We start from the raw sequence: 108,995 nt of genomic DNA on the forward strand, positions 1-108,995 counted from the left end.
GTCATATGGCTCATGAAGTTTTATTCCCCGCCCGAGTCGTTGTAATTCACCGCGATTTTATCTCATTAATTACTCACTTTCGCGGGTCTCGGGTTCTTCGTCGAAGATCTGATATTTGCGCATTTTTTCCCACAATACCTTGCGGCTGATGCCGAGCTGCAGGGCCGTGTCCTGACGCCGCCAACCGTTTGCGTCGAGCGCAGCGATCACGCGATTGCGCTCGTTCATGTCCCACTTGCTGCGATCGACGAACACCTCGGCCGCACTCTCCGCCGGCACCGGCTGGGCCGAGTTGCGTGCATGCGCGATCAGCCGCTGCAGCCGCGCGGCATCCCAGCCGCCCGTCTGCCGCACCGTCACGCCGACGCGCTCGGCGAGGTTGCGCAGTTCGCGCACGTTGCCGGGGAAATAGCTGTCCGCGACCGAATCCGTGAGCCAGTACGGCAGATCGGACAACTCGGCGAGCCGCTCCTCGCCGACCACCTGCGCGACGAACGACTTGAACAGCGCGATCTTGTCCACCGCGCCACGCTCTTCCAGCGACGGGATGCTCAGCTCGATCACCGCGAGCCGGTAGTAGAGATCGGCGCGGAACAGCCCGTCCTTCACGAGCTGCGGCAGCTTCTTGTTGCTCGCCGCGACCAGACGGAAATCGACCTTGACCGGCGCCGTCGCGCCGACCCGCAGCACCGCGCCGTCCTCGAGCACGCGCAGCAGCTTGACCTGCTGATACAGCGGCAGATCGCCGACTTCGTCGAGGAACAGCGTGCCGCCGGCCGCCTGCTCGAAATAGCCTTTATGCGCAACAACCGCGCCCGTGAACGATCCTTTCGCATGCCCGAAGAATAGCGATTCGAACAGGCCGTCCGGAATCGCGCCGCAGTTCACCGGCACGAATTCGCCGTGTCGATAGCGCGAATGCTTTTCGTGCAGCAGTTGTGCGATGCGCTCCTTGCCGACGCCGGTTTCGCCGTGCAGCAGCACGTTGGTGTCGCAGTCGGCGAACGTATCGACTTCGTGCAGCAGCGCCTGCATCGATTCGGAGTGCGCGACGAGTTCGGACGGCTGCAACGTTTCGGCTGCGTGCGCGCGCAGTTGCGTGACGAGCTTGCCGATCATGCCGCGCAGTTCCGCGCACGTGAAGTCGAGCGGCAGGATGTGCGAATACTCGGGCGGATACTGCGACGCGTCGTGGTCGCGCGCCGCGCCGACCCAGACCACCGGCATGCCGATGTTGGCCTGCCAGTCGCGCAGGAATGCCGCGCCGCCTTCGATCATCGTCACGCTGATGATCGCCAGCGACCGCCGCATCGCGGCGCGCTCGGGCGAGACCGTCGCGTTGTCGGCGCGGATCACTTCGACGTCGAAGCTCGCCATGCATCGGGCAACGCGGTCGACGATGTCCGCCTTGCCTTCCCAGACGTACAGGTCGAGCTCTTCGATTGCGGGCGTATTTCTCATCTGATCTGCTTCTTCAGTAAACCGTTTGGGCGACCCCGCAATTGAGCGAGATCTGATGGACCGTCGCTGCGCCGACCTGGACGCCGAGCAGATTCAGCAGTGGGACAAGAACTGCGTCAAGACCCGACAGAAGCGGGCCGAGCAGGCCGGTCAAAAACGTGAGCAAGGTGGGCACGAAGGTTGACGGCAACGACAGAAGGTTCACGCCCCCGAGTCCGATGTTGGCCGTGATCGTCGCGGCCGCGAGTTGGCTCAGTGCGGAGCTCAGCGCTGACCCGAGCGCATTCGAGTCGACCGTCCAGTAGTTCGCATCGATTCCCGATACGCCGTTGAAGGTGTGCGATTGAGCGGCACCCTGCACCTGAACCGATATATTGGACAGGCTGGCCGTCAACTGTGCAAGCCCGAGCACATTGACGTTGATGATCTGGGCAGGTGATTTGCAACTGTAAGTCGAGGACAGGCTGATCTTGCCTGACGCATCAAGCGGAGGCTGGCCGATGCACAAATTGGCCACCCCGGGTTGCGCAGTAATGACGACGGTGCTGGTTGCCTGTGTCGACGTGCATTGTGTCGAGTCCAGCCGCGCCGTGCCGGTACCGGCCTGCAGGTAGATCGGCAGGTTCACGTCGACACCGACCTTGAGCGCACCAAGCAACGCCCCGACGATGGGCAACTGTGTCGTGCCAAGATCGACATTCAGATACACACCCACCGCAGCCGTCGACGCCATCGTGCGCCACGTTCCCGTCGCCGGATCCTTCCCGCCCTCGCCGATACCGATCGACGGCGGGCTGATAATCTGCACCTGCAGTTGCGTCCCCGTCAGCCCGCCGAGATTCAGCGACGGCACGTTGACCGTAACCGCGGGCTTGCCCGTTGCCGCGATCTCCGCGCCGACCATCAGCAGGTCGAGCAGATCGACCTGCGCGTTGAGCGCCGCCTGCGTATCCGCGAGCGCGACGTTCAGCAAGCCGCCCGCACCACCAAGGCCGATCGACGTCCCCGGGACGTTGGCGTTCAGGATCGCCTGCAGCGTGGCAAGGCTTGCCTGCAGGCTTGCGTTAGCGACGGTCGTCTTCGTGGCCGCGTTCACCATCAACTGGATCAGTTGCGGCAATGTGAGCTTCAGCGCAAGCAGTTGATCGACCGTGCCGACGCCCGCCGCCACGACGAGGTCACCGACCGTTACGTTCGTGCAGGCAAGCGCTTGATACGATCCGACGTTCAGGTTCAGGTTGGCGCCGAGCAGCGCGCCAATCAGCCCGTTGACGAGCCCCGGATTGCCCGACGTCGGCGCCGATCCGCCCGCGCAGCCGACCCCGCCGAGCGCGGCTAGGGTCGCGCCGACCGAGAACGTATCGATGTTCGTCGAACGCGCGGTCGATACCGCGGACACCGCCTGCGGCGGTCCGACGAAGAAGAACGGCACCTGACGCGTGACGACCACCTTGGCGGCGTTCAACTGCGTGGTCCCGGATGTCGCGGCAGCATAGTAGCTGGGTGCCGGGTTGGCGGACGTATCCCAGCGGCCACACTCGATGTTGATCGTGTCGCCGTTCGACGAGTTGAGCCCGTTCGACTGGGCGTTGCTGGTCGCGGTGGCAGTCGGCTGCGAACAGGCATCGTCCATCCGCTGCACCGCCGCGAGCGCGGCCATGTCGGCAATCCGCTGCACGTCCCGACGCTGGTAAAAAAGATTACCGACGCCAATGGCGCCAAGCGTCGTGATGGCGATCAGCATCGCGATGATCGCCATCACCGAGAACGCGCCGCGCTGCTGTGACGCGCGGCGGATCGTGCCGCCACTGGGCCGGGTAGTCACCGTTTTGCTCCGTCAGCGCGCGAGACCGCCGCCGGACAGTCCGCCGCTGCCGCTGCCGCTACTGCCGCCGCCCGACGCCGACATCGTGCCGAACCACTGTGGGATCGGCGTCTTGAACGAGTCGATATAGCGTTGATAGGCATACGTGCCGGCCGCGCCGTCGATTGGCTGCGGCGTGGCGGCCGCGCGATTCGAACGCTGCAGATCGAGCAGCGCGCTGGTCGCATGACCGATTTCGGACGCCGGCGTGTCGCCTTGCGCATGCGCGACGCTCGCACCCAGCGAGCATGCGAACGCGATGCCCACGGCCCGCACGCGGATTGAGGAAAGGTGAAACATGATGGCCTCCGTGAATATCGTCGTTATCGCGAGAAACGCTGCAGCAGCGGCACGGCAAGATCGAAATTGTCGCTGCTTGCCACCGGCGGCACCGACACATTGGCCGGCGTATAGGCGATAGCGCGTTGCTTCGCGCGCATCGCGGCCGCGACCTTCGTCTCGTCGTCGCGAAGCTGGCTGCGCACCGCAGGCGACAGCTTCTGCTGATCCATCAGCCGCCGCGCGTCCTTCGCATGACCGGTCGCGAGGAGGTAAAGCACGAAATTGCTGAGGATTTTCGGGTTCTTCTGCTCGAGTTCCGCAGCCTTCAACAACGGCACGCGTGCACCTGCCAGATCACCTTCGCGCATCTTCGAATACGCGAGGTCGGACAACGTCGCCGCATCGGTCGGCGCAAGCGCCGTCGCCTGTTCGAGCTGCTGCGCGGCCAGCGCGAAATCGCCGCGGGCGCCGGCGGTCAGGCCCAGCCCGCGATAGCCGCGCGCGGCGAGAGGCGTCGTCAGCAATTTGGTATAAGCGGCCACGCCGGCGTCGTACTGGCCGGTCGCCCGCAATGCGTCGGCGCGCAGCAGGATCGTGTCCGGCGATGCGCCATATTGCTTTTCGTACTGATCGATGTGCGCAAGCGACGCAAAATACAGCCCCTGCGCCTGCATCCGTTCGATCAGACCCAGATACATGCCCGGCGTATCGGGTGCCGCGTTCTTGTCGGCGGCGGCCTGCATCAGCGCGCCGCGTTCGGCCTGCGCACCGATTCCGTATCCGGACTCCTTGAACATCGCGCACCCGCTGGCCAGCAACGCGCACGCCGTCGCGCCTGCAATCGTTCGAACCCACCCCAATCGATTCATCTTGTGTCGCTCCTTCCCCTCATGCCGCATCAGCGCTGAAACGCAGCGAGCGCGGACAGCACGGTCATGATCCCGGGCCCCGCGGTCACGATCAACAGTGCCGGCAACAGCGTGATGATCATCACGCCGGTCATCTTCACCGTCAGGCGGCCGATCTGTTCGCGCAGCGTCGCGCGACGCCCTTCGCGCAGACGGTCGCCGAATTGTTTCAGCGGCTCTTGCACCGCGCCGCCATGCTTGTCGACCTGAATCAGCAAGCGCACGATCGCGCGCAAATCCTCGTTGTCGAAACTGTTCGTGAGACGTTGCAACGATTGCTCGCGCGTGCGCCCAGCCGCGAACTGCCGTTGCGCGACGCCAAGTTCCCACGACAGCACCGGCAACATCGTCTGAAAATCTTGCGTGACGACCTGGATGCTCTGGTCGAGCGACAGGCCGACGCCCTGCAGCAGCCGCAACATGTCGACGAGCAGCGGCAGTTCGGCCGCAATGCTCTGCCGGCGCGCGGTGGCACGCCGGCGCACGTAGATCTTCGGCAGCATGTAGCCGGTCACGAGCGCGACGGCGATCCACAACGGCCAGCGCGTCTGCTGTCCGCGGCCAACCAGTACCAGCACGGCGAGTGCAGGCAGCAGGATCGCGCAGACGATGCGCGCGCCAACGAACAGCGCTCTGGCGCGCACGTCGACGAAACCGCACTGCTCGAGCAACTGGCGATCTTCGTCGGCGATCAGATACCGGCTGAAGCCGGTCTCGAGCCACCGCATCCCGACGTCTTCGAAGCGTTCGCGCAGCCCCGCGAAACGAACGCGCGGCGCGGCAGGCGTCGCCGCGTCGCGCGTGGGCTCCGCGGCACCGGCGCGCGCGGCGGCCGCCTCGACCGCCGCGGCCCGCCGATCGAGCGCATCCACCAGCACGCGCTCGGCACGCTGCACGAGCACGATGCGAACGATCGCGAGCGCGGCGAGCAGCAGCACCCCGACCGATCCGAGCACCAGCGCAAGTGCGCCTAAACGGTTTGCATCCATCGATTCACCTCAGCCGCGCGAGCCGGTACAGCCAGAAACCGCCGATCGCCTGCAGCACGAACGCCAGATAAATCATCTGACGCCCGTTATCGTCGCTCCACATCGTCGTGAAGTAGCGCGGGCTCGTGGCGATGACGAAGCTACCGACCGCGATCGGCAACAGCGCCAGCACCCATGCGGACAGCCGGGTTTCAGCCGACATCGCTGACAGTTCGCGCTCCGCCTGCTCAAGATCGCGCATGAACGTCGACATCCGGTCGAGCATCACGTCCGCCCGCCCGCCGTAGCGGACCGACAGACGCAGCACCGCACCGACCAGTTCGAATTCGCGGATACGATAGGTGTGCGCGATGTGCAGCATCGCGCGATCGATCTCGACACCGGAGCGCAGCATCCGCGACACATCGTCGAGGCAGCGGCGCAGCGGCATCTCGGCAGTCTGAAGCGCCGACTGGAACGCCGCCGGCACGCTGTTCCCGAGCGTCACGAGCCGCACGATCCCGTCGAGAAGCGACGGCAACTGACGGACGATCTTCAGGCGTCGCCGGCTGATGCGCGACGTGACCCACAGCACGATGAGCACACTGCCCGCCACGATCGCGGCCGCCGCGGCTAGCACGCCGCCAGCCATGCCAGCCCACAACGCGAGCAGCACGACGACCGCAAGCGCCATCACCAGGCCGGTGCGCACTTCATCGAGGCCTGCACGGTCGGACAACACGGTCCACGCGTCGAACGCCGACGCGCGCCAGCGTGCGAACCCTTGTTCGGGCTCCTGCGCATTCGCCGTGCTGGCCGCTGAGGCGCGCGCGGTGCGCGTATCGCCTGCCGAGGCGGGCGGGCGGGCGCCCTGTCCCACCCGGCTGTCGAAGAACCGCTGCGTATGCGCACGCCCTTCCCGCACCTGGCTTCCGCGCCACAGTAGCAATCCTGCCGCCGCGCAGATCAGCGCGAACATCAGCGCGAGCAAGGTGGCGCTAGACATTGAAGCCTCCGCCTCGCCCGAAGTTGCCACCGAATCCGCCGCCGGCCGACACCAGCGTGCTGCGGAAACGCGCCAGCTTTGGCGAATGCGGATGAATGCCGAGCGACTCCCAATGATCTATCTCTTCGCCCTCCGGCGTGACGCGCGCCTCGTAGCGATACAACTCTTGCGTCGATACGATGTTGTCCGACATGCCGGTGACTTCGGTGATCGACAGGATGCGGCGGCGACCGTTGGACAGCCGCCCGATCTGCACGATGAAGTCGATCGCGTTGGCGATCTGCCGCCGCAGGCTTGCTTCGGTTCCCTGAAAACCGGCGAAACCCGCCAGCATCTCGAGCCGGTACAGACATTCGCGAGGCGAGCTGGCGTGCACGGTACCCATCGATCCGTCGTGGCCGGTATTCATCGCCTGCAGCATTTCGAGCACTTCGCCGCCGCGCACTTCGCCGACGATGATCCGGTCCGGCCGCATCCGCAGCGTGTTTCGCAGCAGGTCGCGAATCGTCACGATGCCGCTGCCGTCGAACCCGCCGGGACGACTCTCGAGCCGCACGACGTGCGGGTGATTCAACGACAGTTCGGCCGTATCCTCGATCGTCACGACGCGTTCCGCCATCGGGATGTGGAACGCCAGCGCATTCAACAGCGACGTCTTGCCCGAACTGGTGCCGCCCGACACGAGGACGTTGCAGCGCGCGTCGACCGCGGCTTCGAGCAGCCGGCCGATTTCCTCGTTGTAGGTGCCGTTAGCCAGCAGGTCCTCAGGCTTCAGCGGATCCTTGCGGAACTTCCGGATCGATACGACCGGCCCGTCGATTGACAGCGGTTCGATCACGACGTTGACCCGCCCACCGTCGGGCAGCCGCGCATCGACCATCGGGTTCGATTCGTCGAGCCGCCGCCCGACCGGCGCGAGAATCCGTCGCACGATCCGCAGCAGATGCGCGTTGTCGGTAAAGCGGATCGGCAGCTTCGACAGGAGCCCGTGGCGCGACACGTAGATGTCGTTGTAGCCGTTGATCAGGATGTCCTCGACATGCGGGTCCGCCAACAGGTCTTCAATCGGCCCGAAGCCGGCGAGCTCCTTCGTCAGCGCCTCGGCCACCGCGCGCACCTCGCTCTCGTTGAGCGGGATGCGCCGCAGCCGCACGAAGCTGTCGATCTCGAGATCGACGAACTGGTTGATCGCCTGTCGCGACCAACGGCCGAATTCGGCACCCAATTCCTCGATCCGCGTGAGCAGATGCTCGTGCGCAGCATTCTTGATGTCGTGGAACTGTTGCGTTTGCGAGAACGGCGCTGCGCCGTCGGCAAATTGAATGTCGTGTGCCATCGCTTACGACCGCTTCGTTGAGGATTGAATGATGCGCCTGAGCGCCGAAAGGCCGCCGGAAGCACGCTGTGTCGCTCCGGGAGCCGGCGCGCCCGCGAGGCGCTCGACCAGCGGCCCGAGCGCACGGACGTACGGATCGCGTTCCGCGACTTCGGCGATCAACTTGCCCTGGTTCGCCGCATGCCCGATCGACACGCGCCGCGACGGCAGCGTCGCGACTAGCGACAGTTCGAGCCGTTCTGCGATCTGCGCGGGCATCAACCCGAGCTCGGCGTCAAACTGGTTGACGACGAGCCGGATCCTGTCGGTCGCGGCGCCTGCCTCGCGCAACCCGTCCAGCATCTCGACGGCCGACACGACCGACGCCACTCCCTGGTCGCAAACCAGCCATGCTTCGTCCGCCAGGTTCACGACCTGCGCGATGAATTCGCGATTCGGGAAGCCGCCTAGATCGACGATCTGGTGATCGAAGAACGCGCGCAGCCGGTTCAGCAACGCCGCGCACGACGCCGTCGCCACGTCGCGCAGCTCGGCGAGATTCGGCGGCAGCGTCGTCAGGGCGACGCCGCTCGAGTGGCGCGCGAGCGCAGTCGTCACGAACGTGCGGTCGATCCGGCGCAGGTTGCGCACCGCCTCGACGAAATGGAATTCGCAGCGCGTGTTCAGGAACAACGCGCCGTCGCCGGCCGGCAGCCCGAGATCGAGGAGCGCCGCCGTGTGCGCGGGGTCGGCCGGCCGGCGCTGCATCAGCACCGACAGGTTCGCGGCGAGCGTGCTCACGCCCATCCCGGCGCGCGCGCCGAGCAATGCGGTGACCTTCCCGTGGCGATTCGCCGGCTCACCGACGTTGTCGAGCAACACCCGCGTGATCCGCAGCGCCTCGTCGGCCGGAGCGGAAAAATCGACGAAATCGCGCACCCCCGCGCGCAGCGCGGCGAGTGCTCCTTCCGGTTGCGCGAGCGAGCCCAGTGCGACGACCGGCACGCCCGGATGCGCCGCGCGTATTGCAGCTACCACCATACTTGCAGCCGCGCAATCACCGGAAAAATCGATGAATACCAGTGCCGGATTCAACACGCCGATACGCTGCGACAGCGCGGCGCCGTCGAGCGGTACCCCTTCGACCGCGCCGGCGGACACCAACGATTGCGACAGCCAATGCACATGCGCCGCAAGCGAGGATGCGCAGACGAAGTGGTCGGTGACGGCGGGCTCAGCCAAAGAATAGGTTCTCGCATTCATTTTGGATACTCCCAATGAAGCAAGGCATCGCGCCATGCGCGACGGCCTGCGCGGTCCGGTAACGATTCGGCGCGCTCATTTCGAGAACCCCGGCCCTGCATCCGGCGATGCCATGCCGCCCAGGTACGAACGCCACACCGGACCGTCGCGTTGCTCGGACAGCTCGCCCGGCGTCGCGGGCAGCGGTGCGCCCTGCGCGATCGGTGCAACGAGATGCGGCGTAACGATGATCACGAGTTCCTTGTCGTTCTGCTGGTAGCTCAGATTCTTGAAAAACGCACCGATGATGGGCAGATCGCCCAGGAACGGCACCTTGTTGACGTTGGACGTGGTCTCGCGGTCGATCAGGCCGCCGATCACGAAGCTTTCGCCGTCGCCGAGCTCGACCGTCGTGTCCGCGCGCCGCGTCGTCAGCGCGGGCACCTGCACGCCGTTGATCGTGATCGAATGTACGAAGTCGAGCTGGCTCGACTCGGGCGCGACCTTCAGCGCGATTCGCCGCGGGTTCAGCACGGTCGGCGTGACCGTGAGCCCGACGCCATAGGGTTTCCAATCGATCGAGATCGTGCCGAGCGATTGCGGCACCGGCACCGGAATCTCGCCGCCCGCGAGGAAGTTCGCGCTCTGACCGGACAACGCGACGAGCGTCGGCTGCGCGAGTACTCGGGCCAGGTTGTTCGCCTCGAGAATCGACAGGTCGGCGAACAACCCGCGGGACATAGAATGGATGACGAGGTTGAACGCCGACGAAATCGGCACGTTCGTGTTGTAGGTAAGCGAGCTGTTCGGAGAGCCGGTAATCGATGTCAGCCCCGTCGGCGCGAAGGCCCCGAACGCAAAGCCGTTACTTTGCTTGAAGAAGTTGAGCCCGGCCTGCTTCAGCACCGAGCGGCTGAATTCGACGACCCGCACGTCGACCTGCACGACATTCTTGCCGGAGATCGTCGACGCATCGAGCGTCGTCCCGTCCTTGCCTCCGACTGTCTTCGCCGCATGGACTGCCCGCTGATGCCCGTCGAGCGTTCCGGACGCACCGCCGATCACCGTCGTGCCGCCGTACGTGTTCACGCTCGGCGACGCACCGTCGAGGAGTGCCCGCGCCGCGCCGCTCGTGACGTTCACGTTATAGACTGTCGGCTCGTCGCGGCCGCGTTCCCAGATCATCACGTTCGTCGCGCCGGCACTCTTCGCCACCAGCAGCACACCGCCGCGCCCACCCTTCACGACGAGCACGTCGGCCACCGACGGATCGCCGACCGCGACCCGCTGCAGTGCACGCCCCGTCGCAAGCTGCCGTTGCGCGCCGACTGCAAGGCTGATCGTCCCGCTCGTGTCGGCCGCGTCCGACAGCGGCGGCATCGCCAGCGCGCTCAGCGCAATAGCCAAACCAATCAGTTTCTTTTTCATTGTTTGCCGTCTTCGTCCCGCTCAATAAGCGACCGTTTCGGTACGCCCACCCCGAATCACTTCGATGCTGCCACCGCTCGGATGCCGCGCGACCACCCGTGGCGCCACATGCGGAGCCGGCGCCGTCGCACTCTTCGACAACTCGCCCAGCATCATGCCGGCGGCGGCAAGCGCCGACGGGCTCTTGTCGTCGCCGACGCGAATCGCGACGGTTTGCGCCGCGACATCGTCGTCGCGCGGGTTACGCAGCGCGAGCAGGAGCCGACCGCTCTGCTCGGCGAGCGTCAGTGCGTCGACCTGTGCAGTGGGCACGGCCAGCACCGCGGTCCGCATCCCGACCACCGAGCCGTTCGAACTGTCTCGCTCGGTCGTTGCATCGCCAAACGACAGCACGCGGACCTTCGACATCAGCAGCCGCGCCTGAGTATTCACGATCTCCGCCGTCGACGTCCCGCCGATCGCCACGCCGGTCCCGTCGCGCTTCAGATTCACGAACACGTCGACATAGTTGCCGGGGCGCACGCGGTTGCCGACCGCGTTGGTCTCGTCAACCTTGATCGCGACGGCGCGCTCTCCCGGTGCGATCTGCTCGGCGAGGCCGGACGACAATGCGCTCGCGACGACGGCCGCATGTGCGGGAATGTCGGCTGCCGGGGTGCGACCGACCAGTTGCAGCGGATCGGCGAACGCCCCCTGCGGCGCAGCGGTCGACTGCTGGACCTTCAGCGCATCGGCCGGAATCGGTTGGCCGGCTTGCAACGGCCGAGTCGTCACGACGACCGGCACGCTCTGCGTCGCGACCGTCGAGGCAACCGGCGCGACATCGGCCGGCTTGCGACCGAGCATCCACGCATAGATGCCGAGCAGGATCGCGATCGCGATCAGCAAACCCGCAATGATCTTCGTCAGGTTGTTGGCCATGGTGTTGTTATGTTTCCCCGCTACTCACGATTGAATTCTCCGCGCAACGTTGCCGACCGGGGGCTCTCGACCCGGCACGACGCCGTCGCTGCCGTCTATATGATGTTGACCGGGCTGATCTGGACCATCGCGGTTCCGGTGAGTGTCGAAGGCACCGGCAACAGCGAACCGAGCAGCGGGAACGATGGAATCAGCGGACTCTGCGAGTATGGGTAGGTCAGCGTGATCTGCACGCACAGCATCGTCGGGTCGTACGAACAGTTGCCTTGCTGCGTGGGCGAGCATGTCGACCCTTTCAGCCATGTGGTCAGGTTTGTCGCGGCCGTACATGCGGCCTGGGCTCGCGCCGCCAACGCGGCTTGCTGCGCTGCCTGCACCGACGCGGCCGCCCCGACCTGCTGATAGTTCAGCGCGGCGCGAGCGCCTTCCGTTGCGGCAAGCGTCAGATTCTGCTGGGCCGCGAAGATCATCCCGTACGTGATGATCGCGTACAGGATCAGGAAGAACACCGGCAACATCAGCGCAAATTCGATCGCCGTCGCACCGCGCTCGCGACGTCGCATGCCGGATACCGGACAAACGACCGTCATTGCATCCCCCCGGTCGCGATCCGATACAGGCACCACAGCGCCGCAGGGATCACGAGAAACGCGGCATACGGCGACGCCCGGAAACCGGCGATTTGCATCGTCGGGGAACGCCGCTGCCACAACGCCGATACCGGCGTACGGGTAGCGAAGACCAGCGTGCCGGCATGCGCGAATGCCAGCAGGCTCGCAATGATCCAGAGCCACAGCAACGCATGCGGGCCGCACCACGCGCCGAGTACCGCGAATACCTTGACATCCGCGGCACCCATTACGCGCAGCACAAAAAACGGGAACAGACTCAGAAAACCGACCAGTACGCCAATGAGCGCCTGATTCACGGATATGCCAAATGGATTATGTCCGGCGAGCACAAATGCAGACACGAATCCACCGATCACCAGTGAATTCGGTATACGTCTATGACGGATGTCCTCGAGCGCGACGAGCATCGCCCACGCGAGGAAAACCCCGACGCCAGTTAGCAGGATCATTTACGCCCCGAACGGCAAAACTTACCGCGCGGATTGCCGAAGCAATCCGCGCCCCTAACAGCAGGGAAATGAGCAAAAGCTCGTTCGTTATGCCGCGGGCAGTTTGCTGGCGATGTAGTTGAACGCCCCCGCGATGCCACCCGTCAACGTGGTCATGGCACTGACGAGAGCGACGGCGATAAGCCCGGCGATGAGACCGTACTCGACTGCGGTAACCCCGTCTTCTTCTTGAAGGAAACGCTTGATGATTGCTTTCATTTTATTCCTCGTGCCTGTATTTACGTTTTCTGGCCTTTTATACGTATACGTCCCCGCATATCTGGCCGTTTGCCCCAACCGTTCGCTACATCTGCTGTAACGACAACCGGGTGCGCTTTCTTTATAGGTCGCCCCGAAGGGCATTGCTCACGATTTGATGCAAGTTAACATTCGCGATAGCGCTCCTCCTCGAACGTAGTGTACCGAACCGTACATTTGCTTACATCTGCTCCCGATTCTATATCCGTTCCTATTTAAATTCCAACCTCTTTTCAACCGCTCAGCCGGAAAAAATGATCAGGAGCACAACGTATTTGTACGGCGTTTCGGTACGACTTACACATAGGATTTACGATAGGTTAGATGTGCACGCCTAATCCACCAGTAAAACCATTGCCTCGTCCACTAAGCCTGCGTGGGCCCCCACGTTACGCCGCACGCGTAACGCGAATGTTGTGACGTTACGTTACGAAACGGCCGAAACCGTTCTCATTCATCCGCAGTTAAACAGATTCAACAATCTTTCAATTCCCATAACTTCCTTCTCCCACAAGGAATTGCGTCGTTTAAAACCCGTCGCCGACCCGCCGGGTATCGAAATGGCACGACAGTTGCAGAGTACTCCTCGCACCACTCAACACAACGCAGTTCACAAACACATTTTTAATGCGAGGAAGAAATGGACATTAAGGTTATCCCTCATGGCGTGTTCCGGACGACTCTGATCGCGGCCACCGTTGCAGCCATGCTCTCCCTCTCCGCGTGCGGCGGCTCCGGCTCCATCAGCCAGGGTCTCGGCGGCGGCTCCAGCTCGGGCAGCGGCGACACGATCTCCACGTCGGGCGGCAACGGTACGAGCGGCACCTCGGGTACGAGCGGTACCTCCGGCACCAGCGGAACCTCGGGCACGAGCGGCACCAGCGGTACGTCCGGTACCAGCGGCACCTCGGGTACGAGCGGCACGTCCGGCACGAGCGGAACTTCGGGCACGAGCGGTACGTCCGGCACCTCGGGTGTGTCGTCGAACCCGGTGGGAACTGTCCTCGCAAGCAGCAGCAATATCATCACGAGTGTCGGCGGCACCGTCTCCGGTCTCGGCTCCGTCATCGGCAGCCAGTCGCTGCCGGGCGTCAATCCGGCCACCACGCAAGCCGCGGGCGGCATCGTGCAAAGCGTCGGCGGCGCGGTCACCGCCCTGGGCAACGGCCTCGGTAGCGGCCTCGGCCAGCTCGGCGCAACGAAGGATCCGGTCGGCACCACGGTCGCCAGCACCGGCGGCGTGGTCAATCAGCTCGGCGGCGCGGTCACGCAAACGGGCAACCTGGTCACGAGCCTCGGCAGCGGCCCGCTGTCGCCGCTCGCGCCGGTCACGGGCGCTGTCGGCGGCCTCGTATCGACGCTCGGCGGCGCCGTGTCGAACGGCGGCACCACGCTCACCAACGCACTGTCGACGGGCCCGATTCAGCAGGTCACGCAAACGGTCAGCTCGGCCATCACGCCGATCACGACGATGGTCGGCCAGACGACCCAGACGATCGGCACGGCAACCGGCCTCGGCGCACCGGTCAACACGCTGCTCGGCACGATCGGCAACGGGCTGAACCAGGCCGGCGCCCTGCTCGCATCGACGGGCGGCAACCCGGTCACCACCGGCCTCGGCAACACCGTCTCGTCGACGGGCAACACCGTGAAGGCCGTCGGCGGCCTGCTCACGGGCGGCACCGGCGGCGTGACCAACCCGCTCGCCCCGCTCACGGGTCTCGTCTCGACGGTCACCGGCACACTCGGCGGCGCAACGGGCGGCGGCAGCGGCCCGCTCGCACCGATCACGGGCCTCGTCTCGACCGTCACCGGCACACTTGGCGGCGCAACGGGTGGCGGCAGCGGCCCGCTCGCACCGGTCACGGGCCTCGTCTCGACGGTCACCGGTGCACTGGGCGGCGCAGCAGGCGGTAGCGGCGGCCCGCTGGCACCGGTCACGGGTCTCGTCTCGACGGTCACCGGCGCGCTCGGCGGCGCAACAGGCGGCACCAGCGGCGGCCCGCTCGCGCCGGTCACGGGTCTGCTCGGCGCAGTCACGGGCGCACTCGGCGGCGTAACAGGCGGCGCAGGCGGCAGCAGCCCGCTCGCCCCGGTGACGAACGCCGTCTCCACGGTTACCAGCACGGTCGGCGCACCGGCACTGAGCGGCGGCACGGGTGCCGTCACGAACTCGGGCTCGTCGTCGAATCTGCTTGCGCCCGTCACGTCGCTGATCGGCGGCCTGCTCGGCGGCACGCACGGCAAGTAATCCGACATCCATTCATCGAAAGACAGCGAGGAGTCCATCATGTCCCAGCAACGTTCCATCACGACGGTCGCCCTGCGCCAGTGGCGTGTGCCCCTCACCGCCTTCGCCGCCGCGTGCCTGCTGGCCGCCTGCGGCGGTGGCGGCGTCAGCTCGCCGCCGACCAGCAGCAACGACAACAACAACCCGAGCACGAGCGGCACGCCCGGCACGAGCGGCACCAGCGGCTCGCCGACGGGCACCAAGGGCGTCGTCAGCACGGTCGGCCAGACGGCCACCGACCTCGGCAGCACGGTCGGCAACATCAGCCTGCCGGGCCTCGGCGACGGCGTGACGAAGGGCGTCGGCAGCACGCTCTCCAGCACCGGCACGATCGTCGGCGCGGCCGCCGATGCGGTGAGCAACGGGCTGGGGCAGATCGGCTCGACGAAGGATCCGGTCGGCACCACGGTTGCCGGTCTGGGCAACGTCGTCGGCGCGACCAGCAACACGGTGTCCGGCCTGAGCTCGACGGTCAAGGCGCTGGGCACCGGTCCGCTCGCACCGCTCGCGCCGGTCACGACGCCGGTCGGCACCGTGCTCGATACGGTTGCCAACGGCCTGACGGCCGCCGGCACGACGATCGGCTCGACGCTGTCGTCGGGCGCCGTGCAGCAGGTCACGCAACCGATCAGCTCGGCGATCACGCCGCTCGTGATCACCGCCGGCCAGGTCACGCAGCAGGTTGGCACGACGACCGGCCTCGGCCAACCCGTCTCGGGCCTGCTCGGCCAGATCGGCGGCGCAATCAGCTCGGCCGGCAAGCAAGTCGGCGGCACGTCGAGCCAGCCGCTCGTCGGCGACGTCGGCCAGCTCGTGAGCGCGGTCGGCAATACCGTGACCAACGCGGGCGGCCTCGTCAATCCGAACGGCCCGAACGGCGCGGCACCGATCCCCGGCCTGATCACGAGCCTCGTCGGCGGCTCGACGGCAACCGTCGCGAGCGGCTCGTCGTCGGGTTCCGGTTCGACGAACCCGCTCGGCGGCTTGCTGTCGGGTCTCGGCTCGACGCCGCTCGGCTCGCTCACGGGCGCGCTCGGCGGTGCAACGGGCGGCTCGGCCAGCGGCCCGCTCGCGCCGGTGACCGGCCTCGTCTCCACGGTGACCGGCGCACTGGGCGGCGCAACGGGTGGCGCAGGCAGTGCAAACCCTCTCGCGCCCGTCACCGGTTTGCTGAATACTGTCACCGGAGCAGTTGGCGGTGCAGCAGGGTCCGGGGGCTCGAGCCCGCTCGCGCCGGTCACGTCGCTGGTCGGCAGCGTGTCGGGGACGGCATCGTCGGGCAGTGGTTCGACGGGCCTGCTGGCACCGGTCACGGGGCTGCTGGGTACGCTGGGTAGCGTGGGCAAGTAAGGAGGACGGTCGCGTCATCGCAGCCGGAGCGAATGGCGCGGCCGTACAAACACAACCGGCATTGCGGCACGCGGCGCGCGACACCCTGGTGTCGTGCGCCGGCATTACAAAGAAGACGAAAAGCAAGGCCTACGAGGAAGAACAATGAAATCCAGACTCGACAGATGGATGATGCTGCTCGCCATCGCGGCAGCTGGCACGGCACAGGCGCAAACGCGCGTCGGCGGTAACCCGCTCGATTCCCTCCCCCAGATCAACGCACCGAAGACGGGCCCGAACGTCACCGTTCAGGTCGCACCGCAGGCGCCGCAATTGCAGGAGCTTCTGTCGCGGCATCTGACGCCGACGACGTTCCAGGTCGAAGGCGTGAAGTCGGTGCCGTTCGAGGAAATCACGCGCCGCTTCACACCGCTCGTCGGCAAGGACATCACGATCGGCGAGCTGATCGAAACCGCCAACGGCGTGACGAAGCTGTACCAGGAACGCGGCTACGCACTGTCGTTCGCGTTCGTTCCCGCACAGACGTTCGAGAACGGCGTCGTGCGCATCACGGTGGTCGAAGGCTACGTGTCGGACGTCAAGGTCACCGGCAAACCCGGCGCGATGGAACCGAAGATTCGCGCGATCGCCGCGCACATCACGGCCGATCGCCCGCTGCGCCGCGCGACGTTCGAGCGCTACGTGAACACGTTCGGCCTGCTGCCCGGCCTCACGGTGAAGGCGAATGTCCCGCCGCCGCAAACCACCGACGGCGCGACGACGCTCGAACTCGCGGTGGATCGCAAGCCGTTCAACGTCAGCACGGGTATCGACTTCAACCACCCGGGCGTCCAGGGCCTCATCACCGCAACCGAGAACGGCCTCACGTCGTTCGGCGAGCAGTTGAGCATCTCGGCGCTCGCGCCGCCGGGACGCGACAAGCAGACCTACTTCGCATTCAGCGGCGCAGTGCCGGTCGGCAGCAGTGGCCTGATTACACGCCTCGACGCAAGCACCTATCGCGGCAAGCCGACCAACAATCCAGGCCTGCCGTCATACGTCGAGCGCACCGTGAAGAACGAGAAGCTCGGTCTTTCGGCATCCTATCCGATACTGTTGAACAATCAGCGCAGCCTGCTCGGCACCGTGTCGGGCTATGCGTCGCACAACGAGGACCGCTACCAGAACCAGATCAATGGCGCGACCCTCGATAACCGATCTCAAGTTCGCGTGATGCAACTGCAGCTCGACTACACGAGCGTCCAGCCGAAACAGGTACAGAAGCTGAGCGTCAACGTTGCGAAGGGCTTGAACATCCTCGGCGCGTCGAAAGCGCAGGACATCACCGTCGGTACGACAACGACCTCGGTGGACAACCCGATCTCGCTGACCTTCGTCCGCACCGGCGCGACCTTCACGCAGACGAACGAATGGCCGTTCCGGATCGGCACGTCGGTTTCGCTGACCGGGCAATACAGTCCGGACTCGCTGCCGACGTCCGAACAGATCTCGTTCGGCTCGACCCGTTACGCGCTCGGCTACCAGCCGGGCGAAACGTCGGGCGACTCCGGCTGGGGGATGTCACTGGAAGTCAACCGCGGTTTCACACCGGGCTGGACGTATCTGAAATCGATCACGCCGTACGTCGCATATGACATGGCGCGCGTGTATCTGCACTCGGGCACGCCATCGCCGAGCCGCATGTCGTCGGTCGGCATCGGCGTGCGGCTCACGGACAGCCGCTACTACAGCCTCGACCTGAACGTCGCCAAACCGGTGGGCGACGCACCGGTCGAAAGCGCGTCACGCAGCCCGCGCATCAACGCCGCATTCTCGTATCAGCTCAACTGATCGGTCACCAAAGTCACGAAACAGCCCGCGTCATGCGGGTTGTTTCGATTAGAGTCCCCTCTATCAAACGTGGCGCGCGGTTTCACGTATTCTGGCGAAGCTCGCAACAGGCCCGCCCCATGTAGACGGTCGTGCGAGCGAATCGAACAGACATGCAAAACAAGGAGGATGACAATGATTCAACTGACCCGCCCGTTGCGTGCAATCGCCATTGCCGGCGCCCTGCTCGCGTGCGCAGCCCCCACGTTCGCGCAAGCCGACAGCCCCGTCGGCATGTGGCAGACGATCGACGACAACACCCATCAACCGAAGGCACTCGTGCAGATCGCCGAGGACGGCGACGGCTCGCTGACGGGCAAGGTCGTCAAGGGCCTCGGTGCGAACGATACGCCCGATCGCCGCTGCACCGCGTGCACGGACGAGCGCAAGGATCAGCTCATCAAGGGCATGACGATCATCAAGGCGATGAAGAAGGAAGGCGACCACTGGGACGGCGGCAACATTCTCGACCCGGAGAACGGCAAGGTCTACAAGTGCAAGATGACGCTTGAAGACGGCGGCCAGAAGCTCGTGGTGCGCGGCTACATCGGCGTGTCGCTGCTGGGCCGGTCGCAGACCTGGGTTCGCCAGCAATAACGCAGTACGCGCCGAAACGCGCGGCTCAATGAAAAAATCGGCCTGCGACGACGTCGCCAGGCCGATTTCTTTTGGTGCGTGCACAACGAAAACCAATGGGCATCACGCCGCTCGCTTCATCGCATCCGATGCATAGCTACCCGGTGCACGATACGCGGGCGCCGCGTTGCTACGCGCCTCCGCCGCCTTCGATTGCGTGTGCTTGCGCATTCGCGCGGACAGTTCATTGCACAGATTCATGCCGGCGTCGCCATAGAGCTCGCGCATCACGTTCATCAGCGTGCCCGTTTCGTGCCACGCCTTGAAGCGGCGATGGCATGTTTGATATGACGGGTAACGGCGCGGCATGGCCGACCAGGTTGCACCACTGTAGATCACCCAGAGCACACCGTTCAGCACGGCCCGCGTATTGGCTAACGGCCGGCCGCGCAACTCGGTGCGCGGCTGCATTTCGGGCAGAAGCGGCGCGACGCAGCGCCATTCGTGGTCGGTTAAATCGCGATACGGTGTCATGGACATCTCCAGCCTTAATAACCATGACACCACAATATCGGCTCACCTCAACGATGAATATAAGACAAATCCGAAAATACCCGAAGATTGGCCGAATTTAACCGAAATTGAAGTTTAAATTCCGCCAATGGCGAGCGCCCTCGATCAGCTCAGGTCAACGACGTATCGACGATGCGGCGCGGCGTTTCGAGATATTCCTTCGACTGCATTTCGACGATGCGCGAGACCGTACGCGCGAATTCGTTGGCCATCGGGCCTTCGACGTACAACGCTTCGGCCGGCACCGCCGCGGACATCAGCAGCTTGACCTTGTGATCGTACAGCACGTCGATGAGCCACGTGAAGCGGCGCGCTTCGGACGCCATCCGCGGCGACATCTGCGGCACCTCGGACAGCACGATCGCATGAAAGCGGCTCGCCAGTTCGAGGTAGTCGTTCTGCGAACGCGGGCCGCCGCACAGCGTCGCGAAATCGAACCATACGACGCCGTCCGCCTTGCGCAGCGCCTTCAGTTCACGCTTCTCGATATGCAGGATCGGGCTCTCGTCGGGCACGGCCGCGAGCTTGCCGAATGCATGGCGCAGTTCGCGATCGGCTTCCGCGCCGAGCGGCGTGTGATACATCTTCACCTGCGCGAGCGTGCGCTGGCGATAGTCGACCCCCGCATCGACGTTGAGCACGTCGAGCTTTTCCTTGATCAGCGCGATCGCCGGCAGCATGCGGTCGCGATGCAGGCCGTCCGGATACAGGTCGTCGGGATCGTAATTGGACGTCATCACGAACTGCACGCCGTTGTTGAACAGGCGATCGAGCAAGCGATACAGGATCATCGCGTCGGCGATGTCCGACACGTGGAATTCGTCGAAGCAGATCAGCCGGTAACGCTTCGCGATGCGGCGCGCGAGTTCGTCGAGCGGATCGGCCTGCCCTTTCAGCTCCTCGAGCTCGCGGTGCACTTCGCGCATGAATTCGTGGAAATGCAGGCGCGTCTTGCGCTGCACGGGCACGACTGCGTAGAAGCTGTCCATCAGGAAGCTCTTGCCGCGACCGACACCGCCCCACATGTAGACGCCGCGCGGCAGGTCCGGATGAATGATGAGCTTCTTGAAAGCATTCGAGCGGCGCGCCTTGTATTCGACCCACTCGTCGAAACAGCGCTGCAGGCGGTCGACGGCCGCGCGCTGAGCGGGATCGGACTGATAGCCGCGCGTGGTCAGTTCGCGCGTGTAGTATTCGGTGACGTTCATCGGGCAAACCGGAAAGAACGAAGGCGAGCGGGAAACCCCGCCCGCCTTCGTCATGAGACGGCCGCGCCGGCCGACGGCCGGCAGGCGCTACACCGTGCTCAGCTGTTCAGCGAGCGCTTGTCGACCGCGAGCGCCGCTTCGCGCATCACTTCCGACATCGACGGGTGCGGATGGCAGATGCGGGCGATGTCTTCCGACGCCGCCTTGAACTCCATCGCCACCACGGCTTCCGCGATCAGGTCCGACGCGTTCGCTGCGATCACGTGCACGCCGAGCAGTTCGTCGGTCTTTGCGTCCGCAATCATCTTCACGAAACCGTCCGGCGCGTTCATGCCGAGCGCGCGGCCGTTGATCGAGAACGGGAACTTGCCCGTCTTGATCTCGCGGCCTTCGGCCTTCAGCTGCTGTTCCGTCTTGCCGACCCATGCGATTTCCGGGTACGTGTAGATCACCCACGGAATGCAGTTGTAGTCGATGTGCGGCTTCTGCCCGTCGATCACTTCCGCGACCAGCACGCCTTCGTCTTCCGCCTTGTGCGCGAGCATCGGGCCGCGCACCACGTCGCCGATCGCGTACACGTTCGGCACCGCCGTGCGGCAGTGGTCGTCCACGTCGATGAAGCCGCGCTCGTTCGCCTTCAGGCCGATCGCTTCGAGGCCGAGGTTGTCGGTGTTCGGCACGCGGCCGACCGACACGATCAGGCGGTCGGCGTCGAGCGTCTGCGCGTTGCCGTCCTTGTCCGTGTAGGCGATCGACACGCCGTCGGCGGTCGTCTTCACGTCGCCGATCTTCACGCCGAGATGGATGTCGAGGCCCTGCTTCTTGAACAGCTTCGCCGCTTCCTTCGCAAGCGCTTCGTCGGCTGCGCCGAGGAACGCCGGCAGCGCTTCGAGCACCGTCACGTCGGCACCGAGGCGGCGCCACACCGAGCCGAGCTCGAGGCCGATCACGCCCGCGCCGATCACGGCGAGCTTCTTCGGCACCGAGTCGAATGTCAGCGCACCTTCGTTGTCCGACACGATCTTGTTGTCGACCGGAACGTTCGGCAAGTGACGCGCCTTCGAACCCGTCGCGATGATCACGTTCTTCGCGGTGACGACTTCGGTTTCACCCTCGCCGCTCACTTCGATCTGCACGCCAGCATCGGTCTTGCCGGTGAACTTGCCATGGCCCTTCAGCCAGGTGATCTTGTTCTTCTTGAACAGGAACTCGATCCCGCTCGTCATCTTCTCGACGATCGCGTCCTTGCGGCCGAGCATCTTCGCGACGTCGATCTTCACGCCGTCGACCGTGATGCCGTGGTCGGCCAGGTGATGCGACGTGTTCTCGAACTCTTCCGACGACGCGAGCAGCGCCTTCGACGGGATGCAGCCGACGTTCAGGCAGGTGCCGCCGAGCTTCAGCGCGCCGGCCGGGTTCTTCCACTTCTCGATACAGGCAACGGTCTTGCCGAGCTGCGCGGCGCGAATCGCGGCGATGTAGCCGCCGGGGCCGGCGCCGATCACGACGACGTCAAATTCCTTGGACATGACAATCCTTTCTACTTGTACGTCCGCAGGTTCACGCGTGGGCGCGAACCTGCGGACGGATCGATGCAGTGAGACTCGGCTTACAGGTCGAGCAGCAGGCGGGCCGGATCTTCCAGCGCATCCTTCATCGCGACGAGCGACAGCACGGCTTCGCGGCCGTCGATGATGCGGTGGTCGTACGACAGCGCCAGGTAGTTGATCGGGCGAATCACGATCTGGCCGTTTTCGACGACCGGGCGCTCCTTCGTCGCGTGCACACCGAGAATGGCCGACTGCGGCGGGTTGATGATCGGGGTCGACAGCATCGAACCGAACACGCCGCCGTTCGAGATCGAGAACGTACCGCCCGTCATTTCCTCGATCGACAGCTTGCCGTCCTTCGCCTTCTGGCCGAATTCGGCGATCTTCTTCTCGATCTCGGCGAGGCTCAGCTGATCCGCGTTGCGCAGGATCGGCACGACCAGGCCGCGCGGGGAACCGACAGCGATACCGATGTCGAAGTAGCCGTGATAGACGATGTCGTTACCGTCGATCGACGCGTTCACGAGCGGGAACTTCTTCAGCGCATGGACAGCCGCCTTCACGAAGAACGACATGAAGCCGAGCTTCACGCCGTGTTCCTTCTCGAACTTGTCCTTGTACTTGTTACGCAGTTCCATGACCGGAGCCATGTTCACTTCGTTGAACGTCGTCAGGATCGCGTTGGTCTGCTGCGATTCGAGCAGGCGCTCGGCGATACGCGCACGCAGGCGCGACATCGGCACGCGCTGTTCCGGACGGTCGTTCAGCCACGTCGCTGCCGACGCCGGCACCTTCACTTCCGGCAGCGCCGGCTTCGCGGCGGCGGTCTTCGCCGGCGCGGCGGCCGGAGCGGCCTTCGGTGCGTTGCCCGCGGCCAGCGCGTCGCCCTTCGTGACGCGGCCGTCGCGGCCCGAACCTGCGACGTCGCCCGTCGACAGGCCCTTCTCGGCCAGCAGCTTCGCTGCGGCCGGCGATGCGGCGGTCGAGCTCGATGCGGTCGCGGCAGCCGGCTGTGCGGCCGGCGCGGCTGCGGCAGGTGCTGCTGCCGGCTTGACTTCGGCGGCGCCTGCCGCTGCTTCGGCAGCACCTGCCTTCGCTTCGGTGTCGATCGTCGCGATCAACTGATCGGCGACCACCGTGTCACCGTCGTTCTGCAGCACTTGCGCGAGCACGCCCGCTGCCGGCGCCGGCACTTCGAGGACGACCTTGTCGGTCTCGAGTTCGATCAGGATTTCGTCCTGCGCGACTGCTTCGCCCGGCTTCTTCTTCCACTGCAGCATGGTGGCTTCCGACACCGACTCCGAAAGCTGGGGGACTTTGACTTCTACGATAGCCATGTGATTTTCCTGGATGCTTAATCTGGGTAATGACGAGGTTCGTGCGATTCCTTCGGCCGATGCGGCGCGCGACGCGCCCGGCAGGCCAAAGGCGACGGGAAAGCGCCGCGCGCCTTCCCGTTTCGCTTGACGTCGGTTATTTCGCGATCGACGCGCTCTTCAGGCGGCCGAATGCACCTTCGATCAGGGCCTTCTGCTGCTCGTAGTGCTTCGCGTAGTAGCCAACCGCCGGCGAGGCCGAAGCCGGACGGCCGCTGTATGCCAGCTTCTGCCCTTCCTTCATGCCTTCCTTCAGGTGGTGCTCGACGTAGAACCAGGGGCCCTGGTTCTGCGGCTCGTCCTGCACCCAGACCACTTCAGTCGCGTTCTCGTACTTCTTCATTTCGGCTTCGAACTGCTTGTGCGCGAACGGGTACAGCTGCTCGATACGGATGATCGCGACGTCGTTCGCCTTCGCTTCGCGGCGATGCGCGACGAGGTCGTAGTACACGCGGCCCGAGCACGCCAGCACGCGCTTGACCTTCTTCGCGTCGATGCCGCCGTCGGTTTCGCCCAGCACCGGCTGGAACGAACCCTTCGCCAGTTCCGACAGGTCCGACACCGCTTCCTTGTGACGCAGCAGCGACTTCGGCGTCGCGATGATCAGCGGCTTGCGGAACAGGCGGATCATCTGGCGACGCAGCAGGTGGAAAATCTGTGCCGGCGTCGTCGGCTGAACGACCTGCATGTTGTGGTCTGCGCACAGTTGCAGGAAACGCTCGATACGCGTGGACGAGTGTTCCGGACCCTGGCCTTCGTAGCCGTGCGGCAGCAGCATCGTGAGGCCCGACACGCGGCCCCACTTCACTTCGCCCGACGAGATGAACTGGTCGATCACGACCTGCGCGCCGTTGACGAAGTCGCCGAACTGCGCTTCCCACAGCACGAGCGTGTTCGGCTCGGCGGTCGAGTAACCGTATTCGAAGCCCAGCACGGCTTCTTCCGACAGCACCGAGTCGATCACCGTGAACTTCGCCTGACCTTCGGCGATGTTCTGCAGCGGCACGTACGTACCGTCGTTCCAGCGTTCGCGGTTCTGGTCGTGCAGCACCGCGTGACGGTGCGTGAACGTGCCGCGGCCCGAGTCCTGGCCCGTCAGGCGCACCGAGTAGCCCGATGCGACGAGCGACGCGAATGCGAGGTGTTCGCCCATGCCCCAGTCGAGCGGCTGGTCGCCGCGCGCCATGTTGCGGCGGTCGTTGATCACGCGCTCGACGAGCGGGTGAACCTTGAAGTTTTCCGGGACCGTCGTGATGCGTTCGCCCAGGCGCTTCAGTTCGGCGAGCGGCACGGCCGTGTCGGCTGCATCCGTCCACTTGCGGTTCAGGAACGGCACCCAGTCGACCGCGTACTTGCTCTTGTAGTTCGACAGGACCGGATCGACGGTATGGTGGCCGTCGTCCATCGCCTTGCGGTACGCCTTCACGTAGTTGTCGGTGTCTTCCGCGGTGATCACGCCCTGCTGCACGAGCTTTTCGGCGTACAGCGCACGGGTGCCCGGGTGCTGCGCGATCTTCTTGTACATCAGCGGCTGCGTGACCGCCGGCGTGTCCTGCTCGTTGTGACCCAGCTTGCGGAAGCAGACGATGTCGATGACGACATCCTTGTGGAACTGCATCCGGTAGTCGATCGCGATCTGGATCGCGAGCACGACGGCTTCCGGATCGTCGCCGTTCACGTGCAGCACCGGCGCTTCGATCATCTTGACGACGTCGGTGCAGTACAGCGTCGAGCGCGCGTCGCGCGGGTCGGACGTCGTGAAGCCGATCTGGTTGTTGATGACGATGTGCAGCGTGCCGTGCGTGCCGTAACCGCGCGTCTGCGCGAGGTTCAGCGTTTCCATCACGACGCCCTGGCCAGCGAAGGCCGCGTCGCCGTGGATCTGCACCGGCAGCACTTGCAGGCCGTCTTCGTCGCCGCGGCGGTCCATCCGCGCCTTCGCGGAACCTTCGACCACCGGGTTCACGATTTCGAGGTGCGACGGGTTGAACGCGAGCGACAGGTGGACCGGGCCGCCTTCCGTCGACACGTCCGACGAGAAGCCCTTGTGGTATTTCACGTCACCGGCCGGCAGGTCGTCGACGTGCTTGCCTTCGAATTCGGCGAACAGGTCGGCCGGCATCTTGCCCAGCGTGTTGACCAGCACGTTCAGGCGGCCGCGGTGAGCCATGCCGATGATGATTTCCTGCACGCCGCTCTTGCCCGCATGCTGGACGACTTCGTCCATCGCCGCGATGAAGCTTTCGCCGCCTTCGAGCGAGAAGCGCTTCTGGCCGACGTACTTGGTGTGCAGGTAGCGCTCGAGGCCTTCGGCGGCCGTCAGGCGATTCAGGATGTGCTTCTTCTTGTCGGCCGAGAAGGCCGGCGTCGCGCGGGTCGACTCCAGGCGCTCCTGCCACCAGCGCTTCTGTTCCGGATCGCTGATGTACATGAACTCGGCGCCGATCGTGCCGCAGTACGTATCGCGCAGACCCTTGACGATGTCGCGCAGCGAAGCCTGGTCGAAACCGAAGTACAGGTTGCTTGCGCTGTACGTCTGGTCGAGGTCGCCTTCGGAGAAGTCGTAGAACGCGGGTTCGAGTTCGGGAATGGCGGGACGTTCGCGTCGCTTCAGCGGATCGAGATTGGCCCATTGCGAGCCGAGGAAGCGGTAGGCGCTGATGAGCGACTGGACGTGCACCTGCTTGCGTGCGGTCGCGAGATTGCTGGTGCTTTCGCGCGGAATGAAGGCATTGGCCTTCGCACGCTCGGCGAACGATTCGACGATCGGGAAGTGAGCGACGTCATTGGCGTTCGAGCCGTCCGTTGCAGGCACGTTCTGCAGCGCGTCGAAATACTCTCGCCAGTTCTCCGGCACCGATGCCGGATTGTTGAGGTATGCATCGTACAGTTCTTCAACGTACGAAGCATTGCCGCCGAACAAATAGGAGTTCAGCTGAAACTGCTTCATTACATCTGACATTTTACGCTCACCTTTCTTCGAGCTTCTCGAGAAATAGCGGGTTACTCAACCTTCCGCGACACGGCCTGACCGTTTAGCGGATTGCGAATCAAGTCTTGCTTGGAAGGACCTAAAACTTGCGTGCGCGCAGCATATCACAGAACCGATACCGGAGTTCACGGCGAAACGTCCGTGAAAGCACCGTGCGGCGGGGTTTTGCCGGATTGCCGCGCCCCGCGGGAACAGTGTTTTGCAGGCAGCCCGGCTGCACGCTGCGCGGATGCGAAAAAGGCTGCCCGAAGGCAGCCTTTTCGTCGTGCTCGGGAACAGTCGATGCTTAGTCGACCGCGCCTTCGCGGCTCGCGCGGCGACGCTCGTGCTCCTTCAGGAAGCGCTTGCGCAGGCGAATCGACTGCGGCGTCACTTCGACGAGCTCGTCGTCGTCGATGAATTCGACCGCGTATTCCAGCGACATCTGGACCGGCGGCACGAGACGCACGGCTTCGTCGGTACCCGACGCGCGCACGTTGGTCAACTGCTTGCCCTTGATCGGGTTCACGACGAGGTCGTTGTCGCGGCTGTGGATGCCGATGATCATGCCCTCATACAGCGCGTCGCCCGGCTTCACGAACATGCGGCCGCGATCCTGCAGCTTCCACAGTGCGTACGCCACCGCGGCGCCGTCGTCCTGCGAGATCAGCACGCCGTTGCGGCGCTCGAAGACCGAGCCGTCCTTGACCGGTGCGTACGAGTCGAAGATGTGGCTCATCAGGCCCGTGCCGCGCGTGAGCGTCAGGAATTCGCTCTGGAAGCCGATCAGGCCACGCGCCGAGATCTTGTACTCCAGACGCGTGCGGCCGCGGCCGTCCGACGCCATGTCGAGCATTTCGCCCTTGCGGCGGCCCAGCTCTTCCATCACGCCGCCCTGGTGTTCGTCCTCGACGTCGACCGTCAGCAGCTCATACGGCTCGTGACGCACGCCGTCGATCTCCTGCATCACGACGCGCGGACGCGACACGGCCAGCTCGTAGCCTTCGCGGCGCATGTTCTCGACGAGAATCGTCAGGTGCAGTTCGCCGCGGCCCGACACTTCGAACACCGTTTCGTCGCCGGTATCCTTCACGCGCAGCGCGACGTTGTGGTTCAGTTCCTTCATCAGACGGTCGCGGATCTGGCGGCTCGTCACGAACTTGCCTTCGCGGCCGGCGAGCGGCGACGAGTTGACGAGGAAGTTCATCGTCAGCGTCGGCTCGTCGACGGTGATCATCGGCAGCGCTTCCGGCGTGTCGATCGCGCAGATCGTCGCGCCGATGCCGACGTCTTCAATACCGTTGATCAGCACGATGTCGCCCGCTTCGGCCGATTCGACCTGCACGCGCTCCAGGCCCTTGAACGACAGCACCTGGTTGATCTTGCGGTTCAGCACGTCGCCTTCCGGGCCGAAGCGCATCACGACCGGCTGGCCCGGCTTGATGCGGCCGCGCGTGATGCGGCCGACACCGATCCGGCCGACGTACGTCGAAAAGTCGAGCGACGTGATCTGGAGCTGCAGCGGCGCGTCCGGATCGGCCGGGCGAACCGGCACGTGCGCGAGGATCGCCTCGAACAGCGGGCGCATGTCGCCGTCGCGAGCAGCCGGGTCGAGCGACGCATAGCCGTTCAGGCCCGATGCGTAGACGATCGGGAAGTCGAGCTGCTCTTCGGTCGCGCCGAGCTTGTCGAACAGGTCGAAGGTCTGGTTGATGACCCAGTCGATCCGCGCGCCCGGACGATCGATCTTGTTGACGACGACGATCGGCTTCAGGCCGAGCGCGAGCGCCTTCTTCGTGACGAAGCGCGTCTGCGGCATCGGGCCTTCGACCGCGTCGACGAGCAGCAGCACCGAGTCGACCATCGACAGCACGCGCTCGACTTCGCCGCCGAAGTCAGCGTGCCCCGGCGTGTCGACGATGTTGATGTGCGTGCCTTCGTATTCGACCGCGCAGTTCTTCGCGAGAATCGTGATCCCGCGCTCTTTTTCGATGTCGTTCGAGTCCATCACCCGCTCCGCAATCTGCTGGTTCTCGCGGAAGGTGCCGGACTGGCGGAGCAGTTGGTCGACGAGCGTGGTCTTGCCGTGGTCGACGTGGGCGATGATGGCGATATTGCGAAGGGCGCGGGTCATAGAAACCTGGAAATCGTTTGAACGCGCAAACGCGCGCGCTCCGTTTTTCAGGGGCGCGCGCGTTGCAGCTTGGAAAGCATTAAATTATAGCACGTACGCGTGTCGAAAGCTGACCCGCGCGTTGCAACGCAGCAAACCGGGGCGCCCCGCCCTCCTCTCCCGAACAGCCCAACTCTCTCGCCCACCATCGCCGGCGGGCCGAAAAACCCTTATCGAGACAAGGGATTCTCGCCATACAGAGCGCGTGCTTTGCCGTTCGATTAACATTTGCCGCGGCAAGCAATTGTGCCTATACTGCTGCCTAGTCAACTATTGCAGCTTCAGGGTTTTATGTCGGATTCTCCTACCCCACCGCCCGTTTCGCCGCTGTCTTCGTATCAGATGAACGACAGCGTCGGTTATCTCATGTCGCGCGTGAAGTCGGTGATGACCAATCTCGTCACGCAGCGCACGCAGGAAGAGCTCGGCATCACGGGCACGCAGGCGAGCATGCTGTTCATGATCGCGGTCGGCAAGTGCTCGACGGCCGCCGAACTCGCGCGCGAATACGGGATCGACGCAAGCGCGGTCACGCGCCTGCTCGACCGGGTCGAGAAACGCGGCCTGCTGTCGCGCGTGCGCAGCATCGAGGACCGACGCGTCGTGCGCCTCGAGCTCACCGACGAAGGCCGTGCGCTGGCCGAACGGCTGCCGCCCATTTTTCGCAGCGTGCTCGACCAGGTGCTGGACGGGTTTACGCCGGAAGAAGTTGGGTTCCTGAAGAGCATGCTGCGCCGTATTCTCAGCAACTATTGCGAGACGGCCGGCGGTAGCATCACGTAATAGTTGCCATAACAATTACTTTTGACAGATTAATGTAAGGAAATCCTTGCAGTGTCCATCATTCATTCCGAGTCAGGGGTTAGCGCGATGAAATCCTCCCCGTTGTCCGTGCGCGCCGGGTCGTGCCGCGCCGCCGTCGCCGCCGCGGTCGCCGCGCTGGCGCTGGCGGGCTGCGCGAATTACATCGGCATCAAGAGCGACAAGCAGATCGCCCCCGCGTCGCAATTCGAATCCGCCCAGAGCCTGCCGGCCCAGGGCGGCCAGTGGCCGGCGCTCGATTGGGCCAGCCAGTTCGGGGATCCGCAACTGCCGAAGCTGATCGACGAAGCGCTGCAGGGCAACCCGTCGATCGCACAGGCGCAGGCGCGCATCGCGAAAGCCTCGTCGTACATCGAATCGTCGCGCTCGAACCTCATGCCGAAGGCCGAAGCCAGCTATTCGTGGACGCGTGAACTGTATTCGTCGAACGCACTGTTCCCGCCCCCGTACGGCGGCCAGTGGTACAGCGAGAACAACGCGCTTGCGAGCGCCTCGTGGGAACTCGACCTGTGGGGCAAGAACCGCGAGCGCCTGCACACGGCCGTGTCGCAGGAAAAGGCCGCCGAAGCCGACATGCAACAGGCGCGCATCACGCTCGCGTCGTCGGTCGCACGCACCTACAACTCGCTCGCACAGCTCTATGCGCTGCGCGACATCGCGCAACGCGAGATCAGCAACCGCGAGACGGTCGGCAAGATCACCGACGGCCGCGTATCGGCCGGCCTCGATACCAACGTCGAACGCCAGACGGCCCGCGGCAACATCGCGACGACCCAGGCCTCGCTGTCGGACCTCGACGGCCAGATCACGACGGTGCGTTACCAGCTCGCCGCGCTGCTCGGCAAGGGCCCGGATCGCGGGCTGCAGATCGCGGCGCCCGTGATGAACCCGAGCGGCGACGTCACGCTGCCCCGCAACCTGCCAGCCGATCTCGTGTCGCGCCGCCCCGACATCGTCGCCGCGCGCTGGCAGGTCGAAGCCGCGATGCACGACGTGAAGGAAGCGAAGGCCGAGTTCTACCCCGACGTGAACCTCGCGGCCGGTTTCGGCTTCGATGCGTTCGGCTGGGGCAAATTCCTGAACTTCGCGAGCCGCCAGGCGCAGTTCGGCCCGGCCATCCACCTGCCGATCTTCGATGCCGGCGCGCTGCGCGCCCAGCTCAAGGGCCGCTACGCCGATTTCGACCTGTCGGTGGCGAACTACAACCAGACGCTGATCAGCGCGCTGAACGACGTCGCGACGCAAGTCGCGTCGATCCGCGCGGTCGATCGCCAGATGGGCGACGCCCAACGTGCGCTCGACGCATCGACGCGTGCGTACGATCTCGCGGTCATCCGCTACAAGGCCGGCCTGTCGCCGCAACTGCAGGTGCTGACGGCGGACAGCAACCGCCTCGCATCGGAGCAGACCGTGACCAACCTGAAGATGCGCCGGCGCGATATGCAGCTTGCCCTGATCAAGGCGCTCGGCGGCGGGTTCGACGCGACCGGCACGCCGCTCGCCGCGCCCGATGCGGCCACGCCGACCAAACAGGCCGCCAACTGAGCCGGCACCACCACTACGCAGACACTCGAAATAACGGACGGAGAAAATCGCCATGAGCGACCAACAAAACGCCGCCAGCGCGCAGCCGCAGAACAACGGCAAGCGCAAACGAATGATGACGCTGCTCGTCGCGGTCATCGTGATCGCGGCCATCGCATACGGCCTGTACTACTTCCTCGTCGCCCGCTTCCATGAAGACACCGACGATGCATACGTGAACGGCAACGTCGTGCAGATCACGCCGCAGGTCACCGGCACCGTGATCGCCGTGAAGGCGGACGACACGCAAACGGTCAAGGCCGGCGATCCGCTCGTCGTGCTCGACCCGGCCGATTCGCAGGTCGCGCTGCAGCAGGCCGAAGCCAACCTCGCGCAGACGGTGCGCCAGGTGCGCGGCCTGTTCGTCAACGACGACCAGTACCGCGCGCAAGTCGCGCTGCGCCAGTCGGACCTGTCGAAGGCCCAGGACGACCTGCGTCGCCGCGTGGCCGTCGCGCAGACCGGCGCCGTGTCGCAGGAAGAGATCTCGCACGCCCGCGACGCGGTGAAGGCCGCGCAGGCATCGGTCGACGCCGCGCAGCAGCAGCTCGCGTCGAATCGCGCATTGACCGCGAACACGACGATCGCATCGCACCCGAACGTGTTGGCTGCCGCCGCGAAGGTGCGCGACGCGTACCTCGCGAACGCACGTAACGTGCTGCCGGCGCCGGTCACCGGCTACGTCGCGAAGCGCTCGGTGCAGGTCGGCCAGCGCGTGTCGCCCGGCAACCCGCTGATGTCTGTGGTGCCGCTCAATGCCGTGTGGGTCGACGCGAACTTCAAGGAAGTCCAGCTGAAGCACATGCGCATCGGCCAGCCGGTCGAGATGACGGCCGACATCTACGGCTCGTCGGTCACGTACCACGGCAAGGTCGTCGGCTTCTCGGCCGGCACGGGCTCGGCGTTCTCGCTGCTGCCCGCGCAGAACGCGACCGGCAACTGGATCAAGGTCGTGCAGCGCCTGCCGGTGCGGATCGAGCTCGACCCGAAGGATCTCGACAAGCATCCGCTGCGCATCGGCCTGTCGATGCAGGTCGACGTGGACATCAAGGACGAACGCGGCGACCAGCTCGTCAACGCACCGAACACCGTCTACGAGACCAACGTGTTCGCGAAATACGGCGACGAGGCCGACGCCGAAATCGCGCGCATCATCGCCGAGAACACAGGCGGCAACGCGTCGGCGCCGGTCGCGGCGAAGCAGAGCAGCACCGCGAAAATGATGTAACCGTTCCGACTTCGGAAAGGCAATCGACATGGCACAGGCTCCTGCCTCCTACCCGCCCTTGCAGGGCGGCCAACTCGTGCTCGGGACGATCGCGGTATCGCTCGCGGTGTTCATGAACGTGCTCGACACGTCCATCGCGAACGTCGCGATCCCGACCATCTCGGGCGACCTCGGCGTGTCGTCCGACCAGGGCACATGGGTCATCACGTCGTTCGCGGTCGCGAACGCAATCTCGGTGCCCCTGACCGGCTGGCTGACCGACCGCTTCGGGCAGGTCCGCCTGTTCCTCGCGTCGATCATCCTGTTCGTCATCTCGTCGTGGATGTGCGGACTGGCGCCGACCCTGCCGTTTCTGCTCGCGTCGCGCGTGCTTCAGGGCGCGGTCGCCGGGCCGATGATTCCGCTGTCGCAATCGCTGCTGCTGTCGAGCTATCCACGTGCGAAAGCGCCAATGGCGCTCGCCCTGTGGTCGATGACGACGCTGATCGCGCCGGTCGCGGGGCCGATCCTCGGCGGCTGGATCTCGGACAATTATTCGTGGCCGTGGATCTTCTATGTGAACATCCCCGTCGGGATCGCCGCTGCGCTCGCTACGTGGTCGATCTACCGTACGCGCGAATCGACCGTGCGCCGCGCGCCGATCGACGGTGTCGGCCTTGCGCTGCTCGTGCTGTGGGTCGGCTCGCTGCAGATCATGCTCGACAAAGGCAAGGATCTCGACTGGTTCGCGTCGACCACGATCGTCGCGCTCGCGTTGATCGCGGTCATCTCGTTCGCGTTCTTCGTGATCTGGGAGCTGACCGCGGAACATCCGGTCGTCGACCTGTCGCTGTTCCGCATGCGCAACTTCACGGGCGGCACGATCGCGCTCGCAGTCGGCTACGGGCTCTACTTCGGCAACCTCGTGCTGTTGCCGCTGTGGCTGCAGACCCAGATCGGCTATACGGCGACCGATGCGGGCCTCGTGATGGCGCCCGTGGGGCTGTTCGCGATCCTGCTGTCGCCGCTGACCGGTAAGTTCCTGCCGCGCACGGACCCGCGCTACATCGCGACCGCCGCGTTCCTCACGTTCGCGCTGTGCTTCTGGATGCGTTCGCGCTACACGACCGGCGTCGACGAATGGTCGCTGACGCTGCCGACGCTCGTGCAGGGTATCGCGATGGCGGGCTTCTTCATCCCGCTCGTGTCGATCACGTTATCCGGCCTGCCCGGCCACCGCATTCCAGCGGCGTCCGGCCTGTCGAACTTCGTGCGGATCATGTGCGGCGGCATCGGTACGTCGATCTTCCAGACCGCGTGGGATCATCGGAACAACTTCCACCACGCGCAACTGGTCGAACAGGCGAATCCGTACAACCCGACGTTCAATCAGGCCGTCACTCAGATGGGTAATCTCGGGCTCACGCAGCAGCAGGCGCACGGCCTGATCAACAACATGGCCACGCAGCAGGCCGCGCAGCTCGGCGTGAACGATCTGTTCTACATTTCGGCAGCGATCTTCGTGCTGCTGATCGGATTGATCTGGATCACCAAGCCCGAACGCGCGGGCGGCGGCGATGCCGGTGCGGCGGCGTCGGCGGCGCACTGAGCGCTACCCGGCCGCGCATCACCGCGCGATCACGCCAAACAAAAAGCCCGGTCTAATTCGACCGGGCTTTTTTTCATTCTGCGGCGTGCACGTGCGTGCGCCGCAGTGTCATTGCGCCGTCACGACGAGCCGTTCCGGTGCGAGCACGCCATTCGCCTTGCGTGCCACGCCGAGCAATCGCGTTGCGTCGTACACGCGCACGCGCTCGCCGTCGGCCGCGCCGATCGGCTCGAGCGCCGACAGCGGCAGGCGCTGGCCGTGCAGGAACCGCTTCGCGGACGCGTCGTCGAGCCGAATGGCCGGAAACGTGGACAGCAGCGCATCGACCGGCTGGAGCCATGCATCGCGCGCCGATTCGGCAGCATCCGACAGCGCATCGAGCGTCACCGCGTGCTCGAGCGTCAGCGCACCGACGCCCGTGCGACGCAGCATCGTCAGATGCGCGCCGCAACCCAGCGCCTCGCCGATATCCTCCGCCAGCGTGCGCACATACGTGCCCTTGCTGCAGGTCACGCGAAACGTCACGTCGGGCAGCTCGCACGCGAGCAGTTCGAGCGCACGGATCGTCACGTTGCGACCTTCCCGCTCGACGGTCTGGCCGGCTCGCGCATATTCGTACAGCGGCTTGCCGTCGCGCTTGAGCGCCGAATACATCGGCGGCACCTGCACGATCTCGCCGGTGAAGCGCACGAGCGCGGCTTCCACCGCCGCACGATCGCATTCGACCGGCCGCGTGTCGATCACGTCGCCTTCCGCGTCGCCGGTAGCCGTGCGCTGGCCGAGACGCATCGTCGCTTCGTAGGTCTTGTCGGCGTCGAGCAAATCCTGCGAGAACTTGGTCGCCTCGCCGAAACACAGCGGCAGCAGGCCCGAAGCCAGCGGATCGAGCGTGCCGGTGTGACCGGCTTTCTTCGCGAGAAGCAGGCGCTTGGCGCGAATCAGCGCATCGTTGCTCGACAGGCCGACCGGCTTGTCGAGCAGAAGAACGCCGTCCAGCACGCGCCGGGGCACGCGCGGACGTTGGGGTGCTGCATTCGTCATAGGCCGGTCGAGCTCAGTCGTCCTTGGCAGGCGCGTCGGCCTCGTCGTCGTCCTTCGCGCGCGTCGAGTTCGCCTCCTTGATCAGGCGCGACATTTCGACGGCCTTCTCGATCGTCTGGTCGTAATGGAAATGCAGCGTCGGCACCGTATGAATGTGCAGGCGCTTGAACAGCAGGTTGTGCAGGTGACCCGACGCATGGTTCAGCGCCTCCTGCGTCTTGTTCGGATCGCCGGTAAGCGCTGTGAAGTAGATCTTCGCGTGCGCATAGTCCGGCGTGAGTTCCACGCTCTGGATGGTCACGATGCCGATGCGCGGATCTTTGACCTCGCGCATGATGAGTTCGGACAGATCGCGCTGAATTTGATCGGCGATCTGAACGTTGCGATTGGGGGAAGTACGTTTCCTGGACATGATCGATCCGTGATCCGTTTATCAGGATGAAGCGGCGGCCATTTTCGGCACGCCACCATGAAAATGGGCGGGGCAAGCCCAAGCCTGCCCCGCCCATGAGCCGATACGCGACGATTACAGCGTACGTGCGACTTCGGTCACTTCGAAGACTTCGAACTGGTCGCCTTCGATGACGTCGTTGAAGTTCTTCACCGACATACCGCACTCGAAGCCTTGCTTCACTTCCTTCACGTCGTCCTTGAAGCGCTTCAGCGATTCGAGTTCGCCCGTGAAGATCACGACGTTGTTGCGCAGCACGCGCACCGACGACGAGCGCTTGACAATGCCGTCCGTGACCATACAGCCTGCGACCGTGCCGATCTTCGGTACCTTGAAGACCTGGCGCACCTCGACCATGCCGGTGATGACTTCGCGCTTCTCCGGCGCCAGCATGCCCGACATCGCCGCCTTCACCTCATCCACTGCGTCGTAGATGATGTTGTAGTAGCGGATATCGATGCCGTTCGACTCGGCCAGCTTGCGTGCCTGAGCATCCGCACGCGTGTTGAAGCCGATGATGACCGCCTTCGATGCCGTCGCGAGGTTGACGTCGTTTTCGCTGATGCCACCCACCGCGCTGTGCACGATCTGCACGCGCACTTCGTCGGTCGACAGCTTGAGCAGCGATTGCACGAGCGCTTCCTGCGAACCCTGCACGTCTGCCTTGATGATGAGCGGCAGGTTCTGCACTTCGCCTTCGCCCATCTGTTCGAGCATGCTTTCGAGCTTCGCGGCCTGCTGCTTCGCGAGCTTCACGTCGCGGAACTTGCCCTGACGGAACAGCGCGATTTCGCGTGCCTTGCGCTCGTCCGGCAGCACGATCACTTCCTCGCCCGCACCCGGCACTTCCGACAGACCCTGGATTTCGACCGGGATCGATGGGCCGGCTTCCTTCGTCGGCTTGCCGTTCTCGTCGAGCATCGCACGGACGCGGCCGTAGGCCGTACCCGCCAGCACGATGTCGCCGCGGTTCAGCGTACCGGACTGAACGAGGATCGTCGCGACCGGGCCTTTACCCTTGTCGAGCTTCGCTTCGATCACGATGCCCTTGGCCGGCGCTTCGATCGGTGCCTTCAGTTCCAGCACTTCGGCCTGCAGCAGCACGTTTTCGAGCAGATCGTCGATACCTGCGCCCGTCTTTGCCGACACCGGCACGAACGGCGAATCGCCACCGTATTCTTCCGGCACGACGCCTTCCGCGACCAGCTCCTGCTTGACGCGATCGAGGTTCGCATCCGGCTTGTCGATCTTGTTGATCGCGACGACGATCGGCACGCCACCCGCCTTCGCGTGAGCGATGGCTTCCTTCGTCTGCGGCATCACGCCGTCGTCGGCCGCCACCACCAGCACCACGATGTCGGTCGCCTTCGCGCCGCGTGCACGCATTGCCGTGAACGCCTCGTGACCCGGCGTATCGAGGAACGTGATGACGCCGCGCGGCGTATCGACGTGATATGCGCCGATGTGCTGCGTAATGCCGCCCGCTTCGCCCGCGGCAACCTTCGCGCGGCGGATGTGGTCGAGCAGCGAGGTCTTGCCGTGGTCGACGTGACCCATCACCGTGACGACCGGCGGACGCGGCAGTTGCTCCGCATCGGTGGTCGTTTCGCCTTCGACGAGCAGCGCTTCCGGATCGTCCAGCTTCGCCGCGACCGCGCGGTGGCCCAGTTCCTCGACGACGATCATCGCCGTTTCCTGGTCCAGCACCTGGTTGATCGTGACCATCTGGCCCATCTTCATCATCACCTTGATGACTTCCGAGGCCTTGATCGACATCTTGTGCGCGAGATCGGCAACCGACACGGTTTCCGGCACGTGCACTTCACGCACGATCGGTTCGGTCGGCGCCTGGAACGACGATGCGCTGTCCTGGTGACGGCCGCGACCCTTCGGGCCGCCGCGCCAGCCGCGGTCGACGCCGCCGCTCGAATCGCCGCGCGTCTTGATGCCGCGGCGCTTCGCCGCGTCGTCCTGCCAGCCGCCCTTGCCTGCGCCCGGCTTCTTGTTGCGGTCGCCCGCGCCTGCCGGTGCCGCCGTCGTTGCCGGCGTTGCGCCGGCCGGCTTCTTCACTGCCGGGCGCGCCTGCGCGCCTTCAGGCTTCGCCGGCTTGTGCAGCGTGCCCTTCGCTTCGGCCGGCTTCGGCGGCTCGGCCGGCTTCGGCGGCTCGACTGCCTTGACCACGGCCTTGCGCGGCGTGTTCATCATTTCGCGGATCGCACGCGCTTCGGCCTCGGCGGCCGCGCGGCGCTTGCTGATCTCTTCCTGCTCGGCGCGGGTTTTGTCCGCCGCCTCGCGGGCAGCATCCTCGGCCTTCTTCGCCGCTTCGCGCTGCGCCGCACGTTCGGCAGCGGCACGGGCTTCGGCGGCCGCGCGCGCTTCGTCCTGCGCGGACTGCGCACTCGGTGCTTCCGGCTCGGCCGCGGCGGCCTGCTGCGCTGCCGCCTGCTGCTGTGCCGTAGCGGCTTCGGCCGCGGCACGCTTCGCCGCAGCTTCTTCCTCGGCGCGACGGCGCTCGGCTTCGGCCGCTTCCTCGCGGGCGCGACGCTCGGCCTCCTCGCGCTCGAGGCGTTCCTGGCGCTCGCGCAGTTCCTGAGCCTGCTTCTCGAGCAGCTCGGCCTCGCGGCGCGCTTCTTCCTCGCGACGCTTCAGTTCCGCATCGTCGTCCGCTTCGGCGACCTGCGCCTGACCCTGTTCCGCACCTTCGCTCACGTCGTCGCGCTTGACGAACGTACGCTTCTTGCGAACCTCGACCTGAATGGTGCGAGCCTTGCCCGTCGCGTCAGATTGCTTGATCTCCGACGTATGCTTGCGGGTCAGCGTGATCTTGCGCTTGTCGCCGTCGGTTGCGCCGTGCGACTTGCGCAAATGATCGAGCAGACGCGCCTTGTCCGTCTCGGACAGCGCATCGTCTTCACTCGCTTTCTGGACGCCCGCTGCCTGCAGCTGTTCGAGCAGCACACCAGCAGGCATTTTCAGTTCCGCGGCAAATTGGGCTACGTTGTTACTCGCCATTCATTCCTCTTAGTGCAAGGACCGATTCCTTGCGGTTAGCATCGGGTCAGGCCATACGGCCGCCATCAAATCAGTGCGCCATGGTCATTTCTCACTGGAACCAATGTTCACGTGCTTTCATGATCAACGCCTTAGCGGCATCCTCTTCCATTCCGGTCATGTCGACCAGTTCATCTACAGCCAGTTCGGCGAGATCGTCGCGCGTCTGCACGGCGTGTTCGGCCAGCTTCGCGAGCAACTCCGGCGTGATGCCGTCGAGGCTCTTGAGATCCAGCGCTGCGTTCTCTACCTTTTCTTCGTTCGCGATGGCCATCGTCAACAGCGCGTCGCGTGCGCGGTTGCGCAGTTCGTGCACGGTGTCCTCGTCGAACGCTTCGATTTCGAGCATTTCGTTGAGCGGCACGTACGCGATCTCTTCGAGGCTCGTGAAGCCTTCGTCGATCAGGATGTCGGCAACTTCTTCGTCGACGTCGAGACGCGCCATGAACAGTGCACGCAGCCGGTCGCGCTCTTCGCCCTGCTTCAGGGCGGATTCGTCCGGCGTCATGATGTTGATCTGCCAGCCGGTCAGTTCGCCGGCAAGGCGAACGTTCTGACCGCTGCGGCCGATCGCGACAGCCAGTTCGTTCTCGTCGACGACGACGTCCATCGAATGCTTTTCTTCATCGACGACGATCGACTGGACGGCTGCCGGCGCGAGCGCGCCGATCACGAACTGGGCGGGATCCTCCGACCATAGCACGATGTCGATGTTTTCGCCACCGAGCTCGTTGCGCACGGCCTGCACTCGGGAGCCGCGGATGCCGACGCAGGTGCCGATCGGATCGATCCGCTTGTCGTATGCGATGACGCCGATCTTCGCGCGCACGCCCGGGTCACGGGCAGCCGCCTTGATCTCGAGCAGGCCCTGCTCGATTTCCGGCACTTCCATCTCGAACAGCTTCATCAGGAATTCGGGCGCCGTGCGCGACAGCTCGATCTGCGGGCCGCGCGCGGTGCGGTCGACCTTCGCGATGTACGCGCGCACGCGGTCGCCCACGCGCAGGTTTTCCTTCGGGATCAGCTGATCGCGGCGCAGCAGCGCCTCGACGCGGCCCGATTCGACGATGAAGTTGCCCTTGTCGAGGCGCTTCACCGTACCCGTCATGATCTTTTCGCCACGCTCGAGGTAGTCGTTCAGGATCTGCTCGCGCTCCGCGTCGCGCACCTTCTGCAGGATCACCTGCTTCGCGGCCTGCGCGCCGATGCGACCGAACTCGATCGACGGAACGGGTTCCTCGACATACTCGCCGACTTCGACGTCGGGCTTCTGCTCACGTGCTTCGAACAGCAGGATCTCGCGATCCGGCTCCTGCAAGCCTGCCTCGTCGGGAACGACGAGCCAGCGACGGAAGGTTTCGTGCTCGCCGCTTTCGCGATCGATATGGACGCGGATTTCGGCGCCTTCGTCGAACAGCTTCTTGGAAGCGGACGCGAGCGCAGCCTCGAGGGCGCCCAGCACCACATCCTTGTCGACGTTTTTCTCGCGCGCCAGCGCATCCACCAGCATCAACACTTCGCGACTCATTATTTGCGGCTCCTAAAGTCAACTTGCGGAATCAGGCGGGCTTTGTCGATATCGGCCAGCGTGAAATCCAGCATGGCTGCCTCGCCCTTCTTCCCCTCAAATTCCAAACCGATCGTTTCGCCATTCGGCGCGTGCAGAATGCCCCGGTACGTCTTGCGCCCGTCCAGCGGCTTTTTCAAGGTCACGGAAACTTCGCTGCCGGCGAAGCGCTCGAAGTCGGCCAGCTTCTTCAACGGGCGGTCGAGCCCCGGGGACGAGACTTCGAGCCGTTCGTAATCGATGTTTTCGACCGTCAAGACGTGCTGGAGCTGACGCGTGACCTTTTCGCAATCTTCGAGCGAGATGCCGGCAGGCTGATCGATATAGATGCAAAGCATGCCGCGCCCGGTGCGCTCGAGATCCACCAGCTCGTAGCCGAGCCCGGTGACCGTGGTTTCTATCAGTTCCGTCAGTTGCACTGTGTCCTCTCAGGTGTTCGCGCCCGCCGCTCGCGATTACACCCGCGGGCGCGCGCCTTAGCCGGCGCAGGAAGCGCTACCCGAGATGCCTAACCGTTTCAGCAAAAAAAAATGGGCGGAACGCCCATCTTCTTACTGGTGGTCGCACCTGAGCCGCACATTGAATCCGTACGCCCAGCGACTCCGCGATTATAGCGTTTTTTGGCGCAAACGCCAAGCCAGCCGGTAAAAGCAGCGCGTCGGCTGCCTTTACGGACCGAAAATGCGAAATCGGGCTGCCCTATCGACCGATACCACCCTACCGAACCGGTGATCGTCGTTGTCGCGGCACGCGACATGGATGCAGCCGAAATCCATCAATGCAACGCGTCGTGTCGACAAAACCGCCGGACGTCAGCCAGACCGACGAGCCGGCGGCTTTGCGCCGCCGTACGCCAACCAACAGGCGCTTAGCGGCTACGCGTACGACTGCGCTGCGGACGCTGACCGCCGCGCGGGCCGCCGCTGTTGCCGGCGCCGTCGGGACGATTGCCGTTCGGATTGCGGTTGCCGCCGCCCTTGCTGCCGCCGCGCTTGCCAGCCGCGCCATCGCGCTTGGGGCCGGCGCCATACGACGCGCGATTGCCGTCGACTTCGCGACCGCCGCCGGTGCGATTGCCATCACGGCCGCCACCCGCGCGGTTACCATCACGGCCACCGCCCGGACGGTTACCGTAACCGGACGGCGCGACCGGCAGGCTGCCGTAGCCGCTCAAGCCCGGCAGGCCCGGCCCGCCGCGTCGGCCACCGCCGCGGCGCGGCTGATCGAGTTGCCCGTGCGTCGTCAGCACCGGCTCGCGGCTGATGAAGCCCATCGACGTCTGCATCGGATCGGGCTGGCGACGCTCGGTCGGAGCGGCACCGCCACGCTTGCCCTTCTCTTCGGACGGCGCCTTCAGGCCGACGGTCGCCATCAGCTTGCGCACCTGCGCGTCGTCGAGCTCTTCCCAGCGACCACGCTTCAGGCCGCGCGGCAGCGGAATCGGGCCGTGACGCGTACGGATCAGCCGGCTGACCATCAGGCCGACCGCCTCGAACATCCGGCGCACTTCGCGGTTGCGGCCTTCGGCCAGCGCGACGTGATACCAGTGGTTCGTGCCTTCGCCGCCGCCATCGCGGATGCGCAGGAAATTCGCCGGACCGTCGTCAAGCTCGACGCCGTGCAGCAGCTTCTGCCGCATGCCTTCGGCCAGCTCGCCGACGACGCGCACCGCGTACTCGCGCTCGACGCTGTAACGCGGATGCATGAAGCGGTTCGCGAGGTCACCGGAGGTCGTCAGCATCAGCAGACCTTCGGTATTGAAGTCGAGACGGCCCACCGCGAGCCATTTCGCCGTCTTCATCGGCGGCAGACGGTCGAACACCGACGGACGGCCTTCCGGATCCGCGTGGCTGACGATTTCGCCCGTCGGCTTGTGATACAGCAGCACGCGCGGCGGCTTGTTCGGCAGCTTGCGCTTGACCGGCTTGCCGTTGATCCGCACCTGGTCGGTCGGCATGATCCGCTGGCCGATGTGCGCGGGCTCGCCGTTCACCGACACGCGGCCGGCGACGATCAGTTCTTCCATTTCGCGGCGCGAACCCATGCCCGCTTCCGCCAGCACCTTGTGGAGCTTCGGCGCGTCGTCGTCCGGCGACAGCACGCGCTTGTTCGCAGGCTGCTGCTGGCCGCGGCCGCGGCGCAGCATCGGCGCACGCACGCCGCTACCGCCCGCGGAGTTGTCCGCGTCGAAGGCGGGCGACGTCACGTACGCGAACAGTTCGTCCTCGGATGCATCGCCTTCCACGGCTTTCGCCGGGCCGCCTTCGGCCTTCGATGCACCGCGACGGCCCTGGCCGCCCTGACCGCCCTTGGCCGCGCCTTCGCGCTTGCCGGCCGGCTTGCGAGCACCCTTGGCCGCACCTTCCTTGCGCGGCGCACGCGCGGGCTGCGCGTCGGCAGCCTCGACCGGCGGCGCATCCGCGCCCTCGGCACCGGGCTGCTCGCCTTCGGCGCCCTTCGACTTGGCCGCCGCGCGACGCCGCGCGATCAGGCTGCGCGGACCGCGCCGCAGACCGCGGCGGGGACGCTCGTCGCCACCCGCGGCCGAAGCATCCTGCTCCGGCGCATCGTCGGCACGCGCTGCCTGCACGGCAGGCGCGGACGATTCAATATCGTGGATATCTGTCAAAACAACCTCAAAATGTCAGGTCTCGCGCCCGGCGCGGGCGCGGCAAGAAGTTGGCCGCGATCAGGCGCGACGCTGTTTGGGTTCTGCTTCGTCGTCCGGCAGCGCGTCGGCGCCGATGGGCGCACTGGCGCTTCGTACGGCATCCGCGAGACTGTCGGACGTGTCGTCCAGCGTCTCGTCGTCCGCGGAACGGGAACGAGAGGCGTCGGCCCGATCGGCCTCGCCGGGCATGTCGCCGGCCGCTTCCGCTCCGTCTCCGGCAGCCGCTTCGGCGGCCGGCTTGCGATCTTCCTCGCTCCAATCCGCACGCTGCGGCTCGGGCTGCACACCGGTCGGCACTGCTTCGGCGCCAACCTGTTCCGTATGTTCCGTTTGGCCGCGATCAGCATCGAGCGTATCGCGACTCGGAATTTCCTGCGTCGACGCGACGTCGGCCGGCACCTCGGCCGACCGGCCACCGGGCGCTTCATCCGCGAGCGCCTGCGGCACGTCGGCCGCTGCATCGTCGGCCACCGGCACGTCACCGTCGAAATCCATCGCCTGCTGCGCGAGCAGCGCGGCCTCGATGTTCGCTGCCGGCTCTTCGAGCGCCGGCAGGTCGTCGAGCGCCTTCAAGCCGAGATCGTCGAGAAACTGCTTGGTCGTCGCATACAGCGCCGGACGCCCCGGCACGTCGCGATGACCGATCACCTCGATCCAGCCGCGATCCTCGAGTTGCTTGACCACCTGCGTATTGACCGTGACGCCGCGAATCTCTTCGATGTCGCCGCGCGTGACGGGCTGTCGGTACGCAATGATCGCGAGCGTTTCGAGCACCGCGCGCGAATATTTCGGCGGCTTCTCGGGATGCAGGCGATCCAGATAATGACGCATCGCCGGCTTGCTCTGAAAGCGCCATCCGGTCGCCAGCGCCACCAGTTCGACGCCGCGGCCGGACCAATCCTGTTTCAGATCTTCGAGCAACGTGCGGACCGTGTCAGCCGACACGCCGTCGGCAAAGAGCTTGCGCAAATCGCCGAGCTTCAGCGGTTCCTGCGCACAGATCAAAGCAGTCTCGAGGACGATCTTCGCCTCTTGGGTATTCATGCAGCTAGGCCAGACCCTGTGGTCAAACGAACCGGATCAACAAACAGACGAAAGGAACGGAAGACGCGCTCGCCCGATTCTGATCGGTCATATTGATGGGAGCACGAACCGGGGGCGGCGAACCAACTTCAGGCCAGGCCCAAACCGGACGGAACAGCACGGCTCAACGACGGAACCGCGTGACTGAACGCCATATTACGCAAAATTGCCCTGTGCGTAAAGATGAGCGGAACAGGCCGCCGTACGGAGCGGCCGCCCGCTCCGTCCCCGCTTCAGCCGGTGGCCGCGCCGTGCTCGAGGAACCGGCGTAGCCGCTCGACGCCCGCGTCGAGCCGCACCGGATCGCACGCATAACACCAGCGCACGAACCCTTCCCCCTCCGGGCCGAACGCGCGCCCGGGCGCAAGGCCGAGCCCCGCGTCGCGCACCAGCGTCTTGCAGAACGCCAGGCTGTCGGCCGCGCCCGGCAGTCGCAGGAACAGGTACATCGCGCCCGGCGGGGGCGGCACGTCGACGCCCGGCAGCGTCCGCAGCGCGGCGACCAGGTGATCGCGCGCGTCGCGCAGCGCCGTGACGAACGACCGCACGAACGGCTCGCCGTCGCGCAACGCGACCTCGGCCGCGGCCTGAACGAAGCCCGGCGCACACGACGTGTTGTATTCGACGAGCTTCGACAGGTCACCCATCACCGATGCCGGCGCAATCAGCCATCCGAGCCTCCAGCCCGTCATCGCCCATGCCTTCGAGAAGGAATTCACGACCACGACGCGCTCGTCGCGGGACGCGATATCGAGAAACGACGGCGCGCCGCCCTCGTCGAATGCAAGCCGCTCGTACACCTCGTCGGCGACCAGCCAGATGCCGTGACGACGGCAATGAGCGAGCACGGCCCGCTGATCGTCGCGCGACATCGTCCAGCCGGTCGGGTTGTTCGGCGAATTGATCAGCAGCATCCGCGTATCGGGCGTCAGCGCCGCGAGCAACCGGCCGACATCGAGCTGCCAGCCCGCGTCGCCGTAGCCGAGCGGCACGCATTCGACCTGCGCGCCGAGAATCTTCGGAATCTCGACGAGATTCGGCCACAGCGGCGTGACCGCGACGACACGCTCACCGGGCCCGACCAGCAACTGGGCAGCCAGCATCAGCGCACTCACGCCTGAACTCGTCACGGCTACCGTGTCGGCCGCCGTCGCGCCATGACGTGCGCCGACATAGGCCGCGATCGCGTCGCGCAGCGGCGCCGTGCCGAGATTGTGCGTGTAGAAGGTCGCGCCGTCGCGCAGCGCCGCCGCCGCGGCGTCGCGGATGAAGTCCGGCGTCACGCGATCGGATTCGCCGAACCAGAACGGCAGCATGTCCGGGATGCCGAAGCCGGCATTGGCGACCTCGCGGATCAGCGACGGACGCAGCGCGTGCACCGCGGCGCGCGCCGCCGGCTCGTCGTTCGCCGGGAAAAGACCTGCGGAATGCGTCATCGAGAACCACCGCCCAGGAACACGATCCGCGTAGTGTACCGGCCGGCAAGCCGGACCGGCACGTCAGTCGAGATCCTCGGCCCTCGCCGGCATCTGCCGCACGAGCTCCCAGATCGCCTGTGCGGCGGGCGACAACGATCGGTCGCGGCGGCGCACCAGTTCGACGGTGCGTTCGGTGCGCGGCGTGAGCGGCCGGGCGACGAGCGTCGAGCCGGCGGGCAGCGGCAGCGACAGCCACGGCTGCACGCTCACGCCGACACCGGCCTCGACCAGCCCGAACACCGTCGCCGAATGCCCGAGCTCCTGCATGACCGTCGCGTTGACGCGATGCGTGGCCAATGCCGCATCGATCAGCGGCCGGCTGCCCGACGCATGATCGAGCAGCACGAGGCGCTCGCCGTCCAGCGCCGTCCACGGCACCTCGGCCCGCGCCGCGAGCGGATGGTCGGCGCGCGCGACGAGGCAGAACGAATCGGTCATCAGCGGCTCGCAGACGAGATCGGCGACCGCCAGCGGCCCGATCACGACACCGAAGTCGACTTCGCTCGATTTCACCTTGCGCAGCACGTCGCTCTGCACGTCGTCGCGCAGGCCGAGCGTCACGAACGGGAACTGGCGCTCGCACGACGCCACCACGCGCGGCATCAGCCTGCATGCGATCGTCGGGCTTGCCGCGACGATCACGCGCCCGCGGCGCTGCTCGCCGATCTCGCGAATCTCGCGCAGCGTGTCGTCGAGATCGTCGAGCAAGCGCGACACGCTCGCGATCAGGTTCGCGCCGACGTCGGTCAGCTGCACGTCGCGCGTCGTGCGGTCGATCAGCTTCAGCCCGAGTTCGGCCTCGAGTTCCCGCACGCAACGGCTGACCGCGGACTGCGTGAGTCCGATCTCGTCACCCGCCCGACTGAAGCTCTTGAGCCGCGCGACTTCGATGAATACGCGAAGCTGGCGCAGCGTGACGTTCATGTCCCAACCTCATCAATCGTCCATATCGATGCGTGATTTTAATGTGCGAAATCGGCGTCGGCGAGCGAATCCGGCACCCGTCGCACATGTTTCGCTGCGGTGCAATACGTTCGCAAACGCACGTGACGTGGGCGAATTGCACAAGATTGGTGATTGTCCCGATTTGCGCACGGGTTATTTTGGCGTCTTATACGCCCCTAGCTGACTTAGCCGTTAGCTCGCTGCCAAGCGGCTCTCGAGGGATTCGCCTCCGACATGGCACGCTTCGTGCATTACCTGGCGCACAGGGTGCAGGTTTCGTCGGACGGAAGAGCAGAAACGCCGCTGCCGGCCAACCGGACGCCCCCACCCGGCACTCGACGATCGAGTGCTTGAAGAGTGCGCGGCGCAGGGCAGCGCACCGGAGTTAGCTTCGCTGAGGTGAGGACATGATGCTGTTCGACGATTTGAGAGATAACGAGTGGGCGCTGGTCGAGGGTCTGTTTTGCTCGGAGCCCGCACGGAGTGAGCGGCGCGGCCGTCCCCGCGTGGAAGCCCGATCGGTGGTCAACGCCGTGCTGTGGGTGCTGTCGACGGGTGAAGGCTGGTCGAAACTGCCGGGCCGCTATCCGTCCCCGCCGACCTGCCGCCGTCGCTTCGACGAATGGCAGGCGGACGGTACGCTCGCCGAAATCGTGAAGCGACTCGGCACGAGCGGCCGGCAGATCTCGCTGCGCGGACGCATCGGCGCCAGCGCGGCGAAGCCGCCCGCCCCGCCGAGCCGCGACCGGCTGCGCGGCGCATTCTGGACCAATCCGGAATCCTGGCGCGCGCCCGTCAAGATGGCGTAACGAATGCTCGATCGGGCGGCTTCGGCCGCCCGGTTTCTTTTCCGCGACGCGATCTTTTCGCGACGCATGCCTTGCCGTCGATTGTCGTTGTCGTGCCGCGAAACAACTATTTACCAATATTTACAGCACGCCTGCACTCCCGCGCTTACCTTAGCGAAATATCAACAGGCCGCACTGACGGCTTGAAGGGAGTCCCGCCATGAAAACAATGTCACTGCTCGTTGCATGCGGCATTGTCGTTTCCGTGGCGCTGAGCACCCCCGTCCATGCCGATGATCGCGCGAAGCCGCCCCATCGTCAGCAGGATCACCGGAACACCTTTCGACAGCCTCCGTCCGCGAACCCGTCCAGCCGGCAAACCGTGCCGCGCGGCGACCTGCGCGGCGACATCGCCAGCAACGCGCGGGCGCGAATCGGCTCACAGCCGCCTGGCGTGCCGCGCCATCCGTAACCCTGCCGATTTCGAGATTCCGCCAAAGAAAATGCCCGCATCCGGGAACTGCGCCGCAAGCGACGAGTCACATCGTTGCCATGAGCACAGCGTGGCAGCAGCAAAAGTATCCGGTACGCCCGTATCCTCGCGATACGGGCTTTTTTTTGCATCGCCGGCCTGCGCGGCGATGCACGAGACGGGAGGGAGAACCGCTACAGGCGGCTTTCGAGAATCGCCACGGCACTCGCTTCGCTCAATGCGTAGTCGTCCATGCGGCGATCGGTCCAGGAAAGTAATTTCTCGTCGCGCTCGAGGCGCGCGAATTCGGCTCGGCCGCTGTCGGTCAGTATGGCGATGTCGACCGGTGCGTGAAAGCCCGGTGCGGGAGCAACGGTTTTTTGCCTGACCGTGTCCATCAGCCCGAGCGAACGGAGATACTCGAACACGCCCGGGCGGCGTGCCCACGGTACCTGGCGGTACTGCACTCGTCTCAATGCGTCGAGCACCGCTTCGTTGGAATACGTGGCCATCTCGATTCTTTCTTAAAGTGCAGCGACAATGCGAAGCGGCGAGCCGGGCGGGGTCTCCGCCCACCGAAACCGCCACCGATTCTGGAGGCCGACGTTGTTCGGCGTCGCGTCAGGGCCGTATCGTCAGCCGTCCATAAAAAGACACCATACCCCAATCAAATTGATTCTGTTCGATTCATTTGTACTTCTCTTCATCGGTTTCATGCTCTGCCGCAACCAGCGTCGAACCATTTCCATCGCCGCCGCCGCGCTGTTCTGGCTGCTGGCGACGGGCTGGCTCGCGGCGCCGCTGATCGCCTGGACCGAAGCCGGCGTCACGCCGGTCGAGCACCCCGACATGCGCGGGCGAACCACGCTGATCCTCATCGGCGCCGGCACGCGCCGTACCGACACGGGATTGCAGCCGCCGCCCGACGGCGTCGCGCGCATCCACAAGATTGCGGCGCTCTATCGCACCTGCCGGCAGCAGGCCGAACGCTGCACCGTGCTGATGTCGGGCGGCGACCCGCAGCATCACGGCGACACCGAGGCGGCCGTCTACGGGCGCCAGCTCGTCGCGCAAGGCGTGGCGCCGGCCGACCTCGTGCTCGAACCGAACAGCCGCACCACCTACGAAAACGCGAAATTCACTGCGTCTATACTACGCTCACAGTATGACGACACGCGCGTTCTCGTCACGTCGTCGTATCAGATGCGCCGGGCGCTGCTCGATTTCCGCCGTTTCGGCATCGATCCGCAGCCCGTTTACGCGAATCTCCGACGCGCGCAGACGGGCTGGCTGCCGCGCTGGCGCAATCTGGCCAACGCCGAGCAGGCGCTGCACGAGCTGGTCGGCATCGCGCAATTTCACGTGTATCGTTGGCTCGGCTGGTTTTGACGACCCCGCGAAAATCGCAGCACCGCGCTGGATGGCACACGCGTGACGAAGTGCGCGAAGTGTTGCGCGACTTCAACGGGGCCTTGCGTCGTGCGGCGATCCGGTGCACATTGATCCGTCACTTTTGTTACACTCGACACGCACTCGATTGCAGTCGCCAGACAAAACGGCACACTCGGGTTCATCACCACTTAGCGGAGGTAAAGCAATGAAGAAGACGTCCCTGGCTATCCTGGTAGCGATGTCGGCGCTGACTGGCGCAGCGTATGCGCAAGAGAGCACGCAGATCCAGACCATCACCGATCCGGCCAAGATCGCCGAGATCGAGCAGCGTGCACAAGCGCTGCAACAGCAGCAAGCGGCCGAAGCGGCTCAGCCGGCGGCGCAGGAAGAGCATCACCACGGCAAGAAGGCTGCGCATCACAAGGCAGCAGCGAAGAAGGCCGGCAAGAAGGCGAAGGCTGCAGACGCTGCCAGCCAGTAAGTTCGGCGGCACCGCACCAGCGACAAGCCGAATCCGGGCAACCGGGTTCGGCTTTTTTGGTTGCGGCGCCCGCGCGCTGTGCTAAAGTCGCGCACCGAAATTTTCCACCCGTGCGCACCCCGGTGCGGAGGACAGCATGAGCAACATTCAACTCGACATCGAGTGGACCGAAGCCGCCACTCGCCAGATCAAGCAACTGATGCCCCGCGGCTCGGCCGACGCGTTTCTCGCGCTGCCGCCGATCGAGTGCCTGCCGATGGAGGGCGACGTGCTGTTCCTCGGCCCGCAAGGCAAGCAGCAACCGTTCATCGTTGCCGAGCGCCAGTATCACCATGACGGCGACGCCGACTGGACGATCATCCTGATCCTCGACGTACCCAGCACGTCGCACTGACGCGCCGCCGCGACCGGACACGTCCGGTCGCCCCACCCGGCTCGACTCAGACGAGCTTCGACAGCACGCGGATTTCGGAACGTTCGATCCAGTCCGCGGCCGCTTCGCGATAAGCGAGAATATGCGTGGAACGCGCATGAGCGGCCAGCGCCTCCTCGCTCTCCCAACGCTCGACGAATACGAACCGCGCGGGCTCCTTCAGATCCCGGTGCAGGTCGTACTGCAATGCGCCTGCTTCATTGCGGGTCGGCCCCACGATTCCTTCGAGCACGGCGCGCAGTTTTTCCTCGGCGCCCGGCTTCGCCACGATCAGCGCCACGACTGCAATTTCGGCCATTCCCGCTCCCTTCATTCGAAAAAGATCGAGAATACGCGAATCCCGCGCCGCGCATCGGCTACGCCGGGCCGGCATGACGACGGCACAAAAAAAAATAGCCCGCGCTTCAGAGAAGCGCGGGCGAAACCGTCGCCCTACGAGGATAGGCGACGGGGCCATCGGGATCCGCACGCTGGCGCGGATCGTCATCTGTTGCGCCGACGCGTGTCGCGTCGACATGTGAAAGCGTCGATACCGTTGTTCGGGCGCTCGCGGCGCATTCCCCGGACTCTGACGCCGTCCTCCCTGTTCTAACGATTCCAACCTATAAAGCAGGTTGCGTGCCAGGCATCACGCAACCGACATTCCATTGATTTATAAGGACAATTTTTTAGATCGGCGACAATGTGACACTTGGTTTGTCGCCGTAACGCCCTGATGTTACGTAACGTCACGCGGCGGGGCCGAACCACTCGAACACCCGCACGCGCCGGCGAGCGGCCATGAAAAAAGCCCGCCGGATGGCGGGCTTTTCAAGGGGGCGGGAAACGCCGGGATCAGCGGAGCTGATTCACGAGCAACCCCATGATCTGACGAGCCGGCGACGACGTATCGATCGCACCCGCATCGTCGACGACCGCGACGCGCGTCTGATCGGCCGTGAGCGCCTTCACGTTGACGCGATACTGCTTCGCCTGCTTTTCCTTCTTGCCGTGGAACAGCTGGCTCCAGAAACCCTGCTCGGCCGAACTCAGATCCTTCGGATCGACGTAGCGCACGAAATACAGGCCCTTCGAGCGATCGCGATCGTCGACCGTGAAGTTCGCGCGATCGAGCGCGAGACCGACGTGCAGCCACGACCGGTCGTACGGTTCGCCCAGCGTGACTTCGGACGGCACGGCCGCTTCAGCCGCATCATTGCCTTGCGCCGACGTGCGCGAGACGTTCTGCGCGGCGATTGCCGCCGCGGCCTTCGACGACGCGTCGGCATCGGCCTTCTTGTCCGTCGGTACCGCGTTGTCCTTGATGTTCGCGATCGGAGGTTCGCCGTTCTTCGCGCGTTGGTCGTTCTGCGCCAGCACGGCCATCAGCCGCTTCAGGTATTCCGTCTCGAGCGCCGGGTCGTTCGGCTTCGGTTCCCACTTGCTCGAATCGTTGTTCGCGCCGGTGATCGCCTCGCGCATCCCCTTCTGGCTGATGAACACGTAGGTGCCGCCGTTCGGCGCCGAATCGAGACGCGTACGGTACTTGTTGCGCTCGGCCGTCACGTACGAATTGCCCATCGCCTTCGAGATCACGCTGCGGATCAGGCCGTCGTTGATCTGGGGATGGGTTTCGTTCCAGTCGGTTTCCATCACGCCCTTGTCGCGCTGGTCGACGACGAGCAGGAAGCCCTGCTCCTGCCAGAAACGGCGAACCTGCGGCCAGATCGCGGCCGGCTGCTTGCCGTCGATCACGAGCCAGCTTTCGGTGCCGTCGCGCTGGATATGCATGCCGGTCACGGCCGGCGCGACGGTGTCCAGCGCGGGCGCGGCCTGCTGGACCTGCTTGAGCGCGGACAGGGAAGTCGCGCCGCCCTGGGGCGGCAGCGAACGCTGATCGGCCGTCTCGTCGAGCATGTTGGGCGGCACTGCGAGCGACGCTTCTTTCGATTTCGAATCGCTCTTGTAGTCCACTTTCGTGGGCGACGACGTACCGCAACCGGCGACGAGCGCGCCGGTGGCGAGCACTGCAGCGAACCGCATGGTAAGACGAAGATCAGTCATGTTCGGGGAATCCTCTTCCGCTAAATCACGGCGCTTTCCGTGGATCAACCTTGCATTTTACCGGGGCCGCGCTGCGATGTGCAAAAAAGCGACGGCCAAGAAAAAACCCGCGTCAGCTCAAGCTGACGCGGGTTCTTGTCTGGTCGGGGCGAGAGGATTTGAACCTCCGACCACCTGCACCCCATGCAGGTACGCTACCAGGCTGCGCTACGCCCCGAAAGAAAAAAATTATAACAGACAGTTTCCCGATTTAGAACGGGCTGCATGCATTTTGTGAATGTTCTCGTGAAATTTTTTGGCGCGATGGCGCCGATGCAAGCAATCCGCGACACCCGTCCTACCTCTGCGTTACCGCTTGCGCGCGACGCAGATGACCGTCAGGCCGGCGACGCGATTGAAGCGGAACATCGGCAACTCGATGCGGCAGACCGTCTTGAGCAAGCCGTTGACGAACGGATGATGACGACGCAATTGCGACACAGGCTCGCGCGGATGCGAACGCACCCGCTCACCCAGCCGCAATGCGGCCGCGAGCGGAAACGTGAGGCCGAAATAATAGGCACCGTGCTCGACGTCGAGCCCCGCACGCCGGGCCACCTCCTCGAGACCGCCCAGCGTATACCTGCGCTTGTGCTCGAGGAAATCGTCGTGGCCGCTCCACAGGAACTGGAACGCGGGAACGGTGATCAGGAAGCGGCTGCCTGGAGGCGCGCCCTTCACATACTGCGTCAGCAGCCCGACATCGTCGTCGACATGTTCGAGCACGTCCATCAGCAACACGAGATCGGCATCGAATCGATCGACGGAGCGCCGAAAGTGGATGGGCTTGCCGGCCGCCTCGCCGTCGCTGTCGTCGGCGTAGCTCGTATCGACACACCACGCTTCCGTCGCCTGCGTGCGCTCGAGCAGATGCTTCGAGAAAAAGCCGGAACCCGCACCGACGTCCAGTATCCGGTTCGCGCCCGACGCACCCAGGAACCGGCGAATCGCGCTCGCCTTCGACGCGTAGTACCAGTGATCGCCCACCCCCGCACCCAGTACGTCGACTTCCTTCAGGTCCATGGCGCTTCCCCGTGATGGCTGCCGTGTCGTGATATCGAACCCGCCATTGATGCCGATCTTACCTCGCCCCCATCGTCGATCGTATCCGTCGATGCCCGGGGGCCGCACCGCCTGGGCATCGGGTGAAACCCGCGCCGGCCAAGGCCTGCAGCGGGTTTTCACGGCCGCTTCAAAAGACGCCGACCGTCCGCCCGAACAAACCAAACGACCGTTTGATCCAGCCGTCCATCCACCGCGAATCCATTGTCTGGCCGCCCGCCGGCGCGCCGTGCCCGGGCGCCCGTTGTTTGGTAACGCCGCTCTAGCGCGCTATGACACACTGCACGGCATCGACGCTCGCGCCGTGCAGTGGCGCGCGCCGCCGTCGATCAAGACAAGACATGGAGACAGACGATGCGGAATGCGGTCCGGCGCGGCCATCGCTCGCCTTTGGCAATTTTCGACTGGTTTTCCGGCCTGCGACGCCCGGCCGCCCGGGAGGCCCACCTGACATCCCGTGCGTTCGGCTGCGGCGCGCTGGCGCTCGCGCTGCTCTGCGCCGGCTGCGCGGAATCGGCCGCGCAACGCGACAGCAACCCGTCCATCGCGTCGACGAAAATCGAGCGCACCAAGGCCGAGCTGCTCGCGCGCGAGCAGCAGATCGCACGTACCGTGCCGTCGCTCGCATCGATCAGCCTCACGCAACCGCGCCCGTTCACGCTGCGCGACTCGGGCCAGAACGGCGCGATGACATTCCTGCGCGACGTCGATTTCCGCATCGTCAACAACCTCGGCTTCTTCATCCATCAGTTGTCGGCCACGCTTGTACCGACGCAAGCCGGCGCGCCGATCGTATTCGACGATCCGACGAGCTTCGAAATCGACGTGCACGAAGGCACGGTCACGCTCGACAACGCGAAGCTGACCGCCCTCTTCAACACCTACATCTTCGGCTATCGCAACGCGCCGCTGCGCAAGCTCGCGGTGTCGGCCGGCGACGGCGTGATCCATCTGCAAGGCGAGATGCAGCGCGACGGCTGGGTACCGTTCTCGCTGACCGGCACGCTCGCGATCCGCGACGGCAGCCAGCTCGTGTTCCATCCGACCGGCGTGCGCGTGTCGGGCATCAACGCGCAGCCGGTGATGCGCGCGGCCAACGTGAAAATGGCCGACCTGCTGAAGGTGCAGACGCCGATCGCGCAACTCGCCGGCGACGATCTCGTGATGGCGGTCGACAAGCTGATGCCGCCGCCGCGCCTGAAGCTCACGATCACCGCCGTGCGCGTGACGCCGGCGGGCCTCGACCTTAAGCTCGACGACGGCACGCATGCCGGCTTTGCGATGCCCGCGAATGCGCCTCAGCAGGCGATGTTCATCCGCGGCGGCGACGTGAAATTCATGCGTTCGATGCCGATGAACGCGGACATCCTGATCGGCCCGATCGACCCGTCGAAGCGCGACCAGACGTTCGTGTTCGACCTGTATCACTATCGAGACCAGGTGTCGGCCGGCTACTTCAACTTCGACGAAAGCGGCGCGATGGCGATTCGGATGCCTTCGTATACGGGGCCGGCCAGCGGCACGCTGCTCGGCAACGCCGCGGCGCGCCTGAACGACAGCTTCCTCACAGCGCAGCAGAATACGCTGCGCGACGTGCGGCAGCACTGGGAAGCATACGCCCTCGCGGCGGACGCGATGCGGCCCGGCATGCAGAAGGTCGCGATGCGGCGCACGTCGACGACGCCGTTCAACGAACGGCATGTGTCGAACCGCAACCCGACGATCCATCTGCGCAACGTCGACTTCAACCTGTCCGGCGATATCGGCTTTCATGTCGAGGATCTCGACGTGGAACTGGTGTCGAAGCGTCCGGGCGAACCCGTCGATCTCGACGACCCCAACCAGTACGACATCCGCATTCTCGGCGGCACGGTCGTCGAGTCGTGGAAGGCGATGTCGGCGCTCTTCAACAACTACCTGCTCGACTATTCGCCCCGTTCGCTGAACGACCTGCAATTGAGCGCGGACGGCCAGGACCTGCGCGTCCAGGGCGGCATCAAGCTGTGGAATCACGTACCGGGCGTCTGGCTGCCGACCGACATGAAGGGCTCGCTGACGGTGCTCGACGACCGCCACCTCGCATTCAAGCCGTCGCAGGTGTCGGTGCTCGGCATCCCGCAGGCGACGCTGCTGCGCTCGCTCGGCATCGAGCTCGCGTCGCTGACGCCGTTGCAGCGGCGCGGCGCGGAACTGCGCGGCGACACGCTCGTGCTCGACCAGTACACGGTGTTCCCGCCGCCCGTGCTGAACGGCAAGCTCGGCCAGGCGACGGTCGAGCGCGACGGATTGCGCCTCACGTTCCGGCGCGCAGCGGGTGCGCCCGCGCCGAAGCGGCCGCAGATCGACGCGCCGAGCTACATGTGGATGGAAGGCGGCGACATGAAGATGTTCAACGTGCTCGAACTGAACGTGCGCGCGCTGATCCGGAATTCGGCCGAGGCCGGCCCGATGCGATTCGACCTGTACGGGTACCGCAGCCAGGTCGCGCAGGGCTCGGTGCGGATGTTGCCGGACGGCACGCTGGTCGTCGACATGGGGCAGAAGAATCCGCTCGCGTCGCGCTGATCCGCTTGCGACACACGCATGAAAAAAGCCCGGTGGCATGTGGCCAACCGGGCTTTTCGATGCATCCTGCGCGCCGTGCGCTCAATCGTGTTTCAGTCCGTCGATCACGTCCAGCAACGCCTGCCGCAACGCGATGACGTCAACCGTTGCGCCCGGCTTGCCCACCTCGCTCGCGTCGGCGGCCCGCGCATCGGATTTGACCGGCTCGCCCGCAGCCCGGCTGCCGGGCGAATCGAGCCGGTTGCGCGCGCCGTTGATCGTGAAGCCCTGCTCGTACAGCAACTCGCGAATCCGCCGGATCAGCAGCACTTCGTGATGCTGGTAATACCGCCGGTTGCCGCGCCGCTTCACCGGCCGCAGCTGAGTGAATTCCTGTTCCCAGTAACGCAGCACATGCGGCTTGACCCCGCACAGCTCGCTGACTTCGCCGATCGTGAAGTAGCGCTTCGCGGGAATCGGAGGCAAGACGACTTTCTCAACCGTAGTGGTCATCGTCGGTTAACCGTCGGTAAGGGGTGCGCGGCGGCCGCGCGGGGCGTGGGCGCGCGGTATTACTCCGCGCCGTTTTCGACCAGCGCCTTCAGCTTCTGGCTCGCGTGGAAGGTTACCACCCGGCGGGCCGCGATCGGAATCGCCTCGCCCGTCTTCGGATTGCGGCCCGGACGCTGCGGCTTGTCGCGCAGCTGGAAGTTGCCGAACCCCGACAGCTTGACGCTTTCGCCGTTTTCGAGCGCGTCGCGGATCACTTCGAAAAACGCCTCGACCATGTCCTTCGCTTCACGCTTGTTCAGCCCGACGCTGTCGAACAGCAGCTCCGCCAGTTCCGCCTTCGTCAGCGTCGGCGTCTCGGTGGACGCCGGCGCCGAAGCGTCGCGGTTCATCGCGCTGCGTTGCGCCGTCAGGAGGGCTTCGAATTCACTCGAGGTCATGTCGTTCATATCTGCCATACAGCGCGTTGAATCAAAACTTACGATGGAAAAAAGCCGCCCGCGAACGGGCCGGCCCTCTCCTTAGCCGCGCAGACGCGCACCGGCACGAGCCATCCGCTCGACCAGCGTCTGGATCGCCTGATCGACGACCTCGTCCTGCAGCGTGCCAGCCGCGTCCTGCAGCGTCACGCGGAAGGCAAGGCTCTTCTCGTTCGCAGCAAGACCGCCGGAAGTATTTGATTTTGCACGAAATTCGTCGAAGAGTACAACCTTCTGAACGAATCGGCAGGCCTCTTCGGCAAGCGCCTTCCTCATTTCGTCGAAAAGTGCCTGAACCTCGACCGCCTGATCGACGACAACGGCGATATCGCGACGGACCGGCGGGAATTTCGACACGTCGGTCGGCGCGGGCAGCGCACGTGCGATCAGCGCGTCCGCGTCGATCTCGAACATCACCGGCGCGTGCGGCAGCTCGTACTTCTGCATCAGGCGCGGATGCAGCTCGCCGATCCAGCCCACCGCGCGGCCATCGACCTCGATGCGTGCGCTGCGGCCCGGATGAAGGGCCGGATGCTCGGCCTTCACGAAGCGTGCAGCGGCCGGCGCGAGCAGCGCTTCGAGATCGCCCTTCACGTCGAAGAAATCGACCGCGCGGGTCGCCACGCCCCACTGCTCGTCGACTGCCGGACCGTACGCCAGCGCGCCGACACGCTTCGGCTGCGCGTGACCTTCGACCGCCAGCTCGCCGGCCTTCACCGACGGATCGGCGACGAACACGCGACCCGACTCGAACACGCGCACGCGATCGGCGCGGCGGTTCAGGTTGTGACGCAGCACCGCGATCAGGCTGCCGAACAGCGTCGTGCGCATCACCGAAAGCTGGCTCGCGATCGGGTTCAGCAGCCGGATCGGGTTGTCGTTGCCCGCGAAATCGCGCTCCCACTCCGCATCGACGAAGCTGAAGTTGACGGTTTCCGCGTAGTCGCGCGCGGCCAGCGCGTGACGGATATCGTGGATCGAACGCCGCGTCTCGTTGGTCGCGCGCATTTCGCTCGTCGCGACCGGCGGCCGCGCCGGGATCTTCTCGAAGCCGTAGATGCGCGCCACTTCCTCGATCAGGTCTTCCTCGATCTCGATGTCGAAGCGGTGCGACGGCGGCGTGACGAGGAACGCGTCGTCTTCACGCTCGAACGGCAGGCCGAGGCGCGTGAAGATGTCCGCGATCTCGTCGGCGTCGATCTTCACGCCGATGATGCGGTTCGCGCGCGACACGCGCATCTTCACCGGCGCGCGCTGCGGCAGGTTCACCGCCTGATCGTCGACCGGGCCGGCCTTGCCGCCGCAGATCTCGAGGATCAGTTGCGTGATGCGCTCGACGTGCTCGACGGTCGTCGCGTAATCGACACCGCGCTCGAAGCGATGGGCCGCATCGGTCGAGAAGTTGTACTTGCGCGCGCGGCCGCGGATGCTGTCCGGCCACCAGAACGCGGCTTCCAGGTAGATGTTGGTCGTATCGAGCGTGACGGCCGTGCTGTCTCCGCCCATGATGCCGGCCAGGCTTTCTACGTGACGGTCGTCCGCAATCACGCCGACCGTTTCGTCGAGTTCGACCGTGTTGCCGTTGAGCAGCTTCAGCGATTCGCCGCGCTTGCCCCAGCGCACTTCGATGCCGCCGTGAATCTTGTCGAGATCGAACACGTGCGACGGGCGGCCGAGTTCGAACATCACGTAGTTCGAGATGTCGACGAGCGCGGACACGCTGCGCTGGCCCGAACGCTCGAGGCGCTCGACCATCCACTGCGGCGTCTTCGCATGCGCGTTCACGCCGCGAATCACGCGACCCGAGAAGCGGCCGCACAGATCGGGCGCGGCAATGCGCACCGGCAGCGTTTCGTCGAGCTCGACGTTCACCGGGCGGATGTCGACCGGCGTCAGCGGCGCACCGGTGATCGCGGCCGTCTCGCGGGCGATACCGAACACCGACAGGCAGTCGGCCTTGTTCGGCGTCAGCTTGATTTCGAAGATCGTGTCGTCGAGATTGAGGGTTTCGCGAATGTCCTGGCCGACCGGCGTGTCTTCCGGCAGGATCAGCAGCCCGCTGTGATCCTCGGACAGCTTCAGCTCGCGTGCCGAGCACAGCATCCCCTGGCTCTCCACGCCGCGCAGCTTCGACAGCTTGATCGCGAACGGCTTGCCGCCCTCTTCCGCCGGCGGCAGTTCCGCACCGACCAGCGCGACCGGCACCTTGATGCCGGGCGCCACGTTCGGTGCGCCGCAGACGATGTTCAGCGTCGCGCCGGTGCCGGCGTCGACCTGGCAGACATTGAGCTTGTCCGCATCCGGATGCTTGACGACTTCGAGCACGCGGCCGACGACGATCTTCGACGTCGGCGGCGCAGCCTTGCTCAGCGATTCGACTTCGAGCCCCGCCATCGTCAGCGCGTGCGACAGTGCGTCGGTCGTCAGCTGCGGGTCGACAAAGGTTCTCAACCAGGATTCAGGGAATTGCATGGATGTCTACGTTCGAAACAGGTTAGATCGACGCCCGGGCCCCTCGGAAACGTCCGTCGGAGCGTGCGCGGGCACAGGTCGGCGCGGCGAGCGGCGTTATGCGAACTGGCGCAGGAAACGCAGGTCGTTCTCGAAGAACAACCTGAGATCCTGGACGCCGTAGCGCAGCATCGTCAGGCGCTCGAGGCCGCTGCCGAACGCGAAACCGATGTAGCGCTCGGGGTCGAGGCCCATGTTGCGGATCACGGTCGGATGCACCTGCCCGGAGCCGGAAATTTCGAGCCACTTGCCGGCGTTCTTGCCGTGCTCGAACATCATGTCGATCTCGGCCGACGGTTCCGTGAACGGGAAATACGACGGACGGAAGCGCACGAGGATGTCGTCGCGCTCGAAGAATTTTTTCAGGAAGTCGGTATAGACGCCCTTGAGGTCGGCGAAGCTGATGTTTTCGTCGATCCACAGCCCCTCGACCTGATTGAACATCGGCGAGTGGGTCGCATCGCTGTCGACGCGATACGTGCGGCCCGGCGCGATCACCTTGATCGGCGGACGGTTCATGCGCGCATAACGCACCTGCATCGGGCTCGTGTGCGTGCGCAGCAGCAGCTGGCGGCCGTCGGCGTCCTTGCCTTCGACGTAGAAGGTGTCCTGCATCGAACGCGCCGGATGGTTCTCCGGGCTGTTCAGCGACGTGAAGTTGTACCAGTCGGTCTCGATTTCGGGGCCGTCGGCCACGTCGAAACCGATCGAGCCGAAAATCTGTTCGACCCGCTCCCACGTGCGCATCACCGGGTGCAGGCTGCCCGCGCCGGCGCCACGGCCCGGCAACGTCACGTCGATCGCTTCGGCGGTGAGGCGCTGATTCAGCAGCGCGTCGGCCAGTGCCTGGCGACGGGCGGCGAGCGCGGCTTCGACCTGCTGCTTCGCGACGTTGATGCGTGCGCCTTCGGTCTTGCGTGCTTCGGGATCGAGCTTGCCGAGGCCCTTCAGCAACTCGGTCAGCGCACCCGATTTACCGAGAAATCGTGCTTTCTCGTTTTCGAGCGTGGTGATGTCGGCAGCCTGTTCGAAGGACTGCTGCGCGTCGGCGACAATCTGGTCCAGATCCATAGATCCCATCATTTCCAACGTCATTCGGTCTTGGCGAGCGAAACCGCCCACCAAACAAAAAAGGGGCTCGGAAGAGCCCCGTTTTCGCTGCAGCGGCCGAGACTACCGGAACCTCGCTGCAACTAACCACGCAGTGCTAATTTCGCAATTAGGCTGCAACGGCGGCTTTCACCTGCTTGACGATCGCAGCAAAAGCAGCCTTGTCGAACACCGCCATGTCGGCCAGCACCTTACGGTCGAGTTCGATCGACGCCTTCTTCAGGCCGTTGATGAACACGCTGTAGGTCATGTCGTGCTGGCGAACTGCCGCGTTGATACGCGTGATCCACAGTGCGCGGAACACACGCTTCTTGTTGCGGCGATCGCGGTACGCGTACTGACCAGCGCGCATCACCGCCTGCTTGGCGATGCGGTAGACGTTATTGCGGCGGCCGCGATAACCCTTGGCCAGGTTGATGATCTTCTTGTGGCGGGCCCGTGCGGTTACCCCACGTTTGACTCGAGGCATGTTTCTCTCCTTGGAGTATCGGTTGAGGGGTTACGCGAACGGCAGCATTGCGCGGACGGAGTTCAGATCGGAATCATGAACTGCCGTTGCGCCGCGCAGGTGACGCTTGTTCTTCGTGGTTTTCTTGGTCAGGATGTGGCGCTTGAAGGCTTGACCGCGCTTGACGGTACCGCCCGGACGCACCACGAAGCGCTTTGCAGCACTCTTCTTGGTCTTCATCTTCGGCATGACGACAACTCCAGTTTATTAGATGGCGATGGGTGTGCGGTTGGCTTGCGCCCTGAACCCGCCCTTCGAAACCCAGTCCACTTGTGTACGGCGTACCGCTTGCGCAGCCGCCGTCATTGTTGGCGCGCCGCCCTGACCGGGCAACGCGCCGAACCACTGTCGAACCTGCGCGCGATGCGCGCGGGCCCGTTACTTCTTTTTCTTCGGCGAGAGCACCATGATCATCTGGCGCCCTTCCATCTTCGGCATCTGCTCGACCTGGCCGACTTCCTCGAGATCCGTGCGCAGACGCTCGAGCATCCGCATACCGATTTCCTGGTGAGCCATTTCGCGGCCGCGGAAACGCAACGTGATCTTCGTCTTGTCGCCCTCTTCGAGGAAGCGCGTGAGGTTGCGAAGCTTGACGTTGTAATCTCCGTCATCGGTACCCGGGCGGAACTTGACTTCCTTGACCTGGATGACCTTCTGCTTCAGCTTCGCTTCATGCTGCTTCTTCGATTCCTGGTACTTGAACTTGCCGTAATCCATCAGACGGCAAACCGGCGGCACCGCTTGCGGCGCGATTTCCACCAGGTCAACATCCAGTTCTTCCGATTTACGGAAAGCATCAGCGAGTTTTACGATACCGAGCGGTTCGTTCTCGATCCCGACCAGGCGCACTTCCGGCGCAGTGATTTCACCGTTGATGCGGTGCGACGACTTATCAGTAGCGATGTTACGTTTCCTCTAAAAATTAAAAAAACGAGCCGCGCTGCCAGGGCGGTTACTTGAACGAGCGCAGGTCTTCCTGCAGACGCTCAACGAAGGCTTCGACCGGCATTACGCCCAGATCGACGCCGCCACGGGCACGCACGGCTACCGTTTGCGCATCACGCTCCTTATCGCCCACGACGAGGAGATAAGGCACCTTTTCCAGCGTGTGCTCGCGTATTTTATAGCTAATCTTCTCGTTGCGCAAATCGGCCGCCACTCTAACCCCTTGTTTTTGCAACGATTGGGTCAGAGCCTGCGCATATTCGGCCTGACTTTCGGCGATATTGAGCACAATTGCCTGGTACGGCGCGAGCCAGACCGGCATTGCACCAGCATGGTGCTCGATCAAAATGCCGAGGAAACGCTCCATCGAGCCGACGATCGCGCGGTGCAGCATCACCGGCCGGCGGCGGCTGTTGTCTTCCGCCACGTACTCGGCGCCCAGGCGCTCCGGCAGCATCATGTCGAGCTGCAGCGTGCCGCACTGCCACGAACGGCCGAGCGCATCCTTGATGTGGTACTCGATCTTCGGGCCGTAGAATGCGCCCTCGCCCGGCAACTCTTCCCACGTGAGGCCGCACGCCGTCAGCGCTTCGCGCAGCCCCTGCTCGGCACGATCCCAGGTTTCGTCCGAACCCATGCGCTGCTCCGGGCGCAGCGACAGCTTGATGTCGATGTGCTCGAAGCCGAAATCGCCGTACACGCTCATCGCGAGTTTGTTGAACGCGATCGACTCGGCAATGATCTGGTCTTCCGTACAGAAGATGTGCGCATCGTCCTGCACGAAGCCGCGCACGCGCATCAGGCCGTGCAGCGCACCCGACGCCTCGTTGCGGTGGCACGAGCCGAATTCCGCGTAACGCAGCGGCAGGTCGCGGTACGAGCGCAGGCCGTGCTTGAACACCTGGACGTGGCCCGGGCAGTTCATCGGCTTGATCGCGTAGTCGCGCTTCTCCGACTCCGTCGTGAACATGTTTTCGCGATAGTTCTGCCAGTGGCCCGACGCTTCCCACAGCGAGCGGTCCATGATCATCGGCGTCTTGATCTCGAGATAGCCGGCTTCGTTGACGCGGCGGCGCATGTACTGCTCGACCTGCTGCCACAGCGCCCAGCCCTTCGGATGCCAGAACACCATGCCCGGCGACTCTTCCTGCATGTGGAACAGGTCGAGCTGCTTGCCCAGCTTGCGGTGGTCGCGCTTTTCCGCTTCCTCGAGCATGTGCAGGTACTGATCCTGATCTTCCTTCTTCGTCCAGGCCGTGCCGTAGATGCGCTGCAGCTGCTCGTTCTTCGAATCGCCGCGCCAGTACGCGCCCGCGACCTTCATCAGCTTGAACACCTTCAGCTTGCCGGTGGACGGTACGTGCGGGCCGCGGCACAGATCGGTGAAGCCGCCGTGCGAGTACAGCTTGATTTCGTCGCTTTGCGGAATCGATTCGATGATCTCGGCCTTGTACTTCTCGCCGATGCTGCGGAAGTAACCGGCCGCCTCGTCGCGCGACACGACGCGGCGCGTGACCGGCTCGTCCTTCTTCGCGAGCTCCTGCATGCGCTTTTCGATCTTTTCGAGATCTTCCGGCGTAAACGGGCGGTTGTACGAGAAGTCGTAATAGAAACCGTTGTCGATCACGGGGCCGATCGTCACCTGCGCGTCCGGATACAGTTCCTTCACCGCATACGCGAGCAAGTGGGCGGTCGAGTGGCGGATGATGTCGAGGCCGTCGGCATCCTTGTCCGTGACGATCGCGAGCGACGCGTCGCGGTCGATCACCGTCGACGTATCCACGAGCTCGCCATCGAGCTTGCCACCAAGCGCAGCCTTCGCCAAGCCGGGACCGATCGAGGCCGCAACCTCGGCAACTGTCACCGGATGCTCGTATTGTCGAACTGAGCCGTCAGGCAAGCGTATCGAAACCATAGCAATCTCCGTGATGCCGACAGTGGGCGGCAGACCAGGTACGCGAGATCAAACTCACGCGTGAAAAATTCGCGACAAAAAAAATGCGGCCCCGCTTTCGAGGGGCCGCATTCGATACTTCACTCAACCTGAAAGGGCGAAAACGTTCCTCGACTAGCGTCGCTCCGAAGTGGTTTCGGTCAACGTTCGCGGTGTCATAACCGTATTCGCCTTGTTTGCGTTGAGTTGTGTACTGCATCGAACACCCGAAGACCGGGCATTCTCAATTCGTTGGTAGGCTCGATTGGACTCGAACCAACGACCCCCACCATGTCAAGGTGGTGCTCTAACCAGCTGAGCTACGAGCCTAGAGAAGCTAAGATTATATGGTGCTGCTACCGGCTTGGCAAGTGTTTTATGCGGTTGCAGCAAAAGAACGCCGTTCCAACCCCATCACGCTTTTCGCGCCGCCCGCACGACGCCCTGCACCTCGCCGAGCAGCGTGCACGCGCGCTGCACCTGCGCCGAATTCGACACCTCGACCGTGAACTGCATGAATGCCGCATTGCGGCGGCTCTGCGTCTTCACGCCAACGACGTTGATCTTTTCCCGCGCGAACACTTCGGAGATATCGCGCAGCAACCCTTGCCGGTCGCTCGCCTCGATCATCAGGTCGACCGGATAGACGGATGCGCCGCGCCCGCCGAGCACGTCTGCCGACCAGGTCGTCTGCAGCACGCGCTCCGGCGCGCGCTCGACCATCCGGCGAAACGTCGGACAGTCGGTGCGATGGATCGACATCCCCTTGCCGCGCGTGACGAAACCGCTGATCGGATCGGGCGGCGCCGGACGGCAGCAGCGCGCGAGTTGCGTCAGCAGCGCGTCGACGCCCACCACCAGCACGCCGGTCGACGCACCATGCGCGACGCTTGCGCCGCTGCTGCGCTTCTCGAAATCGGCCGGCGCCTCGGGCGCCGGTTCCGGCGGCGGCGCATCGGACAGCGCATGCTCGACGTTGCGCAGGCTGAATTCTTCCTTGCCGACGACCGAGAACAGCTCCTCGGGCGACTTGAAACCGAGCTTCGCGGCGAGATTGTCCAGGCTGACCGACGTCTTGCCCTCGCGCTGCAGCGTCTTTTCGACGAGCGCGCGGCCGTGCGCGACGTTTTCTTCCTGCTCGATCGAGTTGAACCACGCACGCACTTTCTGCCGCGCGCGCGGGCTCTTCAGGTAGCCGAGCTGCAGGTTCAGCCAGTCGCGCGACGGCCCGCCCTCCTTCACCGCGACGATCTCGACCGTCTGGCCGTTCGCGAGCGACGTGTTCAGCGGCACCATCACGCCATCGACGCGCGCGCCACGGCAGCGATGGCCAAGCTCGCTGTGCAGGTGATACGCGAAATCGACCGGCGTCGCGCCCTGCGGCAGCGCGATCACGCGCGCCTGCGGCGTCAGCACGTAGATGTGGTCGTCGTCGAGCGACGTCTCGCGCAATTGCGCCCACGCCTGGTCGCCCGACACTTCGGTGCCGTCCTCGACGTCGTCCTTCCACGCGAGCAACTGGCGCAGCCACGCGATCTTCTCGTCGTACTTGTCGTTCGCCGAGAACTGGCCGCCGTAGCCGCGCGCGCCGGCCTCCTTGTAGCGCCAGTGCGCGGCGACGCCGTACTCGGCGAAACGATGCATCTCCTGCGTGCGGATCTGCACTTCGAACGCACGGCCGTCGTCGCCGATCACGACCGTATGCAGCGACTTGTAGCCGTTCGGCTTCGGCCGCGAGATGTAGTCGTCGAATTCCTTCGGAACCGGCTGCCACAAGTGATGCACGATGCCGAGCACCGCGTAGCAATCCTTGATGTCCGGCACGATCACGCGGAACGCGCGAACGTCGTACAGCTCGGAGAAATCGAGCTCCTTGCCGCGCATCTTGCGCCAGATGCTGTAGATATGCTTCGGCCGGCCGCTCACGTCGGCCTGGATGTTCGCTTCCGCCAGCTCGTGCTGCAACCGCGCGATCGCCTGCGTGACGTACGCCTCGCGCTCGATGCGCTTCTCGTCGAGCAGCTTCGCGATCCGCTTGTAGGTGACGGGATCCTCGAAGCGAAACGCGAGATCCTCGAGCTCCCACTTCAGTTGCCAGATACCGAGACGATTCGCGAGCGGCGCATAGATCTCGAGCGTCTCGCGCGCGACGTCCGGCGGCGGGTCGATCTTCGCGGCCGCGTAGTAGCGCAGCGACTGCAACCGCGACGCGAGCCGGATCAGCACCACGCGGATGTCCTGCGCGAATGCGAGCAGCATCTTGCGCAGCGCCTCGATCTGCGCACGCCGCTCTTGCGCCGCGTCGCGTCCGGAGTCGGGCTTCGCGTTCTGCGCGACGCGCAGGCTGACGGTGCCGAGCCGCAACAGCTTGCGCACGTCGGACACGAGCCGCGCGACTTCGTCGCCGAAACGCTCGGTCAGCTCGCGCCCGGGGTCGCTCAAGTGCGGCGTCAGCACGAACAGCGCGGCGGCCTGCATCGCGGACGGATCGACGTTCAGCGTGCGCATGATCGCCGCCGTGCCGGCCGAGTGATCGGCGAGCAGCTCGCCCGACGACAGGCGCGCGTCGCCGGCCCGCTCGCGCACGAACGCGAGCACGTCGTCGAACGACGGCGCCGCGACGGGGGAAGCGGAAACGGATTCGGTCATTGCACGGCCTGCCGGAATACGGTCATCGTCGGATAACGCTCAGCTCGACTCAGCTCCGCTGCGCGGCGACGACCACGATCTCGACGAGCAGCGCCGGATCGGCGAGCTTCGCCTCGACGGTGGCGCGCGGCGGCGTGTTGCCCTGCGCGACCCATGCGTCCCACTCCGCATTCATGCCTTCGAAATTCGCGAGATCCGAGATGTAGATCTGCACCGACAGCAGATGCGCCTTGTCGCTGTTCGCTTCGGCGAGCAGGCGGTCGATGTGGCCGAGCACTTCGCGCGTCTGGCCGCGGATGTCCTGCGTGGTGTCTTCGGCGATCTGGCCTGCCAGATACACGGTACCGTTGTGGATCGCGGTTTCGGAGAGACGGGCCCCGACGTGATGACGAATGACTGCCATGAAAGTGTTCCGGTCGTGAATGGGTAAGAAATCGGGCGGCGGCACGGCCCGCGCACCGCCGAACCGCATATTATGACGCGTTTATACGTCGCCTTCGACGAAAAACCGCCGCGCGAGCGCAATCTGGTCGGCGCTGACGAAGGCCGGCGCGTGGCCCGCCCCCGGAATCTCGACCTGCGTCACATGCCGGCCGCGACGGACCATTTCGGCCGCCGTCTCGCGCGACAGCAAGTCGGACGTCTCGCCGCGCACGACGAGCAGCATTGCATCCGTCGTTTCGATCGCGCGCCACAGCGCGGCCTCGCCGAGCGCGGCCAGTTCGGGCGTCGTCGCCTTGAACGGCTCGGCGATGCGCGGATCGTAGCGCATCGTCCAGCCGCCTTCGGGCAGTTCGTGCAGCAGCGGCCCGTTGATCTCGCGCCACTCGTCGGCGCTCAGCGCTCCGAACGGCAGCGACAGCGAGGTCAGATAGTCGATCGCCTCCTGCTCGGTCGCAAAGCGCGGCTGCACGCCGAGATATTCGCCGATGCGCGTCAGCGAATCGGGCTCGATGCGCGGGCCGACGTCGTTGACGATCATCCGCCGCACCGGCGTGCCGGGAAGCCCCGCGAGCGCCATGCCGATCAGGCCGCCCATCGACGTGCCGAACCAGTCGACCGATTCGACGTCGAGGCGCGCGATCAGCGTCACCATGTCGGCCACGTACTGCGGAATCGCATAGTGCCGCGGATCGGCCAGCCGGTCCGACCGGCCACGCCCGACGACATCGGGGCAGACAACGCGATACGTATCGGACAGCGCGGCGGCGAGCCGGTCGAAATCGCGCCCGGAGCGGGTCAGGCCGTGCACGCAGACGAGCACGCGCGGATTGGCTGAGTCGCCCCATTCGGTATAGGCAACGTGATGGAGGCCGGCCGGGCTCGCGCATTGCACGCGCCGCTGGCGGGGAACCTGAGGATTCGCTGAAGTCGGTGGCATCGTTGGCATCCTGTCGAACGGGGGCCCGCATGGGGCAACGCTTGCGGCGCCCGATGCAAACGATTGTAAACCGCTTCGGAATGACGGGGCGCCGCCAATGCAACCGGCTCAACGGTACCGATCGACGGCGGCGGCGCGATCGCGTGACGCATGCGGTCATGACAAAACGCCCCGCGTTCCGTGAGGAACGCGGGGCGTCGAGAATGACGCGACAACGTGACGCTCAGGCCACGGCGCTGACGTCGAGCGGCGCTCCCGTCTTCGCCTGGATCTCATCGGCGCTCACGCCGTCGGCGAGCTCGAGCACCTTCAACCCGGCCGGCGTCACTTCGATCACGCCGAGATCGGTGATGATCAGGTCGACCACACCGACACCCGTGAGCGGCAGGTTGCATTCGTCGAGGATCTTGTGCTGATCGCCCTTCGCGACATGCTCCATCAGCACGACGACGCGCTTCACGCCGGCGACGAGATCCATCGCGCCGCCCATCCCCTTGATCATCTTGCCCGGGATCATCCAGTTCGCGAGATCGCCCCGCTTGCTGACCTGCATCGCGCCGAGGATCGCCAGGTTGATGTGACCGCCGCGAATCATCGCGAACGAATCGGCCGACGAGAAGATCGACGAACCCGGCAGCGTCGTGACGGTCTGCTTGCCGGCGTTGATGAGATCGGCGTCGACTTCGTCTTCGGTCGGCGACGGGCCGATGCCGAGCAGGCCGTTCTCCGACTGCAGCCACACCTCGACGCCTTGCGGCACGTGGTTCGCGACGAGCGTCGGCAGGCCGATGCCGAGGTTCACGTAGAAGCCGTCCTGCAGTTCCTTCGCCGCGCGCGCGGCCATCTGGTCACGATTCCAGGCCATGTCAGTCTCCTTTCGCGCGGATGACGCGTTGTTCGATGCGTTTTTCAGGCGTCGCGTTCAACACGATGCGCTGCACGAAGATCCCCGGCGTATGAACCTGGTCCGGATCGAGCGTGCCGTTCTCGACGATCTCCTCGACCTCCACCACGGTGATCTTGCCGGCCATCGCGCACATCGGGTTGAAGTTGCGCGCGGTGCGGCGGTAGATGAGATTGCCCGACTTGTCGGCCTTCCACGCCTTGACGAGCGCGACGTCGGCCGTCAGCGACGGCTCGAGCACGTAGTGGCGATCGCCGAACTGGCGCGTTTCCTTGCCTTCCGCAATCACGGTGCCGTAGCCGGTATTCGTGAAGAATGCGGGGATGCCCGCGCCGCCCGCGCGCAGCTTTTCGGCGAGCGTGCCCTGCGGCGTGAATTCGAGCTCGAGTTCGCCGGCCAGGTACTGGCGCTCGAACTCCTTGTTCTCGCCGACGTACGACGAGATCATCTTCTTGATCTGGCGCGTTTCCAGCAGCAGGCCGAGGCCGAAACCGTCGACACCCGCGTTGTTGCTGATGCAGGTGATGCCCTTGACGGCCGTATCGCGCAACGCCGCGATCAGCGCCTCCGGAATCCCGCACAGGCCGAAGCCGCCCACCGCGAAGGTCTGTCCGTCACGGACGATCCCTTCCAGCGCGGCGGCCGCGCTTGGATAGACTTTGTTCATCTGTTGTCCCTTCCTCTATGGAAACCAGCGAAACCGGTTCACGCGCCCTTGTGGGCCGCAAGCCCGCCGCACCATTCTATGCATGCACGGCGATACCTGCGTCGAGGCGCGCTGTTTTTATGTCGCGGCAAACCGCCGCGAGATGCCCGAAAGGGTACGATGTGACGCCGATACGGCACAATACGCAAAAATACATAAGCATTTGCCTCCGCTTGCCCGCGCCATGCCCGACCTCGATTACCAGACCGCCTTCCACCTCGCGCCGCTCGGCCTCGTGCTGTCGCGCGACCGCGTGATCGAGGACTGCAACGACGCGCTCGCGTCGATCTTCCGGTGCGCGCGGGGCGACCTGATCGGGAAATCGTACGAGGTGCTCTATCCGTCGACGGACGAATTCCAGCGAATCGGCGAGCGCATCTCGCGCGTGATGGCAGCGAACGGCATCTACTCGGATGACAGAATCATGAAGCGCGCGGACGGCGAGCTGTTCTGGTGCCACGTGACGGGCCGCGCGCTCGACCGCACCGCGCCGCTCGCGGCCGGCGTCTGGACCTTCGAGGACTTGAGCGCGACGCGCCGTGTCGCGGTCGAGCTGACGCCGCGCGAGCGCGAAATCGCCGCCCAGCTCGCGACCGGCAAGACCAGCAAGCAGATCGGGCGCGTGCTCGACATCAGCTCGCGCACGGTCGACATCTACCGCGCCCGGCTGATGCGTAAATACGGGACGAACAACACGCCGGAGCTGCTCCAGCGCCTGCTCGGGCAGTGAACGCGCATCGCGTGGCGGCGCTCGAACGACAATCGGCCGCACATGGCGGCCGATCAGGGGAAACAACGGAGAAACAACAGGCACGGCATGCCACCGGCGCCCGGTGCCGGCCTGCCGGCAGCCGCGCTCAGACGACTTTCGTCGCGAGCGCGTGCTCGATCGTGTCGCGCAGCAGTTGCGGCAGCGGCACCGACTTGCCGAGCGCGTAGTCGACCCACACGCAGCGTGCGTTGCCACGCGCATAGACGTGCTGCGGATCGTCCGCGCGCGTGAGCTCGAACCCGGTGTCGAAGCTGCTTCGGCCGGGCTTGGCGGCCGACATCTTCGCGATCACGTCGCCCGGATAGTGCAGCTGCTTGAGGAATTCCATCGACGCCGTGACGATGACGGGCCCCTGCCCCTCGCCGTTGCCGCCGGCAATGCCGAGCGCCTCGAACCACGAAATCCGCGCCTGCTCCATGTAGCGGAAATAGACCGTGTTGTTCACATGGCCGAACGCGTCCATGTCGCCCCAGCGGATCGGCATCGACATCTCAAAAACGGGGGAGTAATCGCTTGTTGCGCTCATTGCACTCTTCTTTGTTGCTGAATGTCACCCGCTCAGGCGAGGCCGAAACCGTCGTCGGCGGAGATGATCGAACCGTTGATGAACTGCGACTCGTCGGCCGCGAGCAGCAACAACAGCCCGTCGAGATCCTGCGGCTTGCCGACGCGCCGGCGCGGCAGCATCGACTGCAGCTTCTGGCCCTGTTCGGTTTCCCACAGGTAATGATTGATTTCGGTATCGATATAGCCCGGACAGATCGCGTTCACGTTGATCCCGTGGCGCCCCCACTCCAGCGCCATCGCGCGCGTCATCTGCACGACCGCGGCCTTGCTCATCGCGTACAGCCCGATCTGCGGGAACACGCGCAGCCCGGCCACCGACGCGATGTTGATGATCCGGCACGGCGGCTTGCCGTTGCCGCCGCCGTTCGCGCGCATGATCATCCGCTTCGCGACTTCCTGCGCGACGAAAAATGCGCCGCGCGTGTTCGTATCGAACACGAACTCGAAATCCGCCGGCGTCACGTCGACGAGCTTCTGCATCGTCGACACACCCGAATTGTTCACGAGGATGTCGATCGTGCCGGCTTCCGTCTCCGCATGCGCGACGGCCGCCTTGATGCTCTGGACGTCGGTCACGTCGAGCGATACGACGTGCGCGGCACCGCCCGCCGCCTCGATCTCCGCACGCAGCTCCTTCAGGCGTTCGACGCGGCGGCTCGCGAGCACGACCTTCGCGCCGGCCTGCGACAGCACCTGCGCAAAACGCTGCCCGAGGCCGCTCGACGCGCCCGTGACCAGCGCAACCTTGCCTTCCAGATTGATCGATCGACCCATTTGCACATCCCCTTTCGATATCGTTTCGCCAGCCCAGGCGGCACTGCCTGAGCGGCATTACCCTAGCACAAAAAATAGAACGATCGTGCTAATCTACTTGCATGTTGTTGCGGCAAGCGTTTCGTTTCGCAGACAATACGCTCCCGAATAAAAGCATTCTAACGGTTAGAGGAACGCCAATGACCCCCGCAAGCCTCATCGAGCAATACGGCCCGCGCGAATCGATGGAATACGACGTCGTGATCGTCGGCGGCGGCCCCGCCGGGCTGTCGGCGGCGATCCGGCTCAAGCAGCTGGCCGCCGAGAAAGGCACCGAGATCGGCGTATGCGTGCTCGAGAAGGGTTCCGAGATCGGCGCGCACATCCTGTCGGGCGCGGTGATGGACCCGCGCGCGATCACCGAACTGTTTCCCGACTGGAAGGAACGGGGCGCACCGCTCGATGTCGAGGTGACGGAAGACCGCTTCCTGTTCCTGTCCGAGAAAAGCGCGGTGACCACGCCGAACTGGGCGCTGCCCGAGAACTTCAAGAATCACGGCAATTACGTGATCTCGCTGGGCAACGTCACGCGCTGGCTCGGGGCACAGGCCGAAGCGCTGGGCGTCGAGATTTTCCCGGGCTTCCCCGCCGCGGAGATCCTCTACAACGACGACGGTTCCGTGAAGGGTGTCGCGACCGGCAACATGGGCGTGGGCAAGGACGGCGAGCCGACCGAGAACTTCCAGCTCGGCATGGAGCTGCACGCGAAGTACACGCTGTTCGCCGAAGGCTGCCGCGGCCACCTCGGCCGCCAGCTGATCTCGAAGTTCAAGCTCGACGCGAACGCCGATCCGCAGGCGTACGGGATCGGCATCAAGGAACTGTGGGAAATCGATCCCGCGAAGCACAAGCCGGGCCTCGTGATCCACACGGCCGGCTGGCCGCTGAAGTCGGATACGTACGGCGGCTCGTTCCTGTATCACATGGACAACAACCAGGTCGTGGTCGGCTTCGTGGTGGGCCTGGGCTACACGAACCCGTACCTGTCGCCGTTCGAGGAATTCCAGCGCTACAAGACGCATCCGTCGATCCGCGCGTTCCTCGAAGGCGGCAAGCGCGTGTCGTACGGTGCGCGCGCGATCACCGCGGGCGGGCTGCTGTCGCTGCCGAAGACGGTGTTCCCGGGCGGCGCGCTGATCGGCGACGACGCGGGCTTCCTGAACGCATCGCGGATCAAGGGTAGCCACGCGGCGATCAAGACCGGCATGCTGGCGGCCGATGCCGCATTCGACGCGGTGCAGGCCGGCCGTCAGTCGGATGAACTCAACGCGTATCCGGATGCGTTCAAGCAATCGTGGCTGTACACGGAGCTGTACCGCGCGCGCAACTTCAAGCAGTGGATGGCCAAGGGCCTGTATCTGGGCACGCTGATGGTCGGGCTCGAGCAGAAGGTGATGGGCGGCAACGTGCCGTGGACGCTGCATCACCAGCATGCGGATCACGAGATGCTGAAGCCGGCGTCGCAGTGCGAGCCGATCGCGTATCCGAAGCCGGACGGCAAGCTGACGTTCGACCGGCTGTCGTCGGTGTTCATCTCGAACACGAACCACGAGGAGAACCAGCCGGCGCATCTGACGCTGAAGGATGCGAGCGTGCCGGTGAACGTGAACCTGCGCACGTACGCGGGGCCGGAGGCGCGGTTCTGCCCGGCGGCGGTGTACGAGTTCGTGAAGAACGACGACGGCGGCGATCGTCTGGTGATCAACGCGCAGAACTGCGTGCACTGCAAGACCTGCGACATCAAGGACCCGACGCAGAACATCGTGTGGGTCACGCCCGAAGGTGGCGGCGGGCCGAACTACCCGAACATGTAACCTGCCGGAACGCGCCGCCACGAGCGGCGCGTTTTGTTTGGTCGCTACACACTGCCGCAAACGAAACGGGGCGCTGCATCACGCAGCGCCCCGCTTGCATTCGTCGTTCGACGGTCGGGATGGCGCGCGCCGCGCCCCGCCCGCTCGTATCAGGTCGCGCTGGCGGCGATCTTCGGCGTCGGCGTCTCGACGTCGCCGCACTGCGCGCGGTGACGCAGCGCATGGTCGATCAGCACCAGCGCGAGCATCGATTCGGCGATCGGCGTCGCACGAATGCCGACGCACGGATCGTGGCGACCGAAGGTTTCAACCGTCGCCGCCTCACCGCTCTTCGTGATCGAACGGCGCGGCGTGCGGATGCTCGACGTCGGCTTGATCGCGATCGACACGGTGATGTCCTGCCCCGTCGAAATCCCGCCGAGCACGCCGCCCGCGTGGTTGCCGACGAAGCCGGCCGGCGTCAGTTCGTCGCCGTGCACCGAGCCGCGCTGCGCGACGCTGTCGAAGCCCGCGCCGATCTCGACGCCCTTCACCGCGTTGATGCTCATCATCGCCTTCGCGATATCGGCATCGAGCCGGTCGAACACCGGTTCGCCCCAGCCGACCGGCACGCCCGACGCGACGACGTTGATGCGCGCGCCGATCGAATCGCCCTCCTTGCGCAGCGCGTCCATGTACGCCTCGAGCTCCGGCACGACCGCCGCGTTCGGCGAGAAGAACGGGTTCTCGTGCACGTGCGACCAGTCGACGAACGGCACGTCGATTTCGCCGAGGCCGCTCATGTAACCGCGCACCTCGACCCCGAAGCGCTCGCGCAGCCACTTCTTCGCGACCGCGCCGGCGCCGACGATCGGCGCGGTCAGGCGCGCCGAGGAACGGCCGCCGCCGCGGTAGTCGCGAATGCCGTATTTCTGCCAGTAGGTGTAGTCGGCGTGGCCGGGACGGAACGTCTCGACGATGTTGCCGTAGTCCTTGCTGCGCTGATCGGTATTGCGGATCAGCAGCGCGATCGGCGTACCGGTCGTCACGCCTTCGAACACGCCCGACAGGATCTCGACCTCGTCGGCCTCCTGCCGTTGCGTCACGTGCCGCGACGTGCCGGGCTTGCGGCGATCGAGCTCGGCCTGGATGTCGGCTTCGGTCAGCCCCATCCCCGGCGGGCAGCCGTCGATCACGCAGCCGATCGCGGGACCGTGCGATTCGCCGAAGGTCGTGACAGTGAAAAGCGTGCCGAGGGTATTGCCGGACATGATGGAACCGCCCAAAGAGAAATGGGCAAACCGATGCGCTGCCGGGGCCGCAGGCAGGTCGATCGTTTGCCGGTCGAGAAAAGAGGTAAACCGCTATTATGCCAGCCGTCCCGGGCCGGCGGGCCGCCCGACTGCCGGCCGGGCGCCGGCTGGGCGCAGGCATGCGTGCCTGCGCGGCCCTGGTGAGCGCGACCGGACGGCGGTTCCAGCCCGGACGCAGCCGAATGCCCGCGCGCTATCGGGCCGGGCGCCCTTCTACTTCCGCGCGCCGCGCAGCTCGGTCACCGCCGCCTGCAGCGACTCGGGCGTCGCAACCGACGCCGGGATCGGCTCACCGACCGCCAGCGTCAGCCGGCTCATCATGCCGCGCTTGATGGGACGCGGCATCCGCGCATCGGTATGCCGCGAAAAATAGCTGCCCCACAGCCCGCGTAGTGCCATCGGGATCACCGGCGCCGGCGTGCGGTTCAGGATCTCGGTGATGCCGTGGTGAAACGTGTTGATGTCGCCCGTCTTCGTCAGCTTGCCCTCGGGGAAGATGCACACGAGTTCGCCGTCCTTCAGCGCGGCCTCGCACAGGTCGTACGCGCGCGCGAGCATCGCGGGATCCTCGTGACGCGGCGCGATCGGGATCGCCTTCGCATGCCGGAATACCCAGCTCGCGAAGCGCGTCTTGAAGATCCGGTGATCCATCACGAAACGAATCGGGCGGGGGCTCGCGGCGGCCAGCACGAGCGCATCGACGTAGCTGACGTGGTTGCACACGAGCACCGCGGCCCCTTCCGCCGGGATCCGCTCCGCGTGCACGAGGCGAATCCGGTAGAAGGTGTGCACGAGCACCCACGCGACGAAGCGCAGCAGGAACTCGGGCACGAGCAGGTAGATATACCCCGCGACGACGACGTTCAGCAGCGCGGTGACGAGGAACAGGCCCGGGATGTCGACGCCGGCCTTGGTCAGCCCCATCGCCATCACGGCCGACAGGATCATGAACAGCGCATTCAGGATGTTGTTCGCGGCGATGATCCGCGCGCGGTGCGTCGGCGCGCTGCGGCTCTGGATCAGCGCGTACAGCGGCACGCTGTAGAAGCCGCCGAACATCGCCAGCAGGAACAGGTCGGCCAGGATGCGCCAGTGGCGCGCACCGGCCAGGAATTCGCCGACCGACAGCAGATGGCCGGGCGACGGCAGCGCGTGGCTCGCGAAATACAGCTCGATCGCGAACACGCTGATGCCGATCGAACCGAGCGGCACGAGCCCGATCTCGACGCGCCGCTGCGACAGCCGCTCGCACAGCAGCGAACCGAGGCCGATACCGACCGAGAACGTCGCGAGCAGGACCGTGACGACGTCGGGGCTCGCGGACAGCACGTCCTTCGCGAAATTGAAGAACGACGTGAGGAACGTCGCGCCGACGAACCACAGCCACGAGATGCCGAGCAGGCTCAGGAACACCGTGCGGTTCTGGCGCGCGAGGCCGAGATTGCGCCAGGTCTCGCTGACCGGGTTCCAGTTGATCACGAGGTCGGGCTGCGGCGCGGGCGTCGACGGCACGCGCTGCGCGACGAGCCGCCCGGCCAGCGCGATGACGACGACGCTCACCGCGAGTATGCGCTCGCCGCTGCCTTCGATGCCGGCCGCCGCGCCGCCGATGATCGTGCCGATCAGGATCGCGATGAACGTGCCCATCTCGACGAGACCGTTGCCGCCGACCAGCTCGTGTTCGCCGAGATGCTGCGGCAGGTACGAATACTTGACGGGCCCGAACAGCGTCGAGTGCATCCCCATCATGAACGTGCACAAATACAGCAGCGTCGCGCTGTGCGTGACGAAGCCGGCCGCGCCGACCAGCATCAGCACGATCTCGAAGGACTTCACGAAGCGCGTGAGGGTCGCCTTGTCGTATTTGTCGGCGATCTGGCCGGACGTCGCCGAGAACAGCACGAACGGCAAGATGAAGATCGCGGAAATCAGGAACGCGGCCGTCTTCGCGTCGACGCCGGAGAACCGCGCGGTGTGATACGTGACGAGCGACGTGAAGCCGATCTTGAAGACGTTGTCGTTCAGCGCGCCGAGGAACTGGGTCGTGAAGAACGGCGCGAAGCGGCGCTCGCGCAGCAGGTCGAACTGCGATGCGTGCGCGCGCCGTTCGTCGCGCCGCCCGGAAGTGGCTTGCGTGTGATCGCTCATGCGGAATACGCGCGCATCGTCTGGGCGAAGCTGCGCGGGCCTCGTGTTGTTGTCGTTGAAAAAAAGGCGGCGCAGGTCAAACCTGCGCCGCCGCATGCCGGATGGCGGCGCCCATGCATCGAGGTGCCGGGCGCGGCATGGTTCACGGCTTGTGCGCTTCGGCTTCCGATTCCGGCCAGTCGCGGATGTACGCCTTCAGCATCCGGTTCTCGAAGCTCTGCGCCTCGACGACCGTCTTCGCGACGTCGTAGAACGAAATGACGCCCATCAACACCTTCTTGTCGAGCACCGGCATGTAACGCGCGTGACGCTCGAGCATCATCCGGCGCACTTCGTTGACGTCCGTTTCCGGCGTGCACGTGAGCGGCTCGTCCATCACCTTGCGCACCTGCACGTCGCCGATCGCGCCGCCGTTCACGTGCAGACGCAGGATGATCTCGCGAAACGTCAGCATCCCGACGAGATCGCCGTACTCCATCACGACGAGCGAACCGATGTCGTGTTCGGCCATCGTATCGACCGCTTCGCGCAGCGGCATATCGGGCGTCACCGTAAACAGCGTGTTGCCCTTCACTTTCAGAATATCGCTGACGCGCATCGTAGTCCCCTCATGCTTGAATGCAAAATCTCTTTCGATCCTATCGGAAAGCCTGTCAAAAGGAAAGCACGGGCCGGCGCGGCGGTCCGCCGCCGCTTGCGGACGCGGGCCGCCGGCCGCACAATGGCCTCATGAACGGCGGCCCGAGGAGACGGCCATGGCGCATACGCATACGGAGCAATTCGCCAGCTTCGCTGACTTCTACCCGTATTACCTGAACGAGCACCAGAACCTGACGTCGCGGCGGCTGCACTTCATCGGCTCGCTCGGCGTGATCGGCTGCGTCGCGATGGCGGTCGCGACGGGCGACTGGCCGTGGCTGCCGGCGGCGGTCGTCTGTGGCTACGGGTTCGCGTGGGTCGGACACTTCTTCTTCGAGAAGAACCGGCCGGCCACGTTCCGGCACCCGATCTACAGCCTGATGGGCGACTGGGTGATGTTCAAGGACATCTGCACCGGCAAGATCCCGCTGTAACCTGCCCGCCCGCCTTCACGCTGGCCGCGGCGGCCGCGCGTGCGGGTCGGCCACGCCCGGCGCCGGACCGGCGCTCCCGGCCGGCTGCGCGCCCGCGAGCCGGTGCGCGGCGATCAGCGACGCGAGCGTCACGTCGAACCGGTCGCTCGACAGCACCGCGAGGAGCGCCGCGCCGTCGACGTGGCTGCGGCGCCGCTGGAGCTGGTAGGTCAGCTCCGTGCGATCGATCACCAGCACGTCGAACAGGTGCGCGAGCGTCAACTGTTCGGGGTTCGCGAGCAGGATGTAGCGCGGCGTGGCCTCGCCGTCGCCGTCGAGCCGCGCCACCCATTCCCGCTCCTCCATCGTCGTCAGCAACCGTTGCGCGGTTTCCATGTCGCAGCGCAGCATCGTCGCGAGCCACATCGCCGTGTGGCCGCGCTTGCCGGCCGCGCGCGCTTCGGCCAGCCGTGCGAGCAGTTCGAGCGCGTCGAGCAGGTCGCTGCCCGGATAGTGGATGCGGTGGAACTGGCCGACACGAATCGCCGGCAGCGCCGACGCCACCATCGCGCCGAGCAGCGCGATGAACCAGCTCAAATAGACCCACAGCAGGAACACCGGCAGCGCCGCGAACGCGCCATAGACGGCCGTATAGGTCGGAATGCGCCGGACGTAGTAGCCGAAGCCGCGCTTCGCGAGTTCGAACGCGATGGCTGCGAACAAGCCGCCGATCACCGCGTCGCGCCATGCGACCGCGCAGTTCGGCAGGTACACGTACAGCAGCGTGAACGCGAGCACCGTCAGCGGCAGCGACGCGAGCGCGAGCAGCCACTCGACGATCGACGTGGACGACGCCGCGCCGGTGAACGCGAGCGACTGCGTGAACAGGTACGACGAGATCGACAGACTCACGCCGAACAGCAAGGGCCCGAGCGTGATCAGCGCCCAGTACGCGAGCACGCGCTGCGCGAACGGCCGCGGCTTGCGCACGCGCCAGATCAGGTTGAACGCCGATTCGATCGTCATCATGGTCATCACCGACGTGACGACGAGCACGATCAGGCCGGCCGTCGTCAGCCCCTTGGCCTTCGCCGCGAACTGGTTCAGGTACTTGAAGATCTGGATGTTGAACTGCGCGGGCATCAGGTGATCCGCGAGGAACCCCTGCAGCGAGATCTGGAACGACGCGAACATCGGAAACGCGGTGAACAGCGCGAACGCGACCGTCACGAGCGGCACGAGCGCCAGCATCGTCGTGAAGGTCAGGCTGCCCGCCACTTGCGGGATGCGATCCTCGGCGCTACGCCGGGCCGCGAACTGCGCGAGGCGCTTGATGGTGACGAAATCCACGCTCAACTTCGGCAAACGGCTTCTCCTTCCTGATGCTGCGCGTCACGGCGCGCCGCCGCCGCGCTGCGCGACGGCTTCAGCCCCTATAATAGCCGCTCGATTCCAGCAGGGGCCGACTGCACCGGGCACGCGCGCGGCCGCACGCGGCTCCGTCGCCCATGAAAGACATCCTCGTCCTCTATTACAGCCGTCACGGCGCCACGCGCGATCTCGCGCTCGCGATCGCGAACGGCATCGACAGCGTGCCGGGCATGCAGGCCCGCATCCGCACCGTACCGCCCGTGTCGGCCGTCTGCGAAGCCACCGCCCCCGACATCCCGGCCGACGGCCCGCCGTACGCGGAACTGCGCGACCTCGAGGAATGCGCAGGCCTCGCGCTCGGCTCGCCGACCCGCTTCGGCAACATGGCCGCGTCACTGAAGTATTTCCTCGACGGCACGACGCCGCAATGGCTGTCGGGCGCGCTGACCGGCAAGCCCGCGAGCGTGTTCACGTCGACGGGCAGCCTGCACGGCGGCCAGGAATCGACGCTGCTGTCGATGATGCTGCCGCTGCTGCATCACGGGATGATGATCGTCGGGATTCCCTACACCGAATCCGCCCTCAGCACGACGCGTACCGGCGGCACGCCGTACGGCGCGTCGCACGTCGCGCAGCACGATCGCTCGGCGCCCGGCGGGCTGTCGGCGGACGAGAAGGCGCTCGCGGCCGCGCTCGGCGTACGGCTCGCGCGCGCCGCCGCGGCCCTCGCCAGCGCGCAGGCCGCCGAGGCGGCATGAACGCCCCCGCCCGCCCCGCCGTCGCGGCCCGGCCGCGCTATGCGCTGGCCGCCGCCGCGTGTCTCGTCGCGCTGATCGCGCTGTCGCTCGCGTGGGAGCTGTGGCTCGCGCCGTTGCGCCCCGGCGGCTCCGCGCTGATGCTCAAGGCCGTGCCGCTCGCGCTCGCGCTGCCCGGCGTCTGGCGGCGTAACATCTATACGATGCAGTGGGCGAGCATGCTGATCCTCGTCTATCTTGCCGAAGGCATCGTGCGCGGCATGTCCGATCGCGGGCTGTCCGCGACGCTCGGCTGGTGCGAGACCGCGCTTGCCGTCGGCTTCTTCGTGGCGGCGCTGGCTTACGTCGCGCCGTTCAAGCGCGCGGCGAAAAAACCGCGTGCCACGTCCTGACCCTTACGCGACAAGGTGATGATGTCCTCCGAAGCTTTCGTTTCCGCGTGCCGCGACGCGATCGGCGCCGACCACGTGCTGACCGATCCGCACGATACCGAACCGTTCCTGACCGACTGGCGCCGCCGCTACAAGGGCGCGGCATGCGCGGTGCTGAAACCCGCGAACACGGCCGAAGTCGCGGCGCTCGTGAAGCTCGCCAACGCGCACGGCGTCGCGCTCGTGCCGCAAGGCGGCAATACGGGCCTCGCCGGCGGCGCGACGCCCGACGCGAGCGGCAGCCAGGCCGTGCTGAGCGTCGCGCGCCTGAACCGCGTGCGCGCGCTCGATCCGCACAACAACACGATCACCGTCGAAGCCGGCGTGATCCTCGCCGACGTGCAGGCGCGCGCCCGCGAAGGCGGCCGGCTGTTCGCGCTGAGCCTCGCGGCGGAAGGCAGCTGCACGATCGGCGGCAACCTGTCGACCAATGCGGGCGGCACCGCGGTACTGCGCTACGGCAATGCGCGCGAGCTGTGCCTCGGGCTCGAGGTCGTGACGCCGCAGGGCGAGATCTGGGACGGACTGCGCGGACTCCGCAAGGACAACACGGGCTACGACCTGCGCGATTTGTTCATCGGCGCCGAAGGCACGCTCGGGATCATCACGGCGGCGGTGATGAAGCTGCATCCGCTGCCGGCGGCACAGGTCACGGCGCTGGCCGCGCTCGAATCGTCGCACGCGGCGCTCGATTTCCTCGCGCTGGCGCAGCGCGCGGCCGGGCCGCTATTGACCGGCTTCGAGCTGATGTCGGATTTCTGCATGCAACTGGTCGGCAAGCACTATCCGCAACTGCGCTACCCGTTCGCGCAGCCCCATGCGCAAACGGTGCTGCTGGAGCTGTCCGACAACGAAAGCGAAGCGCATGCGCGCGCGCTGTTCGAGAAGCTGATGGAAGAAGCGTTCGAGGCCGGGCTCGTGGTCGACGCGGTGGTCGCGGAGAACCTCGCGCAATCGCGTGCGTTCTGGGATCTGCGCGAGCACATCCCGCTCGCGCAGGCCGACGAAGGGCTCAACATCAAGCACGACATCGCGGTGCCGATCTCGTCGATCGCACGCTTCATCGACGAGACCGACGCGGCGATCCAGCAGGCCGCGCCGGGCGCGCGCATGGTCACGTTCGGCCACCTCGGCGACGGCAACCTGCACTACAACGTGCAGATGCCCGAAGGCGGCGATGCGAAGGCGTTCCTCGCCGCGTTCCAGGCGCCGATCAACCGGATCGTCTACGACAACGTGCACCGCCACCACGGCACGATCAGCGCGGAGCACGGCATCGGCCAGCTGAAGATCGACGACGCGCAGCGCTACAAGTCGCCGGTCGAAACGACGCTGATGCGCACGCTGAAGGCCGCGCTCGACCCGCGCGGCCTGATGAATCCCGGCAAGGTCCTGCGCTGAAGCCGCCTACTCGGAGCGAATCCCGTGAAAGTCCGCGTTCTGTCCGACCTGCATCTCGAAAACAACCTGCCCGATGCGATCCCGCATGCCGACGCGGATCTCGTCGTGCTGGCCGGCGACATCCACAACCACGCGGAGGGCCTGCGCTGGGCCGCCGAAACGTTCGACCCGGCGGTGCCGGTGATCTACGTGCCGGGCAACCACGAGTATTACGACGGTGAATTCGGTGCGCTGGAGTCGTCGATGCGCGACGCGGCGCGAGCGCTCGACAACGTGCATTACCTGAACAACGGCGTCTATATCGATCCCGAACAGCGCTTTCGCGTGCTCGGCACGATGCTCTGGACCGATTTTTCGCTGTTCGGCACCGACGACGCCAGCATCGCGAGCGCAATCGACGCGGGGCTGCGCGTGATGCTCGATTTCAAGGGATTGATCCAGGTGACCTGGCCGCACGACGCGGCGCTGCATGCGGCACCGGGCGCGGCGGAACGGGATTTCGCGCCGGCCGACGCGATCGCGCTGCATCGGCAAGGTCGCGCATGGCTGGAAGCGCAACTGGCGGCGCCGTTCGCCGGCAGGACGATCGTCGTCACCCATCATGCGCCGCACCGGCGCTCGCTGGCGGAACGCTATGCGGAAGATCTGGCGTCGGCGGGGTTCGTCACGGACCTGGCGGAACTGGTGCGCCCGCCGGTGGATCTGTGGCTGCACGGCCACACGCATACGTCATTCGACTACGTGGCGGACGGCGGCACGCGCGTGGTGTGCAATCCGCGCGGCTACCTTCACCGGCGCACCGGCGAATGGGAAAACCCCGCGTTCGCGTGGGACAAGGTCGTCGAGCTCGGCTGAGCGCCGGGCCGGGCGGCCGCGTGGCACGGCCTTGCCGGCCCGAAGCGCGACGGCAGGATCAGCGGCCGGGGCGGCGCGGATCGCGCACGCGGACCGGCACGGGCTTCATCTGCGCCTTCGCCTTCATCGCACGCAGCAGGTCGCGGGTCGCCGCCGCGGCGGCAGCCGCGCCCAGCAGGACGCCAAGGCCGATCATCAGGTGCGTATCCATTGCTACTCCGGTGTGGTGTATCTCGTTGATTCCAACAGTATCAAACTGTCTGACACACGTTCGTAAAAAAATGTTGCGTGAAGGACAAATCTCGTCAGATTGCGGTCGACCGCGCTGTCATGTCGCACGCGTGTACTGTTCGAGCGCGGCTTCGTCGGCTTCGAGCGTGAGCGGCAACGTTTCGCGCAGGAAATCGACCCAGGTCCGGATTTTCGCGTCGAGGTACTGGCGCGACGGATACAGCGCGTAGATGTTCATCACGTGCGACCGGTACTCGGGCATCACGCGCACGATGTGTCCGCTGCGCAGCCAGCCGATCGCCGAATAGACCGGCAGCCCGCCGACGCCCATCCCCTCCCGCACGGCCACCGCGAGCGCCTCGGCGACGTTCACGCGGAACGGCGACGCCGTGACCGACACGACCTCGTCGCCGTCCGGCCCCGCCAGCGCCCATTCGTCGAAGTGAAAGCCCGGCGCGACCATCCCGAGGCACACGTGCTGCGCGAGATCGCCCGGCCGCTGCGGCACGCCGTGCGACTCGACGTAGCCCGGCGATGCACACACGACGCTATAGCTCTCGCCGAGCCGCTGCGACACGAGCCCCGAATCGGGCAGATCGCGGCCGACGACGATCGCGACGTCGTACCCCTCGTCGAGCAGGTCGGGCATCCGCTGCGCGAGCGTCAGCTCGACGTGCACGTCCGGATAGCGCTCGCGGTAGCGCGCGATGGCCGGCACCAGGTAGTGCTGACCGAGGCTCGTGAAGCAATGGACCTTCAGCTTGCCGGACGGCCGCGCATGCGCGTCGCCCGCCTCGGCTTCGGCCTGGTCGACGTACGCGAGGATCTGTTCGCAGCGTTGCAGATAGCGCTCGCCGGCTTCGGTCAGCGCGATCCGGCGCGTCGTGCGGTTCAGGAGACGCGTGCGCAGGTGCGCCTCGAGATCCGAGACCGCGCGCGACGCGTAGGCGGTGGTCGAATTCATCTGCTGGGCGGCCGCGGTGAAGCTGCCCGCGTCGACCACGCGGACGAATACCCGCATGTTTTGTAGCGTATCCATCCTGTTACCCCTATGAATCCGGAGGGATTGTTGCACAGGGTCGAACAAATATTATCTCAGGATTCGTAAAAATGACTTGCACCGTTGTCCGTTTATTCAGGAATCGCTGAAAAATATAATCGCCTCCGACTCATCTATATCCGAAAGGGAGAAAATCGTGCAGTCTCCGGCGACAAAAGGGACGCTCGCACTGGCGGTTCTTGCAGTCTCATTAATAATGGCCGGTTGCGCGAGCATGGGCGACAACAAGACCCAGTCCACCCGCATCGAGGCGAACGCGCTCGACGCGGGCGCGGCGATCCGCGCGGCCGACCGCGACGCGGGCTGGCCCGCCGCCGACTGGTGGCGCGCGTATCGCGATCCGCAGCTCGATGCGTGGATCGCCGCCGCCCAGACCGGCAACCCGACCCTCGCGGCCGCCGAGGCCCGCGTGCGCGAAGCGCAGGCGATGGCGCGCGTCGCGCGTTCGGCCGAACTGCCGCAGATCAACGGCAACCTGTCGCTGATGCGCGAGCACTGGCCGGACAACGTGTACTACGGCCCGGGCCCGCTCGCGAATGCCGACACCTGGAACAACACCGGCACGCTCGGCCTGTCGTACCACCTCGATCTGTGGGGCAAGGACAAGAACGCGACCGAGCGCGCGCTCGACACCGCGCATGCGAGCGCCGCCGACGCACGGGCGGCGAAGCTCGAACTCGAGGTCAACGTCGTGCGCGCGTATGTCGGCATGTCGATGAACTACGCGCTGCTGGATCTCGCCCACGAAACCTTCGAACGCCAGCGCGCGCTCGCCGATCTCGCACGCAAGCGGCTGCAGGCCGGCCTCGGCACGCAGCTCGAAGTGAGCCAGGCGGAATCGACGCTGCCCGACTACGAACGCCAGATCGACAGCTATGAAGAAGCGATCCAGCTCGCGCGCCACCAGCTCGCCGCCCTCGCCGGCAAGGGCCCGGGCGCCGGCGACGCCATCAAGCGGCCGCAGCTTGCGCTCGATGCGCCGGCCGGGCTGCCGTCGGCGCTGCCGGCCGACCTGCTCGGCCGCCGCCCCGACGTCGTCGCGGCGCGCTGGACGGTCGACGCGCAGGCGCGCGGCATCGACGTCGCGAAAGCGTCGTTCTACCCGAACATCGACCTGCTCGCGACGGTCGGCGGCTTCGGCGTGACCGCGCCGTTCACCGACTTCCTGCGCGCGATGAACGGCGGCTGGACGGCCGGCCCCGCGCTATCGCTGCCGATCTTCGAAGGCGGCCGGCTGCGCGCGCAGCTCGGCGCCGCGAATGCCGGCTACGATCAGGCGGTCGAGCGCTACAACCAGACGATCGTCGGCGCGCTCAAGGACATCGCCGACCAGGTCGTGCGGATCCGCTCGCTCGATACGCAGAAGAAGGACGCCGCGCGGTCGGTGGCGGCCAACGATCGCAGCTATCGACTGTCGCGCGAAGGCTTCCGCCGTGGGCTGACCGATTACGTGAACGTGCTGGTCGCGCAACAGCAGCTGCTGCGCGCGCAGGAAACGGCCGCCCGCATCGACGCGGAACGCCTCGCCGCGCACGCGCAGTTGATGGCCGCGCTCGGCGGCGGAGTCGAGACGGGCAAAGACGTTCCGGCGGAGGACCCACCCGCCGACGGCGCCGCCCCGTCGGGCGCGAAGCCCGCGGCGGCCGTTGCCCGGCCCGAGGCGTTCGCCGCTGCCGGCGCGTCCGGCACGTCCGGCACGTCCGGCACGTCCGGCACGTCCGGCACGTCCGGCACGTCCGGCACGTCGGCCGCACGGTAACGCGGAGCGCCCGCCATGTCAGCCTCCTCCCCCGCTTCCACGCCCGCCGGCGGCCCGTTCGCGGCCTGGTATGCCGCGCTCGGCGACTGGGCCCGCACCGACGGCGCCGCGTGGCTCTACCTGTTCAAGGCGCTGCTCGCCGCGTTCATCGCGACCGGCGTGTCGATGCGGCTCGACCTGCCCGCACCGAAAACGGCGATGACGACCGTGTTCATCGTGATGCAGCCGCAAAGCGGCGCGGTGCTCGCGAAGAGCTTCTACCGCGTCGCTGGCACGATCTTCGGACTGATCGCGACGCTCACCTTCGTCGGGTTGTTTCCGCAGCAGCCGCAATTGTTCCTGCTGGCGGTCGCGCTGTGGGTCGCCCTGTGCACGGCCGGCGCCGCGCGCAACCGCAACTTCCGCAGCTACGGCTTCCTGCTGGCCGGCTACACGACCGCGCTGATCGGGCTGCCCGCGTCGCAGCACCCGGACGGCGCGTTCATGAGCGCGATGACGCGCGTGGCCGAAATCATGGTCGGAATCGTGTCGGCCGGCGTGGTCAGCGCCCTCGTGTTTCCGCAGACCACCGGCGAGCAGATGCGCACGACGGTGCGCAAGCGCTTCGGCAGCTTCGTCGACTACGTCGCGGCGGCGCTGTCGGGCCAGCTCGACCGCGCGCATATCGAAACCATCCATACGCGCTTCGTCGCCGACGTGGTCGGGTTCGAGGCCGCGCGCAGCATGGCCGTGTTCGAGGATCCGGACACGCGGATGCGCAGCGGCCGCCTCGCGCGGCTGAACAGCGAGTTCATGAGCGCGTCGAGCCGGTTCCATGCGCTGCACCAGTTGATGAACCGGCTGCATGCGGCCGGCGCGCAGGCCGCGATCGACGCGATCGAGCCGTACTTCCGCGAGATCGCACCGCTGCTGCTGACGCCCGCCGGCGAACCGGTGCGCACGTCGGACGATGCGGGCCACGCGGCCGCGCAACTGCTCGCATGGCGCGACGCGCTGCCGCGCCGCATCCGCGCGACGCGCGCCGCACTCGAAACGCGGCCGGACTTCCCGCTGCTCGACTTCGACACGGCCGCCGAGCTGCTGTACCGCTTCATCACCGACCTGCACGAGTACGCGGCCACCTATGCGTCGCTGTCGACCGCGACGCACGAGCGCGAGCGCTGGATCGAGCGCTACGAGCCGCGCACCAATGCGACGGCGATGGTGATCGCGGCGATCCGCACCGCGACCGTGATCCTCGTGCTCGGCTGGTTCTGGATCGAGACCGCGTGGCCGAGCGGCGTGACGATGACGCTGACGGCGGCGGCCACCTGCGCGCTCGCGTCGTCGACGCCGCGCCCGACCGCGATGTCCGCGCAGATGGGCATGGGCACGGCGCTCGCCGTCTGCACGGGCTTCCTGCTGACGTTCGGCATCTATCCGCACATCGACGGCTTTCCGCTGCTGTGCGTCGCGCTCGCGCCGCTGCTCGCGATCGGCATCTTCATGACGCTGAAGCCGAAGCTCGCCGGCTACGGGATGGGCTACCTGATCTTCTTCAGCTTCCTCGCCGGCCCGGACAACATCACGCACTACGATCCGACCAGCTTCATGAACGATTCGCTCGCGCTCGTGCTGTCGATGGTGGTGTCGGCGATCGCGTTCGCGGTCCTGTTCCCGCCGACCGCGCCGTGGCTCAAGAAGCGGCTGTTCGCGGACCTGCGCCACCAGGCCGTCGCGGCCGGCCACGCGCGGCTCGCGGGCTTGCGCACGCGCTTCGAGAGCGGTGCGCGCGATCTGATGTACCAGGCGCACACGCTGTCGGCCGACCAGCCCGACGTGCAGCGCGACGCGCTGCGCTGGATGTTCGCGGTGCTCGAAGCCGGCAACGCGACGATCGACCTGCGTCACGAACTCGCGACGCTGCCGTCGGACCCGCGCTATGCGCCCGCGATGCCGTGGCGGCGCGCGATCGAGACGATGCGCGCCGCGCTGTCGGCGCTGTTCTCGAAGCCGAGCGCAGCGCGTTTCGACGCGACGCTCGCCGCGACCAACGCGGCGATCGACGCGACCCGGCAGACGCTCGATGCATTCGAGCCGTCGCGCGACGAGCGCCACCGGCTGCAGCGCATCCTGAGCCACCTGCATTTCGTGCGGACCGCGCTGCTCGACCCGGAATCGCCGCTCGAGCCGCTCAACCGCAATCGCCCCGTGCGTCCCCAACCAGGAGCCTCGTCATGATGCCGCGTGAAATCGCCATTCTCGATGCCTACATGCCCACGGTGGTGCTGATGTTCGCCCTCGGCGCGATCGCGACCTGGGCTGTCGACCGCCTGCTCGCCTACACGGGCCTCTACCGTCTCGTCTGGCACCCGTCGCTGTTCCGGGCCTGCCTTCTCGTCTGCATTTGCGGCGGACTGAGTCTTGCCGTTTACCGTTGATTCCGAACCATCATGATGCTCAGAAAACTCTTCGGCTTCGTCGCGACCGCCGTCATCCTTCTCGTCGCGATCCTCATCGGGCGCTCGCTGTGGGTGCACTACATGGACGATCCGTGGACGCGCGACGGGCGCGTGCGCGCCGAGATCGTCAACGTCGCGCCGGACGTGTCGGGCGCGATCGTCGAGCTGCCCGTGCATGACAACCAGCTCGTGAAGAAAGGCGACCTGATCATGCAGATCGACCCGTCGCACTACCAGATCGCGGTCGAGCAGGCGCAGGCGGCGGTGGCCGCCCGTCGCGCGGAACTGCAGATGCGCCGCGACGACGCGGCCCGCCGCGCGGATCTCGACGCGCTCGTCGTGTCGAAGGAAAACCGCGAGAACGCGGCGCACAGCGCGTCGAGCGCCGATGCGCAGTACCAGCAGGCCATCGCCGCGCTCGACGCCGCGAAGCTCAACCTCGAACGTACGCGCGTCGTGGCACCGGTCGACGGCTACATCACGAACCTGCAGACGTTCAAGGGCAACTACGCGGTGGCCGGCCAGGCGAAGCTCGCGATCGTCGACAGCCACTCGTTCTGGGTCTACGGCTACTTCGAGGAAACCAAGCTGCCGCGCGTGAAGATCGGCGCGCCGGCCGAAATGCGGTTGATGAGCGGCGGCGTGATGAAGGGCCGCGTCGAGAGCATCTCGCGCGGCATCTACGATCGCGACAACCCGCAAAGCCGCGACCTCGTCGCGGACGTGAACCCGACCTTCAACTGGGTGCGCCTCGCGCAGCGCGTGCCGGTGCGCATCAGGATCGACGAAGTGCCGGCCGACGTGGTGCTGTCGGCGGGCACGACCTGCACGGTCATCATCGATCCGGACCAGCAGAAGAAGTCGTGATCGCGCCGCGGCGGGGGGCGCCCCCCGGCTGCGTCATTCCCAGAAGAACCGGTAAGGCAGGAACGGCGACGGGCCGAGCCCGTATTCGCCGAACATGTTGCGCAGTCGCATCGCAAAGCCGATTGCGCCGACCACCGTCAGCGCAACGATCACGTGCCGGCGACGCATGCGCGGCACGTGCTGCAGCGGCACGAACTGGCAGCCCATCGCGAACAGCACGAGCCACTGGAAACGCAGCCCCGCGTAGCTGATCCGCGCGAGCGCAAAGCTCGCGATCTCGCAGACGAACAGGAACACGAGCGTGCGCGGCATGCGCGCAAGCAGCACCCAGCCGGCCACGAGCGTCAGCCATGCAAGCACGAGCGGCGCGCTGCCCGACATCTGCGCGGGTGGCGTAAACGCCGCATAAAGGCCGACCTTCGCGAGCAGCGCGTCGTGATGCATCGCGAACAACACGCCGCCGATCGCGGCGGCCAGCCCCGCATAACGCAGCACGCGCAGCCGTCCCACCTGCAGCAACACGACGAGCAGCGCCGCCGAGACATGCATGCCGGCCGCCGCGGCCGTGAATGCGATCGACGCGCCGTGCCGCCTGCGCGCCCAGGCGTCCGACGCGAGTTTCGCGACACAGAACGCGATGCCGTAGCGCAGCCCGCTCATCGCCATGTCGTAGAAGAACAGCGGAAAGATCAGCGTGGCGAATACGCACGCGTCCTCGGTACTCCGGCCGAACGCGGCGACGCACGCGACGACGACCAGCAGCGACAGGATCGCAGTCGCGACGCGCGGATCGTGTCCGACCCATTCGAGCGCCCGCACGAGCCACACGAAGCCCGGTTCGAGCGTGCGCGGCACGACCTTGAGGTTTCCGCTCCAGATGCCGGCGATGATATTGCGGTAGATCGCCGTGTCGGTGCCCGTTTGGCCCCGCAGCACGGCGAACGTGGCGGCCGGCGCGATGCCCGCCGCAAGCCATCGCCATGCGGCGACGCGTGCGCGCATGCCGAGCGCGGCGGACGCGAGCATGCCCAGGTACCCGATAAGGTAAATCGTCACTGTCATTGTTATGACCCGCTCGGCGTGCACGCGGGTGTCGGTGCACACGCGCGGGTTCTGGCCCCCAACTGTGTGGACGCGCATTCTAAGGGATTGCGCATAGGCCGACTGCCGGGTTTGTCACCAATCGACAGCATGCCGCCGATCTGCGCGCATCGCGGGCGGCCGACCCGCGACGCGGCGAGGCTCAGGCTGCGATACGAAAGCGCCCGACCAGCGACTTCAACGCCTGCGCCTGCTCGTCGAGTGCGTTCGCGGCAGCAGCGGCCTGCTCGACGAGCGCCGCGTTCTGCTGGGTGCCGGCGTCCATCTGCGTGACCGCGCGGCCGATCTCGTCGATCCCCGCGCTCTGCTCGTCCGACGCCGCCGAGATCTCGCCGATGATGTCGGTCACGCGCTTGACCGCGCGTACCACGTCGCCCATCGTGCGGCCCGCGTCGTGCGCGAGCGCAGCGCCGTTCGCCACGCGCTCGACCGACGCGCCGATCAGTTCGCGAATCTCCTTCGCCGCGGTCGCCGAGCGCTGCGCGAGCAGCCGCACCTCGCCGGCGACCACCGAGAAGCCGCGCCCCTGCTCGCCGGCACGCGCGGCCTCGACCGCCGCGTTCAACGCGAGAATGTTGGTCTGGAACGCGATCCCCTCGATCGTGCCGATGATGTCGCGAATGTTCTTCGCGCTGTCGTCGATCTCGCTCATCGTCGCGACCACTCGCCCGACGACCTCGCCGCCCGTCTCCGCCACCGTCGACGCATTGGCCGCGAGCGTGCTCGCCTGCCGCGCGTTCTCGGCGTTCTGCCGTACGGTCGACGTGAGCTGCTCCATGCTGGCCGCGGTGCGTTCGAGCGCGACGGCCTGCTGCTCGGTACGCCGCGACAGGTCGAGGTTGCCGGTGGAGATCTCGCCGGACGCGGCCGCGATCGCCTCGGCGCTCACCGCGATCTCGCCCACGGTGGCCGCGAGTCCCGTCTGCATCTCCGCCAGCGCGCGCACCATGCTGTCGCGGTCGTGCCGCGCAAGCGTGATCGGCCGCGTCAGGTCGCCGCGCGCGATGTCCGCGGCAATCTCCTTCGCGTGCGCGGGCTCGCCGCCGAGCTGCGACGCGAGGCGCCGCACGACGCGCTCGGCGATCGCGACGGCGAGCACGATCAGCGCGGCCGTCATCGCCGCGATCATCGCGAACGACGACGAAAAAATGGTCGCGGACGCATCGAGCGTCGCCTTCGACTTTTCGCCGCGCGTCTTCACGAGTTCGGCGACGAGTTTTTCGAGCTTGCCGGTTTCGACCAGCAGGGACACGTCCTGCGTGCCGACCTGCCAGTTCATCTGCGACAGGTCGAGCGGCTGCGCGCGCACGAGCGTGACGAAATCGCGCAGATGCGTGCTCCACGTGCCGACCGCCGTCGAGAATGCGTGCAGCCGCGCCGAATCGCCGGCATCGGCCGGATCCGCATGGCGCTGCAGCGTACCGAGCGCCTCGCCGATCGACGCGAGCCCCGCGCCCACCTCGGCGCCGAGCTCGTCGCGCTCCTTCGCGGTGGTCGCGGTCAGCAGCATCTTCTGCGCGCGGCTCGCCCGCAGCACTTCGGCGCGGACTTCCTCGGCCGCACGGCTCGCGACGTGCCCCTGCGCGTAGACCGACGCGATCGACGCATTCAGGCGGCTGATCTGCCACAGCGAAAACACGCCGATCGCGAGCGTGCCGGCCAGCAGGATCGCGAATGCGGCGCGCAACGTCGCCTTGACGGTCCACGGCCGGCGCGCGCGACGCGCCGCGTGCGCACGCCGAGCGGCGCGACCGCCGGCAACGTCGGGTGCGGCGGCGGCCGCACCGGCCTGTGGATGCAAAGATGCTGCTTTCATCGATCTACCCCGTATTGATCACGCTGCCGGAAAGGTCGGTCCGGCGTTCCCGCGACGGCTGGTCATGCCGCGCGTCATGCGCCCTGCCCGGCGGGTAGCCGGTGCCGGGCGCCGCGCGCCTGTTGTCATTGGGTCGTTCTACGGCCTGCGCCGCCGTTTCTTGAGTCCGGTAAAACACCACCCGGCCCGGCGCGCCCCCGCGGACGCGGCTGACACGCCGCCAGCGTTATACCCGTTCAAAAAAGCATGCACCGGCCGATCCGTCCCACGAATGTCCGATTCGCGATAAAACTTGTCCTGACATTCTCGATACGCCACATTACACTTCTTTGACGCAGCAACGATCCAGAACGCGCCGATCCCCAACAGAGCGCGCCAGCCACCTCAACTCGTTCAGCTCTCATGGAAACCAGCCTCGACTCCGGCTCCGCCGGTGCAACAGCCGCCCAGCCGTCCGCACCGCCCGTCGCCCGCACCGTCTATCCGGTGCTCGGCGCGATCAGCTTTTCGCACATGCTCAACGACATGATCCAGTCGTTGATCCTCGCGATCTATCCGATGCTCAAGACCCAGTTCGCGCTGTCGTTCGCGCAGATCGGCCTGATCACGCTGACTTACCAGATCACCGCGTCGCTGCTGCAGCCGCTCGTCGGCCTCTATACCGACAAGCGTCCGAAGCCGTACTCGCTGCCGGTCGGCATGGGCTTCACGCTCGCGGGGCTGCTGCTGATGTCGGTGGCGTCGAATTTCCCGATGCTGCTGGTGGCCGCCGCGCTCGTCGGCTGCGGCTCGTCGGTGTTTCATCCCGAATCGTCGCGGGTCGCGCGGATGGCGTCGGGCGGCCAGCACGGGCTCGCGCAGTCGGTGTTCCAGGTGGGCGGCAATGCGGGCTCCGCGCTCGGGCCGCTGCTCGCCGCACTCGTGATCATTCCGCACGGCCAGCACAGCATCGCGTGGTTCTCCGCGGCCGCGCTGGTCGCGATGATCGTGCTCACGCAGATCGGCCACTGGTACAAGAAGCATCCGTCGATGAAGAAGAAGGCCGCATCGGCCGGCCACCCGACGCTGTCGCGCGGCCGCGTGATGGGCGCGATCGGCGTGCTGGTGCTGCTCGTGTTCTCGAAGTACTTCTACCTCGCGAGCATCAACAGCTATTTCACGTTCTACCTGATCGACAAGTTCCACCTGTCGGTACAGGCCGCGCAGATCCACCTGTTCGTGTTCCTCGCGGCTGTGGCGGCCGGCACGCTGATCGGCGGGCCCGTCGGCGACCGGATCGGCCGCAAGTACGTGATCTGGGTATCGATCCTCGGCGTCGCGCCGTTCACGCTGCTGCTGCCGTACGCGAACCTGTTCTGGACGACCGTGCTGACCGTGATCATCGGCATCGTGCTGGCGTCGGCATTCGCCGCGATCCTCGTCTATGCGACGGAGCTGATGCCCGGCAAGGTCGGGATGGTCGCGGGCCTGTTCTTCGGCTTCGCGTTCGGCCTGGGCGGCGTGGGCGCGGCCGTGCTCGGCCAGCTCGCGGACGCGACGAGCATCCCGTTCGTCTACAAGGTGTGCTCGTTCCTGCCGCTGATCGGCGTGCTGACGGTGTTCCTGCCGGACCTCGAAAGCAGCCGGCGCAAGAAGGCATGACGAACGACCGGCCGCGGCGTGCGCGTCGCGGCCGGTCGAACGGTACGAACGTTAGGAATGGAGAATTCGACGGCGGCCTCAGGCCGCCGTCGTCGCATGCAGCGTCAGGAAACGCTTGAGGATGCCGGACGAATAGCTGCTCGCGATCGCCGACAGGAAGTGCGAGAACGACTGCATCGCGTGATCGTCGGCCGTATCGGAGATCGTGCGCACGAGCGCGAACGGCACGTCGTGTTCCGCGCATACCTGCGCGATCGCCGCGCCTTCCATTTCGACCGCGAGCGCGTCCGGCAGCGCGTCGCGCAGCGCGACGACTTCCTCCTCGCTCGACACGAAGCGGTCGCCGCTGATGATCAGCCCCGCGTGCAGCGCCGCGCCGGCGAGCCCGAAGCGCTCGGCGAACCGCGCGCCCTCTTCGTCGACGAACAGCGCGCACGCAGCCCGCAAGCGGGCCGTCAGCGCCGCGTCGGTCGCGAAACGCGTGATGCCGAGCAGCGGCACCTCGTAGCGCGGAAAGAACGGCGACGCGTCGAGATCGTGCTGCAGCAGCGTATCGGCCACGACGACGTCGCCGACCCGCACCGTGCGCGACACGCCGCCCGCGACGCCGGTGAACACGACGCCCGACACGCCGAACACGTGGATCAGCGCGCTGACCGTCGCGGCGGCCGCGACCTTGCCGACCCGCGCGAGCGTGACGACGCAGGCGGCACCGTGCACGGTGCCGACGTGATAATCGCGGCGGCCGAGCGTGACCGTCTTCATCGCGCCGTCGGCGCGCATCGCGGCGATCAGGTCGCCGAGTTCCTCGGGCAGCGCGGCCAGAATGCCGAGCGGCCGCCCGGCAGGCGTAACGACCATGTCGACGTCCATCATTCCACCGCCTGCAGTTTCGCGACCGCGAGCGCGAGCCATTTCTCGCCGTGGCGCTTGAACTTCACCTGCGCCTTCGCATCGGTGCCGTTGCCTTCGAGCGCGGTAACCGTGCCTTCGCCGAACTTCGTATGGAATACCTGCTGGCCGACCCGGAAGCCGGCGTCGGCCGCGCGCTGCTTGTCCGCGAACGCCGGCAGCGGCGCGGACACGGCCGCATCGACGATCTGCTCGCGGCTGCCGCCGCCCGGCCGCGCGAACCAGTCGCGCCCGTAGCCGGCATTGTCCGAACGCCCGCCCCAACGCGACCCGGCCTCGACCTTCGGCGTCAACCACTTCAGCACGTGCTCCGGCAGTTCGTCGAAGAAGCGCGAGCGCACGTTGTAGCGGGTCTGGCCGTGCAGCATCCGGCTTTGCGCGAACGACAGGTAGAGCCGCTCCTTCGCGCGCGTGATCGCGACGTACATCAGCCGGCGCTCTTCCTCGAGGCCGTCCGACTCGAGCACACTGTTCTCGTGCGGGAACAGCCCCTCTTCGAGCCCCGTGATGAATACGGCCGAGAACTCGAGCCCCTTCGCCGCGTGCACCGTCATCAGCTGCACGGCGTCCTGGCCGGCCTGCGCCTGGTTGTCGCCGGCCTCCAGCGACGCGTGCGACAGGAAGCCCGCGAGCGGCGTCATCGTGTCGGGGTTCTGCGCGGGGTCGGCGGGCGACGCCGGGTCGAGCACGTCCACCGCCGGATCGTCCGTCGCGGCGCCGAGCTCGGGCGCCGCGATCGCGCCCGCGCGCAGCGGAATCGAGCGGGCCGGCGTGTCGAGGCCGTAGCCTTCCTCGGCGATGAACGCGGTGGCCGCGTTCACGAGTTCCTGCAAGTTCTCGAGGCGATCCTGGCCTTCGCGCTCGCCCTGGTAGAAATCGGCGAGGCCGCTCGCGCGCACGATGTGCTCGACGGTGTCGGGCAGGTTCATGTGCTGCGTGTCGGCGCGCATCTTCGCGATCAGGTTCGCGAACCCGCCGAGGCTCGTGCCGGCCTTGCCGGCCACGTACGGAATCGCGGCGGCCATCGAGCAGCCGTACAGGCGCGCGGCGTCGGCCAGCTGCTCGATCGAGCGCGCGCCGATCCCGCGGGTCGGGAAATTGACGACGCGCGCGAATGCCGTGTCGTCGTTCGGGTTGTCGATCAGGCGCAGGTACGCGAGCGCGTGCTTCACTTCCTGCCGCTCGAAAAAGCGCAGGCCGCCGTACACGCGGTACGGAATGCCCGACGACATCAACGTGTGCTCGATCGAGCGCGACTGCGCGTTGCTGCGGTACAGAACGGCCACTTCGCTGCGCGCCATTCCGGTGTTGATCAGCGAACGGATCTCCTCGACGATCCAGCCGGCCTCCTGCGCGTCGGTGCTGGCTTCGTACACGCGCACGGGCTCGCCGTGGCCGGCATCGGTGCGCAGGTTCTTGCCGAGGCGGTGCGCGTTGTTCGAGATCAGCTGGTTCGCCGCGTCGAGGATGTTGCCGTGCGACCGGTAGTTCTGCTCGAGCTTGATCAGGTTGCGCACACGGAATTCATCCTCGAAGTCGCGCATGTTGCCGACGTTCGCGCCGCGGAATGCGTAGATCGACTGGTCGTCGTCGCCGACCGCGAAGATCGCGTTCTCGCCGCCGGCGAGCATCTTGAGCCACGCGTACTGCAGCTTGTTGGTGTCCTGGAACTCGTCGACGAGGATGTGCCGGAAGCGCGCCTGATAGTGCGCGCGCAGCGGCGCGTTGTACGCGAGCAGCTCGTAGCAGCGCAGCAGCAGCTCGGGGAAATCGACGACGCCTTCGCGCTGGCACTGCTGGTCGTATGCCTGGTACAGCTCGACGAACTTGCGGTTGAAGTTGTCGGTCGCGTCGACCTTGTCCGGGCGCAGCCCCTGCTCCTTCGCGTTGTTGATGAAGTACTGGACGTTCTTCGGCGGGTACTTTTCGTCGTCGACGTTCGCCGCCTTCATCAGCCGCTTGATCGCGGACAGCTGGTCGGCCGTGTCGAGGATCTGGAAAGTCTGCGGCAGGCCGGCATCGCGCCAGTGCGTGCGCAGCATCCGGTTGCACAGCCCGTGGAACGTACCGATCCACATCCCGCGCGTGTCGATCGGCATCATCGCCGACAGGCGCGCCATCATCTCGCGCGCGGCCTTGTTCGTGAAGGTGACGGCGAGCACGGTGGGCGGCGATGCATAGCCCTGCTGGATCAGCCACGCGATGCGCGTGATCAGCACGCGGGTCTTGCCGCTGCCCGCCCCTGCGAGGATCAGCGCCGGTTCGTTCGGCAACGTGACGGCGGCGTGTTGTTCGGGGTTCAGATTGGCGAGCAGATCGGGCATGGAGCGGCGGCTAACGGGCGAGAAAAATGCGGACCCGCCATTATAAGTCCGTCGTGTGCGATGCCGTGGCCACCCGATGTGGCATCGCGGCGCAACAAGGCCGTTTTTGTCCACTGACGGCGGCTTCGGCGCTCGTAACCAGCGTTATTTCCTGCGCCGCCCGGCCGGTTTGTCGCCGATCCACTCGGGATGAGGGACATACCGGCGAACTTGTTCGTCGAGTTCGGGGCTGTGATACAGGTCCAGGCATTTCAGCAGAGCAAATTCGGCCCCGGCGTAACCTTCCACGGGATTGCCGTAATCGCGGCGCAAATAGTGTTCTGCAAGCCGCTCGACCGCCCGATCGCCCCTTTCCTCATCGTAATAAGTCCATTCCAAGAACGCACTCTTGGTAATTTCGGCATCATTGCCTGCCGGCGATCCTCGGTAAGCGATCGACAGGCAGGCCGCCAACGCCCTGTCCTTGTAATTCTCCGCATTGGTGCGCCCCACGGCCATGACAGAATCGGCCGCTTCGGCAGACAGTGCCGAACATAGCGCGACGGCGCAGACTGCCCGAAAAATGTTCGTTTGAGCGCCCGGAAATAAGCGCGGCTAGTGCGATAGTTCGCCCCCCGCTCGCTGAAATAACAAGCGTCGTAGCACTGGCGCCCATTGAAAGCATCGCGCCCCGCTGGCATCACTCCGTCCATGCAAGTCGACAAGGACAAGACCACGTTTATTTCGACTCGGGGATCGGACTACTCTCGGCATTAGCGCGCTTTTGCCAGCCGATCGGCGAGCATGTCGAGCTCCCGACTGTGGAATAGGTCGATGCACTTCATCGTATTGAACGACGCCGGAATCGAACCGCTGTATGTCCGGGTGGCATACCGCCGCGCGAGCGCACGGAGCGCATCGTAGGCTTCGATCGGCGGGTGGCCGAACTCCAGATAGGCGCTCGCGGCCGCATTCGCATCATCACGGTCGCGGACACTGTGAGCGACTTGCGCAAGACAGACACTCAACGCCCAATTTTTCAGCAAGGTTTTTTGCGAGTACCGCTCGCCAGGGGACCGAGAATCCGGAGCCGCGACCGTGACTTGAGACACCGCCGTGGCCGAACCAGTCGCCAGGACCACGAAGAGCGCTGGAAGCAGGCTTTTCAACGTAATACCCATATCGATGCGCTTTCAGGAATGAAGGTGCCGTTGTCGGGGTCGTCGGAGAGATGGCAACTATCCGCGCATCGTGTTCCATCCCAGAGGGTGATGTGCCCCATTGCATTGCTCCATCCGTGCCCTTTAACCGCAATAATCCCCTTCATGTCGGCAAAATCGGACGGCTTTGGAACCCGAACTGTCTTGTCCGGCTTGCCAAATGCACTTTCAAGATAAGCCGCCATGTCTGCCACGCGATAGATGTACTGATGCTTATCCCCTCCGCTCACCATCGCGTACCGTGGGTTTTTGCGAATCGCAAAGCCTGTTTCATTCAGAACGAAGCTCATCCGGATTGGACATGCATTCTTGAATCCGCCTTCCGGCAGTTCGATATTTTTCTGGACGTTTCCACCAATGCGCTTCCCGACCTCCATGACTGAAACTCTGACTTTCATGAAGGCGTGCCATGCACTGGAGAATGATGGCCTGGACATGATTTTATCTAAGTTGAATTGACTAAAGGGATGAACCGAATCCTGGAATCATCGGGATTATGAAATGAACGCCCCCCGGAACGCGTTCCATTGTGAATAGCGCCGACAGCTAAAGAAATAGGACCAGTATGAAAATCCGCGAGTGTGTGACTTCAGCGCGTAGCAATCACGCGGACCGTCAAAAACCAAGACCCGAGGCCGGTCCCGGGAATCGCCGGTAGTTCCGGCTTGGATCCGTCGATTCTTGATACCGACCTTGGTGGTGGTATCTGCTTCGAGCAAGTCCAGGCAGATGCGCCTCAAGATCGCAATCGTTGCCGACTCGTCAATGGGCCTCGCCCCTCAGGATCGAACCGGAGCGGGAGCCATCAAGCCCCCGCTCTCCAGCGCGCCAGGATGCCGCTGGCGCGGACGGCGACTTATAATGTGGGGTTCAAGTCTCCAACAAGCATTTTTCGGCAAATTTCCACCATGAGCGACAACACGCTGGCGAAGAGTTTCGAACCCCACACCATCGAGTCCCAATGGGGGCCGGAGTGGGAAAAACGCGGCTATGCCGCCCCGGCATTCGATCCGTCCCGCCCCGATTTCGCGATCCAGTTGCCGCCGCCGAACGTGACGGGCACGCTGCACATGGGCCACGCGTTCAACCAGACGATCATGGACGGCCTCGCCCGCTATCACCGGATGCTCGGCGAGAACACGCTGTGGGTGCCGGGCACTGACCACGCGGGGATCGCCACCCAGATCGTCGTCGAACGCCAGCTCGACGCGCAGGGCGTGTCGCGCCACGACCTCGGCCGCGAGAAGTTCGTCGAGCGCGTGTGGGAATGGAAGCAGAAATCCGGCTCGACGATCACCGACCAGGTGCGCCGCCTCGGCGCGTCGACCGACTGGTCGCGCGAATACTTCACGATGGACGACAAGATGTCGGCCGCCGTGCGCGACGTGTTCGTCACGCTGTATGAACAAGGGCTGATCTACCGCGGCAAGCGCCTCGTCAACTGGGATCCGGTGCTGCTCACCGCCGTGTCGGACCTCGAAGTCGTCAGCGAAGAGGAAAACGGCCACCTGTGGCACATCCGCTACCCGCTCGTCGACGGCTCGGGTTCCCTGACGGTCGCCACCACGCGTCCCGAGACGATGCTCGGCGACGTCGCGCTGATGGTCCATCCGGAAGACGAGCGTTACGCGCACCTGATCGGCAAGCTGGTCACGCTGCCGCTGACGGGCCGCGAGATCCCGGTGATCGCCGACGACTACGTCGACCGCGAGTTCGGCACGGGCGTCGTGAAGGTCACGCCCGCGCACGACTTCAACGACTACCAGGTCGGCCTGCGCCACAAGCTCGCGCCGATCGAGATCCTGACGCTCGACGCGAAGATCAACGACAACGGCCCCGAGCAGTATCGCGGGCTCGACCGCTTCGACGCGCGCCGTGCGATCGTCGCCGATCTCGACGCGCAGGGCTTTCTCGACTCCGTGAAGCCGCACAAGCTGATGGTGCCGCGCGGCGACCGCACGGGCGTCGTGATCGAGCCGCTGCTGACCGACCAGTGGTTCGTCGCGATGACGAAGCCGGCGCCGGAAGGCACGTTCAATCCGGGCAAGTCGATCACCGAGACGTCGCTCGACGTGGTGCGCGACGGCCAGATCAAGTTCGTCCCGGAGAACTGGACGACCACCTACTACCAGTGGCTCGAGAACATCCAGGACTGGTGCATCTCGCGCCAGCTGTGGTGGGGCCACCAGATTCCCGCGTGGTACGGCGAGAACGGCGAGGTGTTCGTCGCCCGCAACGAGGAAGACGCGCGCGCGCAGGCCGCGGCGAACGGTTACACGGGTGCGCTCAAGCGCGACGAAGACGTGCTCGACACGTGGTTTTCGTCCGCGCTCGTGCCGTTCTCGTCGCTCGGCTGGCCGAACGAAACGCCCGAACTGAAGCATTTCCTGCCGTCGTCGGTGCTCGTCACCGGCTTCGACATCATCTTCTTCTGGGTCGCCCGGATGGTGATGATGACCACGCACTTCACCGGCAAGGTGCCGTTCCATACCGTCTACATGCATGGCCTCGTGCGCGACGCGGAAGGCCAGAAGATGTCGAAGAGCAAGGGCAACACGCTCGACCCGATCGACATCGTCGACGGCATCGACCTCGAAGCGCTGGTCGCGAAGCGCACGACGGGCCTGATGAACCCGAAGCAGGCCGCGACCATCGAGAAGAAGACGCGCAAGGAATTCCCGGACGGCATCCCCGCGTTCGGCACCGACGCGCTGCGCTTCACGATGGCGTCGATGGCGACGCTCGGCCGTAACGTGAACTTCGACCTCGCGCGCTGCGAAGGCTATCGCAACTTCTGCAACAAGCTGTGGAACGCGACGCGCTTCGTGCTGATGAACTGCGAAGGCCACGACTGCGGCAGCGACAAGCCGGAAGTGTGCGGCGCGGGCGACTGCGGCCCCGGCGGCTACCTCGACTTCTCGGCGGCCGACCGCTGGATCGTGTCGCTGCTGCAGCGCACCGAAGCCGACATCGCGAAGGGTTTCGCCGATTACCGCTTCGACAACATCGCGAGCAGCATCTACAAGTTCGTGTGGGACGAGTACTGCGACTGGTATCTCGAACTCGCAAAGGTCCAGATCCAGAACGGCACGCCGGAACAGCAGCGCGCCACGCGCCGCACGCTGCTGCGCGTGCTGGAAACGGTGCTGCGCCTCGCGCACCCGATCATCCCGTTCATCACCGAAGCGCTCTGGCAGAAGGTCGCGCCGCTCGCGGGCCGCTATCCGCAGGGCAAGGCCGACGGCGAAGCGTCGCTGATGACGCAGGCGTATCCGGTCGCGAACCTGCAGAAGATCGACGAGGCGTCCGAGCAGTGGGCGGCCGACCTGAAGGCGATCGTCGATGCGTGCCGCAACCTGCGCGGCGAGATGAACCTGTCGCCGGCCACCAAGGTGCCGCTGCTCGCGGCCGGCGACGCCGAGCGCCTGCGCTCGTTCGCGCCGTACGTCCAGGCGCTCGCGCGCCTGTCGGAAGTGCAGATCCTCGCGGACGAAGCGGCGCTCGACCAGCAAGCGCACGGCGCGCCGATCGCGATCGTCGGCCCGAACAAGCTCGTGCTGAAGGTGGAAATCGACGTCGCGGCCGAACGCGAGCGCCTGTCGAAGGAAATCGCGCGCCTGACGGGCGAGATCGCGAAATGCAACGCGAAGCTCGGCAACGAGGCTTTCGTCGCGAAGGCGCCGCCGGCCGTGGTCGAACAGGAGCAGAAACGCGTCGCGGAATTCCAGAGCACGCTGGAAAAACTGCGCGCGCAGCTCGATCGGTTGCCTGCGTAACAAACGGTAAGGTCATTTGCGTTCACTATAATGCGAACGTGAACATAGACCGTCTGACAAGTCGATTACAGGAATAAAGGTTCGATCATGTTGAAAGTCACCAAGGCGGTATTCCCCGTTGCCGGCCTCGGCACGCGGTTCCTGCCGGCAACGAAGGCGAGCCCGAAGGAAATGCTGCCGGTCGTCGACAAGCCGCTGATCCAGTACGCGGTCGAGGAAGCGATCGCCGCCGGTATCACCGAGATGATCTTCGTGACCGGGCGCAGCAAGCGCGCGATCGAGGACCACTTCGACAAGTCGTACGAGGTCGAGGCCGAACTCGAGGCGCGCGGCAAGGAAAAGCTGCTCGAGCTCGTGCGCAGCATCAAGCCGAGCCATGTCGACTGCTTCTACGTGCGCCAGCCGGAAGCGCTCGGCCTCGGCCACGCGGTGCTGTGCGCGGAAAAGCTCGTCAACGACAATCCGTTCGCGGTGATCCTCGCCGACGACTTGCTCGACGGCAACCCGCCGGTGATGAAGCAGATGGTCGACGTGTTCGACCACTATCACAGCTCGGTGATCGGCGTCGAAGAGATCCCGCCGTCGGAGACGAAGGCGTACGGGATCGTCGACGGCAAGGAATGGGAAGAGTCGATCGTCAAGATGTCGGCGATCGTCGAGAAGCCGGCGCCGGACGTCGCGCCGTCGAACCTCGGCGTGGTCGGCCGCTACATCCTGAAACCGCGGATCTTCGAGCACCTGCGCGCGCTGAAGCCCGGCGCGGGCGGCGAACTGCAGCTCACCGACGCGATCCAGGCGCTGCTCGCCGACGAACAGGTGCTGGCCTACAAGTACCAGGGCACGCGCTACGACTGCGGCAGCAAGCTCGGCTACCTGAAGGCGACGGTCGAATTCGCGCTGCGCCACCCGGAAGTCGGTGCGGAGTTCGAGACGTACCTGCGCACGCGCGACGGCGCCCAACCGACCGTCTGAACGCGGCAAGGGCGCGCCCCGGCGGGCCCGCCCTCACCTCCCGGCCACCGCTCAGCGCGCGTCGGCCGGCTTCACCGAGACGACGCCCGGCATCCCGCCCGCGTCGTCTTTTTTCGTCTTGACGAGCCAGCCGCTGCCGTCGCCGAACGGTATCTTCGCCAGCGCGCTCTTGACGAGCGCCGGCGCGGCCTGTTGCGTGCCCGGATCGCGATCGCGCAGCGACGCCGACACGCGATAGACGTCGGCACCCGATTGCGCATCGACGAAACGCAGCGTCAGCACGTGGCGGTATATCTTGCCCGCGAACGGCAGCGCGAACGGCGCCGGCCCGTCGACCGTCACGCATGCGCTGCTGGCCGCGCCGCACCGGTCGGCGCTCGTCGCGACCGCCGCCGGCTGCGTCGCATACGCGATCGAGAGCCGATAACGCGCGTCCTTGAGCGGCTGCGCGTCGAAACCGCGGTGCGCGAGTTCGTCGCGTACGAGCGTCTCGATCCGCCGGTACTCGGCGTCGTCCGCCTGCGCGGTCGTCCGTACGAAATCGTAGCCGTGCGCACCGGATGCGAATGCATTCGGCTGCCCGACCGCGCTCACGCCGCTCGTCACGCCGGCGCAACCCGTCAACAGCGACGCCGCCAGCGCGGTCGCCGCCCATTGCTTTCTCATGACTTTCCCCAAATGCCTGCCGTCGCGCCCGGCCCTGTCAGGCGGACGGCTCGTCGATCGCGGGCAGCGACACCGTCACCGCGGTGCCGACACCCACTTCGCTGTCGACCGACACGCTGCCCCCATGGCGCGTGACGACCGTCTTCACGAAAACCATGCCGAGGCCGGAGCCCGGGATGTCGGGCCGCTCGCCGGCATGGAATCGCTTGAAACGCTCGAACAGATGCCGCTGATCTTCCGGCGCAATGCCGTAGCCCTGATCGCGAATCGTACAGAACATCCGCTTCGACGCGTGCTCGACCGTCAGCGTACACGTGATCACCGTGTCGGACGGACTGTATTTGACCGCATTGTTCAGCAGGTTCACGAATGCGCGCGTGATCAGCGAGCGATCCGCGCGCACCCAGCACATGTCGGCGCCCACGTCGGTCTCGATGCGAATGTGCTTCGCCTGCGCCTGCGGCCACACCTCGTCGCTCGCATCGATCAGCACGTCGACGAGGCTCGTCGCTTCCAGCTGGTAAGCCTGCGACTCCGCGCGCGCCAGTTGCACGAACTCGTCGGCGAGCGACAGCGCGCGGTGCGCATAACGCTCGATCCGCGCGAGCAGCCCGCGCATCGTGTCGGTCTCGACGCGATCGCGCTCGATCTCGACCAGCGCAAGGATCGACGACTGCGGCGAACGCATGTCGTGCGACAGCAGGTGCAGCGCTTCCTCGCGATGCCGTTCGGCCGCATGCAGCTCGGTCACGTCGACGAGGCCGGCGATCCAGCCCGTCACGCGCCCTTGCGCGTTCGTACATGCCGCGTAGCGTAGCAGATGGTCGAGCCCGTCGCGATCGCGCACCTCGATGCCGCGCGCCATCGCGTCGTGCTCGGCCTCGAGCGTCGGGTCGAGCGCGGCCGGCCAGCGCTCGCGGATCGCCGCGTCGTGTTCGGCGTTGCCGTCGACGGTCTTCATGAACGTCAGCTCGCCGAGCGCGGTGCGCAGCGGCCGCCCTTCCGGAAGCGGCAGCGCGAGCCGCGACCCGTAGCGTTTCGCCGCGTGGTTCGCGATCAGCACGGTGCCGGCGAGGTCGGTCACGAAAATCGGTTCGGGCATGCTGTCGAGGCTGTCCCACACGAAGCGCTTCATGTCCTGCACGCGCTGCGCGGCCTGCGCCATCAGCGCCATCTGCCGCTCCAGCACGTCGCCGCCGACGCTGCGCGTGCGCGGCGCCTCGGGCAGCAGGTGCGGCTCGTCGGCGAGCCGCTGCAGCTCGCGGCGCAGGTACGACATCGTCATTTCCAGCCGTCGCCAGTTCCAGATCGGGTAGACGGCGATCAGCCCGAAGACCGCGGGCGCCGGCGTCAGCCAGATGCGCGCCTCGAACAGCAGCGCCACGCTCGCGAGCACGGCGAGCGCGGCAAGGCTCAGCGTCAGCAGCAGCGCGCGCCACGGCGACAGCATCAGGAAGCCGCCCAGCAACACGGCGAGCGGCAGCAGCGACGCGACGAACAATCCCGCGCGCGACGCGGGCGAGATCGCGCTGCCGGTCGCCAGCATGTCGAGCACGTTCGCATGGATGTACACGCCGGCCAGCGGGCCGAACTCGCCGGACACCGGCGTCGCGAAGCGATCGTACAGCCCCGATGCCGTCACGCCGACGACGACGATCTTGCCGCGCAGCGCGTCGGGCTTCACGCGCCCTTCGAGCACGTCGTCGAACGACAGCGTCGGATACGCGGGCGTGTTGCGGCTGAACGGAATCAGGTAGCGGCCGTCGCCCGCCGCATCGCGCGACAGGTCGTGCGCGTTCGCGCCGGGCACGCCGCCGACCGGGTGCAGCCGGCCGGCCTGGATCGCGCGGTACACGGGCACCATCAGTTGCGGCCAGCGCACGCGGCCGTCGCTTTCGAACAGCGCGACGCTGCGCACGATGCCGTCGCGATCGACTTCGAGATTGATATGGCCGAGCCCCGTCGCGCGCGCGGCGAGCGCGGCGACCGGCGGATCGACCGATCGCGTGCCGTCTTCCTGCTCGGGGCTCAGCAGCACCGGCAGGAAGGTCGGCACGCGGCTCATCGCGTCCGCGAACGTGCGATCCTCCGGCGACGGCTCGGTAAACAGCACGTCGTAGACGACGGCGGCTGGCTGCGCGCGCGCGAGCGTGTCGAGCAGCCGCGCATGCACGTCGCGCGGCCACGGCCAGCGGCCGAGCGCGGACACGCTCTGGTTGTCGATGTCGACCACCACCACGTCGGGCGACAGCGGCAGGCTGCGCAGCATCAGCAGCCGGTCGTAGATCAACCCGTCGACGCTCGACGACAGGCGGCCGAGCGCGCACGCGAGGATCACCGCGATCCCGAGGCAGCCGATCGCGATCCATTCGATCAGGAAGCGGCGGCCGAGGCGCCGCCGCGGGGAAACGGAGTCGGGTTTCATGCGCCGCGGGTCAGCGCGACAACGTGAACGCGCTGACCGGACTGGTCTTCTCGTAGAACTTGCCGCCTTCGAATTCCTCGACGGTCACGGCCCAGAAATAGTCGCCCGCCGGCAGGTGCGCGACGGTGATCTGGCGCGCGTGCAGCCCGACCTGATCGACGACCGGCGCGCTCAGGTCCTTCGAGCGCGACAGCACGAACCGGTAACGCGCATTCTGGCCCGACCCGTTCGGCGACCAGCGGAACTCGTAGCCGCCCGCGCCCTGCGACGCGCTCGCATCGAGCCCCATCACGCGACGTTCGAACGCATAGGTGCGCGGCAGCCCCTCGAGGCCGTTCGCATCGATCGCGGCAATCCGCACGAAGTAATTCCCGTTCGGCACGTCGCGGAACACCGCGCGCGGCGAATCGGTACGCGTTTCGCGGAACAGGTCGAGCAGCCCCGCATCGTGCGCGAGCTGCACGCGATACGCATGCGCCTGCGCAAGCGGCGTGACGTCGAATGCGACGTCGGGCTCGTCCTGCACCTTGTCGGGATGCGCGAGCACGGGCGCGTCCAGCAGTTCGACGGGCGCGCCGACCGCACCGGACGACGTCGCCACGCTGCCGAACTTCGCATGCACAAGCGTCGCGCCCGCCGGCTGGCGGCCGCCCGCGACGCCGACGGTGCCGTCGAGCACTTCGACGCGCGTCGACGCAGTGCCGGCCGCGTCGTAGTTCACGCGAAAGCGCGTGCCGCGCACGCCGGCGACGACCGACGGCGAACGGATCTGGAAGCGGTCGTCGCGCTTCTTCAGGTGGGTGACTTCGCTGTCGACCGAACCGCGCGTGAGTTCGAACTCGCGATCGAGCGTGCCGGTCAGCACCGTGCGGCGCAGCGACTTCAGGTCGAGCTGGCTGTCGGGCGGCAGGCTCATGTGCGTGCCGTCGGCCAGCTCGATCGTCACGAAGCCGTTCGGGCCGGTGCGCACGCGGTCGCCTTCGGCGAGCGTCGCATCGTTCGCGAGCGGCACGAAGGCGGCGCCGGATGCGCGCTCGGCCGTGCCCTGCACCGCGATCACGCGTGCCGTGAGCGTTTCCTTGCGCAGACGCGCGACCGGCAGCTTCAGCGCGACGCCGGGCTGCAGGCGCTTCGGCGCCGGCACGCCGTTGATCTGCTGGAGCAATTGCCAGTCGTCCGCACCTTGCAGGTAGCGCGCGGCGACCGCGTACAGCGTGTCGCCCGCCTGCGTGCGATAAACGACCGTCTTTCCCGCGGCGGCGGGCGGCTGCGCCGCGGCCTGCTGCGCGGCGAACACGAACGCGACCGCGCAGGCCGCGCGCAGCGCCGCCGTGCACAGGCCCGCCGTGCGCTGCGTGATTCGCGCGGTCACTCCGGTTCCCCCTGGCCGACCCGTTCGAGCCGGTAGCCGTACCCGTAGATCGGCGCAAGACGGTAGCCGTTTTCGGGCCGCAGGCCGAGCTTGGTGCGCAGCATCGAAATGTGCGTATCCATCGTGCGCGACGGAATGTCGGTCGCCTGCTTCCACACGAGGTCGAGAATGTGCGCGCGCGACAGCGGCCGGTCGAGATGCTGGAACAGCAGCAGCGCGAGCTCGAATTCCTTTTGCGTGAGGCTCACGGCCTTGTCGCCGACGTACGCCTGCTTCAGGTTCACGTCGAAACGGAACTGATCGAATTCGCGGACGGTCGCCTCGGCGTTGACCGGATACGCGCGGCGCAGCAGCGAACCGATGCGCGCGCGCAGGATCGGGCCCGACACGGGCTTGACCACGTAATCGTCGGCGCCGGCGTTGAGGATCTGCGTGATCCCCGCCTCGTCGTCGCGGCTCGTCATGAAGATGATCGGCAGGCTATGCTCGGTCTGGTTGGCGCGCACCCACTTGAGCACTTCCTCGCCGGACATGTCGGGCACGTTCCAGTCGAGCACCAGCAGGTCGAACGTCTCGCGCTGCAGGCGCTTCTTCAGGGCTTTGCCTTCCTTGAACGCATAGCACGTATGGCCGATGGCCGTCAGCGTTTGACTGACGAAATCCGTCTGGGCCGGATCGTCATCCAATACAGCAATTCTCATAGCACCCCGCAAATCGAAGTCGATTCGTCCATTCGGCTCCCGCGCCTGCCCCGGCCGCGCAGCATGCGCGCGGCACCGGATACCGGCCGGCGAGCCGTCGTTCGCCGCTCGCGCCACCTGCGCAAACCGGCGACCCCGGTTAAATATCTCAAAAACGGGGCACGGACGAACCGGCGATTTCATCATAGTAGTATGAAATTCGCCAAGAAATTGCGCGGACTATCGCCCTTTCTTCGAATAATCCTTTCTGTTGCGCAACCGGACGCCTATTCGGCGCCCGCGATGCCGGCCACCGGCTCGGCAAAATCGTCTGTCGGCACGCGTGGCGACGGCCGCTCCGACAGCGGCGGTTGCGCCAGCATCCGCTGCAACTGGTCGCGCACACGCTCCCACGCGCCGGCCGCGTAGTCGGGCTGACCTGCCGCCCATGCCTGCGCCAGATCGAACACGCGTTCGATCGTCGCACCGCAGTAAGTCGGGCCCGAGCCATCGCCCCGCGCGGCGTCGCGCAGCCGTTCGTCGAGCCACTCGGCCAGCCACGGCATCTCGGCCGCGGCCGAATCCGCATAGGCCTCCAGCGCGGCACGCGCGTGGCGGTCCCGTTGCGGATCGAGCTCGATCCGGTTCAATTCCGAGGTACGCACGGGCGCGATGCTTTGCGCTCCGGACGGACTTCGAAAGGTCCCTGGTCTGAAGGACATGTCCTCTCCCCGTTGTACGACGGTAGCGTCAGGCATGGCCCCCGAGCCCGCCGTGCGACGTACCGTGGCCGGCGCCTCCGCTGGGAGCGGACGACCGGCCGGGTCAGTATACGCAGCCGGTCACGCAACGAGGTTTAAGAATTGTCAGAGAGGCGCGGTAAGCGCTTTCCAATCGAACAGGAGCCTGAGCGCGGGTGTGCGCTGGCTCTTGTGTAGCGCTCGCTCCCGTCAGGCTTCTTTCGAAAACACTCAGGGGCAGCCGGCTGGGTGGGCCGGCGAAGCGGTCCGCCAGGCGTGCCGGCCGGGCGCCGGGCGCGGCGGGACGTGCGATGCGCGCCTTCAGCGGCGGCGCATCAGGAACACGAAGGTCTTGTCCTGGGTCGTCGACTCGACGATCTCGTTGCCCGTCTGCTTCGCGAACGCGGCGAAATCGCGCTGCGAGCCCGGATCGGTCGCGAGCACCTTGAGGATCTGCCCGCTTTCCATATCGGCAAGCGCTTTCTTGGCACGCAGGATCGGCAACGGGCAATTGAGCCCGCGCGCGTCCACTTCCTTGTGAATCTGCATCGGCTGTCGACCTTCGAATGACGCGCCACACACGGCGCGGGAGGAAGCCGCGATTTTACCGCAGCGCCGCCGCGCCCGCCCGGCC

At 65.8% G+C, this 108,995-nt stretch carries 93 protein-coding genes, 2 tRNA genes and 1 pseudogene; 28 read left to right on the forward strand and 68 right to left on the reverse strand.

All coding sequences use genetic code 11. The features are described 5' to 3' along the window. Positions 1-69: 69 nt before the first annotated feature. The 13 genes from C4B30_RS24295 to C4B30_RS24355 form a co-directional block, all read right to left on the reverse strand. A complete protein-coding gene (locus C4B30_RS24295; protein WP_027784300.1) occupies positions 70-1,461 on the reverse strand; it encodes a sigma 54-interacting transcriptional regulator in 1,392 nt (463 codons plus the stop codon). A gap of 13 nt (positions 1,462-1,474) precedes the next feature. After that, positions 1,475-3,286 carry a TadG family pilus assembly protein gene (locus C4B30_RS24300; protein ID WP_027784299.1) on the reverse strand — a complete coding sequence of 604 codons (1,812 nt, stop codon included), beginning with the start codon at positions 3,284-3,286 and terminating at the stop codon, positions 1,475-1,477. A gap of 12 nt (positions 3,287-3,298) precedes the next feature. Continuing rightward, a complete protein-coding gene (locus tag C4B30_RS24305) occupies positions 3,299-3,625 on the reverse strand; it encodes a DUF3613 domain-containing protein (RefSeq protein WP_027784298.1) in 327 nt (108 codons plus the stop codon). A 23-nt stretch (positions 3,626-3,648) separates the two neighbouring features. Next, entirely contained in the window at positions 3,649-4,476 is an 828-nt protein-coding gene (locus tag C4B30_RS24310) for a pilus assembly protein (protein ID WP_027784297.1), read from the reverse strand. 29 nt (positions 4,477-4,505) lie between these two features. Then, positions 4,506-5,504: a type II secretion system F family protein gene (locus C4B30_RS24315; protein WP_027784296.1), complete on the reverse strand. Its 999-nt coding sequence runs from the start codon at positions 5,502-5,504 to the stop codon at positions 4,506-4,508. 4 nt (positions 5,505-5,508) lie between these two features. Next, complete coding sequence (locus C4B30_RS24320) at positions 5,509-6,489, reverse strand: type II secretion system F family protein (RefSeq protein ID WP_027784295.1); 981 nt, start codon at positions 6,487-6,489, stop codon at positions 5,509-5,511. Further along, a complete protein-coding gene (locus tag C4B30_RS24325; protein WP_027784294.1) occupies positions 6,482-7,825 on the reverse strand; it encodes a CpaF family protein in 1,344 nt (447 codons plus the stop codon). Before C4B30_RS24325 ends, C4B30_RS24320 begins: the two co-directional genes overlap by 8 nt. A 3-nt stretch (positions 7,826-7,828) precedes the next feature. Further along, on the reverse strand, positions 7,829-9,067 hold the full coding sequence (locus C4B30_RS24330; RefSeq protein ID WP_027784293.1) for a fimbrial protein: 1,239 nt from the start codon (positions 9,065-9,067) through the stop codon (positions 7,829-7,831). Between the two features lie 75 nt (positions 9,068-9,142). Continuing rightward, positions 9,143-10,474: a type II and III secretion system protein family protein gene (locus C4B30_RS24335; protein WP_027784292.1), complete on the reverse strand. Its 1,332-nt coding sequence runs from the start codon at positions 10,472-10,474 to the stop codon at positions 9,143-9,145. A 21-nt stretch (positions 10,475-10,495) separates the two neighbouring features. After that, positions 10,496-11,395 (reverse strand): Flp pilus assembly protein CpaB, encoded by a 900-nt coding sequence (cpaB, locus tag C4B30_RS24340; RefSeq protein ID WP_027784291.1) that lies wholly within the window; start codon positions 11,393-11,395, stop codon positions 10,496-10,498. Between the two features lie 95 nt (positions 11,396-11,490). After that, positions 11,491-11,985: a TadE/TadG family type IV pilus assembly protein gene (locus C4B30_RS24345; RefSeq protein ID WP_027784290.1), complete on the reverse strand. Its 495-nt coding sequence runs from the start codon at positions 11,983-11,985 to the stop codon at positions 11,491-11,493. After that, on the reverse strand, positions 11,982-12,476 hold the full coding sequence (locus C4B30_RS24350) for an A24 family peptidase (protein ID WP_027784289.1): 495 nt from the start codon (positions 12,474-12,476) through the stop codon (positions 11,982-11,984). The genes C4B30_RS24345 and C4B30_RS24350 overlap by 4 nt, the downstream gene beginning before the upstream one ends. Positions 12,477-12,563: 87 nt before the next feature. Beyond that, positions 12,564-12,734 carry a Flp family type IVb pilin gene (locus C4B30_RS24355; RefSeq protein WP_027784288.1) on the reverse strand — a complete coding sequence of 57 codons (171 nt, stop codon included), beginning with the start codon at positions 12,732-12,734 and terminating at the stop codon, positions 12,564-12,566. Positions 12,735-13,413: 679 nt separating this feature from the next. Between C4B30_RS24355 and C4B30_RS24365 the strand changes: the two genes are divergently transcribed. From C4B30_RS24365 to C4B30_RS24380, 4 genes are all read left to right on the forward strand, one after another. After that, the gene (locus C4B30_RS24365) at positions 13,414-15,024 is read left to right on the forward strand and encodes a collagen-like triple helix repeat-containing protein (protein ID WP_105133100.1); all 1,611 of its coding nucleotides are present in this window, start codon (positions 13,414-13,416) and stop codon (positions 15,022-15,024) included. A 39-nt stretch (positions 15,025-15,063) separates the two neighbouring features. Further along, positions 15,064-16,413, forward strand: a complete 1,350-nt coding sequence (locus C4B30_RS24370) for a collagen-like triple helix repeat-containing protein (RefSeq protein ID WP_027784286.1) — start codon at positions 15,064-15,066, stop codon at positions 16,411-16,413. A 144-nt stretch (positions 16,414-16,557) separates the two neighbouring features. Beyond that, a complete protein-coding gene (locus C4B30_RS24375; RefSeq protein ID WP_027784285.1) occupies positions 16,558-18,243 on the forward strand; it encodes a ShlB/FhaC/HecB family hemolysin secretion/activation protein in 1,686 nt (561 codons plus the stop codon). 174 nt (positions 18,244-18,417) lie between these two features. Next, positions 18,418-18,879 (forward strand): DUF2147 domain-containing protein, encoded by a 462-nt coding sequence (locus tag C4B30_RS24380; RefSeq protein WP_027784284.1) that lies wholly within the window; start codon positions 18,418-18,420, stop codon positions 18,877-18,879. A gap of 102 nt (positions 18,880-18,981) precedes the next feature. On the opposite strand, the gene C4B30_RS24385 is transcribed toward C4B30_RS24380, so the two are convergent. From C4B30_RS24385 to typA, 6 genes are all read right to left on the reverse strand, one after another. Beyond that, a complete protein-coding gene (locus C4B30_RS24385) occupies positions 18,982-19,392 on the reverse strand; it encodes a transposase (protein ID WP_027784283.1) in 411 nt (136 codons plus the stop codon). Positions 19,393-19,541: 149 nt separating this feature from the next. Beyond that, the gene (gene zapE / locus C4B30_RS24390; protein ID WP_027784282.1) at positions 19,542-20,639 is read right to left on the reverse strand and encodes a cell division protein ZapE; all 1,098 of its coding nucleotides are present in this window, start codon (positions 20,637-20,639) and stop codon (positions 19,542-19,544) included. Between the two features lie 98 nt (positions 20,640-20,737). Next, a complete protein-coding gene (gene lpdA / locus C4B30_RS24395; protein ID WP_027784281.1) occupies positions 20,738-22,168 on the reverse strand; it encodes a dihydrolipoyl dehydrogenase in 1,431 nt (476 codons plus the stop codon). Positions 22,169-22,248: 80 nt separating this feature from the next. Next, positions 22,249-23,526, reverse strand: a complete 1,278-nt coding sequence (odhB, locus tag C4B30_RS24400; protein ID WP_027784280.1) for a 2-oxoglutarate dehydrogenase complex dihydrolipoyllysine-residue succinyltransferase — start codon at positions 23,524-23,526, stop codon at positions 22,249-22,251. Between the two features lie 136 nt (positions 23,527-23,662). Then, positions 23,663-26,527: a 2-oxoglutarate dehydrogenase E1 component gene (locus tag C4B30_RS24405; protein ID WP_027784279.1), complete on the reverse strand. Its 2,865-nt coding sequence runs from the start codon at positions 26,525-26,527 to the stop codon at positions 23,663-23,665. Between the two features lie 316 nt (positions 26,528-26,843). Continuing rightward, on the reverse strand, positions 26,844-28,670 hold the full coding sequence (typA, locus tag C4B30_RS24410; RefSeq protein ID WP_027784278.1) for a translational GTPase TypA: 1,827 nt from the start codon (positions 28,668-28,670) through the stop codon (positions 26,844-26,846). Between the two features lie 330 nt (positions 28,671-29,000). Here typA and C4B30_RS24420 point away from each other — a divergent pair, with 330 nt between their 5' ends. The 4 genes from C4B30_RS24420 to C4B30_RS24435 all read left to right on the forward strand — a co-directional run bounded on the left by C4B30_RS24420 (position 29,001) and on the right by C4B30_RS24435 (position 33,931). After that, a complete protein-coding gene (locus tag C4B30_RS24420) occupies positions 29,001-29,492 on the forward strand; it encodes a MarR family winged helix-turn-helix transcriptional regulator (protein ID WP_027784277.1) in 492 nt (163 codons plus the stop codon). Between the two features lie 87 nt (positions 29,493-29,579). Continuing rightward, positions 29,580-31,076, forward strand: coding sequence for an efflux transporter outer membrane subunit (locus C4B30_RS24425; protein ID WP_027784276.1), 1,497 nt, complete (start codon positions 29,580-29,582; stop codon positions 31,074-31,076). A gap of 52 nt (positions 31,077-31,128) precedes the next feature. After that, the gene (locus C4B30_RS24430) at positions 31,129-32,343 is read left to right on the forward strand and encodes an HlyD family secretion protein (protein ID WP_027784275.1); all 1,215 of its coding nucleotides are present in this window, start codon (positions 31,129-31,131) and stop codon (positions 32,341-32,343) included. Positions 32,344-32,371: 28 nt separating this feature from the next. Beyond that, entirely contained in the window at positions 32,372-33,931 is a 1,560-nt protein-coding gene (locus C4B30_RS24435; protein ID WP_027784274.1) for a DHA2 family efflux MFS transporter permease subunit, read from the forward strand. Positions 33,932-34,039: 108 nt separating this feature from the next. On the opposite strand, the gene truB is transcribed toward C4B30_RS24435, so the two are convergent. From truB to C4B30_RS24480, 9 genes are all read right to left on the reverse strand, one after another. Continuing rightward, positions 34,040-34,972, reverse strand: a complete 933-nt coding sequence (gene truB / locus C4B30_RS24440) for a tRNA pseudouridine(55) synthase TruB (protein WP_027784273.1) — start codon at positions 34,970-34,972, stop codon at positions 34,040-34,042. A 13-nt stretch (positions 34,973-34,985) separates the two neighbouring features. After that, entirely contained in the window at positions 34,986-35,384 is a 399-nt protein-coding gene (rbfA, locus tag C4B30_RS24445; protein WP_027784272.1) for a 30S ribosome-binding factor RbfA, read from the reverse strand. Positions 35,385-35,498: 114 nt separating this feature from the next. Beyond that, positions 35,499-38,435, reverse strand: coding sequence for a translation initiation factor IF-2 (gene infB / locus C4B30_RS24450; protein ID WP_027784271.1), 2,937 nt, complete (start codon positions 38,433-38,435; stop codon positions 35,499-35,501). A 91-nt stretch (positions 38,436-38,526) separates the two neighbouring features. Then, positions 38,527-40,002 carry a transcription termination factor NusA gene (gene nusA / locus C4B30_RS24455; RefSeq protein WP_006495348.1) on the reverse strand — a complete coding sequence of 492 codons (1,476 nt, stop codon included), beginning with the start codon at positions 40,000-40,002 and terminating at the stop codon, positions 38,527-38,529. Beyond that, positions 40,002-40,460, reverse strand: coding sequence for a ribosome maturation factor RimP (gene rimP / locus C4B30_RS24460; protein ID WP_011351796.1), 459 nt, complete (start codon positions 40,458-40,460; stop codon positions 40,002-40,004). Before rimP ends, nusA begins: the two co-directional genes overlap by 1 nt. Positions 40,461-40,909: 449 nt before the next feature. Then, positions 40,910-42,670 (reverse strand): 23S rRNA pseudouridine(2605) synthase RluB, encoded by a 1,761-nt coding sequence (gene rluB / locus C4B30_RS24465; protein WP_027784270.1) that lies wholly within the window; start codon positions 42,668-42,670, stop codon positions 40,910-40,912. A 60-nt stretch (positions 42,671-42,730) separates the two neighbouring features. Beyond that, the gene (gene scpB, locus C4B30_RS24470; protein ID WP_027784269.1) at positions 42,731-43,756 is read right to left on the reverse strand and encodes an SMC-Scp complex subunit ScpB; all 1,026 of its coding nucleotides are present in this window, start codon (positions 43,754-43,756) and stop codon (positions 42,731-42,733) included. 272 nt (positions 43,757-44,028) lie between these two features. Then, on the reverse strand, positions 44,029-45,231 hold the full coding sequence (locus tag C4B30_RS24475; protein WP_027784268.1) for a pyridoxal phosphate-dependent aminotransferase: 1,203 nt from the start codon (positions 45,229-45,231) through the stop codon (positions 44,029-44,031). Between the two features lie 63 nt (positions 45,232-45,294). Further along, entirely contained in the window at positions 45,295-46,197 is a 903-nt protein-coding gene (locus tag C4B30_RS24480) for a LysR family transcriptional regulator (protein WP_027784267.1), read from the reverse strand. Between the two features lie 431 nt (positions 46,198-46,628). On the opposite strand from C4B30_RS24480, the pseudogene C4B30_RS24485 reads away from it, so the two are divergent. Together C4B30_RS24485 and C4B30_RS24490 are read left to right on the forward strand one after the other, a co-directional pair. After that, positions 46,629-47,024 (forward strand): annotated as a pseudogene (locus tag C4B30_RS24485) (transposase); the annotation flags it as partial. 202 nt (positions 47,025-47,226) lie between these two features. Next, the gene (locus tag C4B30_RS24490) at positions 47,227-47,478 is read left to right on the forward strand and encodes a hypothetical protein (protein WP_027784266.1); all 252 of its coding nucleotides are present in this window, start codon (positions 47,227-47,229) and stop codon (positions 47,476-47,478) included. A gap of 194 nt (positions 47,479-47,672) precedes the next feature. On the opposite strand, the gene C4B30_RS24495 is transcribed toward C4B30_RS24490, so the two are convergent. Further along, complete coding sequence (locus C4B30_RS24495) at positions 47,673-47,990, reverse strand: hypothetical protein (RefSeq protein ID WP_027784265.1); 318 nt, start codon at positions 47,988-47,990, stop codon at positions 47,673-47,675. A 160-nt stretch (positions 47,991-48,150) separates the two neighbouring features. Between C4B30_RS24495 and C4B30_RS24500 the strand changes: the two genes are divergently transcribed. From C4B30_RS24500 to C4B30_RS24510, 3 genes are all read left to right on the forward strand, one after another. After that, complete coding sequence (locus tag C4B30_RS24500) at positions 48,151-48,867, forward strand: YdcF family protein (RefSeq protein ID WP_027784264.1); 717 nt, start codon at positions 48,151-48,153, stop codon at positions 48,865-48,867. A gap of 208 nt (positions 48,868-49,075) precedes the next feature. Continuing rightward, a complete protein-coding gene (locus tag C4B30_RS24505; RefSeq protein ID WP_006486101.1) occupies positions 49,076-49,351 on the forward strand; it encodes a hypothetical protein in 276 nt (91 codons plus the stop codon). Between the two features lie 136 nt (positions 49,352-49,487). Further along, complete coding sequence (locus C4B30_RS24510; protein ID WP_011351788.1) at positions 49,488-49,745, forward strand: hypothetical protein; 258 nt, start codon at positions 49,488-49,490, stop codon at positions 49,743-49,745. Between the two features lie 46 nt (positions 49,746-49,791). Here C4B30_RS24510 and C4B30_RS24515 read toward each other — a convergent pair whose 3' ends face one another. From C4B30_RS24515 to C4B30_RS24530, 4 genes are all read right to left on the reverse strand, one after another. Beyond that, the gene (locus C4B30_RS24515; protein ID WP_027784263.1) at positions 49,792-50,082 is read right to left on the reverse strand and encodes a putative quinol monooxygenase; all 291 of its coding nucleotides are present in this window, start codon (positions 50,080-50,082) and stop codon (positions 49,792-49,794) included. Positions 50,083-50,618: 536 nt separating this feature from the next. Next, positions 50,619-51,827 carry an outer membrane protein assembly factor BamC gene (gene bamC, locus C4B30_RS24520; protein WP_027784262.1) on the reverse strand — a complete coding sequence of 403 codons (1,209 nt, stop codon included), beginning with the start codon at positions 51,825-51,827 and terminating at the stop codon, positions 50,619-50,621. A gap of 140 nt (positions 51,828-51,967) precedes the next feature. Continuing rightward, positions 51,968-52,044: transfer RNA gene (locus C4B30_RS24525), tRNA-Pro, on the reverse strand. A 131-nt stretch (positions 52,045-52,175) separates the two neighbouring features. Next, positions 52,176-52,889, reverse strand: a complete 714-nt coding sequence (locus C4B30_RS24530; protein WP_027784261.1) for a class I SAM-dependent methyltransferase — start codon at positions 52,887-52,889, stop codon at positions 52,176-52,178. Positions 52,890-53,282: 393 nt separating this feature from the next. Here C4B30_RS24530 and C4B30_RS24540 point away from each other — a divergent pair, with 393 nt between their 5' ends. Continuing rightward, on the forward strand, positions 53,283-55,493 hold the full coding sequence (locus C4B30_RS24540) for a hypothetical protein (protein ID WP_027784260.1): 2,211 nt from the start codon (positions 53,283-53,285) through the stop codon (positions 55,491-55,493). An 81-nt stretch (positions 55,494-55,574) separates the two neighbouring features. Here C4B30_RS24540 and C4B30_RS24545 read toward each other — a convergent pair whose 3' ends face one another. From C4B30_RS24545 to C4B30_RS24615, 14 genes are all read right to left on the reverse strand, one after another. Beyond that, positions 55,575-55,985 (reverse strand): MerR family transcriptional regulator, encoded by a 411-nt coding sequence (locus tag C4B30_RS24545; protein ID WP_027784259.1) that lies wholly within the window; start codon positions 55,983-55,985, stop codon positions 55,575-55,577. Between the two features lie 59 nt (positions 55,986-56,044). Beyond that, positions 56,045-56,431 (reverse strand): integration host factor subunit alpha, encoded by a 387-nt coding sequence (locus C4B30_RS24550; protein WP_006486093.1) that lies wholly within the window; start codon positions 56,429-56,431, stop codon positions 56,045-56,047. Positions 56,432-56,503: 72 nt separating this feature from the next. Next, the gene (gene pheT / locus C4B30_RS24555; protein ID WP_027784258.1) at positions 56,504-58,933 is read right to left on the reverse strand and encodes a phenylalanine--tRNA ligase subunit beta; all 2,430 of its coding nucleotides are present in this window, start codon (positions 58,931-58,933) and stop codon (positions 56,504-56,506) included. Between the two features lie 96 nt (positions 58,934-59,029). Then, a complete protein-coding gene (gene pheS, locus C4B30_RS24560; protein ID WP_027784257.1) occupies positions 59,030-60,043 on the reverse strand; it encodes a phenylalanine--tRNA ligase subunit alpha in 1,014 nt (337 codons plus the stop codon). Positions 60,044-60,191: 148 nt separating this feature from the next. Continuing rightward, complete coding sequence (gene rplT, locus C4B30_RS24565) at positions 60,192-60,551, reverse strand: 50S ribosomal protein L20 (RefSeq protein ID WP_004192938.1); 360 nt, start codon at positions 60,549-60,551, stop codon at positions 60,192-60,194. A gap of 30 nt (positions 60,552-60,581) precedes the next feature. Then, complete coding sequence (gene rpmI, locus C4B30_RS24570) at positions 60,582-60,779, reverse strand: 50S ribosomal protein L35 (RefSeq protein WP_004191477.1); 198 nt, start codon at positions 60,777-60,779, stop codon at positions 60,582-60,584. A 189-nt stretch (positions 60,780-60,968) separates the two neighbouring features. Continuing rightward, complete coding sequence (gene infC, locus C4B30_RS24575; RefSeq protein ID WP_080681331.1) at positions 60,969-61,493, reverse strand: translation initiation factor IF-3; 525 nt, start codon at positions 61,491-61,493, stop codon at positions 60,969-60,971. 49 nt (positions 61,494-61,542) lie between these two features. Beyond that, on the reverse strand, positions 61,543-63,450 hold the full coding sequence (gene thrS / locus C4B30_RS24580) for a threonine--tRNA ligase (protein ID WP_027784255.1): 1,908 nt from the start codon (positions 63,448-63,450) through the stop codon (positions 61,543-61,545). Positions 63,451-63,721: 271 nt separating this feature from the next. Then, positions 63,722-63,798, reverse strand: a tRNA-Val gene (locus C4B30_RS24590). 84 nt (positions 63,799-63,882) lie between these two features. Then, entirely contained in the window at positions 63,883-66,117 is a 2,235-nt protein-coding gene (locus C4B30_RS24595) for a RelA/SpoT family protein (RefSeq protein ID WP_027784254.1), read from the reverse strand. 49 nt (positions 66,118-66,166) lie between these two features. Next, entirely contained in the window at positions 66,167-66,520 is a 354-nt protein-coding gene (locus tag C4B30_RS24600; protein WP_027784253.1) for a RidA family protein, read from the reverse strand. Between the two features lie 81 nt (positions 66,521-66,601). After that, positions 66,602-67,498 (reverse strand): alpha/beta fold hydrolase, encoded by an 897-nt coding sequence (locus C4B30_RS24605; RefSeq protein WP_027784252.1) that lies wholly within the window; start codon positions 67,496-67,498, stop codon positions 66,602-66,604. A 223-nt stretch (positions 67,499-67,721) separates the two neighbouring features. Continuing rightward, a complete protein-coding gene (locus tag C4B30_RS24610; RefSeq protein ID WP_027784251.1) occupies positions 67,722-68,363 on the reverse strand; it encodes a CoA transferase subunit B in 642 nt (213 codons plus the stop codon). 1 nt (position 68,364) lies between these two features. Further along, positions 68,365-69,069: a CoA transferase subunit A gene (locus tag C4B30_RS24615; protein ID WP_027784250.1), complete on the reverse strand. Its 705-nt coding sequence runs from the start codon at positions 69,067-69,069 to the stop codon at positions 68,365-68,367. 223 nt (positions 69,070-69,292) lie between these two features. Between C4B30_RS24615 and C4B30_RS24620 the strand changes: the two genes are divergently transcribed. Further along, a complete protein-coding gene (locus C4B30_RS24620; RefSeq protein WP_027784249.1) occupies positions 69,293-69,838 on the forward strand; it encodes a LuxR C-terminal-related transcriptional regulator in 546 nt (181 codons plus the stop codon). A gap of 127 nt (positions 69,839-69,965) precedes the next feature. Here the strand turns inward: C4B30_RS24620 and C4B30_RS24625 are convergent, their stop codons facing one another. Together C4B30_RS24625 and C4B30_RS24630 are read right to left on the reverse strand one after the other, a co-directional pair. After that, on the reverse strand, positions 69,966-70,406 hold the full coding sequence (locus C4B30_RS24625; RefSeq protein ID WP_027784248.1) for an acyl-CoA thioesterase: 441 nt from the start codon (positions 70,404-70,406) through the stop codon (positions 69,966-69,968). 32 nt (positions 70,407-70,438) lie between these two features. Then, positions 70,439-71,221, reverse strand: a complete 783-nt coding sequence (locus C4B30_RS24630; RefSeq protein ID WP_011545236.1) for an SDR family oxidoreductase — start codon at positions 71,219-71,221, stop codon at positions 70,439-70,441. Positions 71,222-71,400: 179 nt separating this feature from the next. Here C4B30_RS24630 and C4B30_RS24635 point away from each other — a divergent pair, with 179 nt between their 5' ends. Next, the gene (locus C4B30_RS24635) at positions 71,401-73,074 is read left to right on the forward strand and encodes an electron transfer flavoprotein-ubiquinone oxidoreductase (RefSeq protein WP_027784247.1); all 1,674 of its coding nucleotides are present in this window, start codon (positions 71,401-71,403) and stop codon (positions 73,072-73,074) included. A 149-nt stretch (positions 73,075-73,223) separates the two neighbouring features. On the opposite strand, the gene aroC is transcribed toward C4B30_RS24635, so the two are convergent. From aroC to C4B30_RS24650, 3 genes are all read right to left on the reverse strand, one after another. Next, positions 73,224-74,324 carry a chorismate synthase gene (gene aroC, locus C4B30_RS24640; RefSeq protein WP_105133101.1) on the reverse strand — a complete coding sequence of 367 codons (1,101 nt, stop codon included), beginning with the start codon at positions 74,322-74,324 and terminating at the stop codon, positions 73,224-73,226. Positions 74,325-74,579: 255 nt separating this feature from the next. After that, positions 74,580-76,514 carry an MFS transporter gene (locus C4B30_RS24645; protein ID WP_027784245.1) on the reverse strand — a complete coding sequence of 645 codons (1,935 nt, stop codon included), beginning with the start codon at positions 76,512-76,514 and terminating at the stop codon, positions 74,580-74,582. Between the two features lie 142 nt (positions 76,515-76,656). Beyond that, the gene (locus tag C4B30_RS24650; RefSeq protein ID WP_027784244.1) at positions 76,657-77,112 is read right to left on the reverse strand and encodes a CBS domain-containing protein; all 456 of its coding nucleotides are present in this window, start codon (positions 77,110-77,112) and stop codon (positions 76,657-76,659) included. A 157-nt stretch (positions 77,113-77,269) separates the two neighbouring features. Here C4B30_RS24650 and C4B30_RS24655 point away from each other — a divergent pair, with 157 nt between their 5' ends. Further along, complete coding sequence (locus C4B30_RS24655; protein WP_027784243.1) at positions 77,270-77,587, forward strand: Mpo1-like protein; 318 nt, start codon at positions 77,270-77,272, stop codon at positions 77,585-77,587. Positions 77,588-77,602: 15 nt separating this feature from the next. On the opposite strand, the gene C4B30_RS24660 is transcribed toward C4B30_RS24655, so the two are convergent. Next, a complete protein-coding gene (locus C4B30_RS24660) occupies positions 77,603-78,931 on the reverse strand; it encodes a YihY family inner membrane protein (protein ID WP_027784242.1) in 1,329 nt (442 codons plus the stop codon). 143 nt (positions 78,932-79,074) lie between these two features. Here C4B30_RS24660 and wrbA point away from each other — a divergent pair, with 143 nt between their 5' ends. Genes wrbA through C4B30_RS24680 form a run of 4 tightly spaced genes read left to right on the forward strand, consistent with a single transcriptional unit; the run spans position 79,075 to position 82,379 of the window. Further along, a complete protein-coding gene (gene wrbA, locus C4B30_RS24665) occupies positions 79,075-79,695 on the forward strand; it encodes an NAD(P)H:quinone oxidoreductase (RefSeq protein ID WP_105133102.1) in 621 nt (206 codons plus the stop codon). Then, positions 79,692-80,084 carry a DUF2069 domain-containing protein gene (locus C4B30_RS24670; protein WP_077219974.1) on the forward strand — a complete coding sequence of 131 codons (393 nt, stop codon included), beginning with the start codon at positions 79,692-79,694 and terminating at the stop codon, positions 80,082-80,084. The genes wrbA and C4B30_RS24670 overlap by 4 nt, the downstream gene beginning before the upstream one ends. An 18-nt stretch (positions 80,085-80,102) precedes the next feature. Beyond that, positions 80,103-81,524, forward strand: coding sequence for an FAD-binding oxidoreductase (locus C4B30_RS24675; RefSeq protein WP_105133103.1), 1,422 nt, complete (start codon positions 80,103-80,105; stop codon positions 81,522-81,524). A gap of 24 nt (positions 81,525-81,548) precedes the next feature. After that, entirely contained in the window at positions 81,549-82,379 is an 831-nt protein-coding gene (locus tag C4B30_RS24680; RefSeq protein WP_105133104.1) for a metallophosphoesterase, read from the forward strand. Between the two features lie 58 nt (positions 82,380-82,437). On the opposite strand, the gene C4B30_RS35715 is transcribed toward C4B30_RS24680, so the two are convergent. Next, positions 82,438-82,590: a hypothetical protein gene (locus tag C4B30_RS35715; RefSeq protein WP_174429583.1), complete on the reverse strand. Its 153-nt coding sequence runs from the start codon at positions 82,588-82,590 to the stop codon at positions 82,438-82,440. 117 nt (positions 82,591-82,707) lie between these two features. Beyond that, positions 82,708-83,649 carry a LysR family transcriptional regulator gene (locus tag C4B30_RS24685; protein ID WP_027784237.1) on the reverse strand — a complete coding sequence of 314 codons (942 nt, stop codon included), beginning with the start codon at positions 83,647-83,649 and terminating at the stop codon, positions 82,708-82,710. A 157-nt stretch (positions 83,650-83,806) separates the two neighbouring features. Between C4B30_RS24685 and C4B30_RS24695 the strand changes: the two genes are divergently transcribed. From C4B30_RS24695 to C4B30_RS24710, 4 genes are read left to right on the forward strand one after another with little or no spacing between them, the layout of a single operon-like run. Beyond that, positions 83,807-85,429, forward strand: a complete 1,623-nt coding sequence (locus C4B30_RS24695) for an efflux transporter outer membrane subunit (RefSeq protein ID WP_105133105.1) — start codon at positions 83,807-83,809, stop codon at positions 85,427-85,429. Positions 85,430-85,444: 15 nt separating this feature from the next. Further along, positions 85,445-87,649: an FUSC family protein gene (locus C4B30_RS24700; protein ID WP_105133106.1), complete on the forward strand. Its 2,205-nt coding sequence runs from the start codon at positions 85,445-85,447 to the stop codon at positions 87,647-87,649. Further along, entirely contained in the window at positions 87,646-87,849 is a 204-nt protein-coding gene (locus C4B30_RS24705) for a DUF1656 domain-containing protein (RefSeq protein ID WP_034207084.1), read from the forward strand. The genes C4B30_RS24700 and C4B30_RS24705 overlap by 4 nt, the downstream gene beginning before the upstream one ends. 12 nt (positions 87,850-87,861) lie before the next feature. Next, the gene (locus C4B30_RS24710; RefSeq protein WP_027784234.1) at positions 87,862-88,737 is read left to right on the forward strand and encodes an efflux RND transporter periplasmic adaptor subunit; all 876 of its coding nucleotides are present in this window, start codon (positions 87,862-87,864) and stop codon (positions 88,735-88,737) included. Between the two features lie 33 nt (positions 88,738-88,770). Here the strand turns inward: C4B30_RS24710 and C4B30_RS24715 are convergent, their stop codons facing one another. Further along, complete coding sequence (locus C4B30_RS24715; RefSeq protein ID WP_158683524.1) at positions 88,771-89,799, reverse strand: EpsG family protein; 1,029 nt, start codon at positions 89,797-89,799, stop codon at positions 88,771-88,773. A gap of 181 nt (positions 89,800-89,980) precedes the next feature. Next, the gene (locus tag C4B30_RS24720) at positions 89,981-91,654 is read right to left on the reverse strand and encodes a methyl-accepting chemotaxis protein (protein WP_105133108.1); all 1,674 of its coding nucleotides are present in this window, start codon (positions 91,652-91,654) and stop codon (positions 89,981-89,983) included. 402 nt (positions 91,655-92,056) lie between these two features. On the opposite strand from C4B30_RS24720, the gene C4B30_RS24725 reads away from it, so the two are divergent. Next, positions 92,057-93,295 carry an MFS transporter gene (locus C4B30_RS24725; RefSeq protein ID WP_105133109.1) on the forward strand — a complete coding sequence of 413 codons (1,239 nt, stop codon included), beginning with the start codon at positions 92,057-92,059 and terminating at the stop codon, positions 93,293-93,295. A 78-nt stretch (positions 93,296-93,373) separates the two neighbouring features. Here C4B30_RS24725 and C4B30_RS24730 read toward each other — a convergent pair whose 3' ends face one another. The 5 genes from C4B30_RS24730 to C4B30_RS24755 all read right to left on the reverse strand — a co-directional run bounded on the left by C4B30_RS24730 (position 93,374) and on the right by C4B30_RS24755 (position 98,128). After that, positions 93,374-94,171, reverse strand: a complete 798-nt coding sequence (locus C4B30_RS24730) for a 5'-methylthioadenosine/adenosylhomocysteine nucleosidase (RefSeq protein ID WP_105133110.1) — start codon at positions 94,169-94,171, stop codon at positions 93,374-93,376. Continuing rightward, positions 94,168-96,531 (reverse strand): UvrD-helicase domain-containing protein, encoded by a 2,364-nt coding sequence (locus tag C4B30_RS24735; protein ID WP_105133111.1) that lies wholly within the window; start codon positions 96,529-96,531, stop codon positions 94,168-94,170. Before C4B30_RS24735 ends, C4B30_RS24730 begins: the two co-directional genes overlap by 4 nt. 144 nt (positions 96,532-96,675) lie before the next feature. Beyond that, positions 96,676-97,029: a type VI secretion system amidase immunity protein Tai4 gene (locus C4B30_RS24745; protein ID WP_105133112.1), complete on the reverse strand. Its 354-nt coding sequence runs from the start codon at positions 97,027-97,029 to the stop codon at positions 96,676-96,678. A gap of 254 nt (positions 97,030-97,283) precedes the next feature. Next, positions 97,284-97,679: a T6SS amidase immunity protein Tai4 family protein gene (locus C4B30_RS24750; protein ID WP_199779085.1), complete on the reverse strand. Its 396-nt coding sequence runs from the start codon at positions 97,677-97,679 to the stop codon at positions 97,284-97,286. Next, positions 97,676-98,128, reverse strand: a complete 453-nt coding sequence (locus C4B30_RS24755) for a type VI secretion system amidase effector protein Tae4 (protein ID WP_234015458.1) — start codon at positions 98,126-98,128, stop codon at positions 97,676-97,678. Before C4B30_RS24755 ends, C4B30_RS24750 begins: the two co-directional genes overlap by 4 nt. Before the next feature lie 510 nt (positions 98,129-98,638). On the opposite strand from C4B30_RS24755, the gene C4B30_RS24760 reads away from it, so the two are divergent. Next, positions 98,639-101,506: a valine--tRNA ligase gene (locus tag C4B30_RS24760; protein WP_105133115.1), complete on the forward strand. Its 2,868-nt coding sequence runs from the start codon at positions 98,639-98,641 to the stop codon at positions 101,504-101,506. Positions 101,507-101,593: 87 nt separating this feature from the next. Next, complete coding sequence (galU, locus tag C4B30_RS24765; RefSeq protein ID WP_027784227.1) at positions 101,594-102,478, forward strand: UTP--glucose-1-phosphate uridylyltransferase GalU; 885 nt, start codon at positions 101,594-101,596, stop codon at positions 102,476-102,478. Between the two features lie 51 nt (positions 102,479-102,529). Here the strand turns inward: galU and C4B30_RS24770 are convergent, their stop codons facing one another. From C4B30_RS24770 to C4B30_RS24795, 6 genes are all read right to left on the reverse strand, one after another. Beyond that, complete coding sequence (locus C4B30_RS24770; RefSeq protein ID WP_105133116.1) at positions 102,530-103,144, reverse strand: DUF4136 domain-containing protein; 615 nt, start codon at positions 103,142-103,144, stop codon at positions 102,530-102,532. A gap of 37 nt (positions 103,145-103,181) precedes the next feature. Next, positions 103,182-105,569 (reverse strand): CHASE2 domain-containing protein, encoded by a 2,388-nt coding sequence (locus C4B30_RS24775; RefSeq protein WP_105133117.1) that lies wholly within the window; start codon positions 105,567-105,569, stop codon positions 103,182-103,184. A 10-nt stretch (positions 105,570-105,579) separates the two neighbouring features. Continuing rightward, a complete protein-coding gene (locus tag C4B30_RS24780; RefSeq protein WP_105133118.1) occupies positions 105,580-106,941 on the reverse strand; it encodes a FecR family protein in 1,362 nt (453 codons plus the stop codon). Continuing rightward, positions 106,938-107,642 carry a response regulator transcription factor gene (locus C4B30_RS24785; RefSeq protein ID WP_027784223.1) on the reverse strand — a complete coding sequence of 235 codons (705 nt, stop codon included), beginning with the start codon at positions 107,640-107,642 and terminating at the stop codon, positions 106,938-106,940. Before C4B30_RS24785 ends, C4B30_RS24780 begins: the two co-directional genes overlap by 4 nt. A 266-nt stretch (positions 107,643-107,908) precedes the next feature. Next, positions 107,909-108,343, reverse strand: a complete 435-nt coding sequence (locus C4B30_RS24790) for a peptidase (protein ID WP_105133119.1) — start codon at positions 108,341-108,343, stop codon at positions 107,909-107,911. 339 nt (positions 108,344-108,682) lie between these two features. Next, positions 108,683-108,910 carry a sulfurtransferase TusA family protein gene (locus tag C4B30_RS24795; RefSeq protein WP_006402122.1) on the reverse strand — a complete coding sequence of 76 codons (228 nt, stop codon included), beginning with the start codon at positions 108,908-108,910 and terminating at the stop codon, positions 108,683-108,685. Positions 108,911-108,995: the final 85 nt, after the last annotated feature.

The organism is Burkholderia sp. BE12, assembly GCF_002959955.1.
Classification (GTDB): Bacteria; Pseudomonadota; Gammaproteobacteria; order Burkholderiales; family Burkholderiaceae; genus Burkholderia.

Coding starts and splice junctions, on each gene's coding strand:
- C4B30_RS24295 (WP_027784300.1), bottom strand. CDS start 1,461: ATGAGAAATACGCCCGCAATCGAAGAGCTCGACCTGTACGTCTGGGAA.
- C4B30_RS24305 (WP_027784298.1), bottom strand. CDS start 3,625: ATGTTTCACCTTTCCTCAATCCGCGTGCGGGCCGTGGGCATCGCGTTC.
- C4B30_RS24310 (WP_027784297.1), bottom strand. CDS start 4,476: ATGAATCGATTGGGGTGGGTTCGAACGATTGCAGGCGCGACGGCGTGC.
- C4B30_RS24315 (WP_027784296.1), bottom strand. CDS start 5,504: ATGGATGCAAACCGTTTAGGCGCACTTGCGCTGGTGCTCGGATCGGTC.
- C4B30_RS24320 (WP_027784295.1), bottom strand. CDS start 6,489: ATGTCTAGCGCCACCTTGCTCGCGCTGATGTTCGCGCTGATCTGCGCG.
- C4B30_RS24325 (WP_027784294.1), bottom strand. CDS start 7,825: ATGGCACACGACATTCAATTTGCCGACGGCGCAGCGCCGTTCTCGCAA.
- C4B30_RS24330 (WP_027784293.1), bottom strand. CDS start 9,067: ATGAATGCGAGAACCTATTCTTTGGCTGAGCCCGCCGTCACCGACCAC.
- C4B30_RS24335 (WP_027784292.1), bottom strand. CDS start 10,474: ATGAAAAAGAAACTGATTGGTTTGGCTATTGCGCTGAGCGCGCTGGCG.
- cpaB (WP_027784291.1), bottom strand. CDS start 11,395: ATGGCCAACAACCTGACGAAGATCATTGCGGGTTTGCTGATCGCGATC.
- C4B30_RS24345 (WP_027784290.1), bottom strand. CDS start 11,985: ATGACGGTCGTTTGTCCGGTATCCGGCATGCGACGTCGCGAGCGCGGT.
- C4B30_RS24350 (WP_027784289.1), bottom strand. CDS start 12,476: ATGATCCTGCTAACTGGCGTCGGGGTTTTCCTCGCGTGGGCGATGCTC.
- C4B30_RS24355 (WP_027784288.1), bottom strand. CDS start 12,734: ATGAAAGCAATCATCAAGCGTTTCCTTCAAGAAGAAGACGGGGTTACC.
- C4B30_RS24365 (WP_105133100.1), top strand. CDS start 13,414: ATGGACATTAAGGTTATCCCTCATGGCGTGTTCCGGACGACTCTGATC.
- C4B30_RS24370 (WP_027784286.1), top strand. CDS start 15,064: ATGTCCCAGCAACGTTCCATCACGACGGTCGCCCTGCGCCAGTGGCGT.
- C4B30_RS24375 (WP_027784285.1), top strand. CDS start 16,558: ATGAAATCCAGACTCGACAGATGGATGATGCTGCTCGCCATCGCGGCA.
- C4B30_RS24380 (WP_027784284.1), top strand. CDS start 18,418: ATGATTCAACTGACCCGCCCGTTGCGTGCAATCGCCATTGCCGGCGCC.
- C4B30_RS24385 (WP_027784283.1), bottom strand. CDS start 19,392: ATGACACCGTATCGCGATTTAACCGACCACGAATGGCGCTGCGTCGCG.
- zapE (WP_027784282.1), bottom strand. CDS start 20,639: ATGAACGTCACCGAATACTACACGCGCGAACTGACCACGCGCGGCTAT.
- lpdA (WP_027784281.1), bottom strand. CDS start 22,168: ATGTCCAAGGAATTTGACGTCGTCGTGATCGGCGCCGGCCCCGGCGGC.
- odhB (WP_027784280.1), bottom strand. CDS start 23,526: ATGGCTATCGTAGAAGTCAAAGTCCCCCAGCTTTCGGAGTCGGTGTCG.
- C4B30_RS24405 (WP_027784279.1), bottom strand. CDS start 26,527: ATGTCAGATGTAATGAAGCAGTTTCAGCTGAACTCCTATTTGTTCGGC.
- typA (WP_027784278.1), bottom strand. CDS start 28,670: ATGACCCGCGCCCTTCGCAATATCGCCATCATCGCCCACGTCGACCAC.
- C4B30_RS24420 (WP_027784277.1), top strand. CDS start 29,001: ATGTCGGATTCTCCTACCCCACCGCCCGTTTCGCCGCTGTCTTCGTAT.
- C4B30_RS24425 (WP_027784276.1), top strand. CDS start 29,580: ATGAAATCCTCCCCGTTGTCCGTGCGCGCCGGGTCGTGCCGCGCCGCC.
- C4B30_RS24430 (WP_027784275.1), top strand. CDS start 31,129: ATGAGCGACCAACAAAACGCCGCCAGCGCGCAGCCGCAGAACAACGGC.
- C4B30_RS24435 (WP_027784274.1), top strand. CDS start 32,372: ATGGCACAGGCTCCTGCCTCCTACCCGCCCTTGCAGGGCGGCCAACTC.
- truB (WP_027784273.1), bottom strand. CDS start 34,972: ATGACGAATGCAGCACCCCAACGTCCGCGCGTGCCCCGGCGCGTGCTG.
- rbfA (WP_027784272.1), bottom strand. CDS start 35,384: ATGTCCAGGAAACGTACTTCCCCCAATCGCAACGTTCAGATCGCCGAT.
- infB (WP_027784271.1), bottom strand. CDS start 38,435: ATGGCGAGTAACAACGTAGCCCAATTTGCCGCGGAACTGAAAATGCCT.
- nusA (WP_006495348.1), bottom strand. CDS start 40,002: ATGAGTCGCGAAGTGTTGATGCTGGTGGATGCGCTGGCGCGCGAGAAA.
- scpB (WP_027784269.1), bottom strand. CDS start 43,756: ATGAATACCCAAGAGGCGAAGATCGTCCTCGAGACTGCTTTGATCTGT.
- C4B30_RS24475 (WP_027784268.1), bottom strand. CDS start 45,231: ATGACGCATTCCGCAGGTCTTTTCCCGGCGAACGACGAGCCGGCGGCG.
- C4B30_RS24480 (WP_027784267.1), bottom strand. CDS start 46,197: ATGAACGTCACGCTGCGCCAGCTTCGCGTATTCATCGAAGTCGCGCGG.
- C4B30_RS24490 (WP_027784266.1), top strand. CDS start 47,227: ATGAAAACAATGTCACTGCTCGTTGCATGCGGCATTGTCGTTTCCGTG.
- C4B30_RS24495 (WP_027784265.1), bottom strand. CDS start 47,990: ATGGCCACGTATTCCAACGAAGCGGTGCTCGACGCATTGAGACGAGTG.
- C4B30_RS24505 (WP_006486101.1), top strand. CDS start 49,076: ATGAAGAAGACGTCCCTGGCTATCCTGGTAGCGATGTCGGCGCTGACT.
- C4B30_RS24510 (WP_011351788.1), top strand. CDS start 49,488: ATGAGCAACATTCAACTCGACATCGAGTGGACCGAAGCCGCCACTCGC.
- C4B30_RS24515 (WP_027784263.1), bottom strand. CDS start 50,082: ATGGCCGAAATTGCAGTCGTGGCGCTGATCGTGGCGAAGCCGGGCGCC.
- bamC (WP_027784262.1), bottom strand. CDS start 51,827: ATGACTGATCTTCGTCTTACCATGCGGTTCGCTGCAGTGCTCGCCACC.
- C4B30_RS24530 (WP_027784261.1), bottom strand. CDS start 52,889: ATGGACCTGAAGGAAGTCGACGTACTGGGTGCGGGGGTGGGCGATCAC.
- C4B30_RS24540 (WP_027784260.1), top strand. CDS start 53,283: ATGCGGAATGCGGTCCGGCGCGGCCATCGCTCGCCTTTGGCAATTTTC.
- C4B30_RS24545 (WP_027784259.1), bottom strand. CDS start 55,985: ATGACCACTACGGTTGAGAAAGTCGTCTTGCCTCCGATTCCCGCGAAG.
- C4B30_RS24550 (WP_006486093.1), bottom strand. CDS start 56,431: ATGAACGACATGACCTCGAGTGAATTCGAAGCCCTCCTGACGGCGCAA.
- pheT (WP_027784258.1), bottom strand. CDS start 58,933: ATGCAATTCCCTGAATCCTGGTTGAGAACCTTTGTCGACCCGCAGCTG.
- pheS (WP_027784257.1), bottom strand. CDS start 60,043: ATGGATCTGGACCAGATTGTCGCCGACGCGCAGCAGTCCTTCGAACAG.
- rplT (WP_004192938.1), bottom strand. CDS start 60,551: ATGCCTCGAGTCAAACGTGGGGTAACCGCACGGGCCCGCCACAAGAAG.
- rpmI (WP_004191477.1), bottom strand. CDS start 60,779: ATGCCGAAGATGAAGACCAAGAAGAGTGCTGCAAAGCGCTTCGTGGTG.
- thrS (WP_027784255.1), bottom strand. CDS start 63,450: ATGGTTTCGATACGCTTGCCTGACGGCTCAGTTCGACAATACGAGCAT.
- C4B30_RS24595 (WP_027784254.1), bottom strand. CDS start 66,117: ATGACCGAATCCGTTTCCGCTTCCCCCGTCGCGGCGCCGTCGTTCGAC.
- C4B30_RS24600 (WP_027784253.1), bottom strand. CDS start 66,520: ATGGCAGTCATTCGTCATCACGTCGGGGCCCGTCTCTCCGAAACCGCG.
- C4B30_RS24605 (WP_027784252.1), bottom strand. CDS start 67,498: ATGCCACCGACTTCAGCGAATCCTCAGGTTCCCCGCCAGCGGCGCGTG.
- C4B30_RS24610 (WP_027784251.1), bottom strand. CDS start 68,363: ATGGCCTGGAATCGTGACCAGATGGCCGCGCGCGCGGCGAAGGAACTG.
- C4B30_RS24615 (WP_027784250.1), bottom strand. CDS start 69,069: ATGAACAAAGTCTATCCAAGCGCGGCCGCCGCGCTGGAAGGGATCGTC.
- C4B30_RS24620 (WP_027784249.1), top strand. CDS start 69,293: ATGCCCGACCTCGATTACCAGACCGCCTTCCACCTCGCGCCGCTCGGC.
- C4B30_RS24625 (WP_027784248.1), bottom strand. CDS start 70,406: ATGAGCGCAACAAGCGATTACTCCCCCGTTTTTGAGATGTCGATGCCG.
- C4B30_RS24630 (WP_011545236.1), bottom strand. CDS start 71,221: ATGGGTCGATCGATCAATCTGGAAGGCAAGGTTGCGCTGGTCACGGGC.
- C4B30_RS24635 (WP_027784247.1), top strand. CDS start 71,401: ATGACCCCCGCAAGCCTCATCGAGCAATACGGCCCGCGCGAATCGATG.
- aroC (WP_105133101.1), bottom strand. CDS start 74,324: ATGTCCGGCAATACCCTCGGCACGCTTTTCACTGTCACGACCTTCGGC.
- C4B30_RS24645 (WP_027784245.1), bottom strand. CDS start 76,514: ATGAGCGATCACACGCAAGCCACTTCCGGGCGGCGCGACGAACGGCGC.
- C4B30_RS24650 (WP_027784244.1), bottom strand. CDS start 77,112: ATGCGCGTCAGCGATATTCTGAAAGTGAAGGGCAACACGCTGTTTACG.
- C4B30_RS24655 (WP_027784243.1), top strand. CDS start 77,270: ATGGCGCATACGCATACGGAGCAATTCGCCAGCTTCGCTGACTTCTAC.
- wrbA (WP_105133102.1), top strand. CDS start 79,075: ATGAAAGACATCCTCGTCCTCTATTACAGCCGTCACGGCGCCACGCGC.
- C4B30_RS24670 (WP_077219974.1), top strand. CDS start 79,692: ATGAACGCCCCCGCCCGCCCCGCCGTCGCGGCCCGGCCGCGCTATGCG.
- C4B30_RS24675 (WP_105133103.1), top strand. CDS start 80,103: ATGATGTCCTCCGAAGCTTTCGTTTCCGCGTGCCGCGACGCGATCGGC.
- C4B30_RS35715 (WP_174429583.1), bottom strand. CDS start 82,590: ATGGATACGCACCTGATGATCGGCCTTGGCGTCCTGCTGGGCGCGGCT.
- C4B30_RS24685 (WP_027784237.1), bottom strand. CDS start 83,649: ATGGATACGCTACAAAACATGCGGGTATTCGTCCGCGTGGTCGACGCG.
- C4B30_RS24700 (WP_105133106.1), top strand. CDS start 85,445: ATGTCAGCCTCCTCCCCCGCTTCCACGCCCGCCGGCGGCCCGTTCGCG.
- C4B30_RS24705 (WP_034207084.1), top strand. CDS start 87,646: ATGATGCCGCGTGAAATCGCCATTCTCGATGCCTACATGCCCACGGTG.
- C4B30_RS24710 (WP_027784234.1), top strand. CDS start 87,862: ATGATGCTCAGAAAACTCTTCGGCTTCGTCGCGACCGCCGTCATCCTT.
- C4B30_RS24715 (WP_158683524.1), bottom strand. CDS start 89,799: ATGACAGTGACGATTTACCTTATCGGGTACCTGGGCATGCTCGCGTCC.
- C4B30_RS24720 (WP_105133108.1), bottom strand. CDS start 91,654: ATGAAAGCAGCATCTTTGCATCCACAGGCCGGTGCGGCCGCCGCCGCA.
- C4B30_RS24725 (WP_105133109.1), top strand. CDS start 92,057: ATGGAAACCAGCCTCGACTCCGGCTCCGCCGGTGCAACAGCCGCCCAG.
- C4B30_RS24730 (WP_105133110.1), bottom strand. CDS start 94,171: ATGATGGACGTCGACATGGTCGTTACGCCTGCCGGGCGGCCGCTCGGC.
- C4B30_RS24735 (WP_105133111.1), bottom strand. CDS start 96,531: ATGCCCGATCTGCTCGCCAATCTGAACCCCGAACAACACGCCGCCGTC.
- C4B30_RS24745 (WP_105133112.1), bottom strand. CDS start 97,029: ATGGCCGTGGGGCGCACCAATGCGGAGAATTACAAGGACAGGGCGTTG.
- C4B30_RS24755 (WP_234015458.1), bottom strand. CDS start 98,128: ATGAAAGTCAGAGTTTCAGTCATGGAGGTCGGGAAGCGCATTGGTGGA.
- C4B30_RS24760 (WP_105133115.1), top strand. CDS start 98,639: ATGAGCGACAACACGCTGGCGAAGAGTTTCGAACCCCACACCATCGAG.
- galU (WP_027784227.1), top strand. CDS start 101,594: ATGTTGAAAGTCACCAAGGCGGTATTCCCCGTTGCCGGCCTCGGCACG.
- C4B30_RS24770 (WP_105133116.1), bottom strand. CDS start 103,144: ATGAGAAAGCAATGGGCGGCGACCGCGCTGGCGGCGTCGCTGTTGACG.
- C4B30_RS24775 (WP_105133117.1), bottom strand. CDS start 105,569: ATGAAACCCGACTCCGTTTCCCCGCGGCGGCGCCTCGGCCGCCGCTTC.
- C4B30_RS24785 (WP_027784223.1), bottom strand. CDS start 107,642: ATGAGAATTGCTGTATTGGATGACGATCCGGCCCAGACGGATTTCGTC.
- C4B30_RS24790 (WP_105133119.1), bottom strand. CDS start 108,343: ATGTCCTTCAGACCAGGGACCTTTCGAAGTCCGTCCGGAGCGCAAAGC.
- C4B30_RS24795 (WP_006402122.1), bottom strand. CDS start 108,910: ATGCAGATTCACAAGGAAGTGGACGCGCGCGGGCTCAATTGCCCGTTG.